The sequence below is a fragment of the Pseudoalteromonas sp. MTN2-4 genome, assembly GCF_042848605.1.
Lineage (GTDB): Bacteria > Pseudomonadota > Gammaproteobacteria > Enterobacterales > Alteromonadaceae > Pseudoalteromonas.
Map to the genome: position 1 here is coordinate 115,343 of NZ_BTGK01000002.1, position 115,343 is coordinate 230,685.

The window sequence follows — 115,343 nt, forward strand, 5'->3', positions numbered from 1 at the left end:
GCGCAAGACCCACTTGATGCCCTTCTAACTTACGGTTGTCACCTTCACCGTGGTCGCTCATGGCTAAATAATGGTAATCATCACCAAAGTGTACCCAAGTGCGCTGTTTGCCATACCACTCCCCCTCACCTTTGCTGCGAATAAACCAATGTGGAAATGCCGCTTGATAAAACTTTAATGAACGTTCGATATTGCTTACGACTAAATTTACATGCTCTAAATACATAATGCGCTCCTTACTTATTGGCCATGATTGCGTTAAAAAGTTGAGTGATTTTTTCGATTATTTTTGTCTGCTTCATTGTCTTCATCCTCTGATTACTTTCTTGTTTACTCATTTGATGAAGCAACTTTAAAAGCTCAAGCTAACTTGAGGTAAAGTGCAAATTTTCCGATTGGGGAGATTGATAAAATTGATGAATAGCAGAAGATAGTAGCTAAAAATGAACATTCAGTTCCGTAACTGTCGAGTAAAGGCCTGCCCCTATCTTTAATATTTCCCAGTTAAATAACTAAAGTCACATTAGGAACGTATTATGTTTAGAGAATTACATCACCAAGAAGCGCCACTTATAATTTGTAATGTATGGGATGCGGCGAGTGCAGTTATTGCTGAAAAACTTGGCTATAAGGCAATCGGCACATCAAGCGCTGCAATTGCGACGTCATTAGGAAAAACTGATGGTCAAAACATTTGTTTTGACACATTACTGGCGGTCGTTAAGCAAATATCAGAAGTGACCACATTACCGCTTAGTGCAGATATAGAAGCGGGTTATGCTGACACGCCACAAGAGATTGTCGATAACATTGCAAAACTGGCAAAGTTAGGAGTGGTGGGTATTAATATCGAAGACAGCCAATTAACAAATGGCCGCAGATCTTTAGTCAATAAACATGATTTCAGTGAGAGACTGTCACAAATTAAAGCATTATTGAATGGCAAAAACATTGAAATGTTTATAAACGCCCGCTCAGATACTTACATCCTTGATGCAGCCACAGCTTTACCTGAAACAATCGAGCGAATTAGTCTATACGAAGACGCAGGGGCGGATGGTATCTTCTTGCCTTGCTTAACTGCTCCTAGCGATATCAGCAAAATCGTTGCACACTGTTCTTTGCCACTCAATATCATGTGTATGCCAGAACTAGCCAGTTTTGACCAACTGCAACAACTCGGTGTGAAACGTATTTCAATGGGGAATTTCGTTTACGATAATCTGCTCGCCCACTTAGAAAATACCCTGTTGTCTATAAAGCAACAAGGTTCGTTTGAGCCATTGAGTCTAGATTAAAGGTCATAAATTTTGAGTCTCGTATCAGTAAAATGTCACTATTTTTCTGATACGTTTATCTCAACGCACTTTTAACTAAACTTTAACCGCTCATTTAGTCACTTTGACCTATTCGTGTATACTGCGCCGCTTGAAAAATAAGCCGCAACGGCTGTGCATTCACTAAGGAAAAGTAATGATTGATTTGAGTATTCTGCCGCTGTTTTTTATCGCCTCTATTATGCTTGTACTTTCACCGGGTCCTGACCTGTTACTGATTTCAACTTATGCATCTTCAAAAGGCTTTAAAGCGGGTTTCATGCTTGCGATTGGTATATTGTTAGCTGGACTAGTACAAACCTCGCTAGTCGCCTTTGGGCTAGGTCAACTCATGCAACAAATGCCACCAATTGCGATGGCGATAAAAGTCACCGGTGCACTCTATTTGGCTTGGTTAGGGGTTAACCTCATTAAAACTTGGTACGCTAATCAAACATCACCAAGTGACCCATTGCCCGTGCCTGAATTACAGCCTATGCAACTTATGAGTAAGGGATTGTTGAATAACTTATTGAACCCGAAAGCCTTATTATTTTTTAGCTTGTTTTTACCCCAATTTACCACTGCCAACTCAAGTTTGACGGGGCAAATTCTCATGCTCGGCACTTTGCTAAGTCTCATTGCTTTTGCTTTCAACACGTTATTCTCATTAGGATTTAGTAAAATTGGCGCTTACTTTGGAAATAAACTTCGCTTGGGTAAACATATAGATGGGTTACTCGGCGTCATATTTTTAGGGCTAGCGGCAAGGCTAGTGACACAAAAATAGTTCAGATAACCCTTACTCTTTTATTTATCGTCTCCGTTATCTTCTTTACGTTTTGGTTGTTCTTGCTTTGCTTTAGCCACGTTTTTAAATGCCGGTGGTGGAATTGGAAACAATGAAATCAGCGGCATGAGCGCCATAAATAAATAAGCGCCTTTAGGCATTTTCTTGGCCCATTTTGTCGCTCTTCTTCCCAAAAAAACAAACAGTAAAATAATTAAAGCACCTAACCAAATGGTTAAAAAATTCATTTTAACTTACCAATATTCTGACTAATACATAATCAACTTAATTGTGCTCTTCCTCCTTTAATTCAAGTTATTACATATAAATTTATGCCCTATAAGTAATTTCACTTTGACAACAAAGCCGAAAAGATCAAATATAAATAACAATCATTTTCAATTTCATTTTATATTTAACTTATGGATACCAATAACACGCTGATCCAACAGGCTATGCTCACTTGGCAAAATACAATATGCGAGGGTAACAGCGCATTCGAAAACAATCGCTACATTACTGCGGACAAATTATACCAAGATAGCTTAGAGCACTTAGCTGATATTGGTGGTTTCATAACTTCAAATACACCGCCACCTACATCTTGGGTGATTGATCAATTTGTTCCAGCACTCGTCGTGTCGTACTTGAATTTGGTCGACTCTTCTATGGCTCAAGGAAAACATGAAATTGCATGTGACTTCTTAGTTGAGGGCTATAACGTGGTGTGTGATTGTGGGCACTGTTTACTGAATGCAACCCAAGACGAAAACCACTATTTATTCTCAAAACATTTGTCTCAACTACAGCATCATTCATTTGCAATTAGAAAGCACCTTGCTCAATCACCAAATTTACTGAACAAACTTGAAAAAATCTCTGAACCATATTCCGTCACATCGCTGACTTATCACTAATTTTTATCTATCAAAACCGAAGGAGTGCTTAATGCCATTCTCACTACCAAAACTAAATTATCAATATGACGCATTAGAGCCACACATTGATACAAAAACCATGGAAATTCACCATACCTTGCATCATCAAACCTATGTAAATAAAGCCAACGAAGCGCTTGCAGGCACTGAGTTTTCTGAGAAAAGTGACGAGTGGTTATTAAGAAATATCCAAACCCTACCAAGCTCTCTTCAAGGTGCAGTGAGAGACCATGTTGGTGGGCATCATAATCACAGTCTATTTTGGGAAGTGATGTCTGAAAATGGCGGGCAGCTGCATGCAGGTAAATTAGCCGATGATATCAATGAAGCATTTGGTAGCTTTGATACTTTCAAAGAACTTTTCATCAAAGCCGCACTAACACGTTTCGGTAGCGGCTGGGCGTGGCTGGTTGTGAACGAGCAAGGTGAGCTACAAGTAACCAGTTCACTCAATCAAGACAGTCCATTAATGGATAATCTAGTGCCTATTTTAGGCTTAGATGTATGGGAACATGCATACTATTTGAAGTATCAAAATCGCCGCCCAGAGTATATTAATGCCTTTTTTAATGTCATTAATTGGGCCGATGTAGAGCGCAGATACTTAGCTGCGGTTTAATAAAAAACATAAATCAATATTTAAAGTGCTTCAAGTCATTCAACTTGAAGCACTCGCATATCACACCATTCTTTTTCGCAAATCAAATTTATCAACATCATTCAGACCAAAGTCTTCAAATTGCGTATTGATTTGATTACTAAAATTAAGTCGTTGGTTTTCTTCATCAGGCTTGTTATTGCCAGCCAGCAATTCGTCAATTTTTAGTTGTAGTTGCGCGCTTAAATCATCAGTCATATTTCTTAACTTCTCTTTATCAGAGCGATGCAATGCTGAGTCTTCATCTATATCTTGATCTGTCAACGATAGCATTTCCATGCGCACTTTTAGCTCTTTATACTCAAGATAATTTATACCTAAGTTATTGAAGATAAGTGCCTCATTAATTTCTGAAGGTAATATTTCTACATCAATTGGCATTTCCATTATCTCTATCATGGTTTCTTTATAAGTTTCGATAGAGCGCTCTCTGTCACTTAACGTATCATCAACTCTCTCAGAGGCCTTGTCTTTGGCTATGTTATAGAGTGCTTTGGATTGCTCTGAAAACGGAAGGCTTTTTGTTAGGAGACCAACGGCAGATTGCTGTTGATATTCTTCAGATTTATTTAAGTTGTTCAACTGAGTAGCAAACGAGGCGTGCTTATTTAAACTGTCTGTTTGTGTTGCTGAATGCGCTTTATTAAAGCTTTGATCAGTATATATGCTGCTATGAATTTTCATTGCTATCCCTAAACCTGAACGTAAAACTGAATTAACAGATGAGTATTCAGATAGAGTTAGCAAGCTTTGTACCATGCAAAATCATTAGTAAAACACTGAAAAACGAGCTCAAGTCTTCATGCAGGTGCAATAACTTTCCTGCTGAAAACTTTTATATTCTGTTTGTTGCCGTGACACTAAGTTCTATGCTTTTAAACTTTGAATTGTTTTACTTCTTGCTTTAATTGCTCAGCCATATCTGACAGCTCTTCCCCCGAAACTGAATTATTTTGGGCATTCATTGAGATTTCATTAATACTTAAGTTAAAACCTTCAATTGAATTAGACATTTCACTTGTTACACAAGTCTGCTCTTCAGTAGCCGTTGATACTTGAATATTCATAGATGCTATTTCACTTACTGAGCTGCTGATGGCCTGAATTTTTTGAGAGGAATACTCGGCCATTTCTACACTTTTCGATGCTCTATTTTCAGCATCTGACATAGCTGAGACAGCATTATTTGCCTGAGTTTGTAGTTTACTAATCATCTCTTTTATATTCTCAGTGGCCTTTTGAGTATTATGTGCCAACGTTCTCACCTCGTCCGCAACTACCGCAAAGCCTCGACCTGAATCTCCTGCTCTCGCAGCTTCAATCGCAGCATTTAGAGCTAGCAAGTTAGTTTGTTCAGCAACACCTTGGATCATCATTACTACTTGATTTATTTCTGTTGTTTGATTGTTCAGTTCATTAATTAACTGCGCATTATTAACCACTAACTCAGCAAGCTCATGAATTGCTCTTATACTTTCCTCAATGGTTTTTTGCCCTTCAATAGATAAATTTTCAGCGTCTTCAGCATTTGTTGCGGTACGAGATGCACTATCTGATACTTCAGCAATCGCAGAGCTCATTTCAGTAATTGCTTGAGCAATCATTGCTGTTTGTTGTTCTTGCTCTTGGGCTGAAGAAGCTATTTGACTGCCTGATCTTGCGACTTGAGAAGATAATCCTGATAAAGAATCAATGGCCGATGAGATTTTACTTAACATAGCATTAAATTTGTCCATCATCATATTAAAGTCTATAGCTATTTTACTAAACTCATCGTTGCCATTTTCTTCAACACGTAAGGTTAAATCTGTATCTCTGACAACTTGTTCTATCGTTTGGCCCATTTTTGATAAAGGCACATTGATACTTTTATAGATTAAGAAGCCTACTGATAACATTGCAACTACAATAACAACCGACAAAACAATAAGAGAAAATTCCACTTTCTCTGCTTCTTCATCCCCTTCTATTTTTAACAATTGAGCTTGCTTCACCTGATAGTTAATTAAATCGCCAAAACTTGCGCTGAGTGGATCAAAAGTGTTGTAAACTTCTTTCACAAATGATGAATAATCTTTTGAATTAAAAGTGTTCTCTCTAATCTCCGATAAATATATCGCAATCAATTGATCCACTTTTTCTCGTTGTTGTTCAGCTGAACTAATAAGCCTTTTCTCTTCTGCACTCGTCACATTTTTTAGATATAACTGCCAATTTTTTCGGGCTACCTCTTGTGCTTTTAAAATATCAGCTATGGCTTGTTCTTTAGATACAGTCCCACCTCTAAGCTTGTGGAATGTGTCGACGATAATGACAGCGTAGTCGTCAGAAACGACTTTGATTTCTTGCATTGGAATGACACGAAGGTCGTATAACTCATCTAAATCATGAACGATGATTTTGACTTCTTTTAAGGTAAAAATAGTCGCACCTACAAACAAGATAATAGGCATACAAGCGAGCAAAATAAGTCTAGATTGAACGGTTAATGTATTTATCATAGTCAATGAGCATGAATTTTTATTTTGACTAAGTATTGACCACAATCTAAGTAGATGCAAAAAAGGAGGTTATAAAACCTGATTTCTGTCCTTCAATTTAAATAATCTTTACTAGAATTAAAAAAACTGAGTGGAGAGATTAACGTGAAATCAATCATAATATTTATCACTGTTTTGTGTTTCTCATTTACTATCAGTGCTAAATTGCTAAATGTATATACTGAAGAATTTCCACCCTACCAAGTAAGATTATCTCCAAAAAATATCACTGGAATTTCTACCACATTGGTTAAGGGGCTTCTTGATGAAGTTAATATTCCATACAAAATTCACGTTTTACCTTGGTATCGTTCTTACCATAATGCATTAAAAGAAAAGAATGCACTGCTTTATTCTGTGGCTCGTACAAAAGAGCGTGAGGATATATTTAAATGGATTATGCCTTTATGCGATATAAATGTTTCTTTTTTTTGGAAAAAAGATAACAACAAGATTTCTATTTCTTCTGTAAAAGACGCAAAAAAATATGTTGTTTCCGTTGCCTCTGGTCAGCCTAGTGAGTTATACCTAAAGAAACATGGCTTTAGTACCGATGACAACTTAGTCATTCTAGCAAGCCATGAACAAGGGTTAGGTCTGCTATCCAAAGGACGAGTAGATGTAATTTTTGCAGCTGATCTATTTATTAAAAACCTTACTCAAGAAGAGTTTTTTAATAAATTAAAGCTAGAAAGTTTCACTATTAAAGCTTTGAGTAAAAAACTTTATCTAGCAGCAAATAAGTCTTCTGATCCAAATTTAATTCAATCTTTAAAGAGAACAGCAAAACTTCAAATGAATAAAAGCAAAAAGGACAAAGTTTGTAGTGATATTTCAGATTCGTAGTTTAAAATCTGAATCATTTGGAGGATTGCTATAACACTGCTTTTTTAAGCTAAGAATATTTGGATATGTTTTACTGAAGCAATTAAGCTTGCATCAAACTCATGTAAATCAGTTGATGACTTTTTACAGAATACATAAGTTGTCTAATTGTATTGTTAAATCAAGCATAAAAGAGGGAGCTATTGATTTTTGAGATGTCAGCAGCACTAATCAAATTATGAGCTAACCCAAATATGCAATCAACTGTTCAAAACACTCATTCATTAAAAACAAAATTTAGAACAATTTAAACGTATACTTGAATCAATTAAGAAGCATTGTTGGAAGAAGGCTACTCTTTAATATAAACGGCTTTAAAAGTATTACCGAAAGCAGCAAAAGGTAGAGATATACATTAATTTTATCGTAACACTGCTTCTTAGAAACAGTGTTACGGTCTTGCTACTTCATCTAATTAGTTTCTCAATTTATGTAAATTTTATACTGCGTTCTTAAGGTTTACACTACCTTGAAAATGATTGCCACTGAGCTTGTATCTCTTCAATTACTGAAGGGTCTTCAATTGTCGAAGGCACTTGAATTTGCTCACCATCAACCAACTGTCTTAAATTTTTACGCAGTAACTTACCAGAACGAGTTTTAGGTAAGCGCTCTACAACTTGAATGGTTTGTAAACAAGCAATGGCACCGATTTGAGCTCGAATAGAGGCACGAATTTCAGCGGCAATTTCGTCGTCTTGCTTAGTACAGCCTTCTTTTGTTACCACCATAGCAACGGGTACTTGCCCTTTTAAGTTATCTTTGCTGGCAAACACAGCACACTCGGCCACACTAGGATGCGCCGCAACCACTTCTTCTATTTCACCGGTTGATAAACGATGGCCCGCCACATTAATCACATCATCGGTTCGTCCCATGATAAACAAGTAACCATCTTCGTCGATAAAACCGCCATCACCTGATAAATAGTAGCCTTTATATTGAGACAAGTAACTTTGTTTAAAACGTTCGGCATTGCCCCAAATTGTGGTAAGACACCCAGGTGGTAGTGGTAATTTCACAGCAACCACACCTTGTTCATTCGCTTCACATTGACCGCCGTCGACATCAAGAATGTGAACCTGATAACCAGGTGTGGGTACCGTAGCACTGCCCGCTTTGGTTGGTAGTTGCTCAATACCCACTGGGTTACAAGCAATTGCCCACCCTGTTTCCGTTTGCCACCAGTGATCAATCACTGGGAGGCCTGTTTTATCTTGTAGCCACTCATAGGTTGCGGGGTCTAGTCGCTCGCCTGCTAAGAACAATCTTTCTAAACTAGATACATCATATTTTGCCAATAGCTCGGCTTCAGGATCTTGCTTCTTAATCGCTCTGAAAGCCGTTGGTGCACTAAACAACGCATTCACTTTATACTCTTCTACTACTCGCCAAAATGCACCAGCGTCTGGTGTAAATACAGGCTTACCTTCGTATAAAACCGTGGTGCAGCCATAAATTAACGGCCCATAAACAATATATGAGTGGCCGACGACCCAACCTATGTCCGAAGCTGCCCAAAATACTTGCCCAGGCTGCATGCCATACACGGTTTGCATACTGTAATTAAGTGCTACCGCATGACCACCCTGTTCACGTAAAACGCCTTTCGGAGTGCCTGTGGTGCCAGAAGTATAAAGAATATAAAGCGGGTGAGTTGCAGGGAGTGGTACGGCATCTGTTGGATGCGCTTTTTCAAGTACAGTTAGCCAATCTAAATCGCGCTTGGCTTGTAACTGCGCTTGGGCCTGTGGTCGTTGGAAAACCACGCAATGAGCCACTTTGTGATCTGCAAGCTCAAGTGCTTCGTCTAGCATTGGCTTGTATTCAATTATACGGCTAGGCTCAACACCGCATGATGCAGTAAGCACCAGTTTAGGTTTAGCATCATCAATGCGCATAGCAAGTTCTCGCGGGGCAAAGCCACCGAAAACCACTGAGTGAACGGCGCCTATTCGGGCACAGGCCAGCATAGCAATAGACGCCTCAGGGATCATTGGCATGTAAATCACAACGCGATCGCCCGCTTCTACCCCTAAATTTTTTAAGCCACCAGCAAACAAGCTGACCGCTTCATGAAGTTGATTATAGGTGTAAGTTCGCTTTTGCTCAGTGACAGGTGAGTCATAAATAAGCGCCAACTGCTCGCCTCGTCCCTGTTCAATATGATGATCGAGTGCCAAATAGCTGGTGTTCAGTTCACCATCTGCAAACCAATGGTCAAGTTGCTCATAACATTGGCTGACACCTTGAGTAGGCTGTGTGTGCCAGTTCAGATTTTGTGCTTGTTTAAGCCAAAATGCCTCTGGGTTCTGTTGAAAGTCTTGATAATAAGACTGATAGTTTATGTTTGTTGTTGTCATAATAGTGCCTTTAATTTCGCCAAGTAACCTTGGTTAATTTATGGTCTTTATACTCTCACGCTAGTTTACGCTGACGTTAAAGGACACTAGACTTTAGTCGATTTACCCTATTTAATCTTTGAATTGTTCAACACATGGATAATGTTCTCTGGAATATTTATGATAAATATCATCAAGATAGCCTCTTAGTTCTGAGACTGTGATTTAATCAAGAATAACAACATCGTATACTCAACTTCGTATGCCGGTTTGCGATTCTTTATTAAGTCACCACTGTTCAGATCCTCTTCGCAGCGACATTGGGATTGGTATCACAGTGCATTGAAGTGTTTTTGTTTCAACTTGGGAAAGTCGGTTCGATTTTTATATTTTAAATACAAGTTATTAAACACCGCCGTTTTCGAAAGTTTGTCTAATGCCATTAAAAATTGACGACCCGATTGCTGATCTGACACTTTACAGCAAGCCTGATAGACTTGGATCAGCTCAGCTATGGTTTTATATTTGGCTTGCTGCAATTTGAGTTGATATTGCGCTTCTAAAAAAAATGCCACACCACTCCAATACACACGCTGCTGAGCGTTGAGTTGCCACATATTGCTACTCACACTCGCTAAGCGCGCATCTTGAAGATGTGATAAACGATAGGTGTTAGATTGTCCGCGCTCAAGCCCAGCTCTTAGTCTCATCACCATATTGTCATAAGTAATAATGCCGCTGTCTTTCATGATTTGGTTTTGCAAAAAAGTCGCCAAGCCTTCACTCAACCAGAAGTCTTCGTAATTTAATAACGGGTGATATAAATGCGCTAACTCGTGATACAGCGTCCAGTCGTTTTTTAATTGTTTGAGACTCGCATAGCGACTAAATTGAAGCTCAACACCATCTTGCTCGCCGCGAATGACTTCGGCCCAAGGTACGGCTTCAAAAGCAAAATATTGCGGTTTCAAATATATTGGTACGTTTTTTTGTATTAAGGGCCCGAGTGTTTTTTGGGTTGCGTCTAAGCCATGATTTATCCAGTTTTTCACTTTAATTTGTTGCCCTTCGTTAAGACCTGACAAGCCAACGAAATCGGCTCTAGTATGAACGAACTGAACAGCCAAACTGAATTGAGAAAACACCAATATAAAAAATGCCAAGCCATAAAAAACTTTCAATCACCACCTCACAACGCCCGATTTCAATTATCAAAAAACAATACTCTATCAATGCAGTTTTAGATGACCTTTGAAAGCAGGTTTTACATTCAGTGCCGTTTTTGGCTAGTAGTCTGGCACTATCTACATATAATGACTGCAAGCATATTTAATTGGAGCGCTTATGCTCAATCTAGAAACCTGTCAAAAAGCCCGTTTTTCAAGAGATCCCCGCTTTGATGGCAAGTTCTTCATTGCAGTCAAAACTACAGGTATCTATTGCAGAACGATTTGCCCTGCATCGCCGCCAAAAGAAGAAAACGTAGAGTATTTTAAAAATGCAGTGCAGGCCGCTGAGGCAGGTTACCGTCCATGTTTACGTTGTCGGCCAGACAGCGCGCCAAGCTCAGCAGCCTGGCAAGGCAATGGCGCAACCTTAAATCGTGCTGTTCGCTTAATTGACGATGGTGCATTACAAACGGGTTCTATTGTTGAACTTGCTTCACGATTGGGCGTCAGCGATCGATATTTACGAAAACTATTTAAAGAACAAATGGGTGTCTCTCCAAAAGCCTATGCACTCTACCAGCAATGTTTGTTTGCCAAAAAATTATTACACCAAACCAGTTTACCCATTACTGAGATTGCGCTCGCCAGTGGCTTTGAGAGTATTCGCCGCTTTAATGATTGTTTCAAACAACAACTTAAACTTACCCCGACTCAAATGCGTAAACAGACGAGCAAAAATAATGCAAAACTGACTTTAAAGCTGTCGTATCGTCCACCATTTGATTGGCAAAAAATGCAGCGTTTTTTATCTGCCAGACTCATTCCTGGGCTTGAATGGATTGGCGAAAATTTTTATGGCCGCAGCTTTATTTATCTAGGTGTAAAAGGGCAATTTACTGCTCACCATCAAGCTGAAAAGCATCAATTTTTGGTCGAAATTAGCCTTGAAGACAATCGTGTTCTCAAACCTGTGGTCAGCAATATTCGCCGCGTGCTCGATTTAGACGCCGAGCTTGAACAAATCGAGCATGATCTCACTGACGCACTTGGCACAAATACGCTGATCAGCTCAGGGTTACGCTTACCCGGAATTTGGGATGTGTTTGAAGCGGGTATGCGCGCTATTTTAGGCCAGCAAATATCTGTTACTGCTGCCAAGAACTTAGTAATAAAACTGGTTGAAACCTTAGGTGAAAAACAAGCCAATGAGCAAGAGGCATATTGTGCAAATGTGCTGTACTTCCCGACGCCCGAAGCCATTGCGCAAAGCGACTTAGCATTTTTTAAAATGCCCGAAAGCCGAAAACAAACCATTACAAGATTTGCTCAATTTGCTCAAAACCAACCCGTTGAAGCGCAAAATCCAGATAACTGGTTGGCACTCAAAGGGATCGGCCCTTGGACAGCAAATTATGCCAAAATGCGCGGCTTAAGCGACCCAGATATATTCCTCGCGACCGATCTTGGGGTAATTAAAGCACTAAAAGCACACGCTGATTTTGACTCAGAAAAAGCCGCCCCTTGGCGCAGCTACCTTACTTTTCAACTATGGGACAAACTATGATGTATTGCGACTACTTCGAAAGCCCGCTTGGCACAATGGAAATAAAAGCAACCGATAAAGGAATTTGTCAGCTCATTTTCTGTGGCGAACATAAAGAGTCTGTTGTACCGTCAAAGCTCATCACCCTATGTATTGCGCAACTTGAAGAATATTTTGCAGGTTCTCGACGAAGCTTTGATCTCCCCCTGGACCCTGTGGGCACTGAGTTTCAAAAGTCAGTCTGGCAAGCGCTATGTGATATTCCATTTGGTCACACTCACTCTTACTTACAGCTCGCAGAGCAGCTTAACAATCCTAAAGCCGTGCGTGCCGTCGGTGGGGCAAACGGTAGAAACCCGATAACTCTAATTGTGCCCTGTCACCGAGTTATTGGCGCATCGGGCACATTAACCGGTTACGCAGGTGGTGTTGAGCGAAAACAATGGCTTCTAGCTCACGAAGGCGTGTCTGGGTTTGCCAAACCGCTCGTGCTAGATAAAGTCATTCATACTCGACAAGATAAGACGCAATTTTTGCGTTAATACTTATTAACCTGAGTTCTGGATAATAAATCTATCTCCAGCGGCTACTTTCAACGTTAACTGCGTTGAATTTACTTGCAATAGGCTAGCTATTGACGCGTAAATTCGCCTAGTTATCGATAAAAGTCTCCGGCTGCAGACTTAAAAAAGCACTTATCATTTCAATATCAAAACGTTAGTAAATCTCTTAAACAAAGCTCAGGTTCATTAGGGCGCTGGCTTTTTGAATCTTGTTTATCAAACAAACGTTTTAAAGGCGCCCAAGTAAATGCGATAAGCACAAAGCTGCACTCATTCAAATGTATTTTTAGCCGCTCGTATACTTAAATATTTGCCAATTTTTGTTTTTAAGTTCTTTATTAATATGAGTGACTAATTTGGGTAGAGACACATAATTTTTCATACTTGTTTGCTTAATCAGTGACTCTGTATCTCTTGCATCCTTCAGGGTCGGAATGGACATAATTACAATATATTCATTAATGGGATCTACATTTGGCAAATACTTTTTTAGTTGCACAAGTTCAAGCGATTTAAAATAATGATGAGATATAGGCTTATTACTTAAAATAGTCGGGATTTTGAGTACCGCACCATTATCTATTTCTTCAAGTTTAAGTAATCTATATTTTTCTTGGTCACTAACAAATTTCTCATTTTTTACATCGTAAATTAACACGTAAGGTACGGGCGTCCCCCCCATGCCAGCGAGTGATGAGTTATCATCTAGCTGATAAGTTTCAATCATCATTTTGTAATAAAGGGATTTAAATTGAAGTTTTTCCATTTCGACTATTTCAGTCGATATTGCTACTTTGCTTACGAGTAACAACATAATCGAAGTCATAAATTTAAACATACATTTTCCTTAAACTTTAGAAAGCCTGTTCCGATAACAGTGTTTTAATACTGTTTGTATTTAAAGATCTCAAAGCTAAAAAAGACGAGCTTAAAAGTGCGATTAACACTATAACAATGCTACTCACAACAGGTATTACAGCTGTAATTTCTAACTTTACCAATTGATTAAAATAACCTTCACTGAACGTCAATGTAGTGATAAAAAACATCATACTAACCAAGAGTATTACTAATTTTTTTAGTATCTCATCATGTAACAATTTTCCTTTGGTTTTGCCTATCGCCAATTTCAAGCCCAATACCCTCTGCTCTGCCAACAGCATGGTTTTTATTTGATATAAAATTCCGACAACTAAAATCACAAATATCAGGGTTGCAACTTGTAACGTTATTATCAGCAAACCTCGCCTACTTTTATTTAAGTCAAATAGTTGCTGTGAAATATCGCCAAGCGGCTTTACTTTCCCAAAACCTGCATCAATATCGAGATGAGATAGTATTTTTGAGCTACTGGCTAAGTCTGTGCTGTAGACATATAGAGGGGAATACAATTCAGTAGAAGGGTTGATCGATGAGTAGACCATAGGGATATCTGACAAGCTCTCACCTGCATGTGGTAGATTCTCCAAAACAGCAGCAATGGTGTAACTTGTTTCATCTTGTTCAAAACGTAGTTCTTTTCCAATTAGACTTTTATAGTCTCGGTTAGAAGTTAATGCCATTGCAAGCGCTTCGTTAATAACAACGCTACTCTGCGTAAGCTGGCCTTGATATAAAAACTTTGCTTCAACCGTTGAAAAGAAATTCTTTGCGACCTTTATATGATCTGTAAAATACACTTGATCACCATAACTATTGTTCAAGTGAATTTTATACTGGGGGAGACGAGGACTGATTAATGGGCTATCACTTAAAGTCATCCCTTCTTTATGGCCATTTAGCCAATCAACAGACAAGGCAAAAGACATATCATCATAGCGGTTAACCTCATAACCATTAACCGAAACAGACAGTTTATCACTCCACTGCATCTTTAATTCTTGATATCCACATGAAAGCGCAAAGTTCAATGCAAAAAGCGTAAGCACTATTTGTAGGCTTAACTGGATATTAATAAGGCTTTTTTGAGTTTTGCTCGCGCCTGCCTTAGCACGACTAAAGTGTGTGCTTTTTAATAAGTTAATCACAGGCAATAAAGATACAAAGAAAATAGTGCCGAGGCACCCAAGCAACACCAGAGTCCATAGAGACCAAGAGAACTGCCATTGGGCCGAGAAGTACTTTTTGAATATATCACTTGAATATAATTGCCATTGGATCAGTATTGCACTTAATATGGCTATCAATAAAACAGTAAATAGAAAGGGTAAACTTTCAACAAACAAATGCTTTAATTGCGCTTTAAAAGATGCGCCCAATGCAAACTTGAGTGAAAATTCACGGCTTCTTTTTAAAGCCAACGCTGCTACAACTGAGAAGTAGTTAGTAATGAGTACAAATGCAAACGCAATTAAAATAATGCTGAGAATAACAAGCTGTCTTAGTAGTTCACTTCTATGCAGCGGAGAAAGCTCCACCCCTTTTACTAATTCAATATTTGTTTTTAAGTTCAAACTAACTAATGAGTCTCCTGCTTCGTCTACTCTAGATTGAAGGTGCTGCTTTGCCTGTGAAACAGAAAAGTTCTCTGCCACTTCAATAAGCCCATAATATAGAGGCAACTCATTCATTAGCGCTTGCGTCTCAGTGGCATTATTCCCTTTAAAGAAAGGAATAACATCACCTAATCGTGACAAGGGCATATACAAGTCAATTTGATTACTTGAGAAGGTATTAAATTCTTGCGGAAGCCAATGCTCCAAAGTTTGTGACGAATTAGCTATTTCTACAACAATGTCTTTACTTATTTGAGAAATTTTTTGCTTTAATTGAGGAGTCGCAAATACTTGCTCTGAACGCCATAAGCTCTCGTCAGACTGGAGCATACGAAAAAAATTTACATCGTAAAATAAAATAGCGACTTTAGTTTCACGACCGTTTACGAGTAAAGGCCGATTTTGAATCACAAATTTTGAATAATGAGTTGCTTCTGGTAATTCCCTCGCCTCATCAATATGCGTACCTTTCGCAGAAATAAGTTTACCTTGTAATCCATAAGCAACCGTGTAAATAGGCTTGTTAGATTCAGACCAACTTGGTCTGTCTTTACTCAAACTCACACCAAGCTGAGCAACCGTTACAACCAAAGCACTAAAAATGCCCCATGCCAATACCAGAAAGCACCAACGTAAACGCTGACTTTGCCAATGTCGCCAACCGAGCTGAATATCATCCCACATGACTAAACTATCATCCCGTCTTTGATCTCAATAGTCCGATCACATTGTTGAGCGAGTGACTCATTATGTGTCACGATTAATACTGTAGAACCCGCCGCATTTAAGGTAAGTAATAGGTCTACAATTTGTGCTGCATTCTCAGAGTCTAGATTTCCCGTTGGTTCATCACATAAAAGCACATCAGGGTTACTCACTAATGCCCTTGCAATTGCAACTCTCTGCTGCTGACCACCTGAAAGTTGCTCTGGAAAATTATTTTGTTTATCTGATAAACCGACTCGCTCCAACTGTTTGAGTGCGATTGTTTTGTAATCTGTCTTTTTTACGTTTTTATTGTATTTGAGAGGTAGCTCTACATTTTTTAAAACAGAAAGCTCCGGTACCAGATTGAAATTTTGAAATACCCAACCAATATTTTGGTTGCGTAAAATACTCGTTTGATAATGCGATAAACTGCATACGTCGGTGTCGCAGAGTTCATAGCTCCCTGACGTCGCATTATCCAACAAACCTATAATTGAAAGCAGCGTTGATTTACCACTGCCTGATTTACCAATAACAGCGAGTAATTCTCCTCGCTCAATTTCTAAATTGATATTCTTTAAAACGGTTACTTTACCAGCTGGCCCATCAAAGCTTTTGTCTAGCTCTGCTAACTTGATTAACGTCTCACTCATTATAAGCTTCCTTTCCATTCTATTGGGTCAATCAACAAAACCTGATCACTCATAGCCAAACCTTCTAAAATTTGGATATGCTGTTCGCCAATCCAACCCACCGTAATTTGCTGTTGCTTTACCGTCTGCGAGTTTTTATCTTTTACAAGTACTGTATTCGGACCAACATAATTAATATGCCTTAGTTTTGTCAGAATCAGATTTTTATCTCGAGACCTGTAGTGGATATTTGCTGTAACACTCATATTCGACATCGAATGAACGGGTAATGTTTCAGTAAACGAAACTTCTACTTCAACTGTCGAGTTTTCAACATTAGGGGAAATACGTTCAATCACGCCCAACACATTTTGGCCCTTAATCTTAATATCAACCGATTGATTAAGTTCTAAGAGCGAAGCCTGAGAGGCCTGAACCCGAAGCAGCGCAAATAAGCTAGATGGATCTGCAATTTGCCCTATCATTGTATCTGCTTGAATATTGAGGCCTGCTTCTAAGTTGCTGTTGAGTTTGACAATTACCCCTTTCCGACCAGCTCGGATCTGTAAATTCTCTCTATCTCTTTCTAGCAACTCTAGCTGCTTATTAGCTCTTTGAAGCTCAAATTCATACGCATTCATCTCTGCCTTTTGCATCGTTTTAAGTGCATCTAATGCATACTTTTCTTGCTCTAAAAGCAGATTAGCTTTTTGCTGATTTAGCTTTGCTTGCTGTAAATCCAAAGATGAGACAATACTCAGCGCAGCCAGTTTGTTTTGCGCCTCTAGCTTATTTTGGGTAATTGTTAAATCATACTGTGCGATTAACACTTTAGATTCTTGCTTTTGTAAAGCTTGGCTTTGAGAGGCCCTAACTTTTTCTAACTCAGCTTGTTTGCCCTGAAGCAGCAATTTTTCTTGTTCAATTGAGCGATTTAATTTTGGATTAACTAACTCAATGATAAGATCACCTTGATTGACTTTATCACCTGGCCTTTTATGAATATTTTCCACAATACCATTTACTTGAGCCAAAATACTGTGTCTTATTTTTGGTTGTAAACTACCAAAGGCACTCACTGTGGTTTGTAAATAATCATATTGCGGAGAAACCGTTTCAAGCTCTACTGCCTTTGAAGATGTTTGAGTGAAAAAAACAACAACCATAAGCAAAATAATAAATAGTATTAAGCCTATAAACTTTAGTGGCTGACTTTTCCTATCGGCTGGGATCTGCATTTTACAACCTCAGTAAATTTAAGATTTTTTATCGAGTAATTGGTAACTATGCTCTGAAAAACCAACAACTAACTTGTCTTTGAATAGCAGTGTAGGCACTGTGTTTATTTCTAGCCCATTCAATTGTTGAAGCCATTTGGGATTTGCAGAAATGTTCCTAATTTCAACATTTAAATTATTATTATCTATGTACTCTTTGGCTATCTTACATGCAGGGCAACCCGTTGCGACATAGAGTACTGGGCTTTTACCTAGCAACGCTGAATAATCACCTTTAATGACACTGTCTTGCTTGTTTAAATAGCTTGATGCAAAACTTCCACCAAACCAACCTAACAAGGCGATTAGAGTCAGTATTGTGATCCACTTAAAAGAGCTAACTACTAAATTGCTCGACTTAAACATGATACTTCCTTAGTTTTCACGAGTTTTTACGGGGGATGAATAGACGTGCATGATGTTTTTAACAAAGGCTCAATACAACAGAGCCTTATTTCAATATCTAATTAATATTCATGACATTGAGTACTGTCACAACATTTAACTAGCTTAACTTCTTCACCAACTAACTTGTAAGTACACTTGATATTTTCAACTGCAGTTGCATGAAAAGACAATGAAGCAGAAAAAGCCAGGACGGCTAGAAAAGTAGATAATTTTAACATTTTTTGTCCTTGTCAAATTATATGTATAATCTCATTTGCGACCTTCCATAAGATAGCAACAAAATACTCACACAAAAAATTAACACTGTAAACATTCTAGTAATGACAAAAGTCGATCTACTTAGCTAAGAACAACGTAGTACAAATATATCAAGATAAGCACAAAACCATATGGATAAAAGTAAATCAGTTCCAACGTCTCGTTTTTCTCGGCTCAGCAAATTTGGCTTACTCGCCTCAAAAGTTGCCGGGAATGTACTAATAGATAGTGCAAAGTCTGTCGCCAAAGGTGAAAAACTTGATAAACAGTCGTTAATTTTATCTCCCAAAAATATTGAAAACTTAGCTGAGCAGCTCGCTCAACTTAGAGGCGCAGCCATGAAGTTGGGGCAGCTTTTATCTATGGACTCGGGTGAGGTTTTGCCTCCTGAATTAAGTAAATTATTGGCAAGGCTAAGATCTGAAGGTCATGCTATGCCCCATAAACAGCTAGTCGGCGTACTTAAATCACACTGGGGAGGTAACTGGCTCGACAAGTTTTCACACATTGAGCTCAAGCCATTTGCTGCCGCTTCAATTGGTCAAGTCCACAAAGCCACACTTGAAAATGGCGAAAAATTAGCGGTAAAAATTCAGTACCCCGGGATCGCAAAAAGCATAGAAAGCGATGTCGACAATCTTGCAAGCCTTCTAAAAATGAGTGGCTTGTTACCCAAGCATATCGACATGGCGCCGCTCATTTCTGAAGCAAAACAACAGCTTTTAGACGAATCTGACTATCTACTTGAAGCGCGTCATTTACAGTGCTACCAAGAGAACCTAAATAACTTTGATCAGTTTAAAATCCCCAGAGTGATTAATGATTTAACCACTGAGCATATACTCAGCATGGAGTTTGTTGAAGGTATCGATTTAGAAGCCTGTGTGTCTTTGCCACAAACCCAACGTGACGCCCTTGCAAGCGACTTAATTTATTTATTCTTCTTTGAGCTTTTAAAATTTAATACTGTGCAAACCGACCCAAATTTTGGCAATTATCTTTATCAGCCTGATACGGGAAAAATAGTATTATTGGACTTTGGTGCAACCCGAGAGCTCGCACAATCAGTATGTAATGGTTACTTTGCGCTATTTTCTGGCGCCATGTCTGAAAATAGAAATTTAGTGGCATCAGCTGCTGAGCAAATTGGCTACTTCAACTCTGAAATAGACTTGGAGTACAAACATAAAGTCGTAGATATTTTTATGCTTGCTTGCGAGCCGCTTAGACAAGATAAACCCTATAACTTTGCTGCAAGCCCACTCGCCAAACAAATTCGCGACAAAGGGCTTGAGATGAGTACCGATAAATCCAAATGGCACTCTCCGCCTATCGATGCACTATTTATACATCGTAAACTGGCAGGGCTTTACCTGATCGCCGCAAAGCTAAATGCCAAAGTAAATGTGCAACAGTTATATAAATCTTTCTTAAAGCAGGCAAAACTGGCTCAAAAATAACACAGGGTGTAGCATGGGGTAATCGCCTAAATAAAAAGGATTACCCCGTGAATTTAAATCAGGTCACATTGCCAGTTAAAAATATGCCCATCGCCGTAGCGTTTTATCAAACGCTTGGCTTTAAACTGATAGTTGATACACCACACTACGCACGATTTATGTGTCCTGAAGGGGAAGCTACATTTTCTCTTTCTCTAAACGAAAACGATTTTAATAGCGGCACCACCATTTATTTTGAGCACGAGCAACTCGATGAATGGGTTGCTAATCTGCAAGACAAAGGCATCGAGTTTGCGCAACTCCCCACAGATGAACGTTTTTTATGGCGTGAAACAGTGCTGTATGACCCATCAAACAATAAAATAAAACTCTATTGGGCTGGCGAGAATAGGTTAAATCCACCTTGGCGTGTTAACCCAGACTAGGGCTAACACGCTATTTTTAGAATTTTATGATAGTGTTCACTTAACTACCATTTCAAAATATTCTCTACCACTTTCAGTTTGTCGTTATACACTTTTATACCCAAACTATGTAACACAGCAACGACGCTAAAAGACGGAATATTAACCATGCGCTTGTGCTGACTAAACATCAGGCTGAATAAAAGCCCATATACTTTTGCAGTGTTAAATTGTTTTGGACGTTTGATCTGCCATTGATCTATGCCTTCTTTTGGCAAAGTACAAGGAATGTGATCAGGATAAGCCTGCCAAGGGGCACTTAGCGCTTCAGGAAACGCATACTGCAAAAAGTCATGATAAAAACGGTGTTTTCTCACCCGAGAAATAGGCTGAGATAACACATGACGCAACACTTTCCAAGAATAGAATGGCAGACAGAAATCCATTTGGTAATCGTCAACTTTATCGAATGGGATCGCCAGATGATGATGTTGATCATTCAACAGTAAGAATAAGTAATAGGCTTTATCTAATGGCACATCACCGAATTGCTTTAATGAGCGAATAATATTGGCTTTCAACGTTGCCTGCATGCCTTCAGCGCCGCGTATAATCGACTTAGGAATATACGCAAATTGCTGTGATAAATACGCATCAGCTAGATGCTCAACATCTTGAGTTAACGCCGCTTGATACACTTTTTCAGAATAATAAATCACACCTAAGCCAACACTCCCGCCATTACCTGACCATGAAAGTCCCGGACGAGTGACTCGGTAGTAATCTGGATGAGCACCGTTACGCCAATGCTTACCGAGCCTGTCTTCAACCGTTTTTGCTTGGGTATCTTTTACTTTGATCACATCAAGGTTGATGTTCTGACTATCAGCAAAAGCTTGTGCACAGTATAGATCTTGGGTTTTACCCTGAGAGAAGTTGAGCGCTGACATATCTAGATTGCGGCGCTTCAATAAACAAGCAATCAGTCTTGAATCTAAACCGCCTGAAAGCGTAGTGAGAACATGTTTATCATTACCTAAATATTTGTCGACATTGTTGTCTAGATCTTGTTTTAGCCCTTCTAATGCGCCTTCATAGTATTCACCCGCTTTAGCCAATGCACACCAGTCAAAGTATTGGGTTTTACGCACACCTAAACTCGACGCTTGCACACGATAACCCGGTTGAATACATGAAATCTCCTGATAATGAGTATGGTCAAATAGGTAATAACCTAATGTTGCATACTCCATCATGCCTTCTTCATTACAAGTCAGTGGTATGCCAAGCTCTTTTAACAAACTGAACTGGGTGCTAAAGATAAACGCCCCTTCATAATACATATAATAAAATGGACGAATACCTAGAGCGTCAGTCGCAATATCTAAGCAGTTTGATTGTTTGTTATAGCGGGCCATGCAAAATACCCCTTCACATGACTTCAACATATTATCGGTGTAGTTTTTATTTAGGGTATCTAAGTCTCTAACTCTATCAGAAGACATGAGCGGATGGCCAACAAGCGTTGCAATTTGCGAATCTGTTTGCAAAAAAGCACTTGGCCCGAAAGTTTGATAGTCGAGTGTCGCCATATACAAGGCGCGCTCTTGCACTGAATTAAACTGGCCGTCGACACGATTTTTTTCTTCCAACTTGAATTTTTCAACAATAAAATCATGCAGTTGAGTCAGCCCCGATGCACAATAAATTCCGAATAATTTAGCCATGAGGGTCACCTTGTTATCTATTAAGTTTATCTTTTAGTTATTAGATAAAACTCAAGCTTCGTACCAAGCTGATAAAAAATTTTAAAAACACCTTTACCTAAAGTTAGGTTGAGCTTTTAAGCTGCATGCCATTCAAACTAAAAGGAAGCTAACAATGTCAAATACCCTCATACTTTTCTCAAGCGCCAATCAAACTGGCAATACCTATCAACTGACTCAAGCTGTGCGATCCCAATTAGATGAAAATCATACCCGCTACTTTAATTTAGACGTTCATAGTTATGCCGATTACAACTATCACAACTTTTATAGTCGAGATGACTTTTACGACATTGCAGAAGCGCTATCGTGGGCAGATAACATCGTTTTTGCCTCTCCAGTTTACTGGCACGGTGTCACTTCGAATATGAAGCGTTTAATTGACCGCATCACAGAGTTAACAGAGAACCCAGAGATTAAACACATAGGCAAAGGGCTAAAAAATAAAAAGGGGTTTGTACTGACAACTTCTGCCTGCGATGAAGTCTGCCCTATTTTTGCTGGTTTCTTCGAGAAGGTATTCAGCTATTTCGATATTCACATGACAGAGCTTTTACATCTTGATTGCAGTAAAGCGTTTACCCTACCAAAGCAGCAGATCATAAATTTTGCACAGCAGTTAAGATAGTTTGTCCCTATTTTAATTTTAACAAGGAATACGAATGCACCAGCGTTTTGTGTCTTTACCACTCTCTTTATCTGCAACATTGGTAATTTCAATGACAGCCTTTGCCAAAATAAATACTTTTGAGTTATCCAGTAACGATGTCAAATCAGGAGAGACGCTTAGCTCAAAACATGTTTATAAAGGCTTTGGCTGTGATGGCGACAATCTCTCATCTCACCTTACTTGGTCTGGTGCACCCAAAAATACCAAAGCTTATGCTGTATTTGCTTATGACCCAGATGCCCCAACAGGAAGTGGCTGGTGGCACTGGTAACTTGTAAATCTACCTGCTAATACAACAGAGTTAAAAACTGGTGTGGGAAAATCTGGTAACACGCTGTTGCCTAAAGTCGCGATACAGATCAATAACGATTTTGGCAGTAATGACTTTGATGGCGCTTGCCCGCCAAAAGGGCATGGCCCACACCGTTACCAGATCACGGTTTTCGCTTTAGCTAAGCCGCTTAGTGTGTCTGAAAATACCAAAAGTGCCGTTGTTGGTTATATGGTAAATACGAATACGCTTACCAAAGCGAGTATTGAAGTAACCTATCAACGAGATTAATTAAAGCCCATTACTTTAATTTAAATAACGACTCTAAAGGCATATCAAAAAACTTAGCTATTTTTAAAGCAATCACCACTGATGGTGTAAAACGACCAGTCTCAATGGTACTAATTGTTTTACGAGAGACCCCCACCGCATCAGCCAACTGCTGCTGTGAGAGTTTGTTTAGCACTCGTATTGAATGAATTTCATTATCTAATTGTTCATTCATCTGATTTGTTTAGCTCATATAAAACAGGTAACGCATAGCATATAAACATCACCCCAATCACTAGCGTCGCCAGTGCCTTAGCAGATATGCTATCATCAGGAAAACTCTCTGAAATAAAAGAGGATATGTTTGAAAAAAGAAAAGGTGAAAGAGCAAAAATCACACTATGGAAAGACCACTTAAACCCTAATAGATTCAAATGGTTTAAGTATTCATCTTCAAAGCTGGCAGTCCAAAAATTACGCTTTTTGATGCTAGACATCGTTGTAACCACTTTGCACATTAAATAGATGAAATACACTGCCAAACCAAATTTTGCCATACCATAAACAAATGCTAAAGGCTTAAATGATTGAAAATCTAAAAATCACTCTAAGCTCGTGGAGCAAAAAAGTAGACCCATCACAAGCGCTAGGTAAGCATGCCAAGTAATATATTTAAGCTCTCTTTCTGAGTGAGAAACTGCAACCTTTTCCATATTCAACTCCTTGTTGATATCTATAAAACACTCAAAATGTAACCTTAAGGTACACATTGATACCTAAAGGTTTCAATAGTGAAGTATAAATTTGCATCTTTTGCTGGCAATCAAGTACCAATAAACATGTCATTTCAATAAAACATGACTGACTCATATACAAGATGCAATTTTGCCATAAGTTTGAAAAATAAATTATTTACCCTAGGTTTTACATAGTAATTTTTTAAAACTGATTAATACTTACAAGATAAGTAAGTTTGGATGTATAAAGATGTTCTTAAATCAACTTTCCGTCAAAGCAAGACTTGTTTTACTTGTTGCGCTCCCTTGTATCGCTTTCCTTTTACTTGCTGCTGTAACGCTGGTGCTTACTGGTAACTTAGTTGCCGGAATTCAAAGTATTAATAACGACAAAGTGGTGCCGCTCAAACAAATTAAAGTTGTGTCTGATAACTATGCAGTGAGTATCGTTGATAATTTGCATAAATATAATGCAGGTTTAATGTCTAAAGCCGAACTACTAAACGCTATAAACGATGCAGAGAACTTAGCCTCTTCACAATGGGCAGCTTATCTTAAAACTGAGCTTACACCTGAAGAATCAAGGCTAATAAGAAATAGTGAAGCTCTATTTGATAATGTAAAAACGAAAGTAGAACAGTATAAGTCTCTGCTTAGATCTGGCGATGCTTTAACAGAATCACCCTCACAATTTGTTAAAGTACTTTACGCTACATTTGATCCCTTTAGTTCAAGCTTAAATGCACTGATTGATCTTCAACTTGATACTTCACAACAATTTTCGGACCAAGCTGCTGCAGACTATCAAAAAGAAAAAATGATATTGGCTACGGTATGTATCATTCTTCTTGCAATCGTTATTTTCTTAGCGATTGCAATAAATCGTTCGATTACAATGCCACTCAATAACATAAACCAAATTATGGCAAACATTGCTGACAACACTGACTTAACCCTGCGTGTAGATGAAAATGGTGGTGATGAATTTTCTCAAACTGCATCAAGTGTAAACACTATGCTTGCTCATTTTAATGCGTTAATTACCGAGTTGCTGGACCTTGTAATTAATTTACGTTCACAAACGGAGGGCCTATCTGAAAATAGCCTGTCAATTGCCAACAGCACTGAGCAACAAGAGCAGCAGACAACCATGTTAGCAACGGCCATTACTCAAATGAGTTCAGCGATTAAAGGCGTTGCAGATACAGCAGTAACCACATCACACAAAGCCAATGAATCCGACACCCTTGCTCAAGCAGGATTAAAAAGTGTTCAGGATAATATCCAAGCGATTAATCAATTACATGAATTGCTCAACCAAACTAAAAGCGATATAGACTTATTAAGTGTTAAAACTAACGAAATTAATAGTGTCGTGCAGATCATTCAAAGTGTTGCCGAGCAAACCAACTTACTTGCATTAAATGCTGCAATTGAAGCAGCCCGAGCGGGAGAGTCAGGCCGCGGTTTTGCAGTTGTGGCAGATGAGGTAAGGCAGTTAGCCCACAATACGCAAAAAGCGACTGAGCAAATCAGCGAAATGATTGTATCACTGCAAGATGCGTCAAAGCGTACCGTAGATAGTATGGAGCAAGCAGCAAATCAAACAGAAAAGAGCGTCTCTATTGCTGCAGGCTCTGCTGATTCAATACAAAAAATAACTTCAGCTATTTCTGAAATTGCAGATCTAAACATTGTTATATCGACTTCTACCGAGGAGCAAACGACTGTTGCAAATGAAGTCGCCGAAAACATTAATCAAATCACAACCAGTATCAAGAGCGTGGCGAATAGTGCCTCTGAAAATGCACAAACCAGTCAAAACCTAAAAAACATCTCCAATGAATTAGAAAAAGATATCAGTAAATTTAAGGTTTAAACACTGATCTTTTTTTACTAGTTGGCTTGTAAGCGGCTATTTTCATTGCTGTTCATTCAGCATTGAAAATAGTCGGTTAGTCTCCAATTGATAGCCAATATCTGGCAATTATTTAAAATAGTTCATTATCAGAATCTTATTGGGTAAATAACGTGATTAAAGCCATTCTTGTGTTTGTTTCAGTTATCGTATTTGTGTTGGGTGCGATTTTTTTAAGTAATAATTTTAGCAACTTACAACATGGCAAAGCCTCTTTTGTATATGAAACTTCAAGTGTAGATAAGTCTATTGCAGAGCAAGTTCACCAATATTTGATTGATCAAAAAGTCTATGATGGCTTACAAGGTGAAGTTTTGCTTTTGAAGAAAAACAAAGCAGGGGTGTGGGTTGCTAAGTTTCCCGTTTATCAAGGTGGTGACGTTCCACCTGAAGTTTTAAAAGACCTACAAAGTCTCAGTTTAGGCATCAAGCAATCTGTTTTAAAAAATGAGCCGCTAGAAATACACATCACCAACAGTGGTTATCAATCAGTGCAATTTTTTAAGATCTAGCGCTTTATATTTAGCTCCTCAAGAGTATTTAAGTACTGTTACTTAAGACCTAGACCAACTCGAATCCCAATAATTTCAAAGGGGCTCGAGTTGTTACTTCACAGAAATAAACTTAAGCTTTTCTTCTAACTTCGCAATGAGTGAAACGTCATTTTGTGCATCATCATTTAAACCAGCAAGTAAGGTCATAAAATATACGTCCATTAATATATCGACATACGCCAATTTTTCATCATCTCCAAACGCCAATTGATGTTTAAAAGCATTCAACTGTGGGTCAAGTGACTGACTTTGCCATAAGATTTCTTTGAATAAGACTTTACTAAACTCTCGTTGAGACAAGTAAAACGGATACAGTGACGACGCAAAGTGCAACAGTCTATCAATGGGTGTTGTTGAAGTGTCTGACTTAGCCGTTTCAGTTAATAAGTTATTTAATTTGCTCTCTAAACCTGATTTGAGTAAATCAAGTTTATTTGGAAAGTGACTAAAAACGGTACCTGTCGCAACACCTGCCGCTGAAGAAATATCTCTAGTACTGGTGTTTTCATAGCCATTTTCAGTGAAAAGCTGCCATGCAGCCGATAAGATCCGCGATCTTGTTTGCTCTCGTTTTGACACCCTACCTCCTAAAATCACGCGATATTAAAACAAGTTAAAAAAAAAATGCCAAGTTCTTATTGAAAAATGAGCGCGCTCAATATTATTATGAGCGCGCTCACTTTTAACTTGGAGATTACAATGGACTTATTTTTTCGCATTATTGGGGCCTTAATTTTTTTACCTTTTATTGGCTTTTATAGTTATGTACTAGGGCCTATCCTGAAGCTCATTTTGTTACCTGGAGGACTATTATTACTGCTACTGATTTTAGGCAAAGAAGACGGAATCGAGCCTTTGTTCGAAGCTTTTAAAACTAAAACGGAGACATCAGAGGGTATTGAGGTGCCATAACATCAAGTTGCTTACACTTAACCTAAATCTTAATAATTTTTGCTATCAAAGGAACCGTAATAAAATGAAAATCACCTCGTCAGGGTCATTAATGCTAATAAGCGTTGCAGCACTTGCCTTTTTCACAGCCCTGTCTCATATGTCTTGTATTGTGTTAGGTCCAGAGTGTTATCGTGTACAAATGGCACCTGAAGCTCTCATTGAACTCTCTAAATCTGCACCTTGGCGTGCAGCCTTAGAAACAACTTTGGTATCACTGCTATTTGTTGCGACCGCCATTTTTTGTTTGTCTGGCGCTGGGGTGATCAGAAAAGTGCCAATGTTAAAACCAGCCATCATTACCATCTCTGTGATTTGTTCGCTTAGAGGGATCGCCACCTTGCCTTTGAGCCTGCTCTTTCCCGAACAGGTGACAGCATTTTCTATTATTGCTGGTATTTTATGGTTTTTAGCGGGCATATTTTGTATCACAGGCTATAGCCTTATAAACAAAGAAAGTACAAAAAGACAAAGTTAGCAAGGGCATATTACTACGCTCTAAAACATTTACTTTGTACAAAAAAAGCACTACTTTGTACCTAAAAAGAAAAAGGAATTATAATGAACAGAGCGATATTTACACTAGTAGTGGGCTTTACTCTTATTGGATGCGGATCTGATAAGACTCAATCTAACGATATCCCAATTGAACATTCTGATAAACTTGAAGCAGTCTCACCTCTGCCTAATGCACCTCAACTTAAACCAGACATTTTATACAATGAACAATTAAGATTAGACATAGAAGAGTTTGTCAAACTGGCTCATACTATTCAATACTTCTACCCTTCAGAAACAGCCAAAGACTCCAACTGGCCTTTGTTTATTGCTGAAAGTATTGTGGAGATAAGCCAAACTCCTCCGGCTGAGAGAGCTGAGAAAGGACTATTTTTACTTAGGCAAATTGCGCCGTATTTGGCAAGAAGTCAATCACAATTACCAGAAGTAGCAAATAACACTCTAGTCTCTACATGGGTGCAAAACGCTCCATTAAATCAAGACGTATATACACGTAGCCTTTTCACAAATGATTATGTTGATTTGAGAAACCGCAATTATTCTAGCAACGAGCGCATTGCAGAAATAGAATACTTTCAAGAACCTTTGTACTTTCCTTTGTATCTTCCTGCAAATTTAGAGTTGCAGGGGCAAACATTTCAACAACTTGGCCGCTGGCAGATCTCAGAAGAGTTCAAACACACTGAAATTTGTATGGCTTCAGTTTCTAGTATGTGGGCAGCTATCAATCATTTTTGGCCCTATTTCGATCAGGTTCCGGTAAATTGGCAAGCCAGTTTGCCAGCTTTACTACAGGCATGTGAAGAAGATGATTTCATTCAAAGAAGAGCAAAAATATATACCGAGTTCACCAAGCTAAAAGACAACCATATCGTTATTAATCTGCCTACTCCTGAGCAATATGTAAAAAATAAATATATCCCTTTTTTGTATGAGCTTATTGAAGGTAAAGCGATTGTCGTTCGAGCAGAAGAAAATCAGCAAACAGGCGTAGAAATTGGCGATGAAATTCTAGAAATTAATGACCAAAACATTCATGAGTACCTAGAAGGTAAAGCAGTTACTTCATTGAAGAGCGACCTGCATCGTAAAAAAGTCCCTGCTTACACAGATGTATTTACTGCATCACTTGATAGCACTGAGTATCAAATAAAAAAACCTGATGGTCAAAACCTCAGAGTTCTAGTAACGCCAAAACCTATCGAGGCGCTAACGACTTTTCATGGGTTAAGGTATGTGCCGAGGCGCGATGAAAAAATTGAAGCGCTTTCAGAAGGCTTTTATCGTCTAAATGTTTACAATATTTCTAGCAATGATACCACTGGCCTATTAGAACAATTACGAGGTGCCAAAGGCGTTGTGTTGGATATGAGAAATTACCCCACAGATTGGTACGGTTGGCAAACCGTTTTGAGTTGGTTTATAGAGCGAACAGCCACTAACGATACTATTTCTTACTCATGGCAAGGTGCTCCAAATCAAACAGATAGTAAACAACAGCAACTATCACAAACTATCCAACCTGCTGAAAATAAACTTAATATTCCCGTGGTGGCACTTTCTTCAAGGTATAGCCAGAGCTCAAATGAACATAGCTTAATTTTTGCAAGAAGTGGCGGGATCCCAATACTAGGGGAGCCGACATCAGGTATAAATGGCAACATAATTGAAATGGACTTATTCGGTGGGTTTAATCGTAACTCCTCACAAGGTGTCACTTTCATTTATACAAATATGAAAGCCAACCGATTAAACGGTGATGCACTTATTAATGCGGGTATTGAACCAGACATATTGGTACCAAGAACCATTCAGAGCCACCGCGAGCAGGTTGACAACCAATTGACTGCAGCCATTGAATATTTGCAGCAACAAATCGATAGATAACTGTTGTTCCTTTCTAACCCTTAAAGAGTTGAATTTTCATAAATAAAAAATAAGTACCCCATTAATAACCGCTTAAAACAAGCCTCCTACCGAAACTAACTTGCAGCTAAATTTCGCCTTACATACTATCAAATAAGATATTCAGTTTTAGAAGAAGTCGTCAGTATGTTTAAAAAACTTGCTTTAATGCTCGCTCTTTCAGGAGTGAGTGCTCAATTAGTAGCAACAGAAGCCGCTCAAGGGCGCGAAATAGACACCTTACCCGACGTATTGTCTTTCAAAGAGCGTGTTGCACCAATCAATGACATGGTAAAAGATAGACTCGACAATTTGCTGCCAAAGCTGATGCAAGAAACCGATCTTGATATGTGGCTGGTGATCAATCGCGAATACGGTGAAGACAAATTATTTTATACCTTGGTTCCACAACCCACTTTTGCTGCCCGACGCACCACACTGCTCGTTTTTTCAAAACAACCAGATGGCAGTGTCGAGCGGTTCAGTGTCAGCCGCTATCCAATCGGCGATTTATATCCAACTGTCTGGGAAGGCGGTAGCAAAGCGCAACAGTGGCAGCGTTTAGCTGAAGTCATTGCTGAGCGAGATCCGAAACGTATCGGTATTAATATCAGTGAAGACTGGGCGCTCGCTGACGGCTTAAGCGTTGGTTTACATAATAAACTACTTGATAATTTACCTAAAAAGTACCAAAAGCGTTTAGTCAGTGCAGAGGACTTAGTGATCCGTTGGCTTGAGACCCGCAGCGAAAAAGAACTTCAAGTTTACCCTACTGCAGTCACTCTGGCTCGCGGCGTTATTGCAGAAGCTTTTTCTAATAAAGTCATTACGCCTGGGGTGACGACCACCGATGATGTCGCTTGGTATTTACGAGAGCGCTTTGAAGCATTGCAACTCAGACCATGGTTCCAACCTTATGTGAATATTCAACGCCAAGGCGATAACGTTGACAAAGACGCCCCGTTTTTAGGCGAATATAACCGTGTAATCTTACCGGGAGATATCATTCACACCGATGTAGGTATTTGCTATTTGAACCAGTGTACCGACACGCAAGAGATGGGCTACGTCTTAAAACTCAACGAAACCGATGTGCCAGAAGGCTTAAAATCTGCAATGAAGTTGGGCAATCATTGGCAGGACATCCTTACTCGTAATTTCAAAACAGGTTTAACGGGGAATCAGGTCTTAGCCAACACCATTAAGCAAAGTGAAGCTGAGAACATCATCAGCAGCACTTACACTCACCCGCTGGGTTTTGTCGGCCACGCACCGGGCCCAACCATTGGCATGTGGGATAATCAAGGCCCGACCCCAGTTCAAGGTGATTGGAAATTATATCCAAATACGGTGTATGCCATTGAAGGTAATGTGAAAATGCAGCTACCTGAATGGGATAATCAATGGATCCAAATCAAGCTAGAACAAGATGCGGTATTTGATGGTAAGGCTGTCTGGTACTTGGCTGGTCGCCAAACCAAGTGGCATTTGATTAGATAACCATTCAATCTGTTGGTTTATTGAGAATAAATGTATAGAAGCTGACAACCTGTCAGATTCTATAAATGCCAGCAATTGATATCACCAACACAGATGTAACGAGAGTCGAATATCTATAAAACGCGATTTAGACAAAAAGCTTTCGAGATTCAAGCAAACAAATATAGACCTCAGCATTAATGCGAGGACTTCAAGGTGGTGTCCTAATTAAATCACAACAAAGTCTTGTTCATCTCTGAGAATGGCTTTTCGCTCATTACAACGTGAAGTGACATGATAAAGTGCGACTGAAAACCCCAAACATAATGGCCTACTAAAAACCTTTAAATAAAAAAATAAAAGGTTAACTTAATATAGTTAACCTTTCTGATGTTGCACGACGCAAGTCTTGACCCCGTTATTTTGTTTTATTTTCTATTCCATTTATCTTGGTCAATTGACTTATCCCAGTTTTTGGGGAGCTCTTTTATAGAATAAATCAAATAAGTCTTTATCGAAGCAAGAATTATAAGAATAATAAGAATTAAGCTCACTCCATTTACTATACCTACCAAGCCTACAATAAGATATGAAATAAACAAAAAGTACAATTCAAATTTACTTTTACATAAAAAAAATACCATTAGGCTAATAAAAATGATTGCAATGCACAGGTTTTGAATCAACTCATCGTTGGCGAGCTTAGCAACAATAATGTCATTAAACTTCTCATATTTTTGCTTTTCTTGAACATCATAATATCTTTTAGCTTCTTCAATACTTTTGAACAGTGGTTCAATAACATTTTTTTGATCCGAATCCTCTGTGCTATAGTGATCAGGTAATCTTCCCAAGTTGTTAAAAAAACATGTTACTAGTATTAAAGATATTAAAGAAAACCAATATATTAAGTTCTTCTTAACTGACAATAAAATACTTGTTCTTATTGTTTGCATATGAATACTCCACTGTATAATCATACTTCTGTAGCAAATGGGTCGCGTCTTGTTTTTTTGCAACAGCTCTACTGACTGTTGAATAATGTACCCCAAACCCAGCTGCTATCTCAGTCATTGTATTGCGACCATTTAAATAAGTACTCGTCATAGCTAACTTATCATCACGGTATTTATCCTTAAGAAAGCTGATTGACTGAATGTTTATTTGCTTTTTAGGCACTTCGCTAAGCATTATATTAACGTCATATTCGAGCATCGCTTGGTGGCGTTCAACAAAGTCCTCATCACCCATAAATACTTGTTTTTTTTGATTATGCCAAACAGCAACACCACGACCTTGAGCCACAAACTCCATATATTTTTTTATGACTTTTTTTCTATTTTTTGCAAACATTAACAATAAAGCATCGGTCTCCAACCAATCAGGTGAAGCTCGATTATATGGTTTCATGATAACTACTTCACTACCACTCCTATGGAGTGGTCAATCATACCCTTTGCCCGCACCGAGTTTAAAACAATATAACGATTAAGCTCCAATAAATAGTTGTCTTTATCAACCAAAATACTTTTATAACGACCTTGGAATAAGTGCCCTACACAACTGTGCTTGCGGTTAAGCTTTTGTGTGTAAACTCCATTCAGCTGCCGCATACCCTTTGATAAATTGGTATCAGGCGTTTCGATTAAAAGATGATAGTGATTATACATCAAGCAACAGGCATGAATTACCCAATTAAACCTGTCTCATACCGACGCTAAAACAGCCATAAAGATTGCAAAGTCTTGTTCATCTCTGAAAATGGCTTTTAGCTCATTACCACGTGAAGTGACATGATAAAGAGCACCAGAAAACTCCAAACGTAATGGCCTACTCATAACTTTTAAATAAACAAAAAGAAAAGGTTAACTATATTTAGTTAACCTTTCTGATGTTGCACGGTGCAAGACCTGACCCCGTTATTTCTTCCAAGACCTGACCCCGTTATTTCTTCCAAGACCTGACCCCGTTATTTTTTCCAAGACCTGACCCCGTTATTTCTTCGTATTTCTTCGTTATATCAATTTAAAATAAAGCGCTATAAGCGCTTTATTTTAGAAGCATTAGAAACAAACGGGGTCACCCATTATTTTTTTGCTTTCCTCTTATTATTACCATAGATGCCCCATACAAATCACTTAAAAACGCTTTATCGATAAAATTCTGATAAGACTGTGTTCCAATTAGCTTATCCCCAATTTTAATCCAATATTCCTTTGAATATTTTTCGTTTTTATCAGGAAATACATTTGTAGATTTAAAGTAAGCGATTAAATATGCTGCCTCAGCAGAACCATTTTGCATCGCTTCATATAAATTAAATAATGCGACCCGAATATTCTCGTTAACAATTTCACCTTTAAGAATCGCTAAAGCATATTGAATTCTATAACGATTCAAAGCTTTAGTATTTTTTACTCCTAGCTGGCGAAGTATAGACAAGCCTGCAAACAAATCTCTCACATTACTCGCTTCATTAGCTAAATAGTTCCCTGCTAACTCGGCTCCATAATCAGAGCCGAATGAAGCCGCTAGCAACCAAAACTCAATTGCCTCTGCTTTCTTTCCCTTCTTATACAAACAACTCCCCATTGAATTCAATTGACTATTAAATAGTTCATCAAATTCTGGTCTATTTATGTCTTGCTCTTTCTGATAAAGCGCACCCGCTTCCTCTAATTTTCTGCAAAACTCTTTAGAAGGAATATTTACATTTATATCAAAAGCTAAACTTATTGGTGTAAATAAAACAAATAGTAAGAGTAAAGTCTTCATTCAATTTCCTAAACTACTTTCGAGCAATAAACCTAAGAGCTTCTCTGAACATAATAAAACCTCTAGGAAGAAGATTAAAAGGGCGCACCTAATAATTTTATTATTAACTTAAGCTAAGATAGACAAAACCAAGTCTTTAGCTATGAGCGGGCTCATGATTCACTGAGTGATTTGACATCAATTGGTTATCTTAAGGCTGAGTAAGATTCTACAAAATAGCTGTACTAAATTGGGTGGAGTTACAAATGAATTGTTCAAATTTAAGGTAGGTATCTTTTTTATTTTCTTTTAATTCCTCAGAACTTTATATATCTTCCCGTTAAAATCATACCAACAATAAAGCCCCCAAAAAGCAGAACTTTGATAATTAAAGGAATAGAGTCAATTGCCTCCTTACCGAGTAAAAACATTATCAGAAAAGATATAAATGAACCTAAAGTCATAAATACCCCAATAGTTTGTTTTTTCATAGTGCTTTAATCTCCACAAACAACAATGGTTACACAATGTTATATATCAGTAGACAATTCAATCGGTTGACATGCCAGCCTTACACCCTAGCTTCAGAACGGCTGGTTTTCAACGGCTCACCAACCACATTGCCAGCACCCAAAATACAAACAAAATAACCAAGGCCCAGCCCAGTACGGATGCAATAGTTATATTGCACATACATGAAGAAAATTAAAAGGATCCACTCATAATTTCACTTACCAATAACCATTTTCTTTTAAATACTTAATAAAAGACGTTGAATAATCATGACCTCTTTTAGAGGCCATAATCAAGTAACCGAGGAGACGTCTCTATTTCATGCTAAAAAAGGGGCGTTTTGCCCCTTTGATATGTTAACTAATTTTTTAATCACAATCAGAATAAATATCGAACCTTAAACGTCACACTGTCTTCAATCGGGTTTGTCCAAAGCGAGCTTGTGCGATTGCCATAACTGTTTTGACCAATTGAACCACGCTCATAAGTGGCGCTATCGACGCTGCCTCTGCGGTAAACAAAAAACACATCTGAAAATGGTCCCATACGATAACGCAATTTAAACTGGGCAGTTAAGCGGTTATCTTCAAAGCTGGTGTCAAGAACTTGCTTGAGCAGCTCGCCTTGCTCTTGTACTGCAAAAACTTGCTGAGTTTTAGCATCTAAAAAAGCGACTTGTATTGAACTAGACCACTCTAATTTCTCAGTGATCAGGCCATTTACGATGATATTTGAAGCAAAGTAATCTCTGTCGTATTCGCTGATCACATTTTGCTGATTTGCCACCAGCCAACCTTCACCGGTTCTTAAATAGTTATTCCACTTTAAGCTCCAATTGGCATGTGGCATCCAAGTTAAGTCCACCGCATATTGAGTTGATGTTGAGTCGAACCCTTCTTTGTCATATTCAAAGCTAGCTGCCCAACTGAAGTCTCCTACATATGGGCTTTGGTAAAATAGCCTGACACCTTGTGACGAGGGCTGGGTAAATGCGGTAGTGTTAAAGCCGATATTATCTTGCTTGCCTTGAGTTAAGTAATCAAAGGTTAAGTTAAACTGTGCCCCTGTCGTTAACATAAATTGGCTAGAATATGTTTGCCAAGCGGGTAAACTTTGTGACGCGCCATTACTTTCATGACTGAGCTTTACCACATGCTTCACACGTGTAACCCAATCATTCGAGTAATTCACCGAATGTTCAAACTCAGACTGAGCATATTGCCAATCGCTTCTAACCAAATACCCCATATCTCGATTGTCGAACTGGTCGTTTAGTTTTAAGTAACGATTCGTAATTTTTGTATTGGGTGAAAACTGATAGCCTAAGTTTAAGCTCAGGCCGTTTCCTGTTTGTGTGGTATTTATTTCAGCATCTGTATCAATTTGGCTAAGCAGTAACGCTCCTTGTAATGACCAAGTTGCACTTTGATACTGGCTATCCCAAGCCAATGTACTGGCGCTTCTATCTAGGTATGGGCGCTTAACATGGGTGGTTAACAAGCCGGTTTGCCAATTATTTTGGCGATATTTCGCCCTTGCCGCATAAAATGATTTGCCTGCATCACTGTCTAAATTCGACTCTTCAACAGCAAATGCACCTAGTTGCAATTGCTCTCCTTGATGTACAAATCGTACTGCGGCATCTATTGGCGTAATATGCTCACTACCATCATCACTGCCCGCACCAATTCGGCGAGTATGTATCAGCTTGGTATTTTGCTCTGCTTGAACGTTAAATACGCTGATATCTTGGGTGAAAAACGGGCGTTTATCGGTTCTCAGTGTTTCAACTGCACTGTAGTTAATATTTACGTCGTCACTGTCAACTTGACCGAAATCTGGATTCACTGACACGCTCAGCTTCTGATGGTGCGCAGGTTTATAAATTAAGTCAAAACCCACATCAGTTTGCCCTTTATCACCTTGTCGGTCTGATAAATCGTTTTGCTGGGTAATATAAGGGATAAACGCCAGCTGCTGCTGATTAGGGATCTCAGCAGATACCTTCGGCATCGCTAAATAAAAGTCACTGTTACCAATGGTTTGTTTTTGACTCGCATAAATAAAATTATTAGCAATATCATAGAGCTGAATAGAAACACCAATCTCTGATTGACCATTTTCATCCGCTGAATGGTGGAAGGATACAGTGTGCCAAGGAATAAACACTTCTGTTGACCAGTAATCGTCATGCTCAAAGTACTGGCTTTGCCAGTCTCCGTCCCAATCATAGTCAGTTGTTAGTTGCGGCGTAAGTACCGCGTCTTGCGTGCCGCCACCAAGGGTTGTTGCAAATAAATAACCACTACTGCCATCACCGCCAAAGTCGAGATAAATACGATTAAACTCGCCTTGCATAAAGTTATCTTTGATATTGAATTGTTTTTTACGCGTCTCGGCACTTTGATAATTAATAATGCCAACATAAATGCCTTTTTCATCGCTGTAGACTTTGGCATTAACTTGTTTGTTTGTTTTTTCGAGTGTGGCAGGCACAACTTTATAAAAAGTATTAAATGCTTTTGCTTGCTGCCACTGTGGCTCATCTAACTTGCCATCAAGTAAGATTGTCTGAGCCAACACTGATGACGCTATTGGGAATGAGGCCAATGCTATCGCTTTTGCTATGTGTGAAATTTTCATAACGACTTCCAACTGAATTTCAATGCGCTCATTGCAACAAAACTTGCACTGAAAAAACCTGAAATTTTTCTGAATAACACTCATGAAAGCCTTATAAACATTGACTTTTATCTTATAAAAGATAACGTTCGCCTATTCGACTAATTTAACAACTGCGGTAAGCGTTTTATGCCATCTTCGTCACAGGGACATCAGTTTGACACTTGGGTGTTTTACCCAGAAACAGATGAATTGGTCTGTAGTAAAACCCAACATACACAAAAGCTAGAGCCGCAAGTTGCCCGATTACTCGAACTATTTATAAAACAACAAAGCACAACCTTATCGCAGGGGCTTTTAAACGACGAGCTCTGGCCTGACACCATAGTTGAAGCGAATAGTCTTTATCAGTTATTGGCAAAGCTACGTAAGGTATTAAAAGATACCCCTAGAACGCCTAAGTATATAAAAACAATACCTAAAAAAGGCTATGTATTCATTGCAGAAGTGAGGTTGCTAGCTGCTGAGACTTTGCCAGAGCTCAAAGACATTGAGTTGGTAAAACCTGCAAACAATTCAGCTTTTTTGAATTTAACCATACTTACAAAAAAGCCTCTTTACTTAGCGTTATTCACCTTAGTTTTGATTACTTGCTTTAGCGCCATTGCTTTTTTTAACCAGAAACCTCAGGCACTTACCCAACCAGAATATAAGGTAGAAGACATCAGTTATGAGTTGGGGTTAGAGTTTGATATCGCTGCACATTTCGAACAAGATTTAATTGCTTATGTTAGCCAATTTAATCAGCTTGTCATTGCGAATAAGTTAGGCAACCATCTCTACGAACATAGCTTTGACACTCGGATCGCGCACCCAAGTTGGCACCCCCAAAAAGACTTAGTGGCATTTTGGCAGTACCTTGAAGATAAATGTGTTTTAAAAATTATTAGCAGTAATGGCAAACAGTTACATGAAACTGAAGCGATTTCATGTGACCGTATTGAAGCCCCAATTTGGCAATCAGATGACGAATTAACTCTAGTCGTTCATCGTTGGGATGACAGTGAAGGTTTTTTGTATCGCATAAGCACCCGTCAATTTGTGAAGATACCCGTGCCACTGAGCAAGGGCGAAAAACTAATAAAAGCAGTCAAGGCATGGGAAGACCAAACCTTTTATCTCGTTAAACAAGTTAACCATCATTCAAAGTTAATTACTTTAGACGGCCACATTCATCTCTCTTGGCCTTATCCAGTTTGGCTTGTCACTTTTGATGCGAAACAACAGACCATCATTACAAATGATGAAAGTAAGTATCATAACCTCATCGCGACACACTGGGATAAACAACAGTATAGTGTGATGCGCTCGACTCAAGGGATCTTCTCTACCCTTTCGATAGATAAGCATGGCGATATCTTTACGGCCGCTGAGAGTTGGCAGGTTAATATAAGAGATAATGATGATTTACCGATTTTTTCAAGCTCAAGTATTGATTACCTGCCAGTCAGTAACTTACTTGGAGAGACTGCATTTATGTCTCGTCGCACTGGTGTATGTGAGGTTTATTTACATGCGGATGATAAAATACGACAGCTCTCATTTCACCAAGGTCATGAATACGTTGGTATTCTAAATTGGTCGCCTGATAATAGTTTGCTTTTATCCAACCGCGATAACAATATTGTTTTATATGATAGAAACCGCACGACAAAACAATTTTCATCTAACCTGCCCCTCACCTTAAAAAATGCGGGCTGGATAAACAACGAACAAGTTTGGAGTTCTGATGGTGAAAATATTTACACTTATGATCTCTCAGGTCGCGTTATTGGCAAAACACAACTTAAAAACGATTTTATTGGCTTTCATCATCAAACGCAGCAATGGCTAATATTAAAAGAGCAACAGTTACTGACCACCACAACTATAGATAACTTAAACAATACCTATATATTAACAACACTGTCTAAGCAACAAGCTAATCATTTTCGAGATGTAAGGTTTAAAAATCAATCAATTTATTGGCTCAGCCAATGGTCAAAACAAGATTACATCTGGCAACTTGATATGCAAAACCCAAGTACACCTGAATTGAAGAAATCGGGGTCACTGATTTGGCATTATGATATTAAACCAGATGGCAGCTTACTGATTGCTAAAATGGAAAGCATTGAAGGCGACATTAAAAAATTCGCAATAAAAAAACAATAAAGGCGCGACTCAACTAAACTTAAAAAACACCTTAATTAAACTGAATAAACCATGTTCAGACAACTGTTTGTTTTTGCATTATATCTATTTAGCACGTATGCCTTGAGTTGCGAGCTTGTGGTGCGCGTTGAAGATTACGCAGCGCAGTCTCATCGTGATGAAAATAAGAAGTGGCAAGGCATTGACATCAAGCTGACTAAAGCTTTGCTCAATCAAGCAGGCTGTGGTTATCGTTTTGTGCCAGTTCCCTGGGGGCGAGCTTTAAAAATGCTTGAAGTGGGTGAGCTCGATGTGATGTTGAGTGTCAGTAAAACAACTGAACGCGCTAATTTCACGCACTTTATCGGCCCTCAACGCATTGAAAAAATAAAAATAGTGAGCAAGGAAAATCCTGCTATTGTAGTGTCTTCATTTAAAGACATTTTAAAAATTCCACTTCCGCATGGCATTCAAGAAGGTGCTTATTATGGTGAATCGTTTAATGCATTCACAAAAATGCTCACTCCTGCCGACAGATACTTTTTCAAAGTGGCTAATAATGACACAAAACTTTCTTTGCTGATCAAAAACAGGATCTTCGGTTTTTTAGAAGAACAATTAAACATAGAGTACGAAATTAGACATGAACTAACCCCAAAAGATATCTTTATTCACCCCGTTATCGTTAATCAAGCTCCTGTATATTTTGCTTCTAGCAAAGAGTCTGTCTCTAATGAGCAACTCAAAGCGATTGAACGTGCGTTCAATCACCTAACTTTTTCTGGTGTGTTTGATCAAATCTTATTAACCGCACAAAACTGATCCAAAGAGATAAAACTAACCTTTCAAAACGTTCTGAAATTAAGAGCAAACCTCTGCTTTTTAATCACAAAAAATTGCATAAAAGACTTTTTATATGATGAAAAAGGACTACCCTTAATGTTAGTGCTAATTTTAAATTATCATTTCAAAAAGGAGTGCTTTGACATGGGGATTTACAATACGTTGGAATATGCCGATTCAAATAATGAAGTCAAAGCGATTTATGACGATATTTTTGAACACTTAGGCAATGAAGGGTTAGTCGATTACTTTAAGGTGCTTGGTAATTACAACCCACATATTTTACAGACTACCTGGGCGCTATTCAAAAACGTACTCCTCACTGGAGAGTTACCCAGAGCACTCAAGGAGCTGGTATTTATCGCTATTTCTAACGAACGTGATTGTGCCTACTGTACCTCTATTCATTGTGCTATGTGTCGATATCTAAATATTGATGATGAAACCATCAACCAAGTTTTACAAAAATCTTCTGAGCTAAAACCTAAACGAGTAAAGGTATCGATAGACTTTGCCGTTAAGATGGCAACAAATAGCGCAATGGTTACTGAACAAGATCATCAAAGTTTGTTGGACAGTGGGTTAACTAAAAACCAAGTATTTGAACTTATGTCTCTCGCCAGCGTGGTGAATTACTCAAACACATTGGCTCAAGGCATGATGCTGGTCGTTGACGAAGAGTTCGCTAACTTACTTAAAGATAACGTTGTAATGTAATTATGAATGGCAGTGTAATTGACTCTTACCAACTATCTTCCCTAATTGAGCTTACAAGTAATCTAGCCGATGACAGTATGCATGCTGAACTCTCGTCTCAAAAGATCTTGCTCAACGCCGTTAACAAGCTGCTTTGGACATTAAACTTTGATTATTGTCTTATGATAGACAATGAAAAACACATAGACTGCCTGCATGGAGAAGAAAATAGGCATCTAAAAGAGACCATTGAGTCACTATCAATCAAAGAGCTTAAAAACAACACTGTAGTGCTCATAAACCACATTCAATACTACCTCATTTACCAAGTGCTGCCACTCGAACAAAATAAATCAAATACTTTAGTGTTTCTGCAGCAGGCTCAGGCTTTTAACTCATCTTCACTTATTATCATTGAGCTGTTTAGTGCGGCAGTTAAACGTTTACTCATCACAAAAGCTGAGGAACATAAAAGACTAAAACTAAAAAACGAAGCGCAGGTGTTATTACGTTCAAATCAGCTTAAATCGGAGTTTTTGGCTAATATGTCACATGAACTTAAAACACCGATGAATGGCATTTTGAATCTTGTTCAATTACTACAAAACACACAACTAGAACCTAATCAACTTGAAATGTTAAATACGATTCATGAAAGCACAGAGGATTTACTTGGTGTCGTTACTGATGTTTTGGAGTACAGCAAGTTAGAGGCAAATAATATTAAGCTAATTTCAAGCCCTTTTTCACTTAAAAAGTTCATCGAAAATATTACTGATGAGACGGATCGCGAAGTACGCAAAAAAGGACTTACACTTGTCAAATATAAGCAAACACATTTGCCAAATCAGTTAATTGGTGACGTGTTAAGAATAAAACAGCTACTACATAACTTGCTAAACAATGCTATCAAATTTACAAAAAGTGGGAATGTGTCCTTTTCTGTATCAGGTCAATCACTAGAAGCCAATGAGTATCAGCTGACAATTGAAGTTGAAGATACAGGCATAGGTATGTCTAAAGATGCACAGACTTGGTTGTTTGAACCTTTTATTCAAGGTGATGGCTCTACAACGAGAGAATATGGTGGCACTGGGTTAGGCCTCGCTATATCTTCGAAATTAGTTAAAGCAATGAATGGTAAGATTAAGGTTTATAGTGAGCTGGGGAAAGGATCTAAGTTTACTGTTACCCTTCCCTTAAAAAAGGTTGCTAAAGAAAAAACCATTGACGCATCTATTCCGGTCGTTGAAAACGCACCAAATTCTTCAGAATTACAGCCCCATATAATTTTAATTGTAGAAGACAACTTGATAAATCAGAAGGTTGCTGGAATGCTGTTGGAGAAACTGGGTTATAAGTACGACATAGCTGAAAATGGAAAAGTTGCATTAGAAAAGCTAGAACAAAAATATTACACTTTTGTTTTTATGGATATACAAATGCCTGTAATGAACGGCCATGATGCAACGAAGGAAATTATAGCGAGATATAAAAACCAAAGACCAAATATAGTTGCAATGACAGCAAACACATTTGAAGAAGACAAAGAAAAGTGTTTTGCCAGTGGTATGGACGACTTCATCGCAAAACCAATTTCAGAGCAGGAAATGGTTAGAGTGTTGAGTAAGTTCACCGTTAATTAACTCTTTTCCTGTTATTTTCTAATGAGTAAGCTAGCTTCAACACCAACTTTGTTATCAAACCTTTGACCTTTTAAAAAAGCGCCCTCATATTTCACATGAGAGGCGCTTTATACTTTGTATGCATTTATTTAACTTCAGTTATAACAGTATCAATTAAATGTACCACACCATTTGTAGTATAAATATCTGTTGTTTTAACATTCGCTCCTTCAATTTGTAGGCCTGATGTTGGCAATTTCACTGCCCACCATACATTGTTTAGTGCATCGCCCTTCATGTCTCCCGAAGCTTCATCTTGGATAAATGTGTACAAAGGACGTCCAAGATAAGCGACTTGCATTGAGCCATCACCTCGTTCAACCAGCGAAAGGCCTGGCATGTTCTTTATGCCATCTGCAGTTGCAGTTACTGGCGGCCAGTTTGTTGCGCATGTATCGACGCACTGGCTCGATGCATTTTCTAAATCATTGTCGAATACATACACTGTCATGTCAGAAGTTGTTGAACCAGCCCCTGTCACCAATGTACCTGTTGCTTTGCTGTATGTGACCACGTCACTGTCTGTGTTTGACACGCCAGCAAAATTAACCAAGTTTACTGATAACTTATTGCCTTGCAGAGTTTCTACCTCAGCACCATTAGCAGCGAAAGCATTTAAGCTGTCCACTGAAGAAGCTAAAACATGCTGCTTAAGCACAGCACCTAGTGCATCTTTATCAGCAAGTAATGCATTTAGCGTATCAGCTGGTAATTTTTTAAACGCATCATTCGTAGGTGCGAACACTGTAAAGTTAGCTTCAGGGTTACTGAGCGCATCGACCAAATCAGCAGCGCTTAATGCAGTAACAAGCGTTGATAAACTATCAGTATCGGAGGCTGTTTGCACCACATTTTTGCTTGGCTCATCCGCTGTTTTAGGCGGAATGATCACCTTGTCTAAAACATGAATAATACCGTTATCAGCCATCACGTTTGCTGCTGATATCGCTGAGTCGTTTATGAACAATGTTGAACCAGTTGTCGATAGAGCAGAATTGGCATCGTTACCCATTTTAACTAAGCTTTCTTCACTATTCGCAATAGATACTGCCGCATCAGACATAACTTTTTGGTCTACTATTAAATGGTAAAGTAAAATATCTTTAAGCGTTTCGGTGTCAGATTGCAATGCGGTCAATGTATCTTGACCTAATGCAGCAAACGCAGCATCAGTAGGTGCAAAAACAGTAAAAGTTTTAGTTGGATCTGACACTTCACTGTCTAGTCCTGTAGCAGCAAGTAAAGACAACAACGTATCAAAACTACCGTTTTCAGTCGCCACATCTGCAATTGTGCCATAGCTCTGAGGAAGTGTTATATCACCAACAATTACACTGTCAATAACGTGTATAGTGCCGTTTGTAGTTACTATATCTTTGGTAATGATTTTGGCACCGCCAAACATTAATGTGTCAGTCTCTTTGTTAATAGAGATGCCTAACTCGTTTTCTAATACCGTCTTCACAGATTTGCCATTTAAGGACATGGCAGTGACCGAATCTGCGTTTATCGGTAAAACATGTTGTTTTAAAATATCTGAAAGTGCATCAGGGTTAGCCAATAAAGTGTTTACTAATTTATCACCGATAGCTGCGAATGCCGTATCTGTTGGTGCAAATACAGTAAAAGACCCTGACTCATCAGATAACACACTGTCTAAACCAGTACGCTCTAAAGCAGTGATTAAAGTAGTGAATTCACCATTAGCCTTTGCTGTATCAACAATATTTGCACCGGATTCAGTAGGCGCAGGTGGCATTAATACAGCGTCAATCACATGTATAACACCGTTGTCGGCCATTACATCTGTATTAGTTACTGTGCTTGTGTTTATTAAAAGATCATCACCTGAAAGTGAAAGTGCTATATTCGCGCCGTTTACTGTTACGACGGTGCTACCCGTTGCAGATAGCGCATCTTCGGCAACAACTTTACTTCCCAGCACATGGTAAGTAAGAATGCTACTAAGCTTGTCTGGGTCCTGTGCTAATGCATCTAACGTTTCTTGGCCCAGCGCTGCGAAGGCATCGTCAGTCGGTGCAAAAACGGTGAACATGTTATCTGCGTTGTCAAGCGTGTCATCTAGGTTAGTTGCCTCAAGCAATGAAACTAACGTTTCGAAATCACCGCTTGCCGCAGCTACGTCATATACAGTATTTGGCTCTGGTACTGGGGGCTGTATTTCTATTTTATTGTCATCGTCATTACAGCCTGCTAACAACAATGAAAGACTCAATGCTGCTCCAAGTTTGATTAATTTAACCACCTCTACATTCCTCTTGTGTTTAAAGTTCATACAGAGTTACGGAGAGTGATTTCTAAACGATCAAAATATTATTAAAAAAAAATTTAATAAAAATAACACAAATTTAATTTGAGGCACTTTAGTGATTTTGAGGGAATATAAAAGAAGATAAGCGTCATTAGTGAGATTTAGACGCTTTTATATGTCAAAATAAATTAGGTGTTAAAATTAATAAAGCTTGTTATCACCTAGTGGTACTTCGAGTTCGTTGTTAATTTTACTCGGCCCACCAACCATTTCATCGTACGCACTTAGCTGGCGCATAACCTGTAACTCAGCATTAACATTTTTTAATTTCTTTTGCAAAGCGACGAAGTTATGACTTTTCAAACGCTGTCCTTTTTCGTCTGTCACCATGTATTCTTTACCATCAATGACTACACTTACGTTATATAAAGCCAAATCTAATGAATGATAAATAATTTTATCGACATAGAAATACTTTTCTAATTTACTAAGCTTCAAAGTAATAACCTCAATTCGCTCAAACTGTGAATTAATCAAAAAGTGATTACGCTCTGAACAACCACAAGGTTCACTATTAATTCTCAAAAGACAAAGAATAGACTTTTAACGTATTTACATGCTCACTTGTCTATTGTTTTAGTACTTTTGTTAGTGAATTGTTACTATATAACATAGATATAATCAATAAATAAGACTCAAAAAAAAAGGAAAACAACAATGCCATCAGCCAAATATACGCTCTGTGCATTAGCTGTTTTAACTGCTCAAGCACATGCCTCTAAAAGTGAAGAGTGGTTTCTACACAGCAGCATTTCTCCAAACGGTAAGCAAATAGCTTTCTCTTATAAGGGTGACATTTATACCGTTCCAGCCAAAGGCGGTACTGCTCGCCCTTTAACTCTGCATAGTGATTGGGATGGTCACCCTGTTTGGTCTAATGATGGCAAGCATATCGCCTTTGCAAGCGACAGAAACGGTAATTTAGATGTGTATCTTATGCCATCATCGGGCGGTAAAGCTAAACGTCTGACTTACCATTCAGCCAATGATGTGCCTCAAGATTTTGCCAAAAATGACAAAGCAGTACTATTCACATCAGCACGCCAAGATTCTAAAGACTCTACGATTTATCCTACTGCACGCTTAACTGAAAGCTATACGGTGTCATTAAACGGCGGCACACCTAAGATGCTATCAACTATTCCAGCATCAGAATTAAAGTTTTCTCCTGATGGCAAAAAAGCACTTTATCGTGATGAAAAAGCTTACGAAAACGAATTTAGAAAGCATGATGATTCTGCGTTTGCCCGTGATGTTTGGCTACAAGATCTAGTGTCAGGTGAACATATCCAACTGACAACATTTGCAGGGGGGGATCACAACCCTGTTTGGGCTGATAACAATACTTATTATTATACTTCTGAAGAAAAGTCGGGCGCATTTAACGTATGGCGCGCCGATTTAGATGGCGATAACAAAAAGCAAATTACAGACTTTGAGCAATTTCCTGTTCGCAGCTTATCTATCAGTGACAATGGCATACTTGCATTTGTGCACCATGGCAGTATTTACACGTCAAAAGGTGGCAAACCTAAACATGTGAAAATCAATATCGCTAATGACGTGCAAGAAGACGATATGATGCCAACCATGCTAGGTGGCAAAATAACCGAATATTCTGTCTCGCCAGATGGTAAAGAAGTGGCGTTTGTGGCGCGTGGAGAAGTGTTTGTTGCTAGCACAGAGTTCGGTACGACACGCGCAATCACCAATACGCCGCAGCAAGAGCGCTCGGTGTCATTCCATAAAGATGGCAGAACACTGTTATATGCTGCAGAACGAGGCAACAGCTGGGGGCTATATGAAACGTCGATTGCCGATGAGTCAGAGCCTTATTTCTTTGCGGCGACACAATTAGAAGAAGCAGTAGTTCATCAAGTAGACACGGATAGCTTCCAACCTCTTTACTCACCAGATGGTAAAAAAATTGCGTTTTTATCTGCTCGAGATGAAATTCAAGTTATCGATCGCGAATCTAAGAAAGTAAATATTGCATTGGGTAAGGAACATAACTACTCATATGCAGATGGCGATATCACCTTTGCATGGGCACCAGATAGTTATTGGATGACAGCGGATTTCGCGCCAAGAAGCCGATTGTTTGTGACAAATATCGGCGTTTTCCCATCAGATGGTTCACAACAACCTCGCGATATAAGCTTGTCAGGTTATAACGACTCCTCACCTTCTTGGCATACCGATGGTGAAGCTGTGCTTTGGGCCAGCGCCCGTTATGGCCAACGTGATCACGGTAGTTGGGGCAGAGAATTCGACGTTATGGCCGCTTTCTTAACGCAAGACAGTTATGACCGTTTTAGATTCTCCAAAGAAGAATATGCACTGCATAAAGAGCTTGAGAAAGAGGCCTCAAAAGCAGCGACGCTAGACAATAAGAGCACTGAGGAAAAAGCTGAAAAGCTTGAGATTGAATGGGATAACATCGAACAACGCACAGCGCGCCTGACTGTTCATGCATCAGATCTTGGTCAAGCATATTTAACAAAAGACACAAAAGCACTTTACTACTTTGCGCGCTTTGAAAAAGGCTATGACTTATGGCGTCATTCAATTCGTGATAGAAAAACAGAGTTGGTTGCAAAACTAAATGCACGCAGAGTAAGTATGACGTTTAGCGAAGATGAAAAGAACATTGTAATTCTTGCCGATGGCTCGCTACGTCAAGGTAAAGTAGGCAACAAAATTGCGCTTAAGCCAATTTCAACCAAGCCTGTGATGCAACTACAAGCTGCTAAAGAGCGTGAGTTTATGTTCGATCACAGCTGGCGCATCATTGATGATAAATTCTATCGTGATGATTATCATGGTATCGACTGGGAACAAGTTGGCCAATCGTACCGTGCAAAAGTGTCATCGATAGGCCATGGTCGTGATTTCGCGAATCTATTTGCTGAAATGACTGGTGAGCTAAATGCCTCTCATATTGGTTCATCTTATCGCCCAGCACGAAAGCCAACGGATGATGCTACTGGCCGTTTGGGTTTGTTTTTCAGTGATATAAACCCATTTATGGTTGAAGAAGTGCTGGCTAAAGGTCCATTTGATAAAGCCAGCAGCAAAGTAAAACCTGGAGTAACACTTACAGCTGTAAACGGCGTTGATTTAAGCGAGTCACAAAACTTATTCAAGCTGTTAAACCACACTGCAGGTCAACGTGTACGCTTCACATTTACAGATCCTAATGGTGCGCTTTTTGATGAAGTCATCAAGCCAACAAATAGCCGTACTATTAATAATTTACTCTATGATCGTTGGGTGCTATCTAGAGAAGCGCTGGTAGAAGAACTATCTGACGGCCAACTTGGCTATGTGCATGTGCGTGCCATGAACGACCCTAGCTTTAGAGCCGTGTACTCTCGCTTGTTAGGCAAACACTTTGATAAGAAAGCCATTGTTGTTGACACTCGCTTTAATAGCGGTGGATGGTTACACAACGATCTTGCAAAACTACTGAGTGGCGAAGAGTACTTCACCATGCATGTTCGCGGTCGTCAGTATCACGGCGATCCGCTAGATCAATGGAACAAGCCATCTGTGCTGCTTATCAACGAAGGTAACTACAGTGATGCCCACGCATTCTCTTACACTTACGATCAATTAGATTTAGGTGAAATGGTGGGTATGCCGGTACCAGGTACAATGACAGCAGTTTGGTGGGAAATTGGGATTTCAGGCAACTTCCGAGCGGGTGTGCCACAAGTGGGCATTAAAAACACCAAAGGTGAATACCTAGAAAACAACCAAACTATGCCAGATCACCTTGTTAAGAACGATCCTGAATCTGTTGAGAAAGGTCGTGATAAACAAATTGAAAAAGCTGTAGAAGTTTTACTTAAGAAGGTAGATTAACAAAACTTTATACAGGCCTTGGACATCACTGTTTAAGGCCTTTTCTTTAAATAAACAATCCATTTAATGCTCATGCTTACTACTTTGCAAACCCACCACTTAAATGAATGAAAGTAGGACCTCACTAAATTTATTCATAATTGATTCAGCTTTAACCCTTTACTAATGTATGTTTAGTTAGCCTGAACTCAGATTAGTTACTTGATTAAATTTTTTTAATTCAAGAATCTGGAGCTTCTTTACTGCAATAATAACAATTTAAGCAAAGGCTTCTTTTCAACTATACATCAATTCAGGAAAACACATGCTTAGGACTGCTGTATTTATTACCACTTTATTTATCCCTCTTTCGTTCGCGAAACAAAATCCATTCAGCGAAACGCTCGCTTGTTATGCCTCTGATTCAAATCCCGGAATAGTTGTCAGATTAGAACAATCTGGAAAGATGATTTACAGCGGTGTAGCTGGTCTTGCAAATTTATAAAACAAACAACAACTCAAACTTGATGACGCTTTTCAAATTGGCTCAGTATCAAAACAATTTACAGCTGCAACCATTTTACAGCTTGCTGAACGCGATAAATTAAAGTTGTCGAGTACACTGGGAGATTTCATTGAAGGTCTGCCAAAAGACTATGCACAAGTCACCATTGAACATGTGCTTAGCCATACCTCGGGTTTGCCAAACTATAACAATGACCCGAGGATCAGAAATATATGACATAAGGAGAAAAGACTTGATGTCATCATCAAAGAGATCACAGAACAGTCTGTGATAGCCGGATCGGGCGAGGTGTTTAACTACTCCAACACTGGGTATGTATTGCTCGGCAAAGTCATAGAAGTGGTATCGGGCTTGCCTTATGCCGACTATTTAAAAGCAAATATTTTTAACCCCTTACAAATGAATCACTCATATGTTACTAAGCAAGGTGAAGGTAGAACTGGCACGACAGGTTATACAAGCCACAATGACTCACCTATCACAGTAGACAGGAGTTGGATTCATGCCTCAGGCGCAATTACATCGACCCTTGAAGATATGAGTCGTTGGCATCAAGGGCTGATGAATGGAAAAGTCATCTATAAACATAGTTATCAAAAAATGATAACTCCAACTGTTTTAAATAATTGAGAAACTTCGCCTTACGGATTTGGCCTCTATAACTACCCCATTAGCGCAAAAGTGACCGTTAACCACGAAGGCTGGATCCCAGGATTTATGACTTGGTCTATTTACCTGCCAGAGAGTGACCTCTATGCAGTAGCATTTAGCAATAATGATGCTAAGCATCCGGGGCCGTTAGTGCTAGATATGATTGCAAAGCATTTAAAATTATCACCCGCGCCAATCGCTGACATTAATACCAGTTTCGCTGAAAACTTAATTGGAAAATATCAATTCACTGACCAGCGCGTCATGACTATTTCACAAGAAAATAAGCTGGTATTTGCGCAAATAAACGACGAACCTAAGCGACGCCTAACATTAAGAGCGGGAAATTCATTTTCATTTGAATGTACCTAAAACTACTATATACTGAGCAAAAAAAATAATGAAGTATTGCTGACACCAGTTAGTCTTTATCGAGGCGAAGGTGAGCCTTTGCGCAAAATGCTATAACAATACCAAGTAAGGAAAGCCATGAATAAAAATATAGTTATAAATTACATGATGATCTGTATGACTACAGGTATGCTAGTTTTTGGTTTTGAAATCTATACGCAAGATGTTTCTTTAACTGCAAAAAATGCTTTGGTCTATGGTTTTTCAGCTGTGCTTGGTACTGTTTTGGCTGGCTTATATTTTAGTTTAGTCGGCCATAAATTTTACAAACATCAATTTTTAGCAACCTTGTTCCCATGTGTGCTATTTGCATTGATTGCAACAAAACTTGGTTCAGCAATCACAATGCCAATTCATGAGCTTACAATTATTGTCAGTTCGCTATTGATTATTTCTAGTTCATTTGAGAAACGGAAGAATTAGTTCGAACAAGCAGAAAACATGAGAAGGTGACCTACACCTTCTCAATACTCAACAATACTTCACCCACTTTAAAACCAAACTTAATTATCTCTGTACGGTTAATCAAGCGGTTTTCATCAACCAAATACATCCAATCATCAAGGGTAACCACTAAAGGGTCGCCTTTGTATTGAATTTCTAAGTCATATCGCCAGTACAAAGCATTACCGCGGGCCTGCCCGTTTGCTTGACCAATTACATCATTCGCAGTACCCGTATATTCACCGTCAGCGGTTTTTGTTATTAGCCAAGTGCGCGTGTCTTTTTCACCATCATCATAAACAAACCACTCATCTAGCTTACCTATTAGCTGACCGTTTTCTTTCTGCCAAGTGCCTATCAATTTCACGGTAAAACTACGCTGAAATGCACCACTTCTATCAAGCACCACACCATGAGCTTTGAGTTCGCCCTGAAAAAATTCCTCTAATTTTAGTTCTGGTGTTTTACCAGCGTAATCATCGATATGGTTGCTTGAACATCCAACTAAAAACATGAATCCTAAAATGAGTGTTAGCACTCTAATCATTTTTTCTCTCCAATAAGTTGTGCGCGCAGTTTTGGCTCCGAAGTTTTTTTACTGAGCCAAATCGCGAGAAAAGCTTTGCCAAATTGCGGATCAGTCATACTGCCTATTTTGCTCGTAGCATCATAAAAAGCTGACGAGCCATCGGAGTGAACACGAATCGTCAGTTGGCTATTTTCTTTGATATCAGGCCAGATCTTCTCAAGTTGCGTTGCCCATTTTGGAATAGATTCATTTTCATAGCCAATGTGAACCCATTGATCTAACGTAGCTTCTATCAAGTCTTTCTTGTCTATGTCTCTGAGGTAAGTAATTTTCAGCGCGATTGGGGTGGCATCAGCTTGATAACTGGGAGCTTGTCCGAACAGTTCTGCTTTATACAGATCCCAAAACATCACCGACATTTGACCCTCACCGTATTTTGTGAGGTCTTGTACTGGTGAGGCAAAGCCATAAAAAGAAAAGAAAAAACAAATTAAAAAAATCACACGCATGACGTGATCCTGTTGATTTAGCTTAACTTGTAATACGGTCTGTTATTTAAATAGATCAGCAATGGCATAATTAACGCCCAACCAAGAGCATAAATAAATAAAAATTGTGTCTGCACAACGCCCATACCCAGCGCACCAAATTTAACGGCAGCAAAGTAACTCAGCGGGCCAAAAATGCCACCGATAAAGGCGTTAATAAACACATTGAGTTTATTCATCCACTCAAAAGAATAATTGAGACTAAACACAAACATCAGCCAAAGCAAACATAGCCAAGCCGGAAAAAAGCTCTCACTGAAGGTTAAAATACCCAACTTGAACATCAAAAAATCAAACGCAATGCCAACAGAGGCAATCGGCAGCAGCTTAAAATCTCGGGATCGATGCTTAAATACTGCGAAGTGCAGAGCAATTAAGGGCAATAAAAGCCAGCTTGCATATTCGGTCAACAAAGCACAGGTAAACCATACAAGCTGGAATAGGAAGAAGTTAATAACGGCAAATTTGTTCATCGGTATCGTTTCGATAATTAGGCTTACGAAGCACTAAATGATGAGTGCTTATCACACGCTCTAAAAACGCGCCTTCACAGTACGCCAAATAGAAATGCCATAATCGTTTAAACTGCTCGTCGAAGCCAAACTCGGTAAGCGCTTGCCAATTTGTATCAAAGCCTTTACGCCAATCAGCCAGTGTTCTTGCATAGTGCAAACCAATATCTTGTATATTATCGAGCATCATATTGGTTTGCTCGGCGACATGTTTGCTCATGATCGCAATCGATGGTAAACACCCTCCTGGGAAGATATAGCGCTGAATAAAGTCAACGTTAGTACGGTAATGATCGTAACGAGAATCTAAAATGGTAATGGCTTGAACAAGCATTAAGCCGTCGTCTTTAAGCAAACTATTACACTTAGCGAAAAACTCCGCCATAAATTCATGACCAACGGCTTCAATCATTTCAATTGAAACTAACTTATCGTACTTACCTTCGAGTAAGCGGTAGTCTTTTTTAAGCAAAGTGATCTTATCTTCAAGTCCCTTTGCTTTCACTTTATCAACTGCAAATTCGTATTGCGCATCTGAAATTGTGGTTGTTGTCACCTGACAACCATAGTTTTCGGCAGCAAAAATTGCCAAGCCACCCCAACCAGTGCCAATTTCGATTAAATGGTCTGTCGGCTTTAAATCGAGCTTGTCGCAAATAGTTTTAAGTTTGTTGAGTTGCGCTTCATGCAGCTCGGTTGCCATGTCGCTATAAATCGCACTTGAGTACATCATGGTGCTATCTAAAAAGCGGGTATACAACTCATTGCCCAAGTCGTAATGCGCCAAGATGTTATTTTTTGATCCGCTTTGGGTATTGGCATTTTTACGATGAAAAATCTTATTTTTCAATTGGGTAAACCACGCGCCCTGCTTCTCTATTTCATCAAGCTGTTCTTGGCAACGAGCAAATACTTGGATAACTTCAGTTAAGTTTGGCGTAGTCCATTTTTTTGCGATGTAGGCTTCCGCAGCTGCAATGCTGCCCCCTTTGACGAAGTCGACATACATAGACGCATCTTGCACGATTATCTTGCCACATAGCTTAGCGTCCACATTACCCAAACGAGTTATTTGCCCTGCTTCTTCAATTTCTAAACTGGCTTTTTCTAACTGATCGAGCAAAGAAATGACTAGGTTACGACATTTATTTTCAAACCAAGAAAGTTGCTCTAGATTTGTTGTTGCGGTGACATTGGTAGATGACTGTTCCATTATTAACCTCTAGTCTCAGGGTGCGCAATAAACGGGATACGTTTGGCAAACAATTTAGCAGCTTGCCAATAAATGCCTGCAACCACTTTAATTGGCATTAACGGCGCCGACAGCCACGCTTTAAACAAACTGCTTTTTGTTATTTCACACTTTTTCATGGCAAGCGTAGCATCAAATTGCTTATGGTCTTTATGGTTTTCAATATGAACCAAGACCTGCTCTGCTGGCGGCTTAACCCGCCAATGGTATTGCATGTCTAAGTCCATGAAAGGCGAGACATGAAAGTCTTTTTGAGTTTTCATATCGCCTTGTAAATCGACCAAATAGTAATGCCGCTCAAGCCAAGGCGTGTTACTTACCTCAACCAACATGTAGCGACATTCACCGTCATTTTGATAACAAAAATAAAAGTTTGCTGGGCTAAAATAAAAACCGAAACATCGGCACTGGCCCATTAACGTGACTTTTTCGCCATCCCATTTCCCACCCAGTTGGGAAACTTTACTTGCTATACGTTGTTTTAAATTGCCCGGTTCATTTTTTACATAATCAGCTTGAAAAAAACTCATAGGCGCAAATTTTTTCAAACTAAATACTGAATGAGTTGCTGCTAACGCTTCAACTTCATCTAAGTCTAGCGCGAGTTGCGTCATAGTGTAGTTAAACTCATGACTTTTCGGACTAAAACGTCTGTGTCTGACTTGGCCCTGATAAATCGCGCTATTCATAACTACAGCTCACACCCAAATCGTTTACATACATCTAGTGCTGAACGCACGCCATCTTCGTGAAAGCCGTTATACCAGTATGCACCACAGAAGTGGGTGCGATTTTTGCCGCAGATGTCAGAGCGACGCTGTTGCGCCGCCATACTTTGCTTGTTAAACACCGGATGGTGATAGGTGAATTCTCTTAATATTTTAGACTTATCTATGATGGCTGTTTGATTCAATGTCACACAGAAGGTGGTATCACTTTGCAAACCCTGCAATATATTCATATTGTAGGTCACCGCGGCTGGGCGCATATTAGTATTGTCTAAACGGTAGTTCCAGCTAGCCCAAGCAAGTGGACGCTTTGGCAGCATATTGGTATCGGTATGAAGCACCACTTGGTTTTCACTGTAAGGTATAGCGCCAAGTACTTGCTGCTCTTGTTCGTTCGCATCTGCCAATAATGCAAGAGCTTGATCTGAATGGCATGCAAACACCACTTCATCAAATAACTCTTCAGTGCCATCGGCAAGCTTTACAACTACATGATCGTCGTTACGCGTTACAGAACTTATATTACTATTGAGACAAATCTTGTCTGAAAATTCACGCGTTAAAGGCTTTACATATTCACGAGAGCCCCCCTTTATCACATGCCACTGTGGGCGGTCACTGATATTTAACAAACCATGGTTATAGAAAAACTGCACAAAGAAACGCAGTTCAAAGTCGCGCATCTCTTGCAAGCTGGTTGACCAAATAGCTGCGCCCATTGGCAAAATATAGTGTTGGCTGAAGTAGTCTGTAAAATGCTGCTCGTCTAAAAAATCGCCCAACGTTAAATGAGGGGCAATTTGTTGAGCATGTAACGCTTTACAGGCCTTGTTAAAACGCAATATTTCTATAATTAGCCCCCAAAATTTGGGGTTCAAAATGTTGCGGCGCTGCGCAAATAACGAATTTAAGTTATTGCCATTGTACTCTAAGCCCGATTGAACGTTGTGCACACTAAAACTCATTTCAGTGTCTTTATAGTCAACGCCAATTTGGCTAAGCAATTTTAAAAAATTTGGATAGGTTTTGTTATTACAAACAATAAAACCTGTATCGATAGCATACTCTTTACCATCGACTTCAACATCAACGGTTGCTGTGTGGCCGCCAATATAATTGTTCTTTTCAAATAACTTGATGTCGTATTTTTTTGATAACAAGTAAGCGCAGGTTAAACCAGAAATACCACTACCTATGATGGCAACTTTCTTCATGTTTTTATCATCCTTTTAGCGAGCGGACGCCAGAGACTAAAGGGTAAAAGAGATAAGACTTTAAGCGTCCACGTAAAGCCTTTAGGAAAATGAATATCGAATGTACTTTTGCTCATGCCTTTGAAGATGGCTTTAGCAGCGTCATCAGCTTCAATAATGCCAGGCATATCGAAGTCGTTTTTGTCTGTAAGTGGTGTTTTTACAAACCCAGGATGAATCACACTGATGCCAATCTCTTGTGGCTCTAGGTCTATACTGAGGGTTTTAGCTAGGTATGTAATACCCGCTTTTGACGCACCATAAGCTTCTGCGCGCGTTAGTGGCACATAGGCGGCACTTGAGCTCATTAGGCCAACCTGACCACCAAACTTAATTTGCTTTAACCAAGCTTCTAAGCAATAACCTACGGCAATTAAATTAGTTTGAATAACTCTTTCAAATAATGCGCCATCGAACTGTTTAGGATTGTCTATGTACTCGCAAGTGCCTGCATTGAGAATTAAATGGTCAATGGCTAAGTCTTTTGGTAAGGCATTTTCTAAGGCGATTTTGTCATTTAAGTCAAAAATACAAGGTGTGATGTTTGCTGATTTCTCACTTAACGTATCTAACTTTGCTTGATTTCTTCCACACGCATATACCGCGAAACCTTGCTGTGCATATTCAAATGCTAAAGCTTCGCCAATGCCCGAAGAAGCGCCTGTAATGACAACTACTTTAGATTCGATACTCATGCTGCCGTCCTGCGCTTGATTAAGTTAATCACAGTGCCAAACACCGGCAGATGCTGATAGATCATTTCACCTGCATCAAAATAATCGCGGTGGTAAACAACCTTACCATTTTCAAATTCAAGGTAAGTGTTACCGTTCACTTTCAGCGGTTGCCCCTGTTTTATTTTTTTATGTGAAAAAGTCATCACCCAATACACGCTGGCCTTGTTGTCTTGCTCAAATGAAGTGAGAATATCGAATTGGCCTTGGTTAAGATTTTCATACATGTTAGCAAAATAGTCGGTAAGCACAGGTAAACCTTCTATTCTGTGAAGCGGATCTTCAAATACAATATTGTCACAGTAGACTTCACCGAGTAGTTCAAGATTCGACTTGTCTAGTTGGTTATACAGCTTCAAAAAATCTGATATCAAGGCATTATTCGACATTCTTAAGATAACTCACTCTTGTAATATTCTAGTGCCTGATTTCTTGCTTCTTTTAAATCAACAACCGCAACGGGATACACATCACTTTGACCTGTTGCAGCCAAGTAAGCTTGCGGTGCGTGAATATGTTTAGTCGGCACATTTTCTAATTCTGGTAGATACTTACGGATAAAATCTCCGTTGGGATCAAACTTCTCACTCTGGGTAAGTGGGTTAAAGATCCTAAAATATGGCTGTGCATCACACCCTGTGCCCGCCGCCCATTGCCAACCGCCATTATTAGCAGCCAAATCACCATCGATAAGATGAAGCATGAAAAATGCTTCACCTTTGCGCCAATCCACCAGCAAATGCTTAGTTAAAAAGCTAGCGACTATCATACGTAAACGATTATGCATCCAACCGGTTTGTTTAAGCTGTTTCATTGCAGCATCAACAATTGGGAATCCAGTTTGGGCGTTGCACCAAAGTTCAAATTTTGCTTGATGTTCTGGCCATTTGAAGGCGTGGAACTTCTCTTGAAAATCTTTGTTTTTACTTAAACTTGGGAAAGCATCTAAAAGGTGGCGATAAAACTCTCGCCAGATCAACTCATTCAACCAGCTAAATTGTGGCGCTTTCATATCTTCGAGCACATTTGGCATATGATTAATCAGCTCAATGAAAACTCGTTTTGGACTAATAGCACCGATGGCTAGGTAAGGCGATAAACCACTGGTTGCTTTTAAATCAGGCCTGTCTCTGTAGAGCTCATAGTCATCGTGCTTTTCAGCTAAAAAGCGCGGCAATACTTGTCTGAGTGTCGTGTCTGCCAACGGCCATTTAGACGACTCAACTTTTGGGTAATCGAAACTAAACTTGTGCTGATCAAACTCAACATCAACTGCAGCTAGATTGCCTAAATAGCTTTGATCAAACCCACTTTGCTTAACCGCTTGCAACCAGGCTTTTTTGAACGGCGTGTAGACCTTAAACATCTCGCCCTGCTTGTTGCGCACAGACCCTTTTGGCAACATCACATCGGCTTCGAATAGGCTAAACTCGATATGAGCTGCTACTTGCTTATCTCTGTCTACCTCGTCTATCTCTAACTGGCTATTTGCGAACACTCGCGTGATTTGATGTTCAGAGCAAAAATTCAATAATTGCTCGATTTGACTATTAAAATCACTGCCGTTTATCACAGTCAGCTCAATACCTTGAGCGTTAAGCTGTTGCTCAAACCATGCCAAGTGACGCGCCATAAAATCGATCTGAATAGGCGCAACATTATGGCGCTGCCAAGTGAGAGGAGTAGAAATGAAAATTGCCTGTTTGCATCCTTGCGATAAGGCTTGAATTAATGCGGGATTGTCGTCGAGTCTAAAGTCTTTCCTTATCCAATAAAGGGCACTCATTATAGGCTATACCTTAGTTTTAAATCTGCTGGGTATGGGTTTAAGTACGCTTGCTTTGCCAGATACTCGTTCGGGTAATCACGTAAATAATGATTAATCAAGGTCAAAGGTACAAGTAGTGGAACTAGGCCTTGACGATACGCCATGACTTGCTCCGTTAACTCTTCTTTCTTTGTTTTGTCGAGTACTTTTTTAAAATACCCCTGTAAGTGCTGCAAGGTATTCGTATGGTTACGACGTGAAGCTGGCTTTTTCAAAGCTGACATCAACAAAGAAATGTATTGCTCGGCAAGTTCTTCCAAAGGCGCTTTCGATTGCCCTAGCATGTTGCCGATTTGGCGGTACATTTCAAGATTATGACTCATCACCAAATACTTATTTTGGCTGTGGAACTCGATCAATTTGTGTTTGGTTAAACCTGACGCCACCAGCTCTTGCCATTTCTTGTAAGTGAATACGCGCATCACAAAATTTTCACGTAACACGGCATCATTTAAGCGGCCATTTTCCTCACAAGGTAAGTTTGGGTGTGCGTCTAGGATTTGTTTAGCGAACAAGCCGACACCGTTGTGCTCACAGCCTTTACCATGCTCATAATAAACCTTTACACGTTCCATGCCACAGCTAGGGCTGCCTTTCATGAATACAAAACCACTCAAATGGTCGATGCGAGACGCCACTTTTTGACCAAACTCAGTCATTTTCTCAGTGACATCCACTGAGCCATCAGGTCGCGAGACCGCAATTACGTCATCATATTTAATCTGTCGAATAGTCGGTCTTGGAATAGGCAAACCGACCGCCACTTCAGGGCAGAACTTTTCATACTCAACATGTTTGCCTAGCTGATTCATACAGAAATCAGATTTTTTATGACTCTTGTCAAAACGAACCTGATCGCCCGTAAGACAAGCGCTGATTCCAACTTTGATTGGTGAAGAAAATTCGGAGTTAAACTCATTCATAACTGTCTCCTAGTAAATAAACTTACCAATTGGATTAAGCAGTTTGCTAAGTCCTTGAGTAAAGTGAAGCGAGTCACTAGATACAGTTAAGCACAAACACCCTTCTTTAGTAAAAGGCGTATGCGTGTTTTTACCATCGAGCCAAATGAAATCACCACGATTGTAAGTGCCCATTTCATCTTCGAAGCTACCATCAACAAGCAAGGTAATCTCAAAGCCGTTATGTGTATGATTAGGCACAGAGCCTTCAGCGTCTATGTGTAACAAACTCATACGTAAATCGCCGTCTTCCAGCTCGATGCGTGACCGTGACAATTTACCTAAGTTCATCCAGTTAGAACGCTCTAAGTTACATAGAACCTGAGGTAGGCAATATGGCGTATCTGCTACTTTAACTTCTTGAGGCTCAGGTTCAACAAATTCATCGATACTGGAGTCTTCTGTTACGTCATCAATAAAAGCATCAAAGTCGAACTGTATTTCTGATTCATCAAAAGCAAACGCATCTTTGTCGAAGCACTTATCGGCTGCTTTTGCTGTCAACTCTGTGATTTGTTGCTGACATTTAGGACACATTTCTAAGTGCGCAGCAATCATGACGCTAACTGAAGCAGGTAATTCTCCAGCCACATAGCTTTCGAGCAGTTCTAATTTAGGGTGGTGCTTAATCATAGTCTGCTCCTATGTGTTGTTTGAGTTTAGTCAGTGCGAGTCTTAAACGTGATTTAACAGTACCAAGTGGAATGTTAAGCTGCTTTGATAATTGCTCTTGAGAAAGCTCTTGAAAATAAACGCCGTGAACAACTTGCTTCTGATTTTCGGGCAACTTGTTAAGGTATTGCGCTAGTTGCTTGTCCATCAAGTGATCGGCAAACATATGGTCATCACTATTTTGCGCTTCAGCTAAGGGCCAGATCTCTTCACTGATGGTGTCTTCTTGATTAGATTGAATTTTACGTAGCATGTCGAAACTGATGTTACGCATAACCGTGTAAATCCAAGTTGTCGCTGCACCTTTCTCAACATTGTAAAGATGTGCTTTTCGCCACACATTGGTCATAGTTTCTTGTAATAGCTCGTTCGCCATTATAGGGTTATTGAATTGTTTGCGCCCAAAACCAATAATTTTTGGAGAAAACCATTTGAATAAGTTAGCAAAGGCACGTCTATCACGCTCTTGCGCCACGCTGATTAACCAAGATGACAAGGTTTTGCCATCCACTTCAGCAGGCATAGTTTGAGAATTTGTTGTTGTGCTCATCGAAGGATGGGGATTCCTGTTTTCTGTGCTCACCATGACTAAACCCATTAATTGCATTTCGTATTACATACGTTAAGAAATAGATTTGGATCACTTAGATTAGATAGTTTTATTAATTGTAGGACACTCTACAAATTTAACCTAACATTATGGTGTGTAAGAAGTTTTGAGCTTTATCAAAACTGTATTGATCAACAAACACTTCCTTTTGCTCCATAGATAATGGAAGCAATTCTAAATAACGCGCACAGACCCAGTTTGGATTATCAAATTGCGGCGATGGGTAAAGGCTTTGAATGTCTGGGTGTAAAGAGAATATCTCTTCTAGTTTATCGGCTAACGCAATGTGATTTTCACTTAAACTTACTTGCTCCCAATGCGGGATGGGAGCACATTTAGCAAAACGTAAATTGTCTTCGTCGAAAAAAATATCACTGAGCTTTACAAGCGATTTTGCTTTTACATCAATGTGTAGCATACCTTTTTCTTCAAAGAAATCGACTATATCAACCCAAGCCGCCCATTCAGACACTTCAAACTCTGCATCTGGCTTGTAAATGGTGAGTGCAAAGCCTTGCTCTTTAGTTGCAATAGATACCAGTTTTTTATATCTCGGCTCGAAAATACGAAGGCGTGTTACTCCTTCAGGAAGCAAAAATACAGGAAGCGGAAAAACAGGTAATTGCATAAATAAGACCTAAAAACTCTACATGGCATTCTTTACGTCACAGCGTATAAAAAAGATCGATTAAGTTTTCACATCTTTTTATTTGTTCGGTTGTTTTGCGTTTTAATCAGTTCGAATCTGTAAATAAAAATTATATCAGATACCGATAAGGGATTATGCATGTCAATCCATCAACTCATCTATCTCAGCAAAGCGAGTCGACAGCTAGACAGCGTAGACTTTTTAAAACTTTTAAAAGTAGCGCGCGAGAATAATATCAATCTTCGTGTAACGGGCAGTCTGTTTTATAACGGCGGCTGGTTTGTACAAGTTTTAGAAGGTGACTTACCCATTATTCAAGACTTGTATAGAAAAATTGAAAATGACGACCGGTATATGCAAGCCAAGGTACTTTATCTCGAACCCGCCACCAGTCGTACTTTTTCTCGTTGGACCATGAATATGATCAACCTTGATGAGGAACATGACAGTAAATATCACGTTTTACGGGATTTGCTCGATGCAGCTGTCAGAGGCAGGTTTAAGTGCTCCAGTGAAGCTATTGAAAGTCTTTTCTGACGATAATCTTTTTGGTATCCGTTAGTATCTATATGTCAAACCAACACTGAGCAATTGCGCCTGTTTTATCTTCGCGGTTGCTTAGAGTTAGTTTTGCACCTTGTTGCTCTATCATGTTTCTACACAAATTAAGTCCTATCCCTTTACCTTGCGCTTTGGTGGTGTAAAACGGCACAAACAAATTATCAGTATTTTGAATGCCCGACCCCGAATCTTTTACTTCAATCACAATTTGCTTGCCTTGCTCATAAGCATTTAACTCAATAAGTTGTTGCGATTTACTCGCTTCAATGGCGTTTTTCACTAAATTAACCAAGACTTGTTCAAGCAATACTTTATCTGCAAATACAAAAAGCGTATCGCATTTAATCTTAATAGGATAATCAAACAAATTACCCACTGACTGAAATAACGGTGCGAGCTCGCATTGCACAATATGAACATCGAATTGTTTGCTCAAATTCGCATAGCGATTTACAAATTGCATTAAGCCGTCACTGCGCTCAACAATAACTTGTAAAGCAGGGTCTAATTTAGCAAAGTCATCATTGCCTTTAAGCATATCTTGTAATGTTTGCGCTAACGACTTAATGGGTGACAACGAATTATTGATTTCATGGCTCAATACGCGGGTCATTTTCTGCCAAGCTAATTGCTCTGTGTGATACACAACCTGCTCAATATTAGTTAGTACCAACAATTCATAGCTTTGCTCTTGCATGGTGAATTGGCTATGACGTAACTGCCATTTTGCAATAAGGGACTCATCACTTAATTGCCATTTATTTGCGGATAACATGAAGCCCAAATCATCGGCGTTTGTATGCCTGAGAGTCTGCCACGGTTGCTTGCGCCAATTAGAAAAAGCTTCATTGGCATGGTGTAATTTATGCTCTTTATTTAAAACCACAATAGGAGTTGCAAGCTGCTCAATAAGTCTAAGTACTAATACTGCTTGTTGATCATATTGCGATTTTCTGTTTTGCAGTTCTGCCGTCATGGTGGTGATTTCATCTGCCAACAACTTCACAGCACCTTGATTAAACTTTGGATTGGCGCGCAATGAATAGTCTTCATTTCTTATCGCTTCAAGGACAGCTGAAAAACGGTAATAAGGGTTGAGCAAAGCACGCCTTACATACCAACATAGTAGCGCAAACGGGCAAATTAATAATACCAATACAGTGCAAACCACTAAGGTACTGGCTGAGCTATACCAAAGAATAAACCCCGCCAGACCGGACAAAACAAGTATGCAACTGCCAATAAACAATGTCAGTATGCTTTCGATGGAGCGTAACTCTAGTCGCTCTGTGATTTTGTTTATGAGTTTGAACATGTGCTGGCTCATTATTTTTTGTTTAGTAATTTACTTAGTCGACATACCAAACTTTTCTAACCGGCGGTAAATGGCACTTTTACTTATACCGAGTAATTCGCCTGCTTGTTCTACATTATTATGAGTTTGCGCCAGTGCCATTTTGAGAAGCTTTTTCTCAGCATCTTCGAGGGTCATTAAGGGAATGTCATCTTTTGAAGATGCATTCTTTGATGAATTGTTTAGCACTTTAAACTCAAGGTCTTGCACATCTATGCCGTCACCTTCAGCCATTAAAACTGCTCTTGCCATCATATGACTGAGCTCTCGTACGTTACCCGGCCATGCATAATCAAGCAAAGCCTGTTCGGCTAATTTGCTCAACGGTAACGGAGTTAGTTGATATTGTTTGGCATGTAATTCAATAAAGTGCTTTGCCAACACAATGATGTCTTCGGGACGCTTATTTAGAGGAGGAATGGTGAGCTCGATGGTGTTCAATCTAAAATATAAATCGTTTCTAAATTCACCACTTGCAAGCATGGCCTCAAAGTCGGCATTAGATGCCGCGATAATGCGACAACTCGCCTGTTGGGTCAGCGTATCACCGACTCGTTCAAACTGTTTTGACTCAAGCACCCGCAGCAGTTTAGCTTGTTGATTCGCCCCCATTGTCGCAACTTCATCTAAAAATAAAGTACCATTATTGGCTAGCTCAAAGCGCCCTGCTCTGTCTTGTTTAGCATCGGTAAATGCCCCTTTTTTATGTCCAAACAGCTCGCTTTCAAACAAGCTTTCAGGAATGGCACCCATGTTAACAGAAACAAACTCACCATTGCGCGCTGAATGAGTGTGCACATACTCTGCGATACAGCTTTTACCTGTGCCATTTTCACCTCGCAAAAATATGGTTGCATCGGTTTTAGCGACACGCTCTAACTGCGCTTTTAACTTTTGCATCTGTGGGCTGTGCCACAAAATAGATTTTGTATTGTTGTCTGATGAACTATCTCTTTTACTTCGTTGAACCAATGACTCATTTTGAGTAATCGTTTCTTGACGATCAATTTGTGCTAAAGCAAGATGTTTTTTGACCATCATCACAACAGCATGATTATCCCAAGGCTTAGCGAAGAAATCTTTCGCACCCAATTGCATAGCTTCTACTGCTAAAGAGACACTCGACCAAGCAGTCATAGCGATAATTGGCGGCGAAGGGATTGTTTGCTGTGCACGAAGAAATGCCAAGCCCTCTTCACCTGATGTGGTATCGAACTCAAAGTTCATATCGAGTAAGATTAAATCTATATTTTTCTTTTCTAGTAAGCTGCTTGCAGCAATAGGGCTCTCAGCTTCAAACACGTCATAGCCATGATTACACAATAAAAAACGTAAGCTCAGCCGAATATCAGCCCTGTCTTCAACAATTAAAATTTGTGATGTTGGTGCATGGCTTTCCATATTACTCCTTGTTTTTGCTGTTAAAAATAGATTACTAATTTAAGATAAGCTTAACCTAGACTCCATTCTTAAGACTAGGTGTAAGGCCTAAATAATAGCATTATATAAAGCAGCTTATTCGTTACGAAGCGCCTTCAAGGGATCTGCACTCACCATTGAACGTACCGGTAAGTAACAAGCCAATGTTGAAATACCAACAATAATTGGTATGGCAAATAAAAGTACTGTTATCTCACCTGTTATGTGCATAGATAAAAACCGAGTACCGACTAAATATCCAATATACGAAAGCACACTTCCAATTAAGATACCAAGTAACACCGGTTGCATACTTTGCATTAGTACCATTCTTATAACGTGCCCCGTATGTGCCCCTAAGGACAAGTGAATACCCAACTCATATCTGCGCATTTGAACACTGTAACTCAACACACCATATATACCGGCGGCAGCTAGGATTAAGGCTAGGGCTATCAAACTTATCGTCAAAATAGCAACGAGCTTCGGTGCTCGTAAGCGAACCGTCAACATATGTTCGAGGGTTTGATAATACGAAACACTCAGTCGTGGATTAACCCCTTTTAATACTTCGACTAACTGTACTTTAGATAATTGCCCAGTATGTTTAATCGTCATAGCTAGCCTTGAGCCGGCTTCAAATGGTAAGTAATAACGCTCTTCAAAATATCTATCCCTATCACTTTCATACACATAGATATTATCAACTACACCAACAACTGTAAGGGGCTCATTTGGTGCTGCTTGTAATGTTTGACCAATTGCAGACTCGGATTTAAACAAACGTTCAGCGAGTGCTTTGCTAATGATTATTTCTTGAGGCACATTTTGAGCATCTTGAAAACGACTAAATGTTCGACCTTCCAACATCGGTATACCCAATAAATCAAAATTATTCTCATCAACAAAGCCAACACTAATAATACCTAACATCTCATTATTATGATCGTAAAGGTAGTTTTCCCACCCCATTTGCAATGGAGAAACCATTGTCAATGAGACTTTTTCAATCTGTGGTAATGATTTAAACTGGCTTTTGACTTGTTGAGCAACATCAAAGTAGCCTTCATTCAAATCGCCTGTATCAACCCGCAAATAGCTTACATTCGTTGCATCAAAGCCAACATCTTTAAAAAGTTTATTAATTGCGGGAGATAATACGGTCGTAGCCCCCATTAATAATGCCGTGGCTAATCCTACTTGCAAAGCGATTAAAATATTTCTGGTTAAACTAGATATCTGTGTACCAGTTCCTTTACCACTACTTTGTAAAGTTTGATTAAGCTGTTTATAAGAAACTTGCTGACTAGCGAGCTTAGCCATCACAACGCTGATTAGTATACTTACAGCAAAACTTGCTGAAATCGTGACAGGATCAAGCATCATAGTATGCATTCTTGGAAACATATATTGTAAATCGCTGGCTAACCACACCATAGACCAACCCGCGATGAGCAAGCCAAATACACAGGCAAACAAACAGAGCAGTAATGCTTCGCTGAACATGCCTAAAAAGATATGCTGCGTTTTTGCACCTAACGCAGCTTGAATCGACATCACTCGTCTTTTTTGCACTGCACGAGATAAAAATAAATTACAAATATTTGTGACCGCAATAAAAAGTAATGTGATTACACCAGCCAGTAGTAGCAATGCCATTTCACCACTATCAGCGACAATCTTTTCTTTTATAGGTACAAAATGCGCACCAATCGCAGTGTTAACTGCAACATCATCACGACTTTGATATAATTGATTAATCTGCTCACCTAACGCTGAGTTTGCTTGGTCAATTGATACGCCATTTTTAAGAATGGCAATGCCATTTATAGCACCGGTTATGCTGCCCCAATTAGTTAAACGACTAATTTCTTGATCAAAACTAAACCATGCATCCATCGAAAAGTTACCAAATACCTCGGGCGCATGAAAATGACTCGCTGTCACACCGATAATCTGATACTTATCATTACCAAGGGTTGTGTAAGTACCTATCACTTGTGGATCTGCGCCATAGTGCTTCTGCCAAGCTTCAAAGCTCAATACTAAGACTCTTTGCTTATCATTAATGGTTTCTTGTTGATTAAAAGCACGACCTAAATGCATAGGCACGTCCAGCATCGTAAAATACTCAGGTGTTACACGAACACCATCAAGATAAGGTGTATCGGGCAGATCTCTTAGTTTTGCACTATACAAACTCATAAGAGCCATTTGCTCGATATATTGCTCGTCTTTATAAATATGATACTGCGCCGATAAAATCTGAAAGCCGTATTGCGTCTCGCCATTGATTGTTTCGCTTTGGTCGGTAACGACGAGCTTATCAGCATTCGGGTATGGCAAGGGTTTAGTCAGTACCAAATAATTGATATTCAGCACCACCGCAAGTGCAGCTAATGTCACTGCAAGGGTAGAGATAACCGTTAGGCTAAACCCCGGTAATCGCAATAAACTGCTGACTGCGAGTTTAAATTCTTCTTTGATGATACTCATACCGCCAGCTCCATTTTAAACTCATCGGCCATCACGCCATCAAGTAGGTGCAGTTTGCGTTTTGCCATATCTGCATATCTTGGGTCGTGGGTTACCATACAAATGGTGGTGCCTTGTCGGTTTAATTCAGCTAGCATCATCATGACCGCATCACCGTTTTTAGAATCTAGGTTACCGGTTGGTTCATCAACGAGTAAAATTGCCGGGTCGTTTACTAAGGCTCTGGCAATCGCAACACGCTGCTGTTGACCGCCTGACAACTGATTCGGTTTATGACCAGCTCGATGCGTCATTTCAACTTTAGCCAAGCAAGCGTTCACTTTTTGTTTAATTTCTTCTTGCGATAAAGGCTGTTCACGATAGCGTAATGGCAGTGCTATGTTGTCGAAAACTGATAATTCATCAATTAAATTAAACGACTGAAATACAAAGCCAATATGCTCATTTCGCATACTCGCTCTTTGATTAACACTTAGGTTACTGACATCGTGCCCGGCTAACATATATTCACCGTCTGACGCAGTATCTAATAATCCCAATATCGATAATAGAGTAGATTTACCACAGCCAGACGGGCCTGAAATCGATACGTAATCACCTTCATTGATTTCTAGGTCAACGCCACGTAATGCATGGGTTTCCATCTCGCTGGTAACAAACTTTTTCGTGATATTGGTTAGCTTTATTTTGTTATTACTCATGATCTTTCCTTTTTATATCGCGATTGCCTGACTTACTTCACAATGGCAATGTGGGTATGGGCTTGCCAGCGAGTCATATCGTTAAGGATAAACTGCTCATGTGCTTGTGCGCCAGCAAGTATTTGAATTTGCTCGTCTGTTGCCGCACCAAACTGAATTGGAGTAGCGATGGCTGAGCCTTTATCGGTTAACTTAAATAAGATGGAATTTGAAAAAGCTTTTACGTTGACAGGTTTTTTAATAAACAGAGCGTTTTCTAATTGACCCACAGCAATTGTGCCTTCGATGTTTAACTCTGGCCGTGCATTGTCGGTTAACGCGCCTTTTAGTGCCACTTCAACCTGAATATTGCCGTTGTTGATCACCGGATCAATACGTATCACTTCCCCTGAGATCTCACCACGACGAGTATTGATGCTTACCGCTTGCGCCAGTTGAATAGACTGCATTTTTGACTGTGGCACGTTCAGCAAAGCATAAAGGTCGGTGGTACTGCCCACTAGAGCCAATTGTTCCCCTAAATTCACCGCTTGCCCGAGCTCCACACTTAGTGATTGCACCACACCATGAATACCCGCTTTAACAGTTAGGCTGTCGAGTTGTTGTTGTACTAAATCTAATGCTTCTTGTTGTGCCAAAATATTAGAATCGGCAATTTTTAAATTGGCTGCGTGCAGGGCTTCAAGCTGGGTAATGCGAGCAGTTTCAATCTCTAAACGTCGAGTTAACTGTCTGACTTGTAATTTAGTACGTTGATAGTCGATATTAGAGACAATACCTTTGCTGACCAATTGACTCTGTGCATTCGCTTCGAGTTCGGCACTTTCGAGATCTGCTTGGATGCGAGCTAATTCTGCTTGTTGAGCAAGTAATTCGCGTTTTTGGTTAATACCCGTTTGAATACGCTGGTTTTGACTGTCGATGTAAGCACGCTTTGCATCGCGCACCGATTGGGTAATATTCGGATCTGAAAGCTTTAAAATAACACTATCGGGAGTTACCTCAGCACCCGGTTTTAAAATAATTTCATCAACCGTTGCCTGACTTTTGGCAGTGAGTAAACGCGGCTTTTTCGACTTTAAACGGCCAAAACCTGACACTTCTAAATTTAATGAACCTTGCTCGACCTTCGCCGACCAAATCTCGTTTGCTTTAATTTGCTGTGCATGACTTGGTTGCAAAAATAGCCAAACACAGGCCGCCAGTAGCAAGCACACAAACGCTAAAATGCTTAGATGCCGTTTGGTGTTTTTTTTGGGCTTTACGACCACATCCATAACTCGATCTCATACTGTTTTTAATCTTTAGTACAGTAGTTAAATCAAGTGCCATGCCAAAACATAAGAGCATGAAAAATATAGATTTTAAGAAACCATTATGCAAATATAGAAATATTATTTTCGAAACCGAAAAACAATTTATCGAAATCGAAACGGACTCGATAAAATTTCATAGTGTTCAGACCCTAATGGAAGAAAATGAGAGAAAAGAACGAATCAGCAAGAACTTTATACCAATACGCAGTGATACTTAATCATTTTTAGGGATTTAAACTGACGCTAGCATCGTTAAAAACTTCTCATTTAGAACAACTAAATCGCAAAATTTTAGCCTTGCCTACATGGATGTAGGTACCTCAGCGATAGCAGGATGCGTGAGCGGTGCTATCGATAAGTTTTCCTTGCCTCAAAATAGATCACTTAATTAAGAAAATTGGTATTGTTCGCTAAAAAATGCCATAAAAGAGTTGAATATGTCAGCTATTTTTAATGGATAACAGCCGACATATTCACCAAACAATGTACCTAAAACAACACTCCTTCGGATTTACAACCCTTTATATTCTTTCCTTCGAGATTCTAATATTTGATACTTACAGAGCACTTGGTTATGACAGTCAGTCTCTGGCACACTGTAATACCACTTTTTGAAAATTGGTTGATACTTATCAATTACTTCTTGTTAAAGAGTTAACGGTAGCTCAGGTAGGTATACGTCTCTTGTTTTATCTATTTGACTATGTATTGCCCTACCTAGCACATAGCGTACCCTGCGATAATTGTAATCCGCTGATTTGTATTCTCTGGAATCCGGCTGAAATTGCATTCGATTAACTTTGTGGACTTCTGCACGCTCTGCTATCACTTGCATCATGTCTTCAAATGGCTTAACTGTAATTGTGAGCTTGTGAGGGTCATCAGCGTCAATTGGGCCCAAACCTACACTTAAAGTTTGTATATGATAATTTGGATGACGGACTACAAAGTGAACCATAGCGTATGCATTAGGTTGTAATAAGTCTAAACGCTCTCTTGGTAATGTGACGACTTTACCGGCATATGCCAACTTTAAATAATCATATCCCCTTTCATGACCACTTCCACCATGTCCACCTGGTTCAGCGTATCCAGTATCAATTAAAAAGGGGAACTGAGGAATTGAACCATCTTCCGTCTTAATGGTTATTTCAACAGGTCCACGGTAACCATGGGCCTCGTCAAATAAAAAAGTGCAGCCCGTTAAGGACACCGAAATAAACAACAAAGCAAGCGCAAAAACTCGCTTTGATGAAAGAAAAACAAACTCTCTAAACTACAAAACAATCCCTTTTTATTAGATTTATTATTAATACTTGAATGTTAACTTGCATCAAGACACTTTCAAACAGCACTTTTCAAAAAATGGTAAACGCTGTAAAACTTAACCAATAAATTTATATCTGAGATTCAAGATTTAATCGAACTTGGAGTGAAAAAATCGGTAACATAACCAATATGTTGCTGTAATGAGTCTATTTTAAAGTCGCTTCAATGGTGAACTTGAATATGATTTAAAATGTTCTAGAGCTTAGGAGTTAAGAGCGAGTGCGAAGATAAACTTAGCAACCAAAGCTCAAATTAGATATTCACCATTCGTTTTTCTGATGAACAAAATAAAGACGCGTTTTTTAATAACGATGAACACCAACTAGCAAAACAGCAGTTTTTGAAACTTCTGTCAATCAGGTTGCTAGCTACACAAAATAGCTAGCAATCCGACTGTATGCCTCGAGCTAAGCTATTTTGCTTGTCGTAATTTGACAGCTTCTAGACTATTTTGAATAGCCGATTCTAGCAACAACGCATCACTGCCAGGCCCTACAGTGAGTAACTTCGCCCCGGTGGTGGGTTTGCCGCGGTAAGGCCTGACATAAATTTCACCATCCGGACAGCGTTCAAAATAAGTATAACCGGGCTCTGTGCCTAAAACTGTACAACCCTTAATTCGGATCACGCTGCTTGGGATCGCATCACAGATTTCTTTGATACAAATAGGATCTGGTAAGTTAGGTAAATCAACTGAACATGAAGACCAATGTGACTTATGATGCGCAAGCTTTTCTGCACTATTACTCGATGGTAACAGCTCAGGAAGTTTATTAATTTCTAGTTCTTCACAAAGCATGATCTCTGCAGTGGGATTAATCGCTCGAATATCGCTTTTAACTTGAGCCAAACGTGCTTCACTTACAGAGTCAGTGTGCGACAGTGTGATCAACGACGAGATTTGTATTTGATTCGCTTCAAGTTCATTATGGACATCTCGCAATTGCCAATTTTTAACATCAACTACAGAAATTTGCACAGGAGGCATAAAACGCGCTTCGATGCCCACACCAAGAAATCCCATTAAGGCACACGCATCAGTTGTGCCATTCGCTTCTATGAGTGTAATACCATTTATTCGCTCAGGAATTCGGTTAACCGACTCTCTCAGCTCGCCAATACCACTGCAACAAATACAGCTGCCATTCAGTGCTTTTAAACTTTTCTCATCAAGCATATCCAAAAACTGCTGAGCATCTAAATTGGCATTTTCATAATCATTTAAAACCACAAAAGGTGACCAATTCGCTTTGCCGTATTCAGTGACCAAACGTTTTAATAACGTGGTTTTTCCAGCTCCAAGAAAACCAACGACAACAATAATAGGTTCCACTTTCTATCCTCTCATTTGTAAGTCAACTCGACTTTAAACACGACTCTAATTACGTGATACTATCACAAAGCAGTTCTAGATTACCCTTTTCATTTAATTCTCATAAATTCCCTCTTAATTGCCACAATTTAAAAGAAGATAAACCTTGTAAATCCATATTCCCTCCATAATCAATTCATAATTACTTGATAAAAAATACTTTCTGCAATAAAGCAGAGTCATAACAACAATAAAAATTAGATGCGTCATGATCGGCTCCTACAGGATGTTGAGCCGATTATTTTTTATCACTATGTCCTGCTCACGTTCTTTTCACCTTCATTAAACTTTATAGCTTTCATAAACATAGTACTCTCAGTTAATATGCCAGTGAAATTTATACCACCCCCTATTAATCAAGTGATTTTATTTAAGGCGAGGTATTAATGTGACTACAAGGAATATCAATGCGTCAAAGTTTAAGAAATAAAATCATCTCTGTGTGTGAACAAAAGATAGCGAAAAAGGGAGAGATTGTCGGTGTGTCGTTTTACGCTTTTTTCGCTAATAAAAACGACGAACCAGAGCAACTGATGGAAGCCGCCACTTGGTGGATACAAACGCATCAATTAGATCACTTCGAAAAAGCTGTCAAAGTTAAAGAAATGGTTGAGCAAGGGCTGTAAATAAATGGAAATGAATAAAACCACTTTTAGACTTTTTATTACACTGAGCCTCCTCTCGGTACTAATTGCAATAAGCTACTCGGCTGTTAAAGACTACCAATACCCAGATTTGATTCAACAATTCTTAGATACGTCAGAAAACGTACTTACATGGCTTGACTGGATCTCTTTGGTTGCCACTCTTATTGCCTTTTGTGCAAACATTTCATTATTATTTTTTTCCAACATTGGGCGTTTTATTTATGTAATCTGTATTCCCTTTACACTCATTGTACCTGGATTAAGCAACGAAACGGTTATTACTAATCAGATAGAAGATCTGCTTTTTGGTATAGATACATTAATGACTGGGTTTATCATTGCCTTGTGTTATTTTTCAAGTGCTTCCGATTATTTTCAGCAAGCAAAGTAATAAATACTCTTAGTACAGCTGTTATAGCAAAAAAGCAGGCTTTCGCCTGCTTTTATCAAGTTAAAAATGCGGGTTATCTCCCTCTTTATTGAAGTTCAACCCAAAATACACCGACGTCTTTTTTCACGACCTTGACTTCGCTGCCTTTGCACAGAGGTTGTTTACTCTTAACTAACCACTCTATGCCTGAATAAGCATATCTATAACCGTTATGCTCATCTATGTCATGTTCTAAGGTGAAAGTAAGCTCAGCAAAATCACTGTGCACATCAGTTGACTCACGACTTTCTTGTAACCTTTTAAGCGGCTTCCAAAGTAGTGCTGCCAAGCCTGCAGTAATGATGGCATTTACCCAAAGGGCGGTGATCCAACTTGCATCGAGTAACCCAGCATACATCAAGGCACCACTGAACACCAATGAAAGGCCGATAAAGAACAGCACAAAAGTGGCAAAGCCAAGCACTGCCACTTCAACAATCAGTGCTATGACACCCAATATAAGGAGTGTTTGCGCAATATTGTCTGTCAAAAATTCCATAGGCTAGCCTTTTTGTTTTTGATTTAACGAGTTGATAATCGACATACCTTGTGCAACCAAAGAGCTTGCATCAGTGCCACTATCTGGTAAAAGCACAACCGATGACTCCTTAGCAATCGCTTCTTTGGCACCGATCGCCTTGGTTGCTAAGTCGAGCTGAATGGCTTTTTGACCTTGCTCTGTGTTCGCAGCTTCACCGACTTTACGAAGTGCATCCGCTTGCGCTTCAGCGACGGCTAAAATTGCTTTTGCTTCACCTTCGGCTTGTAAAATTTGCTCAGCTTTATCTGCTTCAGCTGCAAGAACTTGTGCTTGCTTTTTACCTTCGGCAACATTAATGGCCGCTTGTCTATCACCTTCAGATTCTAGAATTTGCGCTCGTTTCACACGTTCTGCTTTCATTTGAGCTTCCATCGCTTCCATTACAGAATTAGGTGGCACAATGTCTTTAATTTCATAACGTAAAACCTGAATACCCCATGGCTCTGATGCTGAGTTAATCGCAGCAACAATGTTAGTATTCAGTAAATCACGTTCTTCAAAAGTTTTGTCTAGCTCCATTTTACCCAGCTCACTACGCATTGTAGTTTGCGCTAATTGGGTAACCGCAAAAATATAGTCATCAACGCCGTAAGTCGCTTTATATGGATCTAACACTCTGAAATATAAAACACCATCAACAATTAACGAGATGTTATCTTTGGTAATGGCTGACTGAGAAGGTACATCGACCGCTTGCTCTTTTAAGCTTCTATCCGCAGCGACACGATCAATGAAAGGGACAATAAAGTTTAAACCCGCTTCTTTGGTTGATTGATATTTACCAAAACGCTCAACCATCCAAGCACGGTTTTGTGGTACAAATTTGATGCTACTCTTTAAGACGATAATCACAAAAAGTAGTAGAAAGAATTCGACTTGAAATACAAATTCTACAATTTGGCTAACTGGATCCATGTTTTCTCCTTTTTATTATTCAATGTTCAGATTATCACCTAGTTTCTAAATTCTCCACTTTAATCTTATTTAGCTATGCCCTGATGACTCTTTGTGGAAAGGCGCTATTAAGCGCATTATTTCAGCATTTAATTTGCCAACTTCTATTGGTTTACTCACATAACCACTCATACCAGCTTGTAGGCACTTTTCTTTGTCTCCGTTCATTGCGTTCGCGGTTAAAGCAATAATTGGAATAGATTTAAATTTGTTATATTTAGGGTTTTCTCGGATCTCTTTTGTTGCTTGATAACCATCAATAATGGGCATTTGGCAATCCATTAAAATCAGATCAAAGTTACCACTTTCCGAATTTTCAAGAATAGTTAGAGCTTCTTGCCCTGAATTCGCTATTTCGAATTCTATTTGCCAATTACTCAACATTTTCGTAGCAACGACTTGATTGACCTTGTTGTCTTCGGCAAGCAATATTTTTAATCCTGCCAAGCGTTTTGCTCTACCTTCATTTTCAACCACCAATGTTGTCGTTGGTATTTGCTCAACTTTCTTTGTAAATAGCTGCATTAAGTCATAACAAGTAAAAGGATGGTAGAAAACCGCACACCCTGATCCTTTAACCAGTTGGCTATTTGGTAATTTACTATTCACATCACAAATTATACTTACTTGCTGAGCTTGTCTTTGAGCACTTTCAAGTAAATATGTACTTTCTAACCCCGTATCAGAGCAATTCACTAAGTCTAAAATGATTAAGTCATAGCGTGATTGGGAAATAAATTTTGAATCCAAAATATCTAACTTTAAGCCTCGCGATTCAAATTGACTTAACAGAATTGATGAAAATGTTGTATTGGGGCTAAATAACCCGATTAAATTCGCTACATTTAACGACTGTTCTTCCGCAATAATGCTTTCATCAAGTCCAGCTTGGATTGAAAACGCAAATTCAGTGCCTTTATCTGGCGAGCTATTTCTTAGTTCAACATCCCCTCCCATTAAATTACATAGTCTTTTTACTATCACTAAACCAAGCCCTGTACCGCCATAAAGCCTTGTGGTCGAAGCATCACACTGACTAAATGCATTGAACAGTTTTAATTGAGCTTGACTGTCGATTCCGATGCCTGTGTCAATGACTTTACCGTTTATTAAAACCCGACCATCATGTTGCAATTGAGAGCTCAAGATCAACTTTACATGTCCCTGATGAGTAAACTTAATTGCGTTACTCAATAAGTTATTGAGTATTTGCCGAACTCTGACTGGATCTAATAGTAAATTATGATGTGTGACTTGGTGACAATCGACAAATAACATAACCGATTTGTTACTCAGCGCTATAGCAAATGATTTGGCGACACTGTCTAATAACGCAAGTAGCTCAACAGGTTCATTATTGATTTCTAGCTTACCTGATTCAATTTTTGAAAAGTCTAAAATATCATTAATCACACCAAGCAGTGAGTTTGCACTTGCATAAGCGAGTTCAGTATATTGATCTTGTTGTTTTGACAATGTGGTATTTTGCAAAAGCTCCAAACACCCTATCACCCCATTTATGGGCGTTCTGATCTCATGACTCATGTTTGCCAAGAATTCAGATTTAAGTTTTGAATGTTTCTCCGCTCGTGCTTTTTCAATTTTCAATGCTTCATTGGCGGTGATAAGCTGTTTTTGAACTGATTTATTTTTGTTATTTCTTATTTCACCCGTCATTATCGCAAAGGCGAAATTAAACAATAGCTGACTCATAAACAAAGCAATAATAAACCACTGGGCTTTTATAGAGTCATCTTGCTGAAGATTAGTCACCCCTTGCCAATTCATATCGATGATCTTATTGAATGACACTGCAAATAAAATCACGACACTAAGTAGTATCAAAAAGCTGGAGACCTTAAAACGTCCTTGGCTATAACGATATGAACACCATAAAACCCAACTCAGAAAAATCAAAACAGTCGTTACTCCAAGCGTAAATCTAAGTGGGTAACTGGGGTAAATAAAGGTCAAAAAAAGATGCAGTACGACGTAACAAGTTATAAAGGTTGCGAGTTCAACTTTTGGAACATTTTGCTCACAAGCTCGGTAAGTACCTTGTAAAATAAACAAAAATGACGTTTGTACCACAAAATTAGGGAGCACATATTTAAGGGTTTCTGGTAAAACACTTTGGCTGTTAAATAACAATAAGCCTGTCATCAGGAAACAAGATGATATGGCCCAATAACGCACCGCTATGATATCTCTGTTTGCCAGCCACAGAAAAATCAAAGAAACAGCAGAAGTAAATACACCGACACCACTCATTAATAATAACGTGACAGTTGATAATTGCATGGCATCTCTTGGTAGGTGACAAAATAAAATGATAACCCACTTCAAAGTGGTAAATATGTGTGTTTTTAGCCACACAGTTAATATAAAAAACTAGTCGCCAACCACCAAAATGTAAAGCTAAACACATGCAATAAAACCCTTAGCAGAGTTGAACTTATCTTTTATATTGAAGGGGCTTTGCTTTGATGGGGTCCTTAAATGGCTGCGCAAATATGCCTGAATATCTAGATATTATTCTTCTCACCAGCTTAGCCGGATTATGCACCCCTATTGGCGGTTTAATTGCCAGTATTGAATCTATTCGCCCTTATTGGCTAGAAAAAGAGCTTAGACATTTTCTTATCGCATTTGGCGGTGGCATTTTATTGGGTGCAGTAACAACCGTATTAGTGCCTGAAGGCATGCATAATTTACCAAATCAGTTCATTGCAATTGCGATTTTGTTATTAGGGGCACTGAGTTTTTTCTTTATAGAGCGACAACTGGGACTCAAACGCCGTAAATCGCCTCAATTAATGGGTATGACATTAGATTTTGTGCCCGAAGCAATTGCATTAGGTGGTCTAGTCGCCACTGGCTCATCTTCTGCCCTAATGCTCGCTCTGCTTATAGGTTTACAAAATTTACCTGAGGGTTTTAATGCTTTTCGCGAATTAAAAGAACAAAATAAGAGTACTAAAACCACTTTGATGATTATGTTCTTATTGGTGCCATTAGGCCCCTTAGCTGGATTGTTTGGTTATTACGTGTTGGCAGGACATCAAGCCATGTTAGGCGATATCATGCTCTTTGCATCTGGCGGGATTTTATACTTGATTTCCAAGATATTGCCCCGCAGTCTAAGCTCAAGAAACATTGGGGACCACCACTTGGAGCTGTGTTTGGCTATGGCTTGGTACTATTCAGTAATATGCTGATCGGTCATGGCTGAACAGTCTTGCTTAATTATGCCCGTTGCAATCTAACTCAACAATCTATCATGAAGAAAATTAGTCACCTGTGCCACCACTAAAACAAACAACATATCACTGAATATATACAAGACAATCGGGCTATCTGCACCTGATACCCCACGACGAAATTACCCAGTAAAATCACATAAAAAGCTTCACATTAAAAAATGGCCGTAGAATAAATAACATTCAATGGACTTTTCTCTCAAAGGCCTTGTGATGAGGTCTGTTCTATTAAAACGATTTATCTAGTGACTTTCAATTCACCATCGATATGAATATCTCTTTGTGGGAAGGCAATCACGATATCAGCGTCTTTAAATGCTTTATCTAAGGCAAAACGAATATCACTCGAAACTAGTCTCAGCCCCCCTTCTACAGTTGAGTTGATCCAAAAATAAGACTCAAAGACCAATGCATTATCACCAAAATCTATGAAAAAAACCGAAGGCTCGGGATCATCCAACACTTTGTCATGGGCTTTCGTAGCAGCTAACATTAGCTTCGCGACTAGCTCACAATCAGAACCATAAGCCACGCCTACTCTCACCGTACCACGCACTAATCTGTCTCTTAACGTCCAGTTTACCACCGTGTTTTCGAGCAGTTTGCTGTTTGGGATAAGCATATACACACCATCAACACGGCGAATTCGCGTTGAGCGGGTATTTATTTCTTCAACTATGCCCTTAACACCCTCAACCTCTAAGAAGTCGCCAATTCGAATGGGTTTTTCACCAATTAAAATCCAGCCACTGATGAAGTTATTAATGATATTTTGCGCACCAAAACCAAAACCGATGGCAATCGCCCCTGATAAAAACGCAAATGCGGTGATAGGTACATTAAGCATTGATAGGGTTGTCAAGAAGATAATCGCCATAGACACAATGACGATGATTTTTCGTGTTAGTTGAATAATATTAGGGTCACGCTTTTTTTGACTTAAGCGCTTTTCAACAGATTTAACTATAGTTCGTACTAACCAAAAGCATACTGTTAACCATAAAGGAATAACCAGGACTTCACCTACAGTGAGAGGATCATCATTGAATATAAAAATTGCATGATTCAAAAACGCACTTAATTTCAAGAGCATGGCTTATCCTTTTTCGAGTCAGTATCACTTATTGACTATTCTGCCTTGATTAATAGCCATAGAGGTATACCGGATTAATCGTCTTTATACTGTGTAATTAAACTGTTTGGCATATAGCTTGAAATAATTATAGTTAAATATAGTTAACTCAAAAATAAACCAATGAAATAATTGGTTTTTTAATTACAGAGCTAATTATCGGGATAAAAAAAACACTAAAATAGTGCACAATTGCACCATAATGAGGCAACTATGAATTACACTGAAGTTAATTTTGATGGGTTAGTTGGACCAACACATAATTATGCAGGGCTGTCATATGGCAATGTGGCATCAAAATCGAATGCCAATAAAGTCGCAAACCCAAAAAAAGCCGCACTCCAGGGTTTAGAGAAAATGCATATGCTTAGCCAGATGGGTTTACCTCAAGGCGTTTTAGCACCCAATGCTCGACCTGATTTGATCACATTAAGAAGCCTAGGCTTTTCAGGCTCAGATGCCAATGTCATCTCTCAGGCTTCAAAATCAGCACCGCAATTTTTAAAAGCATGCTATTCGGCATCTTCTATGTGGACAGCCAATGCGGCAACCGTGTCACCGAGTGCAGACAGTGGCGACGGAAAAGTGCATTTCACCCCAGCGAATTTGAACAATAAAATTCACCGCGCTATTGAAGCAAAAACCACCAGCAAAATTTTAAAAGCCACTTTTGCAGATGAATCTGTGTTTACGCATCATGCACCTTTACCACAACACCCCCTGTTTGGAGATGAAGGCGCCGCAAACTACACCCGTTTAGCCGATAGTTATGGTCATTCAGGGTTGGCGCTTTTTGTATATGGCGAAGATATGAATAGCAAAGTAAAACCACAGGTTTTCCCAGCAAGGCAAACTCGTCAAGCCAGTGAAGCAATTGCCCGAAGTCATCAACTAGATCCAGCGCAAACGCTCTACATTCAGCAGAACCCTGCAGTGATAGATCAAGGTGTATTCCACAATGACGTGATCGCCATTGGCAATGAGAATGTATTTTTATTTCATGAACAAGCATTCTATCAACAGAAAAAAGTCATTGCGCAAATCAGACAAAATTACACAGGCTCACGCCCGCTACATTTAATCGAAGTCTCTGACGCTGATTTGAGTGTTGATGAAGCTGTTCAAAGCTATATCTTCAACAGCCAACTAGTAAGCTTGCCAAATGGCGGAATGGCATTAATTGCTCCGAGCGAATGCCAAACAATCGATACTGTAGAGTGCTATTTGGCGGCACTTTGCCAAGCCAGCAACCCTATCAACGAAGTCATTTATATGGACTTAAAACAAAGTATGCAAAATGGCGGAGGGCCGGCTTGTCTGAGGTTAAGAGTTGCATTATCACAGCAAGAATTAGACGCAGTTAACCCAAATTGTTTAATGACCGATACGTTATACGACAGATTAACCCAGTGGGTAAATAAACATTATCGTGACCGCTTGGTAGAAGCTGACTTGGCTGATCCAAGTTTAATGCAGGAGTCTCAACAAGCGTTAGATGAGCTTACACAAATTATGAACTTAGGCTCAGTATACGAATTCCAGCAGTAGTTTAATTAATTTAAAAGCCAGAAACGGTTCTGGCTTTTACACTTCTAAGCTAATTGTGTTTTTGCTGATAAACGCTTCTTTGGCCTTCTTCTTTTTAGCCACAAATAACAGCCTGTAACAGCAAAGATAAGCGGCGTTAAACCAATTACACACCAAAAAATACGACTTGGTAAACCTGCAAAATAGCCAAAGTGAAGTTTTCGAAAACTATCGATCGCCACCAAGAAGAACGGCGCTTCTCGAATATCATAATTCGACATTCGCTCACCTGTTTGCTTATTAAAGCTGACCGTAGAGGCATATTCGCTGGTGACAAAACTGGTGTTGCTTACTTCTCCAAAGAATGTGATTTGAAGTTCAGGCTCATATGGAAAAAGTAAATAAGTTGGCCTAAACCCACTCATTTGCTGAGTTGATTCAGCCACCATTTTATCGAGTGAAAGCTGGTGATTGTAGAGTCTTTCAGTGATCACATATTGATGTTCTTCACCATGCTCAAGCTCATGATGAATAATCTCAGAAATATTCCAATATACCCCTGTGAAACCAATCACCAATAAAACAGGCGCTGACCAAATGCCAACTAACTTATGAATATCGCTAAATAATGCAATGCGTTTCACCTTTAATCTCAGAGTAAAAAACTTTTTCCAAAACTGGCGATAAATAATTAGCCCGGAAATGCCCATAAAGAGCAAAATGAGTGATGCGACACCTGTGATCCATAGCCCGGTATCACCAATCAAAAACTTATAGTGCAAATCAAGCAGCCAGTCTGTTAGGTAATGATTGACCGCAACAGGCTCAGAGCGCACAACTCCTTGGTATTGATCAAGATAGACTTTAAACCATTCACTCGTACCGTGCTTGAGCACATATACACGATCTGCTGTTATACCATCATCAAAAACTTCCCAACTGCCAATTTCATAGCCTTGAAGCTGGTTGTTGAGCTCAGCTCTTAACTCGTCATAACTTAGTCTGTTCCCTGTTTCGCCCGCAACAACTGCAAGTTCTGGCATTAACCAATGATCGAGTTCTTCTTTAAAAACTAAAATACTGCCTGTTAAAGAAATAATGATAAGTGGAATGGCGACGACTAATCCTAGATAGCGATGCCATAAATGGAGTGTTTTTTTCATTTTTGATTGCCCCTCATATGGTTATAAACCACAAAAGGCCGCATAAGCGGCCTTAAACTTTTTAAAAACTTACAATGACCAATTTAGAGTCAATGCATAGTTACGAGGTGCACCATAGAAGCCTTGTGCCCAATACAGTGAGTTAATGTACTTCTCATCAAATACATTATTGGCATTGAAGGTCAGGTTAACTTGCTCGTTGATGTCGTAGCTTGCCATAAAATTCACAATCGCATAGGCGTCTTGCTTAGTGACAACTAAAGGTTGAGGGCTTTGTATGCGGCTGATCTCATCTTGCCAGCGCATGTTCATACCAAAGCTTAACCCTTCAATGGCTTCAACGTCATGTTTCACTGCTAGCTTAAATACTTGTTTTGGTGTGTAATCTTTTACAAGTTGCGCTTCAACGTTGCCTGCATTGATAGTGTCTGACACATCAATATCTGTATTGCTATAACCTACGTGCGCACTGAAACCATAGCCCAATTCACCACTTAACTCGATTTCATAGCCCTTAGATTGTATCCCTGGTGCCGCCTTGTGTATTGGATTATCTGGTGTCGAGTTTGCCACATCTGCAACAGCGATGTTCACTTGCTCTGCATTGAATAGCGCTACATTTAGCATCAACCTCGAGTCGAATAGTTCTGCTTTTACACCCAATTCTTGTGTATCACCAATAATTGGTGCTAACTGAGAACCACTAGCGTTAGTCTCGGTTTGAGGCGCGAAAGTATCTGTGTCTGAGATGTATAGATTAATATCGTCATTGACTGAATACACTAGACCAATATGCGGAGTTGTATCACTCTCTTTGCGACCTTTATTATTGCCATATGATACCCCTTGTGTTTCCCAATTTGTGTATCTAAGACCAGCGAGTAATTTTAAATCATCAGTAAGAGAAAAACGCGCAGATAGATATTGAGAACTTTGTTCACTGTGTACATCAGAACCTGGGGCTGCTGGGTTTATATCAACCAAAGTTGGCACCGGCGCAACACCATTCCACTCATTCATGTTAGGCATTGGCGGGAAACCATTACCGGTTTGATAATCATATAAAGAGCGATCAAAGTAATACATATCAGCTTCGCTGGCACCAAAAGCCACAATATGCTCTTGACCAAACAGCTCAAAGCTACCGCGCGCATACACATCGAATAAGTTTAATCTGTCGCGTAGTTGATAATCGCTGGCATAACCTGTTAGACCTAAGCCTGTTTCTGCATCTGGCGTGCCATACACATAAAATAGATTTGAGTCTTGCTCGTTTTGTGTATGTGCGTAGCGTGCAATGACACTCCACTCATCACCAATATATTGCTCAAGTTCAACAAATGCTTGTTTTGAGGTGTTGTTCCAATATGCCCAATCTGCTGCTGTTGAAGTAGAAACATCATAGTTTGTTGGCTGACCTTTGTTATCAAATAACGCTAATGCGCCCCAAAGAGGGCTGTCAGCATCATTGCTCTGATACGTTAAACTGGTCGTTAATGTCGTTGTGTCTGTTAAAGCAAATTCAGTAATGCCATAAAATACTTCACGATCTACCGCATAGCGGTCTAGGTAAGAGTCACGCTTTTGTTTTACCACAACTGCGCGGCTAGAAACCATATCATTAAAGCTGCCAGACACATCAGCTTCAACACGTTTATTTGACCATGAGCCTGCTGTTACTGACACATCAGCACGTAAATCGGCTGTTGGGCGTTTACGAATAAAGTTAACTGTGGCTGACGGGTTACCTGCGCCTGTCATCATGCCGTTTGCACCCATCACAACTTCAATGCGCTGATAAATCGCAGTATCTAACGTGCCCTGAAGTGAGCCTCGCTCTTGCGGTAAGCCTAAGCCATCTACCTGAAAGTTCACTATATCGAAGCCACGTGCTTTGTAATAAGTGCGGTCTGTTTCTATCTTCTCAACTGAGACACCCGGTGTCGTTTCTAGTACTTGATTCACATCGTCTAATGAAAAGTCGTCCATCAGCGCACGCGTCACCACTCGCACAGATTGCGGTGTTTCTTTAATTGAAATACCGAGCTTTGTGGCTGTTTCTGCTTCAACTGCCAAATAATTACTGTGCTTGTCACCTAATACTTGAATTTTCTCAATGTCTTTTTTGCCATCATCCGCAAAAGCATGACCAGAAAGAATTGCTGAAGTAGCAACGAATAGAGCGCTTAACTTAAATACACGACTTGTCATAAGAGAGCCTAAATTGGTTATTATTGAATCGCGATGCAATATAATGCAAATGAGATTGATTTGCAAAATCAATTGCAAAAATAAAAACTATTTATGCTCTGAAGAAGTCTGAGGTGCAATGAAAAAAGACAATTGATATAGTAATCAGCTACCTAGGAGAGTAATGACCTTGCATGCTGTGGGGGTTACTCTAGAGACTTAATCCGAAATAAAGCGCTTACTAGCCTTTATTGCCAAAAATACATTGTCTAAGGAAGAGAATGAGTAGGCTGATCGTTTTTAATTTTGATGGCACAGGTAATGAGCCTGAAGATGCAAAACAATATGATGAACAAAAAGATGCCAGCATCAGTAATATCTTAAAGCTGCACTTTTTAATGGGTGGTAACCTACACCGTGATGGTGAGCACTATGGTCTGTCAAATCGCAACAACATCGCACATTGCTTTTACTATCAAGGGGTAGGTACGTATGGCGGCTGGTTTAACCGCTTTATTAATCAAGGCTTAGCGTTTAATTCATGGGATGTGTCATACATTCTCAATAAAGCGAGAAATGACTTTTTAAACCACTATCGAACGGGTGACATCGTATTAATCACTGGGTTCTCTCGCGGTGCGGCTTTAGCAAGGCGATTTGTCTCTTTGATTGAGCATGCCATTAGCAATGACAACATGCCCCCTTTCATATTCTTATGTGTATTTGATACCGTTGCCAGCATCGGTCTACCCGATTTAAGCACTCGCAAACGCCCTAAATTCTCAGTCGTTTTTGAGCATGGTCGCACCATTTCAAACCTAGTCAAACACGCCACTCATTTAGTCAGCCTTGATGAAAAGCGTAAAGCCTTTCAGCCAACCTTGATGAACCATGATCCAAATAGGATCACAGAAATTTGGTTTGCTGGTGCTCATTCAGATGTTGGGGGCGGATATAAAATGGATGGCCTCGCTGATGTCGCACTTGGTTATGCCATTAATTGGCTCAAACATATGCAACAGTCGCATGGCTTACCGCACTTTACTTTAGACATCACAGATAGCGATTGTCTCAAACAAGCTTGCCCCGATGCACTTCAAGGCACCATCAGTCACGACGATTTATCTCTATCTCCCAATGAGTTAGGCCTCAACCATCAACAAACCCGTACTTTCTTTATTGATTGGCTAACCTTAGATGACCGAATTTGTTGTGTGATGAAAGACAATAAAATCGACCCTAGCTTAACGCCTGTGGTGCACCACAGTGTCGCGAAAAGGGCAAGTTTAGATAATAGCTATCAACCTAACTCACTTCAGCAAACCGAACACCATTTATGGCATGATTTTGCTCGACCTTTGCAGACATTTTCATGTGTCACTGAACACTGTGAACAGAAAAAGCAAGATTATGCTGAATTAGATGAGCACTAAACTTTGCACAAAGTGGTCAGATGAGTTATAAAAATGCTTAGCGCGTTGGGGAGTATCTTAATGAAAATTCATCAAATAGAAGGTTATATACAAACAATTTATCTTGTTGAATATCACGATAAACTCATGTTACTTGATGGTTGCTGTCGTGCAGATCATGACATTGTACTGAGCTTTATAACGCAAACACTCAATCGTGCCATTGGTGACTTAAAAGTCATTCTCGTGACTCATATGCACCCTGATCATGCCGGTGGCGCACATAAACTTGCTAAAACCACAGGGGCAAAAATTGCTGCATGTAATGCACCGGGGCAATGGTATCGCGGCCTAGATGGCATGTTAATGCATTGGACTGATATGTTACTCGCGCTTTATGTTGCCGGTCGAAAAGGGAAGAAAAAACAAAATCTGTTTTACCCAAGAAAGTTGCGTGCTGACCATTTTCTCGCAGACGGCATGACCATACCAGGGTTTGATGACTGGCAGATCATGCACATTCCTGGTCACACCGACCGCGACATTGCCGCTTATCATATTCCATCAGAGCGTGTTTATGTGGCTGATTTAATGGTTAAAGTTAAAGGTAAATTAATACCACCATTTCCACTGTTTTATCCGCGACGTTACCGCAACTCGTTGCTGGCAATTAAATTACTTCAGCCCAAGTCTGTTATTTTGGCTCACGACGGCGAGTTAAACTTTGCTGATATAGACTTCGACAGTTTGATAGAGTCAGCGCCCACCACCCCAATGACCCATTGGCGCTCTGTAAAATATAAGTTTAAAAAAGCACTTAACATCCATTAGCACTGGGTTTAAACGATTCGGATTTTTCGACATACATTCTGGCAGTTTGGATATATCAGCAAATTTGCTCACTGGTTAAGCTATCAGCAACTTGAACACTTGGAGCAAATCTGATGGCTTTATTCACTTCTCTCAAAACAGCAATAGCCGTGGCTTTAATCGGTATTTCATCAATCGCCCATGCAGGTCACGATACTGAAACAGATCAAAATGGCGTTATTTTAGCGGGCCACGATGTAATTGGTTACTTCACAGATGGTAAACCTGTGCTTGGTAGCGCAAAGTTTACCGCCGTATATAACGACGCAATTTACCGTTTCGCATCAGCTGAAAATAGAGACTTATTTAATAAAAACCCAGCTAAGTACGCCCCTCAATATGGCGGCTTCTGCGCATACGGTATGACATTTGGTAAAAAATTCGACATCGACGGTAAGGCATTTGAAGTCGTTGATGGCAAGCTATATGTAAACAAAAACTTAGACGTTTATAAGGCTTGGGCTGAAAACGTACCTAAGCACATTCTTGAAGCTAATTCAGAATGGCCCGAGGTAGAAGAGGTCGACCCTAACAAACTTTAACCGCTAGGCGGCTAGGTTTGTTTGTCAGGCTTAGGGCGTGTTGACCTTTGGTGTGTGTTTTTGCAGCTGTGAGTTGGATATTTAGGCCAGGCAGAGGCTGCGTAGCATAGTTATTTTATGTTAGTTAGCCGATAACGCTGAATAAATGTTCAACTCGCGCTGCTCGAAGAGTTCAACCAAAGGCTTCCACTACTTTGTCATTCACCACTTACATAACCCATTATGCGGGGCAACCTTTGCTGCGCAGCTCATTTCGCGTATCGAAAGCCTTTGATTTGAAAAAAATTCATACCTCAGAGATAAACACGCCCTTATCTCAGGAACTTAGCCTGACTTTTTTGTCTATTTGATTAGTTTTAGATTCACTTACTAATCAAAAAGCGAAGACATTTTTAATAATTAAAAATTGAGCCTGTGAAATTTCGATGTTAGCATCAGGCAAGATTTTTTTGAAAACATTCGCCTAATGCGTAAATTAACTCTTCTTATAATGATGCTTTGCATTCTGAGTACTCAGGTATTCGGAAGTATTGCGCATGGAGAAGAGCACCATACTCAAGGCGATGTTCACCAATTACTTCATGAAATAGGTCAGCCGCATAGTCATGATCATGACAACGAAAGCGAGTTTGAAATTTCATTTACTAAAGACGCCGTAAAACACATTAATCAAGACTTACATTGCTGTGCAACGGTTGCTCTAGATGCTTTCCCTTATTCCAAAGCCGAAATAAAACCAATGGGCTCAATTGTATCAATTAATAATAATTGGTCACCGCCCTTTATAAAACACACCACACCTCCCCCTCGGGCTTAATTCAAATTAACGTTTCGTAGTCGGTGACCGTTGTCGCTCGGCTAGTGTTTTTGTTTTTTTGGATTAACTATGTCTAATACATTTTTTGCACTGTATAAAAAGCAGTTTAGTGCACGTTTTATCTTAGCTTTATTGCTTTTATCGTTTGTTTTTATCACCAAAGCGGTAGCGTCTCCTGGTGCCCATGGTCCAAATGGTGAGCATTTAGATACTCGAACTAAAGCCGCGGCTTCGACCAATCCGAAGTTTGAAAGTTTCACCGAAACCTTCGAATTGGCTGGCGAGCTACTTGAAAACCAACTGGTTATTTACCTCCATGATTTTAAAACCAACACCCCAATTGCTGATGCATCTATCGATTTAGAGCTTGGTGAAATGTCCGCAAGTGCTGAATTTTCAGCGCAGTTACAAGCCTATATTGTGACCGATCAAACCCTGCTTACTCAACTAAAGCAAGCGGGGTTACATGAAATCGTCATGACCATTTTAACAAAAGAAAATGGCGATTTATTGGTGACAAATTTAGAAAACCATCAAACTGTTGAATCAACTGATATTCATAAAAATGCTGAGCATGACGACCATCACCATGACTTCCCATGGTTGATTGTGTTGCTGTGTATTGGGGTTTTTGTGGTGGGTTTGTTTGTTGGTCGCTTGTCTAAGGAGCGTAAATAATGAAGTTAAAAAACGCGGTATTGTTATCACTGAGTTTATGCTCGCTGAGTTTATTTGCCTCGCCTGGTGCACATGGCCCTAACGGTGAACACTTAGACCAAAAGTCTAACAAAGTTGAGGGTGCACTCGGCAAACAAGCAGATGGCTCGGTCATTATGCCGATGAAGCACCAAGCTTTACTCAATATCCGTACTCAGTTTGTTACTGAGTCAGAAGTAAAAAAACATGTTCGTTTAGATGCCATTGTAAAACCACACCCAGATGGTTATGCAAAAATTCAATCAAGTAGTGACGGTCGATTAGATGCGCCTGAAACTGGTATTTATCCAACGGGTGCAAAAGTGAACGCAGGCGATGTGCTTGGCTTAATTCGTTATCAAGACACCGCCTATGAACTTGCCAGTCAAACCAGTGAATTAATTGCGATCCGCAATCGCATTGAGCAAACCAATCGCGATGTTGCGCGTTTAAAGAAGCTGGGAGATTTAGCCTCAAAACAAGCGTTAGAGAAGCTAGAAACTGAGCTTTTAAGCTTAAAACAACAGGCTCAAGCGCTGCAAAAAGGTCTTGAGAAACCAGAGGTGTTAATTGCACCTATCTCGGGTGTGCTCATTAACCACACGGTTTCACGCGGGCAATGGGTCGAAGCAGGTGAAGCTTTGTTTGAGATAATTGCACCAAACCAATTTGTCATTGAAGCAAGCACCAGTGATTTAGCGCTTACTAAGCAATTAACCTCAGCAAAAGTGATTGAGCAGCCAGCAATCTCACTTAACTATTTGGGCTTTTCACCCGAGCTTGTGAATGGCTTAGTGCATGTTAATTTTGAGTTGGCACAGGAACAATCTGAAAAAAGCTTATTTATCAATCAAAACATTAGCTTACAAGCGCCTGTTAATGAAAAGCAACAAGGCATTGTGATCCCTGCGGATGCCGTTGTATTGAGTCAAAATAATTTGCCGCAAGTGTGGATAAAACTCTCGGCAGAGCGTTTTTTACCTCAACTAATTCGCTATCAACATCTTGAACCTGGACTTGTGTTAGTCACTGAAGGACTCGGTGCTGATAATCGCGTTGTGGTTACAGGTGCATCACTGTTAAACCAAGTGAGATAGGCAATATAAATGTTTAATTTACTAGTAAAAAGCAGCTTAAAAAACCGCTTGGTTGTGCTCTTGCTTGCCTTTGTCATGATGGCTTACGGAGTGTTGCAAGGGCAAAAGCTGCCTGTGGATGTGTTTCCAAACCTTAATAAACCGATTGTTACTGTGTTAACTGAAGCAGGTGGTATGGCACCTGAAGAAGTTGAGCAACTAGTGACCTTTCCCCTTGAAAATTTACTCAATGGGGTGACTGGTGTTACCCGTATTCGCTCAACCTCAGGCATTGGTTTATCCATTGTTTACATTGAGTTTGAATGGGATACCGATATTTACCGTAATCGTCAGTTGGTCTCTGAGCGATTAGATTTGGCATCAGAGCAACTACCGACCGGCAATACGTCTGTAATTGGGCCAGTGTCGTCGATTATGGGTGAGGTGATGTTGATTGCACTGCCTATTGATGCTGAAGGTGATACCGATGCAATGGCCGCCCGTGAATACGCCGATTTTGTTTTACGCCCACGCTTATTAGCTATTCCTGGTGTATCACAAGTGATCCCAATCGGTGGTGAAGTGCGTCAACTGCGTGTTGCGCCCGACACAATGCGCATGCGTCAATTAAATGTGGATTTAACATCACTGCAAGCATCGCTAAATGACTTTGCTGCTAATTTCGGTGGTGGCTTTGTTGATTTAAACAATCAAGAGTATTTAATTCGTCATCAAGGCCGTACGCTAGATGTGGAACACCTGAAAAAATTAGCGGTTGGCTGGCATGGTGGTCGTCCTGTACTGCTCTCGCAGGTTGCCTCTGTGAGTTATGCCGCAGCTGAAAAACGCGGCGATGGCGGCTTTAATGGCAAGCCAGCCGTAGTGATTAATGTGCAGAAACAACCCAATGCTGACACAGTGCAATTAACCACGCAAATTGAATCAGCTTTAACTGAGCTCAATGCAGGTTTACCAAAAGGCATTGCTCAGCCACAAGTATTGTTTCGCCAAGCAGATTTTATTAAATCATCCATTGATAATGTGACAGAAGCGCTGCGAGACGGTGCCATTATGGTGACTATCGTGCTGTTTTTGTTTTTACTTTCTGCAAAAACAACGCTTATTTCACTGTTTGCTATTCCACTTTCTTTGGCTGTTACGGTGTTGATTTTTCAATGGCTTGGTCAAAGCATTAACGTTATGACTCTAGGCGGTCTTGCAATTGCCATTGGTGAATTAGTGGATGACTCGGTAGTAGACGTTGAAAATATTCTCAGGCGTTTAAAACAAAACGCGCAATCGCAATCACCAAAATCTGTCTTTGATGTGGTGTGGCAAGCCAGTGTAGAAGTGCGCTCAGGCATTGTTTACGCGACCGCGATTGTTATCTTGGTATTTTTACCACTGTTTGCGCTACCAGGCATTGAAGGCCGATTATTCTCGCCGTTAGGGCTTGCCTATATTGTTGCGATCCTAGGCTCACTATTGGTGTCGATGACGGTGACCCCTGTGCTGTGTTACTACTTATTACCGAATGCCAAAGTGATCCACCAATGCGATAGTTGGTTGGTAGTAAAATTAAAGCACTTACAAAGCCTTTGGATTAATTGGGCGCTGCCTAAGTCAAAACAGCTGATTACGGTAACAGGTGTTGTAGCACTGCTTTCGGCGGCAAGTATTTCGCAATTTCCTCGTGCATTTTTACCTGCATTTAATGAAGGCTCACTGGTGCTTGGTATTATTTTTGAGCCAGGTACGTCACTTGAAGAGTCAAATAAAATGGGGCATTTAGCAGAGTCATTATTGCTGTCAGTGCCGGAAGTTACGCAAGTGGGAAGACGCACAGGGCGCGCTGAATTAGATGAACATGCTGAAGGCGTTCACTCGTCAGAGGTAGATGTCGACTTAATCCCGTCAGAACGAAGCCGCGATGAAGTGCTTGCTAAAATTCGTGACAAATTGTCTGTTTTACCTGGGCAAGTTGCTATCGGTCAGCCAATTTCCCATAGACTCGACCACTTATTATCGGGTGTGCGTGCGCAGCTTGCGATTAAGTTGTTTGGTGATGATTTAGAGGGCTTACGCATCAGTGCTGAAAGTCTTCGTAAAAAGCTTGAAAGCGTTCCTGGCCTTGTCGATATCAATATTGAAAAACAAGTGCTTATTCCGCAGTTGAGTGTGCGTTTAAGGTATCAAGACTTAGCTAAATATGGTTTAACGCCAGGCTCTGCGCTGCGTCAATTAAACATGCTTACTGAAGGCACCAGTGTGACCGATGTGATTGATGGGATAAAACGCTTTGAGTTGGTACTTCGCTTAGAAGATGAAAATCGAACGCCTGCAGCCATTGCAAAGACCTTAATTGATTCACCAGCGGGGGCAATTCCGGTTTCCTATATTGCTGATATTCAATTGCTTGATGGCCCTAATCAGGTGCTTCGTGAAAATGGACGCCGCCGTTTAGTGTTATATGCCAACAGTGAGAATGTCGATGTAAAAACGCTGCTTGCAGATATTCGCGAAATCGTGGCTGCACATGAGTTACCCGATGACAGTTTTATTAGTCTAGAAGGGCAATTTTTAGCGCAAGAACAAGCCATGCGTTTGCTCATTGTGCTGTCAGTTTTGTCATTTGCGTTAATCTTCTTGGTACTTTACCTGCGCTATCAATCCATGGTGTTTGCAACCATTATTATGTGTAGTTTACCTATGACCTTAATTGGTGCCGTGATTGCGATGTGGTTAACCCATACTTCACTGTCGGTCGCCTCTGTGGTTGGGTTTATTACCTTAACGGGCATTGCTGCACGAAATGGCATTTTAAAAATTAGCCATTATCTAAACTTAATTCGCTTTGAGGGCGAAGTATTCGATAAGGCCTTGATAATTCGCGGTGCAAAAGAGCGTTTATCACCCGTACTGATGACTTCGATGGTAACAGCGTTCGCGTTAATACCTTTGTTATGGGCGGCTGATCAACCTGGTAAAGAGATATTGCATCCTGTTGCAATTGTTATCTTTTCAGGCCTTATGAGCTCGACCTTGTTAGATACCTTGTTAACCCCTTTGCTGTACTGGAAATTTGGTAAAAAATCGACAGAAAAATGGCTGAGCAGCAACTCAAAAGAGCTCATTTAATAACCTACTTCCCTTTGCGCATATGTGAAGGGAGCAACCTTTTTAATATCAACATAAAGAGAAAAAAAACATGAAAAACACATTTATTACATTAATTTTTGTAACGCTTAGCGCCCTGTTCTTCGCACCAAATGCATCAGCACATGGTGATACAAAACCCCTTCATGGTGGCGTAGTGAAAGTTGAGCACGAAATGGTGTTTGAACTTGTTCGCGAAGAGTCAGGTGCAAGCTTATACCTTCGTGACCATGGTAAGCCTTACCCAACGGAAAAAGTAACAGGTGACATTACAGTGCTTGCAAAAGGTAAGAAGTCAGATGTTGAACTTACTTCGGCTGGCGGTAACAAAATGTCAGCTAATATTGTTATTCCTGAGGGTTCAAAAGTATTAGTTAAAGTAAAAGAAGATGGTCACCACAGTGTGACTGTTCGCTTTACTTTCTAAACAGTAATTTGAATACCTTAGCTTAGGCTAGGGTATTCATTTTTGGTATTTTAAGATTGCGTTATTACTGATTGTAAAAACCATTAAACTTGTCTTTTTCATCTAAAGCTTTCCTCGATTTATTTCATTCAACAATACAAAGCTAAATACCATGATTGGTAAGTTTGTGGTCACTGGATTAAAAGCTTCAATTAACAATTGCGGTTGAAGCATAGCAACTGAAAGTAATAAAAAAGCCAATGCGAGTATATTCAGGATATTCATAAGCTTAGTTTTATAAAAAACGAAAAATAGCAAACCAAATATCACTTCGCCAATACCCGCCGCCTTAGTTATTAAATAAGAAATATCATCTGAAAAACCTATGCTGCCCGTCATGAGCTGTTCGAGTGGCGCAACATGCACAAGCTTTGGAAAAATACCGTGATACAACCACACAAAAGTAATCATGTAACGGGCCATTTGAACTGTTGTCATGCTAAATCCTATTAGACTCACTTCTTACCGCACCCGGTGCTTCACCTTGGTGTTGTTTAAATGCTTTACGAAAAGCCGCTTCTGATTCATAGCCACTGAGCTCTGCTATGTCGGCAACGCTTTTCTCAGTATTCACAAGCAAACGATATGCCTCAACCATTCGCCATTTAACTAAATACTTCATCGGGCTTAAGCCAACCAGACTTGTAAACTTGTCAGAAAAGTTCGAGCGACTCATCAGCGCTTCGTCGGCCAATGCTTGTAACTGCCAATTGCGTTGTGGGTTTTGGTGAATGGCATTCAATGCCTTGCCTATTCGCGTATCAAACATCGCAGCTAATAGCCCTGAATTTAATACATTTGTTTCAACTTGTTGTCGTAAAACTTCAATAAAAAGCAGATAAGCCAATTGATCAACCACGGTATAGCACCCTACCCTAGACTGCTTTAACTCGTTGATCATCATTTCAATCAGCCTGCGAGTTTTAGCATCATCAGCATTTGTACTTGCTTGAAGATGGATCACCTCGGGCATTGCATCTAATAGCGGGTTCATCTGAGCATGCTTAAATTCAAAAAAGCCACAGACCATATTGGTTACTGCGCCATCATTACTCATTGGGGCGTTTATTAACTGTTCATCAGGCTTATCTGCAGAGTTGGCAATGATATGTTGATGATCGTGCGGAAAAATCACCAAGTCCCATTTCTGTAGTTGCGTAACCTCACCATTAATATGCAACCAAGCCTCACCATCACCAATTAAATGAAATGGAATACGACGACTGCCTGATGTATCAACGGCCCACGTGCCACAAAAATCGCCGTTCACATACACCTCAGCGTTAAGTGACAAGCGCTTCAACAGCACACTCAAAGGATCGGGGTCATTTAAGTATATATTTGGACTTTCTGACATGGTTTACGAATATTAAGACATAGTGCAATGAATGGGCTCTATTTAAACTTGCTTGCACAAATTAAGCAAACCGGATCTAAATATGGCCAACATCACATTGTTTCACAAAGACTACTGTCCTTATTGCAAAGCAGCCAAAGCGTTACTAGCCAAATTAAACTGGCAGTACAAAGAAATTGAAGTATCGGATGACCAAGATGCATTTAACAATATGGTTGAGCTGAGCGGCGGGCGAAGAACCGTGCCGCAGATATTCATTAATGACCAGCACATAGGTGGATTTGATGACTTTCAAGCTTATGTGAAAAAGTTCGGCAAACTAAAACGTGCTTAAAATCATGGGCGAACTCTGACTCGCCCGTTTTTTATTGGTCGCGTTATTAAAGATTTAATTACGCACTTTTCGGTGAAGCCAGTGAGTAAACGTATGCCTCAACTTGCTCGCCGCTCTCAAGGGTTGCATTCACAATAACGCGTTCGTATTGTTCCCACTCAAACTCATCAAGCATTGCCCAGTGTTCTTTCAAGGCATAAGAACAGAATAACAGCCCCGAGACTTCACCAGCTGAATCATCTAGTTAAATTGCAGGAAAACCGAGTTCAGCTCCCCACCCTGTTTGATGCAGTTCTCCTTTGACAGTCGCAGGCAACCATTCACCTTCGACTTCCTGCAAAATATGCTCATTTGGCTTGCCCGGTGCGAGCGTCCCATATACAAACAACCTTTCCACTTTATCATCCCGTTTTTTTATAAGAGTTAAAACATGTAAGAAAGGTGATTTACAGAACAGCTTTTTGTGCGGTTTCTCACAAAAATTAATACTGCGAAATAGGTACACTTTTCTGGTACAGTGCTGATAAATAAAAATAATGAATCTCAGGACACGCTATGGAAGCACACATCTTAATAGGCATTATTGCAGTCGTGGCATTGCTAATTACAGCTTTCAAATTTAAATCAAAACAATTAGCTAAAAGAACAGCCCACATAAAAAACTTTAAGGTACCCGCAAAGGTTTTGCAGACGGTTAAAAGCCGATACCCGCATCTGTCTGACGAACAGTTAAAAACAGTAGAAAGGGGCTTGAGAGAATGGTTCCATGTAAATTTATTAGCCAAAGGTAAGCCCGTTTCAATGCCTTCGCAGGTTGTTGATGTGGCATGGCATGAACTCATTTTATTTACCAAGTTCTATCAGGACTTTTGCCAAAAAGCGTTTGGCCGTTTTTTACACCACCATCCAGCCGAAGCCATGTCTTCTCCGAAATCAGCTCAACAAGGCATAAAAACCGCTTGGAAACTAGCATGTGCGAAAGAAAGAACTTCTCCTCTAAAACCGACCCGATTACCGCTTTTATTCGCAATAGATGCCTTACTTGATATCGAAGATGGATTTAAGTACCAACTTAATTGCCAAGGGGTCGATAAAGAGGGTTATTGTGCGACACATATAGGTTGCTCTGCTTCATGTGGCTCAAGCTCTGCCGATAGTGGTGGTGATTCTGGGGGCTGCTCTGGGGGCTGCTCTGGGGGTGGCTGCGGGGGAGGAAGTTAATAAAAGCCACTAAAAATCGCTCAAAATGCGCTAAATAACGCAAATTTGAAATTAATTAAATCGATTGCCTGTCTTGCAAAGTATTAGCTTATTCGAATAAATAATTAAGTCACCGTCAGGTAATCGATATGACAACACATGCTTACGTTTATAGCGCTGCAGTCGCGCTTATTTTTTCAGGCCAAATTATTGCTGCTCCAGAAAAACCTGTTTCCGCAAATGAATTTATTCAATTATTTGAAAAGTTGAACGGTAAACATCTAGGCGTTCGCAAAGCTCATGCCTCTGGTGTATGTGCCGTCGGAGAATTTCAACCCAATACGCAATCTAACTTATTCAAAAGTGCACCTCTTTTAAGTAGCGGTACACTCCCCGTCAAACTCAGGTTTTCAATGGGTGGTGGTAACCCAATCGCAGACGAACGCACAACGGGTACGCGTGGTATGGGCATGCAAATTAGCTTACCGGGTGGCGCTCGACACATCTTTACGGGCAATAACTTCCCGGTTTTTGCAGGCAAAGATCCCGAGACCTTCTTTGGCTTTTTATCAACCTTATTGCCCGATGAAAATGGTAAGCGCGATCCAAAGAAAACCCAAGAATACATTAAGAATAACCCGAGCGTGCAAGGCAATGTGGCATGGAATGCACAAGCCAAAACGCCCGCTTCGTTCGCTAACACCGAGTTTTTTGGTTTACATACTTTCTTTTACGGTAATGGCGCTGAGCAAGTAAAATTCCGCTGGCAGCTTACGCCAGACTTAGGTGTAAAAACACTATCAAAAGAACAAGCCCAGCAGCTTAAGCCCGCTTTCTTAGCTGATAAGCTCGCCAATCAACTTACTCAGGGTACCGTATCTTTTACCCTTAATGCAGTGATTGGTGAAAAGCAAGATGCAGTAATTGACCCTTCTGTTCAATGGCCAGCAGGCAGAGCACAAGTCGCACTTGGTAAAGTAGTTCTTAAACAATCAGGCGGAGATGCTTGTACGCCAATCAACTTTGACCCCAATGTGATTTCTCAAGGGTTTACGGCCAGTGAGGACCCTGTTCTGAAAATGCGCTCTATGGCTTATGCCATTTCATTTGGTAAACGTTTAAGCGGCCAGTAATCCCCTTTTGCTTGAGCCTAAAAAGCAGTGTGATGTTTTCCGGGCTCATCAGCTAACACTCTGAAAAATGATACCAATCGGTAACAACACTTAATCATTTTTAGATATTCATCTTTCGCCTTAGTCATTCTAAAGAGCAGCTTCGAAACAAACACAAATAAAAATCCTTCTCATTTAAAATTTCACATGTATAATTGCGCGAGATAAAATAGTCGTCAGCCCGTTGTATTTAATAATGAAACTTTCAAATTTACTTGGCACTGTCAGACAATGGCACTGGATCACATCCGCATTATGCCTGGTCGGTATGCTGTTATTTGCAGTAACGGGGATCACTCTCAATCATGCCGCAGATATAAAAGCCACGCCAGTGATAACCACGCTAGAAGTCGAGCTGAGTGAAGGCATTAAACAGACACTTAACAATCGCGATAGCGGCCCACTTCCACAAGCCGTTAGACAGTTTTTGATAAATGAGCACAATATTGCCACACCAAAAACAGATGCTGAGTGGGATGACTACGAGGTGTATTTAGGTATGCCCAAACCTGGTGGAGATGCTTGGTTAAGTATCGAGCTTGATAGCGGGTTGCTTGTGTATGAAAACACCGACCGCGGTGTGATCTCATATCTTAACGATTTGCACAAAGGCCGCAATACCAGCACAGCATGGCGCTGGTTTATCGACTTTTTTTCTGTGCTTTGCATTGTATTTTCAATCAGTGGTTTTTGGTTACTTATTCGCTATGCAAATCAACGCCCTAGCACTTGGCCCTTGGTCGTTGCAGGTGCGGTTTTCCCTGTCATTATTTTAATTCTCAGTGCGCATTAAGGAGCGTTTGATGAAACATTATATTGCCCCACTTTTACTTGTTGCGGCCGCGGCTCCGAGCTTCGCCTCAGATCTCAGCGTCTCTGTTGAGCTGCCAAGATTACAAGTTGCCGAATATCACAAGCCTTATGTCGCTGTTTGGATTGAAAATGACAGCAACAAAGTTGTCAGTAATTTAGCTGTGTGGTACGACGTTGATATGCGCAATAACGAGGGCGAAAAATGGCTTAAAGATATGCGACAGTGGTGGCGTAGAACGGGCCGTAACCTTGACTTACCTGTTGATGGCATGAGCGGCGCAACGCGCGGGCCTGGCACACACCAAATGCGTTTTTCTTTAGAGCAAGCTCAACTTCAAAACCTCCCAGCAGGTAATTATCGCCTGCGTGTTGAAGCCGCGCGTGAAGTGGGTGGTCGCGAGCTGATTAATCTGCCTTTTACTTGGCCGCAAACTAAAACAACCACATTTAAACAAGCCGGTAACTCTGAGCTCGGCGCTATTTCATTCACGATTAACCCATAGGAAACACCATGAAAGTAACCCTTCTTAAATCGCTATTATTGGCGGGCCTTGCTGCAAGTTGCTTTAACGTCAACGCCCACCGAGCTTGGATCGTACCACAAGAAACACAGCTTTCGGGTGAAAACCGCTGGGTAAGTTTTGATGCCGCCGTTTCAAACGATATTTTCGTTTCAAATTATAATGCAGGTCGATTTACTGGAGTGAAAGTAAATAAACCTGATGGTTCAGCAACCCAAGTTGAAAACATGCACAAAGGCAAATACCGTCATGTGTTTGACTTGGCATTAAACCAGCAGGGCACATATAAAATTTTCATGGAAACAAGTGGCTTGTATGCCCAATGGAAAGAAAATGGCAAACCAAAATGGTACCCGGGTCGTGGTGAAGCTTTCTCTATGGCTGAGTTTAAAAAACGCGTACCTAAAAAAGCTGACGACTTAAATATTAGCCAATACGCTCGTCGTATGGAAACTTTCGTTACCTTAGGCGCACCAACCAATAAAACCCTAGAGCCAACGAATAAAGGTTTAGAGCTCGTTGCTATTACACACCCAAATGAACTTTATGCAGGCGAGCAAGCACAGTTTAAATTCTTAATCGACGGCAAACCTGCAGTTGGCGCTGAAATTACTGCAATTCAAGAAGGGACTCGTTTTCGTAATGCGCAAGAAGAAATTAAGGTAAAAAGTAACAGTGAAGGCATAGTGACACTAAAATGGAATGGTGCTGGTCGCTACTTCTTAGAAGCTGAGTATGAAGACAGCCAAGCCAAAGCCCCTGCGATGGTAAGAAATGGCACTTACATTGCCGTTTTAGAAGTGCTACCTGACTAAAATGCTAAGCGCATCTCCCTTTGTACAAGCCGGCCTGCTTTTGGTCGGCTATTTATTCTTTACGCTGTTTTGCTATCGCAAAGTCATTGTTGCCAAGTGGCAAAATCATAAAGAGCGCCGCGCAAAAACGCTCATTGCCTATGCAAGTGAGAGCGGCTCTGGTGAGCAACTAGCCCGTGAATTACATGTAAAACTAAAAGATCAGGGCGACCCTGCACTGTGTATTTCGCTTAACCAAGTGACCGAGCAACAATTAAAACAAGCCGACACCCTATTAATTATCGCCAGTACTTATGGTGAAGGCGAAGCCCCTGATAATGGTAGGCATTTTCTGGGCAAATTAGATACATTAAAAAGCACACTTGCTCATCTAAATTACGCAGTTCTTGCGCTTGGAGACAAAGCATATAACCAATATTGTCAATTTGGCCTAACGCTCAATCAAGCACTACAAAGCAAACACTGTAAACCCTTGTTTAAACCAATTTTAGTCGACAAGCTTGATAAAAACAGTATTAATGAATGGTACTCACACTTATTAAACAAAGGTTTGCTAGCAGAAGCTGTGCCTCGCTCAACGCTGTCGTCTACTCAGCTACCTATTCAGCAGCTCAAACTTACTGGCCGTCAGCAAGTAAATATCAATAGCCCAGGCGCCCCTTTATTTGAAATAAATCTCGCTGTGCCCAATGATTTAACATGGCAAGCCGGTGACATTGCTCGCTTACACATTAAAGATACCGTTCGCGAGTACAGTATTGCCAGTGTGCCACAAGAGCAAAGTTTAAAGCTGCTGGTGAGAGAACAAAAACATCCAACAGGTGAGCTTGGCCTCGGCTCTGGTTGGCTATGCCATCAAGCAGATTTAGACAGTACGCAAGCATTCTCAATCAGGGCGAACCCTAAATTTAATCCATTAGACGAGCATAAAAAGCTCATCTTGATCGGAAATGGCAGCGGCTTAGCTGGGCTTAGAGGCCATTTAAAACATCGAGAACTAAAGCAACATCATGAAAACTGGCTGCTTTACGGCGAACGTTGCGCAGAGCATGATTTACCTTGGCACCTAGAACTCACCGAATGGTTTAATGCCAAGCACTTAACTGAAATCGACCTCGCTTTTTCTAGGCAGACCGCTGATAACAAAATAAAAGTAGGTCGATGTCATTCTGGCTATGTACAAGATGCCTTGTTAGCGCAACAGGCAAAACTAAAAGACTGGGTCAACAACGGAGCGGCGATTTTTATCTGTGGCAGCTTACAAGGTATGGCAAGAGACGTTGAAAGCATGTTGCTTGATATATTAGGTCAACCTGTATTATCAAGGCTAGAAAGACAAGGCCTTTATCGTAAAGATGTATATTAAAAATAATACCAACCTAATCAGCATTAACATCATGAAAGCTTTGCGGCTCACCCTAAGCTTTCAAACATCCCAGCTCCAACTATTTAACCTGAGCCCTAGATAATTTATTTAATTCGACATCAATACGTTAGAAGCACTGTTGACCACAGCTCAGATTATTTCAACCAAAAACAAGAAACTAACTATTCTGTAAACAACATCAAAAAAAACTGACTTATACAATGTTTCGACTGGTTATGTCGGTCAAGATAACTCAGCATTTGCAGGTAATCCAGGCCTGATACTAATACCAACAACGAAATTGCACTAAACCAACTAAAACCACAATTCTATTTCGCGATAATATTCAAAGCCAACATCATTTTAAGCTCATTCCCCTAATAATTTGTCTATTTTTTCATCCGAATAAGATGCAATCTAAACTTCAGCCACGTATATTCGTCGTTCAGATTTTTATTCGATATAGTAAAACAATGCGCAATTTAATATTTTCGGCTTTCGCGTTATCGGCGAGCCTCTCTACAAACGTTTTTGCACACACAGCCCCCATAAAACTTAACTTCCTCGACGAATACATAATCCCTGCAGAGCTAAGCGTTGATGGTGATAAAGTCGGTGGCTTATCTAGTATTGAGTTCGTAAACGGCAAGTACTTAATGATTGCTGATGATTATGAAAAGCCACGCTATTTTCAGGCCAAAATCAGTATCGAAGGTACTGAGGTAGAAAACACGAAAATCAGCAATATCACGTTTGAAAAATCATTTCCCCTGATGGGAAATAAGTCGAACAAGCGAGTTGTCGACCCTGAAAGTTTAATTCCTGCACCTAAGCAAAACAGTATCGTTTGGACCAGTGAAGGCAGTGTGAAATACAACAAACCGCCTGCTATTTTTATGCAATCACTCACAGGTGACATAGACCAAACTCAAACTACTTTTACGCTACCTAGCATGTTTAACATCGGTAAAAACATCGGCCCACGTCATAACGCGGTGTTTGAAGGTGTGACACTCGATATGTCGGGTAAAGGTATTTGGGTGTCGATGGAAGGCGCACTAAAACAAGATGGTGAAGAAGCTACCTTAAAACACGGCAGCATGGTCCGTATTTCACACTTTGAATTTGTCAGCAAGCAAATGCAAAAACAGTTCGCCTATTACGTTGAACCACTGGTAGACCGCAAAGGTGCTAAACCCGATGCATTTCGCACCACGGGTTTAGTTGAGATCTTACAAATCAACGAACAGCAATTTTTAACCATGGAACGCGCTTACACATCTGGGTTAAAAGACGGTGGCAACAATGTGAGTATTTACTTAATCGATATACAAGACGCAACGGACACATCGAACATTGCTTCTTTAAAAAACCAGTCGTTTAAAGCCGCGAAGAAAACCTTGGTGTTAGATTTAGCGACTATTACCGACAAGTTAGGGTCGAAGCAGATTGATAACTTGGAGGGTTTGACGTTTGGCCCGACTTTAGCGAATGGTAATCGTAGTTTACTGATGGTGGCGGATAATAATTATAATGTGCATGGCCCGCAATTGAATCAGGTGTTGTTGTTTGAGGTAATGGATTAACGTGCAAAATACACGTTGCGAAGCAAGGTTACTTTTGCGCAAGGTGAAATGAGCAGTTTTAGCTGTAGCTGCGTAATACTTTTCCTGTAGCAGAGGCTTTACGCCGCTACCGAAATGCAAATTCTAGAATTTTGGTGACAGATATTGTAGCTTTTAGCCTATTCACAAATCCAACAGACAACGCCCTTTCCCTTTTATCACACCCTGAAAACAATAAATTGATGAGTAATGTGCTCGCATGGATGCGAGCCAAGCCATGCTTGTACATGGACGTACCTTCATGGCGTTTACGTTCATATCAATTTATTGTTTGAGGGATCTAGTGTGATGAAGGGCGCTGGGTGAGTCCAGAGAGGGGCCAGCGTCAGCCCCTCTTTGGTTGCTGTCGCCAACGCGACAAAAAGTCAAATTGAAGATAAATGATGAGCAATGCATAGATTCTGAAACAAGTTCAGAATGACGAAAAACAGTTAGAAATCGCGTCATAAAACCGCTGCTATCGAAAGGCAAATTCTAGAATTTTTGGTGGCAGATATTGCATACTGTGACCTTCTCTCAAAACCAACAGACAACGCCCTTTCCCCTTCTATCTCGCCTGAAAATAAGTAATTGATGAGTAATGTCAGCGCATGGATGCGCTGCAAGGCTGATTTAGTTCATGGATGGACTATTCAGCCGTTTACGTTCATATCAATTGCTTGTTTAAAGAAACAGCGAGATAGAGGGGCGCCGAGGGAGTCCAGAGGGCGGTCGGCGGCAGCCGCCCTTTGGTTGTCGTCGCCAACGCGACAAAGAGTTAAATTGAAGGCTGATTTCAAACCTGTCGCGCTAAAGCACGAACTACACAAATACTGATTGAGTATTCCACATCAATAGTTAAGATTGCTCATTTCACCTTGCGCAAAAGTAACCTTGCTTCGCAACGTATATTTTGCAAGGTAAATCGCGGCATAAAGCCGCTGCTACCGAGGTTGTAGTTAATCATTGCCATGCATTGTTATTTTTGCACTTATTAAATCTTTCTTCTAAATCCCCTACCTCACAAAACCCCAACGCTAAAGCAAACGCTTCATTATTATCATTCACATAAAACAACGCCGGAAAACCACTCACTCTAAGCTGTTGCACCAAACCCAAATGCTGCTGTAACTGATTTTCAGTTTCAGCCGATAACAACACTTTTTCAAACTCAGCGCTATCCAAACCTATACTTACCGCGCATTCAACGAGCGTTTGTTGTAAAGATGGGTTTTGCGCTTTTTGGTAATACGCAGATTGAATGGCTTTAACCATATGCTTTGCACTGTTGGGGTTTAAGGTTTCTGCTGCTATCACGGCGCGACAGGCTGGGTAGGTCGAGCGATATGGAGTATTTAACTGCCAATAATCATGATTAAAACTCACTTGCGTGCGTTGTTCTATTTGCTGCCAATAGCCAGCGATTGCGTTGCGCAGACTTTCATCCATTGGTTGGTCATTATCTGGGGCAAGACCGCCCATGATCCAATCAACTTGAATCTCTGAGTGTTGTTGTAAAAATGCTGCAAGCTCAGGCGCAAAGCCATAGCACCATGCACACATAGGATCGACTACATAAATAAAGCGCATACTGTTTTCTATATTCATTTGAATACATAACAGTCTACGCAGTTTGAAAATAAAAAAGCACCCAAAATGGGTGCTTTTTCTTACTTAAAACGTCTAATGAACAATAAGCCTGCTAAAAAAGACAACCAAACAGGAAAGCTTCCGCCTGAGTCAGAAGTGCTCGTTTCTGGTGTCGGTGATGTAGGTGAAGGCGTTGTTGATGAGCTTTCAGCAAAGTTTGCTGTCACTTTTGCACTAGACCCCTTATTAAACCCGCAACCTTTGTATGAATTCATCGGATAATACTCAAACTTATTATTATTAAATTCTCCCGTGGCAACATCATTTAACCCGTCTGCATCAAAGTCAGCAATTGCCACAGCAGTTAAACCATCTCTACCAACCGCTATTTCTTGTACTGCTGAGTACTCATTTTTATCTTCAGCAAAGATGACTCTTAAGCTAAAAGGTCCATAATGCGCAGTTACAATATCTTGTAAGCCATCTTTGTCTAAGTCAGCAAACCCAGCACCGTAAGGCGCGTTGCTAGTATCAACGACTTTCATTGCAAAATTATTCGACTCAGAGTAAGTCACCACTTCTTTACTTGCTATATCAGCAGAGACAATATTCAACTTCTCTTCATCGTCTAAGTAAGTGTCTAACGTAATCCCTGCTCTATCAGACAATATTTTTAGTTCTTGGAATTGCCCATCTTCTCTTGTATAAATTGCGGTTTTGCCGTTAGTAATACTTTCTACCAATCTAAATAAGTTTCCGCTGGTGTCAGCCGAAAAGCTCGAAATAACTAATTGAGGGTGTTCTGAGCTTTTCGATTTGAAAGCGCTAAAAGAATACGTTTTCACACCTGGTATTTTAATATCTTCAAAATGTGCCAATTTGCCATTGCCGTCATTAAGGTAAACTTTAATTGTTGACGTAGCATAGTCACTTACTAACAAATCTTCATAACCATCGTTATTCCAATCTATGCTATCTAAAGCCGCAGGATAAACTAAGTTTGTGATGACGTTTTCTGTCTCAAACTCCCCATTACCAAGATTGACTGACTGAGTTACGCCACCAGAAAATAAGCTAATTCCAAATAAGTCAGGCTGTCCATCATTGTTAATATCTAGCACCTGTAACGTTTTAGCTCCACCTCCTGGATTACTGATACGCTTTGCTGTTTTGACAAAACTCGCTCCTTTTCCGTAATCACACATTTGCCCTGACCAGTTGTTAAAGCGATCTTCGCTTTCTGAGCTAGGTTCAAGCAGAACATTTGCATCAGTCGTATTAACGGTGCAATTCTCAGAACACGACGCTTCGCCGTAAGTAATCGTGCCGTTATTTTTTATAGTTAGTTCAATTTCATCAGCAAAAGTAAAATTACTCGCTGATAACAAAGCAGCTATTATTGATAATTTAGTTTTCATTTTTAGACCTATATTTATGAGTAGTTTTGGTCAGAATGAAAACTAAAAGCCTTAATTGCAATGAGGAGTTTATAAAGTTAATATTAAGTAACTATATTTAAATAATTCATAATGTTATGAACCGTTCATTCAAGATTTACGACTATTATATTGACCCTGCAACGAGTTCGGTAAAGTTATTTAATAAAGAATTTAGGCTTGAACCTAAGATAATGAACGTTTTGTGCCTACTCGCTCAAGAGTCAGGTAAGGTTTATAGTAAAACAGAAATCTTAGAACATGTCTGGCCAAACCAAGTCGTAGATCCTGAATTAGTTACTCGAGCAATTTTTGAACTTAGAAAGATATTTTGCGATGACCCCAAGCAACCAAAATATATAAAAACTATCCCTCGAAAAGGGTATATGCTACTTCCTCAAGTGGAGTACGGTTCACATTCAGCAACTCAGTCTAAATTACCTCTCAAACCATTTCATTTTGCTTTTTTGCTTATCGGTTTTAGCCTTATTCTTGCCGCTGCATATATCACTAAAAATGAAGAGCACTTAAAAAATTATGAAGAAAAACTCACTTACTCTAGAAGTGACAACATATATGAACTAATTCAAGAGCCGAACAATCAATTCACTGCCTTCATCGCTGGAGAGCCTCAGAATAAACATATATACAAAAAAGACACTTTGTCAGGTCAAGTGACACAACTTACCCATGATGCGGGTAGTTATCATGGGTTAGACTTTTTGAATAATAAATTAACTTCTGTTCGGTGTAGTGAAGAGTGTGAACTTATCCAGTTTGCCAATAAGCAGTGGCTACCACTGAAAAAGTTTAAATACCCTGTATCAGATTTTGCTGTCAGCCCTGATAATTCATATCTAGCTTTAACGACCCTAGTCAAAGGCTCTAAGCAAATTGTCATCACCAAGGTCGATAGTAACGACAATGAATTTGAGTTTACAGGTTTAGGGTTAAATGCTTGGCAACCTACGTTTTTAAATAATAAGACATTAATTTATATAGCAAATAATGAACAAAATAAGTTAATGCTAGTTTCTTTCAATGTAAGTACCCATAAAAAAACGTCTTTAGATTTGCCTCTAACTAGAATGTCAGCTTTAGCGCATATCGAAAACAGTCAAATTGCCATCACAGGTAAAAATAACAAGCAAAATGGTGTTTGGTTATATAATTTAGAAACGCATAAGTTTAATTTATTAAAAAGCCTAAAGCCTGCTGATACAATTCGAGATATGTCCGTGGGTTTAAACAGTATAATTTTAAACATACAGAGTCGCCGTATTGATATTTGGTCACAAGGTCCGAAAACGCTAAATGTAACGCATCCCAGTATTGATTTTAATGCAGCCATTGGCCCTCATTCGAACAATTTATATTTTTCGTCAAATCGGACAGGAAATTACGAGTTATGGGTGTCAAATGCATCGGAAAGCAAAAGACTCTCTAACGTTGAAGCTGATTTAATAGATAAAGTATTCCCTTCTCATTCTGAAAATTTTATCGCATTCACTATGCTGTCTCAGCAGCGAAAGTTTCTCGCTCTCTATTCAAAGATCGATTCAAAATTAACTTTAAAAATTGAGCTCCCTCACGCTTCTAACTTGTTAGGTTGGTCTGAGTTTGATGACGAACTATTTTTTAGCAAAAAGTCTTCTGACTCATATGACCTTCTTAGCTTTAAACTGTCGGAACAGAAGCTCAAAACCGTTGCATTAGACGCTGGATACATTGCAACAAGAGGTCAAAAAGGCTTGTTTTACTATGACCTAAGCTCCAGAACTTTGATGCTTTATAGCGTGAATGGACAAAAAAGTGACCTCATTCATCTTTCTGACTTAAATTTAGAGAGACTTCCTAGCTGTCTACAATTAGATAAAGATAATTTATTTTATTGTGAACGAAAGAAAGACAAACAAGTGGTATATAGCATGAACATTTCTACCAAAGAGAAAACGCTTCTTGGCGAGGTACCCAGAAACGCATTTGTGTCAGATATATTCGAATCGACGATTGTCTATGACAAAGAAACTCAAGGTAATTCGAGCTTATCCGAAATTAAGCTGCTATAAGCTTTAACAAAAGTATTAAATCACTTTCTCAAAGTGTATCTTGTTGTCGAGCGACGTATCACCGGGCTCAATATCAATGATGTGGTAGTTGTTCTTCACTAACATGGCGAGCATGGCTCGAAAGCGGTTCATAGTTTTCACTTGCACCGCTTGATAGTTGTGCGCTTTTAACCAAGCTTCTTGTTCGTTTAGCATTTTCTGTGCGAGACCATACCCTCTATGCTCAGGCATAACTGCACCTAACCAGCTATAAAAAACCATGTCACTCAGCGCATAGCCCAATTTATATCCCACAGGTTGCTCGTTGTGATAAGCCACCAGCAGTAAATAGGTTTTATCTGCTAGCCTTTGCTTTATGACTTCTAGCGTTTTTGGTGTGCCAAACTCAGGGATATTGGTTTCGATAGCCAATATATCACTGAGTTGACCTTGTTTAATTGCGTACATATTTGCTCTTCGATTAAAGCCACAATCTTTAATTCTTATCTTTCGATTTATCGTCTGATTTTGACGATGTTTCTGGGCGCTCAATTTTGCCACTTTTTAAAAGCGCTTGATATAAGTCTTCTAATGGCTCTGGAATATCATCATGATATTCAGGCTTCTCTTTAAGTAGCTTAATTAATGCGCTTTGGGCGCCTGCTTCATCTTTGTTTTCTAGCCTTGCCACAATATCTTTAAACACGGCATTTGGCTTGGCGTTTGGCTTGGCGTTTGGCTCAGACAAATTAATGCCATACATAACTGGTGAGACAGCCTGAACAGCTCGCGCTTTCTGCTCTGGCGCTGCGCGTTCAAGTCTCGAACCTGTGACTTCTATTCGTTCCATTTGCACGTCTTCAGCTTGTATGTCTACTCGCTCAATTTGTGGGGCACTTTCTGGTGCTTGCTTCGCTTTTGAAATTGTAGGCACTTCAGCTGATTCAACTGATACTAACATGGGATCTTGGTAATACTGCCAAGGCGCTAACACGGCAACGGCGACGATGGCGGCTGCGAGCCCTGAATATTGCCACCACCTGTTTGAGGTTTTCGTCGCTTGTTGCGCTCGCGATTTACTCTCTAAAGCTTTGTTACCAAATACTTTTTGATCAAAAACTTTATTTTCATCATTAACGGCATCTGCTGCACACGCCAAAATAGCATCATCGATATGTTTAGGCGGCATTGCGTCGTTATTTTGCTGATAAAGCTTGATGAGATCGTCATCACTAAATTGCTTACTCATGCTTGTCGTGCGCCTCCGGTTTCTGATGAGTCTACTTTGCGATGCAAACAATCTCTTAACTGTGACATGGCATAGCGCAATCGCGTTTTCACGGTTTCGGGTTTTGCCTCAACAATTTCGCATACTTGGCTTGCGCTAAATCCTGCTTCATGGCGCAACAAAAATGCGTCTCTTTGCTGTGGTACCAGTAACTCTACACAGTGCTTAATCGCCCGTTGCAAGAAGTCATTATGTAACTCACTTTCGTGATTGTCTTGGTTTGAACTAAGCACTTCAGGTGACGCACTATCGTTATTATTAGGCGCCTCATCAACCAGTGCTAGATGCTCACCGCGCGCAGTGTGTTTTCTGTGTTCATCAATCAACAGATTATGGGCGATGCGATATAGCCAAGTGCTGAACTTAGCCTCAACCGTATAACTGGCCCGATTATCGATGACTCTAAGCCAAACTTCTTGAAATAGCTCTTCGGCTTTAACCTGATGCTTTGCACCTAATTGACGACACACATAACGATATATTGGCCCTTTGTGTCGGCCGTACAACTCGGCAAAGGCGGCTTGGCAGCCTTTGCCATAGCTAAGCATCAGCGCTTCGTCCGTGTCTGATTGTAATTGCGCGATTTGAGTCATAAATATTAGAATTTCTATGTATTATAATGCACTTGCCAATTCGACCAAGTTAACAAATTCACCGCGATAGTTAAACGGATCATCCCCTCTATTTGCCCGCGCAATACTGGCAATATCTTGGTAGTTCATGTCACCAAGGTACTGGCTTTGTTTTAGCTTTTGAGCAAATGCAGCCACTGAGGTTGCAAATTTAAAGTCGGAGCTTGCGCTATCAAAGTCGGGTAACACTTGCTGTTTACTGACCACTTGGCTGATCAGTTTACTCTCGGTGTCGCCTGGTAATTTATAACGAATTTTCACCTGAAGTAATTCATCACTGGTACTGACCATTTTCTTTTGCTGATAGCGCAGTTCATCCACTTGCCCTTTATTACCTGCTAAGGTCAGTTCGTACAATGCCGTAACAGTATGTCCGACCCCAATTTCACCGGCATCGACTTTATCGTTATTAAAGTCTTCGTCTTTTAATAAACGGTTTTGATAACCGATCAGACGATATTCTTTAACCTCAGCGGGGTTAAACTCGAGCTGAATTTTCACGTCGTTGGCGATACTTTGCAGTGTGCCACTCATTTGTCTTAACAGGACTTTTTGTGCTTCATGTAGGGTATCAATATAAGCGTGATTACCATCACCTATGTTGGCTAACTGCTCCATCATGGCGTCGTTGTAATTGCCTCGTCCAAAACCTAATGTGGTTAACGAAATACCTTGCTTGCGCTGCTCTGCGATCAAGTCTTTTAACGCATCGATGCTTGTGGTGCCAACATTAAAGTCACCATCAGTGGCTAAAATCACCCGGTTCACTCCGCCCTTTATAAAGGCCTTTTTCGCTTCTTGATAAGCCATTTTGATACCGCTCTCACCATAGGTGCCGCCCCCTGCTTTGAGCTCTTTTAAGGCATTTATGATGGTTTGCTTTTCTTTGCCTTTAGTTGGACTTAACACCACCTGCACATTACCGGCGTAAGTCACTAAACTCACGGTATCACGGGCTGATAGCTGCTTTACCATCATAGTCAGGCTTTGCACCAATAAAGGCAGTTTATTTTTGTCGTGCATCGACCCCGATACATCGACCAAAAACACCAGATTCGAAGGTTTTCTTTCACTTGCCGGTAAGTCATAACCTTGCAGGCCGATACGCAAAATATGGCGTTCATCATTCCAAGGTGCTGGGGCCAACTCTGTAAAAGTCGCAAACGGCTGCGATTTGTCTTCTGGCAAGCTGTAGTTGTAGTCAAAGTAATTAATAAAGGCTTCTTCACGTACAGCATCGGTCGGTGGCAATTGCCCCATACTTAAATAGCTGCGAATATTGGTGTAGCTGCCCGTGTCTACATCCACTGAAAAGGTCGATAAAGGCGTTATTGCGGCTTGAAATACCCCATTGCTCTCGCTCGGTAGGTAATTATCACGCTCCTCAGGATGAGCAAAAAACTCAGGGGATGGCGGCGCAATTCTTTTGCGCATTTCAGGCGCTGCAATCAATGCTTGTGGTTGACTAAGCTGCATATATTCAACGGCTCTAGCATTTGTAAGGTCATCGGCTTGCACCTCTGTGATCTGACTCCCCGTCACCATAATTTTTTCTATCGCTTCAGGAGCTGATTTACGCTCTTGCTGCGATTGTTCTTGGTTTTTTTGCGCCGTTTGTTCACTCTTGCTGTCTTGATTCGAGCAACCAGTAATAAATAAAGAACTAAACAAAGCGCCAAGGGTTAAAGCAATTAAGGTCTTGTTGGTTTTCATATTCGGTCTCTTTTTATAGAAGGTTTACTGCTATAAACGGACGACTATGAATTAGGGGGTGAAATATTTTTAAAGTTTTTTTACCCCAGTTATTTTTGTTTTGATTAAGCCTATAAAAACAGGACTTTAACTTGCTCTACAAACCATCTATTGGCCTGATTACTGGCTTTTAGTGGATGCCAATAAAGCTGTAAATGATAGTCCGGCACCGTGATTGGTGGTGGTAATCTTGTTAGTTTTTGCCCTTGTTGTACTTGTTTGGCAACTTGAGTCGGCAAGGTTAATAAATACTCGCTGCCAGCCACTAGGTGCGGAGCTACAAGTACACTGGTTTGCTGACACGCAATATGACGCGTATGACCCAAATTCGCTAATACTTGGTCGACAATACCTTGTGACTCTCCCCACGGTGCGATGCGTATATGCTGTTCCTGTAAAAATTGCTCAAGAGACAATGCACTTTTTATTCTCGGGTGCGTTTTACACACTAAGGTACTGTAACTGTCACTGAACCAAGCAAGCTGCTCAACACCGGCTTGCGGGTGTTCGTCATGCTCAAAGCCTAATACGAAATCTAAGTTTCGTTGCTCCAACTGCTCTTTAATAGGTAAAGGACTGGCTGGCAAGATCTCAATCTGAATATGCGGCGCTTGTTTGGAAAAGTGCCGAGTTAATTTAGGCAAAAAACAAAACTCAGTGTAATCGGTCGCGGCGATACGGAATGTTTTCTCACTATGACTTGCGTCGAACCCGCTTGCTTGACCTAGTCCTAGCTCTAGTAACGGCAAGGCTTGCTTTACATACTGGGCTAATTGCTCAGCGCTTTCAGTCGCCTGCATTTGATTATTCACTCGAATAAATAAAGGATCGTCTAGACGCTTTCTCAGCCTAGCTAAGCCGTGACTAAACGCAGACTGACTTAAATATAACGACTCAGCGGCCTTTGAGACCGACCGATAATGATAAAGCTTATCGAACAGCAGTAATAAATTGAGGTCAAACTGTTTGAGATCCATAAACCTGCACCATATTCATTTAACTATGAACATTATGCACTGGTTTCATTATTCCGTTCGGTTAATATATTAAAAAAGTAGATACCGAGCGAATACGCTCTAAGAGGAAGCGCTATGTCACAACTTACCATTCGACCCGCAGAAGTCACCGACATCGACACCATTTTATATTTCATTAAAGAGCTCGCCATTTATGAAAAAGCAGAGCATGAAGTGTTAGCCACACCTGAAACCATTAAGTCGAGCATGTTCGCAGAGCACAGTGGTGTGCATGGTTTAATTTGTGAATTAGACGGTGAAGCCATTGGTTTCTCAGTGTATTTCTATAACTACTCAACTTGGCTAGCAAAGCCTGGGCTTTATCTTGAAGATTTATACGTGTCACCAGAGCACAGAGGCAAAGGGGCTGGTATTGCACTACTCAAACGTTTAGCACAAATCGCCGTTGAAAAAGGCTGTGGCAGATTTGAATGGAGCTGTTTAGATTGGAATACGCCATCACGCGAGTTCTACGAATCATTAGGCGCAGAGCCACAACATGAGTGGATTGGCTATCGCATGAGTGGCGAAACACTGGTGAATTTTGCAGAAAAGTAACCACTTCCAAAGTGTGGCGGATATCTTCAATTAATCCTTTTCTTATTTGATTACGCTTTTAATATCAAAACTGATAATTAAGCGATCAAAATGAAAAATACCGCCCTACCCTTAGCCGCTTTGCTCTTCGCTCTGTCGGCTAATGCAACAACCCAACTGACTTCACATATAGCTAATAACAGCAAATCTTATCGTGTACACGGCAATAACACCTTGATGTACGACACTCAGGTTTCATGGCATCAAACTGGCCTTGACCTTCAAGTCCTGCAAGGCCATGCCTCACAGTTAGGACGCTTGAGCATCACACACAGCAAAGTGATTGCTTTTGACAGTAATAACAAAATGCTTTGGCAAGACAAGCGAAGTAATCTTCCAATTTGTATTCCTGAATTATTTCCTGAGTTTGCGAAGGCGTACTTCAAAGAGCTCAAAGCGGGGAAAAGCATAAAGTGTCATGGCCCAATCATAAAGGCAAAAAAGCTTGCGCCATTTGAGTTTGAACTCATCGCCGAGACATCCAATTCGTTAATCATTGAAGTAGGTCCGGGCTCCATAGGCATGATGTTTTTTATGGACCCTATTACGATGACGTTAAACAAAGACGCAACCCACTTGCAGGATTTTAGCGGCATTTTACCTGCACCTGAAAGGCTTTTGGGCAAGATGGCCTACTTAGAAGTGAAAGAGCTTAGCCAAGCAGATTACCCCATAGCCACAATTGATAAAGCTGTATTCGCTGGTTCAAAACTTAATACCAATTCTCTTAATTAAGTGATCTATTTTGAGACAATGTAAACTTGTCGATAGCAAGGCGAAATTTTTGCTGTTTAGTTGTTCTAAATAAGAAAATTTTAACGTAGCTAGCGTCAGTTTAAATCTCTCAAAATGATTAAGTATTATTGAAGATTGGTATTAATGAGTCGTTGTACTCAATTTAAGAATAGGATGGCTTGTGTCGGCAACTGTGTTTACCGGCACCTCATTACTTTGCAAATAATTAAACGGGCAAGGTAAAAGCCATCTCAAGATATGCCTTAGGTGTCATGCCGTTACATTGAGAAAAGATACGAGTGAAATGGGCTTGATCGCTAAAACCACATAAGAAGCCAATTTCAGCCAAACTCATTTGTTTTTGCATGAGTAGTTTGGATGCATATTTCACCCTTTCCTGTTGCAATAATTGCGCAAACTTCAGGTTTTCTTGCTGCAAGTGCCGTTGTAAGCTGCGCGCTGAAACACAAAGCTGCATGGCGACTTTATCAATAGTAGTTTCAACAAATCCTGTTGCGATAATCGCTTGTTCGACTTTGCTCTGCCAACTGGCTAATAAAGCTTGTTCGTCTTCATTTGCAAATAGAGGCAGACTATTTTGTTTATGGCGAGCACAAGGCTCATAACGGATCACCCAACTAGAACAAGCTTGTATCGACTCGCACAAAGTTGTCTGTGTCTCAAAATCAAACAATAAAGTTTCGCTGTCAGCCTGACCAGACAAGGTTATTTTGCTGGCGCCACAGTAAGATAACAGTGCACATAACACACTCATCACGGCTAAATCTTCGACCAAACTTGGCAGCTCCTCGCCTCTTGAAAGGTGCTTTATATTAATTTGACCTTGGCTGAAATCGCTTTCAGTGTAATGCAAAGCATGCACATAGCGCTCAAGTCGATGCCATTTAGATAATAAACTTTGTGGCTCTGAGCCGACTAACAAAGCCATACTCAGCGGTGTATGTAAAAGTTGAGACACACCTTGCCCCAACTTTAAAATATTCTCGATTCCATACTTATCAACAAAAGCCTGTAGTAAAGCTCGTTTAGAAGTAATAGGTACTTTGCTTTGGTTTACCGCTTTGACAGAAGGTTCAATGGCAAACCCGTTCAGTTTTGCACCTGCACGTAATATATCCATCATAGCTTGGCTTGCAAAAGCCGCATTTTTGCTCGCAGATGCACTCATTTTAAAACTCCTAGCGCGTTAAGATAGGTTGTAGTTTTTTACCAAGCCAAGGTAATGACATCAACCAATTTGGCGCGCTTGTGACGATAAACACCACCAATGAGAACCAAAGTAATTTACCTAAAAAGACCGTTATCATGATGGCCAAACCTGACAGCCCTGACAAAATACTTAATACCACTAAACTTCGTGGCGGTGTTGGAAACACAGACATGGCAAACAAGGCCAGCAAGCCATAATCGTTTATCCAGGCTTTTAGCTGTAACCACTTTGCATAAAAATCTGATTGCTCGCTTGGAATAGATGCCTGAATAAAGCTCTCGAGCAACAAGCTTAAACCAATCAAGATGCCACTACCTATAACTGCTGCCATTGCAAATAGCAAAGCGATAAACACCCGTTGTTGAGGTTGCAACCAAGCGAGCAAAATCACTGAGGTTTGCGTCGGTAACGCAGGTATAAAAAAGTCGCCAATCGAGAGGCCTGCAAGCATAGGCACTGCTTTAGGTTTACTGCCATTTCGTTTTAGCCAAGACAGCACCTTGGTTGCGATACTTTGATTATTCTTACGCATAATTACGCCCTCAACATGACACTTTCAGCAAGGTTGGGAAACAAGCGTCTCAGGCGCATCAACCATTTGGTTTTACCCACTCTGATTTCTTTTTCGTGACGTTCAATACCCATCATTATTTCTTGTGCAGCTTGCTCTGGAGAGATTTTCCCCCTACCACGCCCTCTTGTCATATCTGTATCGACCAAAGGTAAAATAGCCTCACAAACGCGGACTTGCTGATTGTTTTGAGTGATCTGAGCTCGTAAAGACTTACTAAAAACCCGTAAGCCCGCTTTATTAGCACAATACACCGCCGAGCTTTGTTTTGGTGCAATGGCCAAGCCTGATGTGACAAATACCCAAGTCCCCTGAGCACTTTGTACATTTTTAAATAGTAAACGTGTCAGCAACATGGGCGAGGTAAGATTAATCATCGTTTCTTGTTGCTCTGTTACTTCATACAGGGCGCTCGATACATAGTTTCTGGGTTGTTGCACCCCAGCATTGTGAATAACAAGGTCTAATTTCTTAGCCTCGAGCTTATTTGCCAGTGTTTCAACATCACTGAGCACTGATAAATCACAGACCAACCAATGTACTTGAGGGTTAAGCTTGCGGGCTTGGCCAACTGAATTTGGATTACTTCCAGTGGCAATAACTTGATAGTTTTTTTGTA

At 40.0% G+C, this 115,343-nt stretch carries 111 protein-coding genes and 3 pseudogenes (2 of these 114 running past the window's edge); 50 read left to right on the forward strand and 64 right to left on the reverse strand.

What is annotated here, in order from left to right:
- Positions 1–226 carry the 5' portion of a VOC family protein gene (locus ACGHEH_RS05505; protein ID WP_390442624.1) on the reverse strand. It extends 188 nt beyond the left edge of the window, so the window shows 226 of its 414 coding nt (coding positions 1–226); it begins with the start codon at positions 224–226; the stop codon falls past the left edge of the window.
- 310 nt (positions 227–536) lie between these two features.
- On the opposite strand from ACGHEH_RS05505, the gene ACGHEH_RS05510 reads away from it, so the two are divergent.
- Together ACGHEH_RS05510 and ACGHEH_RS05515 are read left to right on the forward strand one after the other, a co-directional pair.
- The gene (locus tag ACGHEH_RS05510) at positions 537–1,298 is read left to right on the forward strand and encodes an isocitrate lyase/phosphoenolpyruvate mutase family protein (RefSeq protein WP_390442627.1); all 762 of its coding nucleotides are present in this window, start codon (positions 537–539) and stop codon (positions 1,296–1,298) included.
- A 175-nt stretch (positions 1,299–1,473) separates the two neighbouring features.
- Positions 1,474–2,106: a LysE family translocator gene (locus ACGHEH_RS05515; protein ID WP_390442629.1), complete on the forward strand. Its 633-nt coding sequence runs from the start codon at positions 1,474–1,476 to the stop codon at positions 2,104–2,106.
- A gap of 20 nt (positions 2,107–2,126) precedes the next feature.
- Here the strand turns inward: ACGHEH_RS05515 and ACGHEH_RS05520 are convergent, their stop codons facing one another.
- Entirely contained in the window at positions 2,127–2,354 is a 228-nt protein-coding gene (locus ACGHEH_RS05520) for a hypothetical protein (protein WP_390442631.1), read from the reverse strand.
- A gap of 174 nt (positions 2,355–2,528) precedes the next feature.
- Between ACGHEH_RS05520 and ACGHEH_RS05525 the strand changes: the two genes are divergently transcribed.
- Together ACGHEH_RS05525 and ACGHEH_RS05530 are read left to right on the forward strand one after the other, a co-directional pair.
- Positions 2,529–3,023 (forward strand): hypothetical protein, encoded by a 495-nt coding sequence (locus ACGHEH_RS05525; RefSeq protein ID WP_390442633.1) that lies wholly within the window; start codon positions 2,529–2,531, stop codon positions 3,021–3,023.
- Between the two features lie 31 nt (positions 3,024–3,054).
- Positions 3,055–3,663, forward strand: coding sequence for a superoxide dismutase (locus ACGHEH_RS05530; RefSeq protein ID WP_390442636.1), 609 nt, complete (start codon positions 3,055–3,057; stop codon positions 3,661–3,663).
- Positions 3,664–3,723: 60 nt separating this feature from the next.
- Here the strand turns inward: ACGHEH_RS05530 and ACGHEH_RS05535 are convergent, their stop codons facing one another.
- Both ACGHEH_RS05535 and ACGHEH_RS05540 read right to left on the reverse strand, forming a co-directional pair.
- Positions 3,724–4,386 carry a hypothetical protein gene (locus tag ACGHEH_RS05535; protein ID WP_390442638.1) on the reverse strand — a complete coding sequence of 221 codons (663 nt, stop codon included), beginning with the start codon at positions 4,384–4,386 and terminating at the stop codon, positions 3,724–3,726.
- 191 nt (positions 4,387–4,577) lie between these two features.
- Positions 4,578–6,203 carry a methyl-accepting chemotaxis protein gene (locus tag ACGHEH_RS05540; RefSeq protein ID WP_390442640.1) on the reverse strand — a complete coding sequence of 542 codons (1,626 nt, stop codon included), beginning with the start codon at positions 6,201–6,203 and terminating at the stop codon, positions 4,578–4,580.
- 144 nt (positions 6,204–6,347) lie between these two features.
- On the opposite strand from ACGHEH_RS05540, the gene ACGHEH_RS05545 reads away from it, so the two are divergent.
- Positions 6,348–7,088 carry a substrate-binding periplasmic protein gene (locus ACGHEH_RS05545; RefSeq protein WP_390442643.1) on the forward strand — a complete coding sequence of 247 codons (741 nt, stop codon included), beginning with the start codon at positions 6,348–6,350 and terminating at the stop codon, positions 7,086–7,088.
- 503 nt (positions 7,089–7,591) lie between these two features.
- Here ACGHEH_RS05545 and ACGHEH_RS05550 read toward each other — a convergent pair.
- A complete protein-coding gene (locus tag ACGHEH_RS05550) occupies positions 7,592–9,490 on the reverse strand; it encodes a propionyl-CoA synthetase (protein ID WP_390442646.1) in 1,899 nt (632 codons plus the stop codon).
- A 311-nt stretch (positions 9,491–9,801) separates the two neighbouring features.
- Positions 9,802–10,650 (reverse strand): hypothetical protein, encoded by an 849-nt coding sequence (locus ACGHEH_RS05555; protein WP_390442649.1) that lies wholly within the window; start codon positions 10,648–10,650, stop codon positions 9,802–9,804.
- Between the two features lie 163 nt (positions 10,651–10,813).
- On the opposite strand from ACGHEH_RS05555, the gene ACGHEH_RS05560 reads away from it, so the two are divergent.
- Positions 10,814–12,202, forward strand: coding sequence for a DNA-3-methyladenine glycosylase 2 family protein (locus ACGHEH_RS05560; protein ID WP_390442652.1), 1,389 nt, complete (start codon positions 10,814–10,816; stop codon positions 12,200–12,202).
- On the forward strand, positions 12,202–12,723 hold the full coding sequence (locus ACGHEH_RS05565) for a methylated-DNA--[protein]-cysteine S-methyltransferase (protein WP_390444144.1): 522 nt from the start codon (positions 12,202–12,204) through the stop codon (positions 12,721–12,723). Before ACGHEH_RS05560 ends, ACGHEH_RS05565 begins: the two co-directional genes overlap by 1 nt.
- 307 nt (positions 12,724–13,030) lie before the next feature.
- Here the strand turns inward: ACGHEH_RS05565 and ACGHEH_RS05570 are convergent, their stop codons facing one another.
- From ACGHEH_RS05570 to ACGHEH_RS05590, 5 genes are read right to left on the reverse strand one after another with little or no spacing between them, the layout of a single operon-like run.
- Entirely contained in the window at positions 13,031–13,582 is a 552-nt protein-coding gene (locus ACGHEH_RS05570) for a hypothetical protein (protein ID WP_390442654.1), read from the reverse strand.
- A 16-nt stretch (positions 13,583–13,598) separates the two neighbouring features.
- On the reverse strand, positions 13,599–15,923 hold the full coding sequence (locus tag ACGHEH_RS05575) for an FtsX-like permease family protein (RefSeq protein WP_390442657.1): 2,325 nt from the start codon (positions 15,921–15,923) through the stop codon (positions 13,599–13,601).
- 2 nt (positions 15,924–15,925) lie between these two features.
- Positions 15,926–16,600 carry an ABC transporter ATP-binding protein gene (locus tag ACGHEH_RS05580; RefSeq protein ID WP_390442659.1) on the reverse strand — a complete coding sequence of 225 codons (675 nt, stop codon included), beginning with the start codon at positions 16,598–16,600 and terminating at the stop codon, positions 15,926–15,928.
- Complete coding sequence (locus ACGHEH_RS05585; protein WP_390442662.1) at positions 16,600–17,817, reverse strand: efflux RND transporter periplasmic adaptor subunit; 1,218 nt, start codon at positions 17,815–17,817, stop codon at positions 16,600–16,602. The genes ACGHEH_RS05580 and ACGHEH_RS05585 overlap by 1 nt, the downstream gene beginning before the upstream one ends.
- Before the next feature lie 18 nt (positions 17,818–17,835).
- Entirely contained in the window at positions 17,836–18,222 is a 387-nt protein-coding gene (locus ACGHEH_RS05590) for a glutaredoxin family protein (RefSeq protein WP_390442665.1), read from the reverse strand.
- A gap of 431 nt (positions 18,223–18,653) precedes the next feature.
- Here ACGHEH_RS05590 and ACGHEH_RS05595 point away from each other — a divergent pair, with 431 nt between their 5' ends.
- Both ACGHEH_RS05595 and ACGHEH_RS05600 read left to right on the forward strand, forming a co-directional pair.
- Positions 18,654–19,982, forward strand: a complete 1,329-nt coding sequence (locus tag ACGHEH_RS05595; protein ID WP_390442668.1) for an ABC1 kinase family protein — start codon at positions 18,654–18,656, stop codon at positions 19,980–19,982.
- Positions 19,983–20,029: 47 nt separating this feature from the next.
- Entirely contained in the window at positions 20,030–20,407 is a 378-nt protein-coding gene (locus ACGHEH_RS05600; protein ID WP_390442671.1) for a VOC family protein, read from the forward strand.
- Between the two features lie 44 nt (positions 20,408–20,451).
- Here the strand turns inward: ACGHEH_RS05600 and ACGHEH_RS05605 are convergent, their stop codons facing one another.
- Entirely contained in the window at positions 20,452–22,113 is a 1,662-nt protein-coding gene (locus ACGHEH_RS05605) for an asparagine synthase-related protein (protein ID WP_390442673.1), read from the reverse strand.
- Between the two features lie 154 nt (positions 22,114–22,267).
- Here ACGHEH_RS05605 and ACGHEH_RS05610 point away from each other — a divergent pair, with 154 nt between their 5' ends.
- Complete coding sequence (locus ACGHEH_RS05610; RefSeq protein WP_390442675.1) at positions 22,268–22,780, forward strand: flavodoxin family protein; 513 nt, start codon at positions 22,268–22,270, stop codon at positions 22,778–22,780.
- A 91-nt stretch (positions 22,781–22,871) separates the two neighbouring features.
- Positions 22,872–23,384 (forward strand): annotated as a pseudogene (locus tag ACGHEH_RS05615) (YbhB/YbcL family Raf kinase inhibitor-like protein).
- 10 nt (positions 23,385–23,394) lie between these two features.
- Here ACGHEH_RS05615 and ACGHEH_RS05620 read toward each other — a convergent pair.
- Together ACGHEH_RS05620 and ACGHEH_RS05625 are read right to left on the reverse strand one after the other, a co-directional pair.
- Entirely contained in the window at positions 23,395–23,598 is a 204-nt protein-coding gene (locus tag ACGHEH_RS05620; protein WP_390442677.1) for a helix-turn-helix transcriptional regulator, read from the reverse strand.
- Positions 23,591–23,920 carry a hypothetical protein gene (locus ACGHEH_RS05625; RefSeq protein WP_390442679.1) on the reverse strand — a complete coding sequence of 110 codons (330 nt, stop codon included), beginning with the start codon at positions 23,918–23,920 and terminating at the stop codon, positions 23,591–23,593. The genes ACGHEH_RS05620 and ACGHEH_RS05625 overlap by 8 nt, the downstream gene beginning before the upstream one ends.
- Positions 23,921–24,350: 430 nt before the next feature.
- On the opposite strand from ACGHEH_RS05625, the gene ACGHEH_RS05630 reads away from it, so the two are divergent.
- A complete protein-coding gene (locus ACGHEH_RS05630) occupies positions 24,351–25,979 on the forward strand; it encodes a methyl-accepting chemotaxis protein (RefSeq protein WP_390442682.1) in 1,629 nt (542 codons plus the stop codon).
- 152 nt (positions 25,980–26,131) lie between these two features.
- Positions 26,132–26,530 (forward strand): hypothetical protein, encoded by a 399-nt coding sequence (locus ACGHEH_RS05635; RefSeq protein WP_390442685.1) that lies wholly within the window; start codon positions 26,132–26,134, stop codon positions 26,528–26,530.
- 93 nt (positions 26,531–26,623) lie between these two features.
- Here ACGHEH_RS05635 and ACGHEH_RS05640 read toward each other — a convergent pair whose 3' ends face one another.
- On the reverse strand, positions 26,624–27,151 hold the full coding sequence (locus ACGHEH_RS05640; protein WP_390442688.1) for a TetR/AcrR family transcriptional regulator: 528 nt from the start codon (positions 27,149–27,151) through the stop codon (positions 26,624–26,626).
- A 120-nt stretch (positions 27,152–27,271) separates the two neighbouring features.
- Here ACGHEH_RS05640 and ACGHEH_RS05645 point away from each other — a divergent pair, with 120 nt between their 5' ends.
- The 4 genes from ACGHEH_RS05645 (at position 27,272) to ACGHEH_RS05660 (ending at position 31,447) form a co-directional block, all read left to right on the forward strand.
- The gene (locus ACGHEH_RS05645) at positions 27,272–27,484 is read left to right on the forward strand and encodes a hypothetical protein (protein ID WP_390442691.1); all 213 of its coding nucleotides are present in this window, start codon (positions 27,272–27,274) and stop codon (positions 27,482–27,484) included.
- A gap of 64 nt (positions 27,485–27,548) precedes the next feature.
- Positions 27,549–28,001 (forward strand): hypothetical protein, encoded by a 453-nt coding sequence (locus tag ACGHEH_RS05650; RefSeq protein WP_390442694.1) that lies wholly within the window; start codon positions 27,549–27,551, stop codon positions 27,999–28,001.
- 83 nt (positions 28,002–28,084) lie between these two features.
- Positions 28,085–29,929: a S41 family peptidase gene (locus tag ACGHEH_RS05655; protein ID WP_390442696.1), complete on the forward strand. Its 1,845-nt coding sequence runs from the start codon at positions 28,085–28,087 to the stop codon at positions 29,927–29,929.
- Between the two features lie 165 nt (positions 29,930–30,094).
- A complete protein-coding gene (locus ACGHEH_RS05660; RefSeq protein WP_390442698.1) occupies positions 30,095–31,447 on the forward strand; it encodes a M24 family metallopeptidase in 1,353 nt (450 codons plus the stop codon).
- A gap of 407 nt (positions 31,448–31,854) precedes the next feature.
- Here the strand turns inward: ACGHEH_RS05660 and ACGHEH_RS05665 are convergent, their stop codons facing one another.
- The 7 genes from ACGHEH_RS05665 to ACGHEH_RS05695 form a co-directional block, all read right to left on the reverse strand.
- The gene (locus tag ACGHEH_RS05665) at positions 31,855–32,382 is read right to left on the reverse strand and encodes a hypothetical protein (RefSeq protein WP_390442701.1); all 528 of its coding nucleotides are present in this window, start codon (positions 32,380–32,382) and stop codon (positions 31,855–31,857) included.
- The gene (locus ACGHEH_RS05670; RefSeq protein ID WP_390442704.1) at positions 32,345–32,836 is read right to left on the reverse strand and encodes a hypothetical protein; all 492 of its coding nucleotides are present in this window, start codon (positions 32,834–32,836) and stop codon (positions 32,345–32,347) included. Before ACGHEH_RS05670 ends, ACGHEH_RS05665 begins: the two co-directional genes overlap by 38 nt.
- A 5-nt stretch (positions 32,837–32,841) precedes the next feature.
- Entirely contained in the window at positions 32,842–33,096 is a 255-nt protein-coding gene (locus tag ACGHEH_RS05675) for a transposase (RefSeq protein WP_390444147.1), read from the reverse strand.
- 36 nt (positions 33,097–33,132) lie between these two features.
- Entirely contained in the window at positions 33,133–33,264 is a 132-nt protein-coding gene (locus ACGHEH_RS05680; protein WP_390442707.1) for a hypothetical protein, read from the reverse strand.
- A 241-nt stretch (positions 33,265–33,505) separates the two neighbouring features.
- A complete protein-coding gene (locus ACGHEH_RS05685) occupies positions 33,506–34,201 on the reverse strand; it encodes a hypothetical protein (protein WP_390442710.1) in 696 nt (231 codons plus the stop codon).
- Between the two features lie 296 nt (positions 34,202–34,497).
- Complete coding sequence (locus tag ACGHEH_RS05690) at positions 34,498–34,671, reverse strand: hypothetical protein (protein WP_390442712.1); 174 nt, start codon at positions 34,669–34,671, stop codon at positions 34,498–34,500.
- Between the two features lie 400 nt (positions 34,672–35,071).
- On the reverse strand, positions 35,072–37,336 hold the full coding sequence (locus tag ACGHEH_RS05695) for a DUF5916 domain-containing protein (protein WP_390442714.1): 2,265 nt from the start codon (positions 37,334–37,336) through the stop codon (positions 35,072–35,074).
- Between the two features lie 168 nt (positions 37,337–37,504).
- On the opposite strand from ACGHEH_RS05695, the gene ACGHEH_RS05700 reads away from it, so the two are divergent.
- The 4 genes from ACGHEH_RS05700 to ACGHEH_RS05715 all read left to right on the forward strand — a co-directional run bounded on the left by ACGHEH_RS05700 (position 37,505) and on the right by ACGHEH_RS05715 (position 42,693).
- On the forward strand, positions 37,505–39,529 hold the full coding sequence (locus ACGHEH_RS05700; RefSeq protein ID WP_390442717.1) for a transcriptional regulator: 2,025 nt from the start codon (positions 37,505–37,507) through the stop codon (positions 39,527–39,529).
- 51 nt (positions 39,530–39,580) lie between these two features.
- Positions 39,581–40,330 carry a substrate-binding periplasmic protein gene (locus ACGHEH_RS05705; RefSeq protein ID WP_390442720.1) on the forward strand — a complete coding sequence of 250 codons (750 nt, stop codon included), beginning with the start codon at positions 39,581–39,583 and terminating at the stop codon, positions 40,328–40,330.
- Positions 40,331–40,495: 165 nt separating this feature from the next.
- The gene (locus tag ACGHEH_RS05710) at positions 40,496–41,068 is read left to right on the forward strand and encodes a carboxymuconolactone decarboxylase family protein (protein ID WP_390442722.1); all 573 of its coding nucleotides are present in this window, start codon (positions 40,496–40,498) and stop codon (positions 41,066–41,068) included.
- A 2-nt stretch (positions 41,069–41,070) separates the two neighbouring features.
- Positions 41,071–42,693: an ATP-binding protein gene (locus tag ACGHEH_RS05715; RefSeq protein WP_390442725.1), complete on the forward strand. Its 1,623-nt coding sequence runs from the start codon at positions 41,071–41,073 to the stop codon at positions 42,691–42,693.
- Between the two features lie 124 nt (positions 42,694–42,817).
- On the opposite strand, the gene ACGHEH_RS05720 is transcribed toward ACGHEH_RS05715, so the two are convergent.
- A complete protein-coding gene (locus tag ACGHEH_RS05720; RefSeq protein WP_390442728.1) occupies positions 42,818–44,998 on the reverse strand; it encodes a fasciclin domain-containing protein in 2,181 nt (726 codons plus the stop codon).
- Positions 44,999–45,205: 207 nt separating this feature from the next.
- On the reverse strand, positions 45,206–45,502 hold the full coding sequence (locus tag ACGHEH_RS05725; protein WP_390442731.1) for a DUF6482 family protein: 297 nt from the start codon (positions 45,500–45,502) through the stop codon (positions 45,206–45,208).
- 219 nt (positions 45,503–45,721) lie between these two features.
- On the opposite strand from ACGHEH_RS05725, the gene ACGHEH_RS05730 reads away from it, so the two are divergent.
- The 4 genes and pseudogenes from ACGHEH_RS05730 to ACGHEH_RS05745 all read left to right on the forward strand — a co-directional run bounded on the left by ACGHEH_RS05730 (position 45,722) and on the right by ACGHEH_RS05745 (position 50,921).
- A complete protein-coding gene (locus ACGHEH_RS05730; RefSeq protein ID WP_390442734.1) occupies positions 45,722–48,931 on the forward strand; it encodes a S41 family peptidase in 3,210 nt (1,069 codons plus the stop codon).
- A gap of 502 nt (positions 48,932–49,433) precedes the next feature.
- Positions 49,434–50,066 (forward strand): annotated as a pseudogene (locus tag ACGHEH_RS05735) (serine hydrolase domain-containing protein); the annotation flags it as partial.
- Between the two features lie 51 nt (positions 50,067–50,117).
- Positions 50,118–50,459, forward strand: coding sequence for a hypothetical protein (locus tag ACGHEH_RS05740; protein WP_390442737.1), 342 nt, complete (start codon positions 50,118–50,120; stop codon positions 50,457–50,459).
- A gap of 117 nt (positions 50,460–50,576) precedes the next feature.
- Positions 50,577–50,921 carry a hypothetical protein gene (locus tag ACGHEH_RS05745; RefSeq protein ID WP_390442739.1) on the forward strand — a complete coding sequence of 115 codons (345 nt, stop codon included), beginning with the start codon at positions 50,577–50,579 and terminating at the stop codon, positions 50,919–50,921.
- Positions 50,922–50,952: 31 nt separating this feature from the next.
- Here the strand turns inward: ACGHEH_RS05745 and ACGHEH_RS05750 are convergent, their stop codons facing one another.
- From ACGHEH_RS05750 to ACGHEH_RS05810, 13 genes are all read right to left on the reverse strand, one after another.
- A complete protein-coding gene (locus tag ACGHEH_RS05750) occupies positions 50,953–51,489 on the reverse strand; it encodes a DUF3833 domain-containing protein (protein ID WP_390442741.1) in 537 nt (178 codons plus the stop codon).
- Positions 51,486–51,980, reverse strand: coding sequence for a chalcone isomerase family protein (locus ACGHEH_RS05755; protein ID WP_390442743.1), 495 nt, complete (start codon positions 51,978–51,980; stop codon positions 51,486–51,488). Before ACGHEH_RS05755 ends, ACGHEH_RS05750 begins: the two co-directional genes overlap by 4 nt.
- 17 nt (positions 51,981–51,997) lie before the next feature.
- Positions 51,998–52,492, reverse strand: coding sequence for a DUF2878 domain-containing protein (locus ACGHEH_RS05760; RefSeq protein WP_390442745.1), 495 nt, complete (start codon positions 52,490–52,492; stop codon positions 51,998–52,000).
- Entirely contained in the window at positions 52,470–53,744 is a 1,275-nt protein-coding gene (locus tag ACGHEH_RS05765) for a class I SAM-dependent methyltransferase (protein WP_390442748.1), read from the reverse strand. Before ACGHEH_RS05765 ends, ACGHEH_RS05760 begins: the two co-directional genes overlap by 23 nt.
- 2 nt (positions 53,745–53,746) lie before the next feature.
- On the reverse strand, positions 53,747–54,472 hold the full coding sequence (locus ACGHEH_RS05770) for a DUF1365 domain-containing protein (protein WP_390442750.1): 726 nt from the start codon (positions 54,470–54,472) through the stop codon (positions 53,747–53,749).
- Between the two features lie 2 nt (positions 54,473–54,474).
- Positions 54,475–55,725 (reverse strand): NAD(P)/FAD-dependent oxidoreductase, encoded by a 1,251-nt coding sequence (locus tag ACGHEH_RS05775; protein WP_390442753.1) that lies wholly within the window; start codon positions 55,723–55,725, stop codon positions 54,475–54,477.
- Entirely contained in the window at positions 55,722–56,459 is a 738-nt protein-coding gene (locus ACGHEH_RS05780) for an SDR family NAD(P)-dependent oxidoreductase (protein ID WP_390442756.1), read from the reverse strand. The genes ACGHEH_RS05775 and ACGHEH_RS05780 overlap by 4 nt, the downstream gene beginning before the upstream one ends.
- Positions 56,456–56,887 (reverse strand): nuclear transport factor 2 family protein, encoded by a 432-nt coding sequence (locus ACGHEH_RS05785; RefSeq protein WP_390442759.1) that lies wholly within the window; start codon positions 56,885–56,887, stop codon positions 56,456–56,458. Before ACGHEH_RS05785 ends, ACGHEH_RS05780 begins: the two co-directional genes overlap by 4 nt.
- Positions 56,888–56,889: 2 nt before the next feature.
- Positions 56,890–58,284 (reverse strand): deoxyribodipyrimidine photo-lyase, encoded by a 1,395-nt coding sequence (gene phrB / locus ACGHEH_RS05790; RefSeq protein WP_390442761.1) that lies wholly within the window; start codon positions 58,282–58,284, stop codon positions 56,890–56,892.
- Positions 58,284–59,249, reverse strand: coding sequence for a YbgA family protein (locus ACGHEH_RS05795; protein WP_390442764.1), 966 nt, complete (start codon positions 59,247–59,249; stop codon positions 58,284–58,286). The genes phrB and ACGHEH_RS05795 overlap by 1 nt, the downstream gene beginning before the upstream one ends.
- Before the next feature lie 9 nt (positions 59,250–59,258).
- On the reverse strand, positions 59,259–59,921 hold the full coding sequence (locus ACGHEH_RS05800; RefSeq protein ID WP_390442766.1) for a ChrR family anti-sigma-E factor: 663 nt from the start codon (positions 59,919–59,921) through the stop codon (positions 59,259–59,261).
- Positions 59,914–60,510, reverse strand: a complete 597-nt coding sequence (locus tag ACGHEH_RS05805) for a sigma-70 family RNA polymerase sigma factor (RefSeq protein WP_390442769.1) — start codon at positions 60,508–60,510, stop codon at positions 59,914–59,916. The genes ACGHEH_RS05800 and ACGHEH_RS05805 overlap by 8 nt, the downstream gene beginning before the upstream one ends.
- A 136-nt stretch (positions 60,511–60,646) precedes the next feature.
- Positions 60,647–61,198, reverse strand: a complete 552-nt coding sequence (locus ACGHEH_RS05810; protein WP_349286809.1) for a hypothetical protein — start codon at positions 61,196–61,198, stop codon at positions 60,647–60,649.
- 159 nt (positions 61,199–61,357) lie between these two features.
- On the opposite strand from ACGHEH_RS05810, the gene ACGHEH_RS05815 reads away from it, so the two are divergent.
- Positions 61,358–61,756 carry a BLUF domain-containing protein gene (locus ACGHEH_RS05815; protein WP_390442772.1) on the forward strand — a complete coding sequence of 133 codons (399 nt, stop codon included), beginning with the start codon at positions 61,358–61,360 and terminating at the stop codon, positions 61,754–61,756.
- 28 nt (positions 61,757–61,784) lie between these two features.
- Here the strand turns inward: ACGHEH_RS05815 and ACGHEH_RS05820 are convergent, their stop codons facing one another.
- The 7 genes from ACGHEH_RS05820 to ACGHEH_RS05850 form a co-directional block, all read right to left on the reverse strand.
- Positions 61,785–63,095 (reverse strand): sensor histidine kinase, encoded by a 1,311-nt coding sequence (locus ACGHEH_RS05820; protein WP_390442774.1) that lies wholly within the window; start codon positions 63,093–63,095, stop codon positions 61,785–61,787.
- 30 nt (positions 63,096–63,125) lie between these two features.
- Positions 63,126–64,535, reverse strand: a complete 1,410-nt coding sequence (locus ACGHEH_RS05825; protein ID WP_390442777.1) for a sigma-54-dependent transcriptional regulator — start codon at positions 64,533–64,535, stop codon at positions 63,126–63,128.
- 114 nt (positions 64,536–64,649) lie between these two features.
- Positions 64,650–67,049 carry an ABC transporter permease gene (locus ACGHEH_RS05830; protein ID WP_390442780.1) on the reverse strand — a complete coding sequence of 800 codons (2,400 nt, stop codon included), beginning with the start codon at positions 67,047–67,049 and terminating at the stop codon, positions 64,650–64,652.
- Entirely contained in the window at positions 67,046–67,750 is a 705-nt protein-coding gene (locus tag ACGHEH_RS05835; RefSeq protein ID WP_390442783.1) for an ABC transporter ATP-binding protein, read from the reverse strand. The genes ACGHEH_RS05830 and ACGHEH_RS05835 overlap by 4 nt, the downstream gene beginning before the upstream one ends.
- A gap of 32 nt (positions 67,751–67,782) precedes the next feature.
- Positions 67,783–69,027 carry an HlyD family secretion protein gene (locus ACGHEH_RS05840; protein WP_390442786.1) on the reverse strand — a complete coding sequence of 415 codons (1,245 nt, stop codon included), beginning with the start codon at positions 69,025–69,027 and terminating at the stop codon, positions 67,783–67,785.
- A 685-nt stretch (positions 69,028–69,712) separates the two neighbouring features.
- Positions 69,713–70,294 carry a hypothetical protein gene (locus ACGHEH_RS05845; protein WP_390442788.1) on the reverse strand — a complete coding sequence of 194 codons (582 nt, stop codon included), beginning with the start codon at positions 70,292–70,294 and terminating at the stop codon, positions 69,713–69,715.
- Positions 70,295–70,807: 513 nt separating this feature from the next.
- Positions 70,808–71,728: a GTP-binding protein gene (locus ACGHEH_RS05850; RefSeq protein WP_390442791.1), complete on the reverse strand. Its 921-nt coding sequence runs from the start codon at positions 71,726–71,728 to the stop codon at positions 70,808–70,810.
- Between the two features lie 446 nt (positions 71,729–72,174).
- On the opposite strand from ACGHEH_RS05850, the gene ACGHEH_RS05855 reads away from it, so the two are divergent.
- Both ACGHEH_RS05855 and ACGHEH_RS05860 read left to right on the forward strand, forming a co-directional pair.
- The gene (locus ACGHEH_RS05855; RefSeq protein ID WP_390442793.1) at positions 72,175–72,393 is read left to right on the forward strand and encodes a DUF6500 family protein; all 219 of its coding nucleotides are present in this window, start codon (positions 72,175–72,177) and stop codon (positions 72,391–72,393) included.
- Between the two features lie 4 nt (positions 72,394–72,397).
- Entirely contained in the window at positions 72,398–72,805 is a 408-nt protein-coding gene (locus ACGHEH_RS05860; protein ID WP_390442796.1) for a hypothetical protein, read from the forward strand.
- An 85-nt stretch (positions 72,806–72,890) separates the two neighbouring features.
- Here ACGHEH_RS05860 and ACGHEH_RS05865 read toward each other — a convergent pair whose 3' ends face one another.
- From ACGHEH_RS05865 to ACGHEH_RS05875, 3 genes are all read right to left on the reverse strand, one after another.
- Positions 72,891–73,343: an NfeD family protein gene (locus ACGHEH_RS05865; protein WP_390442799.1), complete on the reverse strand. Its 453-nt coding sequence runs from the start codon at positions 73,341–73,343 to the stop codon at positions 72,891–72,893.
- Between the two features lie 3 nt (positions 73,344–73,346).
- Positions 73,347–74,300: an SPFH domain-containing protein gene (locus tag ACGHEH_RS05870; RefSeq protein WP_390442802.1), complete on the reverse strand. Its 954-nt coding sequence runs from the start codon at positions 74,298–74,300 to the stop codon at positions 73,347–73,349.
- A gap of 69 nt (positions 74,301–74,369) precedes the next feature.
- Positions 74,370–76,640, reverse strand: coding sequence for a response regulator (locus ACGHEH_RS05875; RefSeq protein WP_390442805.1), 2,271 nt, complete (start codon positions 76,638–76,640; stop codon positions 74,370–74,372).
- Positions 76,641–76,822: 182 nt separating this feature from the next.
- On the opposite strand from ACGHEH_RS05875, the gene ACGHEH_RS05880 reads away from it, so the two are divergent.
- Positions 76,823–77,557: a ZIP family metal transporter gene (locus ACGHEH_RS05880; RefSeq protein ID WP_390442807.1), complete on the forward strand. Its 735-nt coding sequence runs from the start codon at positions 76,823–76,825 to the stop codon at positions 77,555–77,557.
- A 280-nt stretch (positions 77,558–77,837) separates the two neighbouring features.
- Here ACGHEH_RS05880 and ACGHEH_RS05885 read toward each other — a convergent pair whose 3' ends face one another.
- Complete coding sequence (locus ACGHEH_RS05885; protein ID WP_349286823.1) at positions 77,838–78,692, reverse strand: mechanosensitive ion channel domain-containing protein; 855 nt, start codon at positions 78,690–78,692, stop codon at positions 77,838–77,840.
- Between the two features lie 252 nt (positions 78,693–78,944).
- On the opposite strand from ACGHEH_RS05885, the gene astB reads away from it, so the two are divergent.
- Positions 78,945–80,279, forward strand: a complete 1,335-nt coding sequence (gene astB, locus ACGHEH_RS05890) for an N-succinylarginine dihydrolase (protein WP_390442811.1) — start codon at positions 78,945–78,947, stop codon at positions 80,277–80,279.
- A gap of 44 nt (positions 80,280–80,323) precedes the next feature.
- Here the strand turns inward: astB and ACGHEH_RS05895 are convergent, their stop codons facing one another.
- Both ACGHEH_RS05895 and ACGHEH_RS05900 read right to left on the reverse strand, forming a co-directional pair.
- Positions 80,324–81,421 (reverse strand): PepSY-associated TM helix domain-containing protein, encoded by a 1,098-nt coding sequence (locus tag ACGHEH_RS05895; RefSeq protein WP_390442814.1) that lies wholly within the window; start codon positions 81,419–81,421, stop codon positions 80,324–80,326.
- A gap of 69 nt (positions 81,422–81,490) precedes the next feature.
- The gene (locus ACGHEH_RS05900; protein ID WP_390442817.1) at positions 81,491–83,632 is read right to left on the reverse strand and encodes a TonB-dependent siderophore receptor; all 2,142 of its coding nucleotides are present in this window, start codon (positions 83,630–83,632) and stop codon (positions 81,491–81,493) included.
- Between the two features lie 260 nt (positions 83,633–83,892).
- Between ACGHEH_RS05900 and ACGHEH_RS05905 the strand changes: the two genes are divergently transcribed.
- The 8 genes from ACGHEH_RS05905 to ACGHEH_RS05940 all read left to right on the forward strand — a co-directional run bounded on the left by ACGHEH_RS05905 (position 83,893) and on the right by ACGHEH_RS05940 (position 92,607).
- On the forward strand, positions 83,893–85,044 hold the full coding sequence (locus ACGHEH_RS05905) for a phospholipase effector Tle1 domain-containing protein (protein WP_390442819.1): 1,152 nt from the start codon (positions 83,893–83,895) through the stop codon (positions 85,042–85,044).
- Positions 85,045–85,104: 60 nt separating this feature from the next.
- Positions 85,105–85,854 carry an MBL fold metallo-hydrolase gene (locus ACGHEH_RS05910; RefSeq protein WP_390442822.1) on the forward strand — a complete coding sequence of 250 codons (750 nt, stop codon included), beginning with the start codon at positions 85,105–85,107 and terminating at the stop codon, positions 85,852–85,854.
- Between the two features lie 110 nt (positions 85,855–85,964).
- Positions 85,965–86,435 (forward strand): YHS domain-containing (seleno)protein, encoded by a 471-nt coding sequence (locus ACGHEH_RS05915; RefSeq protein WP_390444150.1) that lies wholly within the window; start codon positions 85,965–85,967, stop codon positions 86,433–86,435.
- 466 nt (positions 86,436–86,901) lie between these two features.
- Positions 86,902–87,252 carry a hypothetical protein gene (locus ACGHEH_RS05920; RefSeq protein WP_058032038.1) on the forward strand — a complete coding sequence of 117 codons (351 nt, stop codon included), beginning with the start codon at positions 86,902–86,904 and terminating at the stop codon, positions 87,250–87,252.
- A gap of 69 nt (positions 87,253–87,321) precedes the next feature.
- The gene (locus ACGHEH_RS05925) at positions 87,322–87,930 is read left to right on the forward strand and encodes a hypothetical protein (RefSeq protein WP_390442824.1); all 609 of its coding nucleotides are present in this window, start codon (positions 87,322–87,324) and stop codon (positions 87,928–87,930) included.
- Entirely contained in the window at positions 87,930–89,045 is a 1,116-nt protein-coding gene (locus ACGHEH_RS05930) for an efflux RND transporter periplasmic adaptor subunit (RefSeq protein ID WP_390442827.1), read from the forward strand. The genes ACGHEH_RS05925 and ACGHEH_RS05930 overlap by 1 nt, the downstream gene beginning before the upstream one ends.
- Positions 89,046–89,054: 9 nt before the next feature.
- Positions 89,055–92,162 carry an efflux RND transporter permease subunit gene (locus tag ACGHEH_RS05935; RefSeq protein WP_390442830.1) on the forward strand — a complete coding sequence of 1,036 codons (3,108 nt, stop codon included), beginning with the start codon at positions 89,055–89,057 and terminating at the stop codon, positions 92,160–92,162.
- A gap of 70 nt (positions 92,163–92,232) precedes the next feature.
- Positions 92,233–92,607, forward strand: a complete 375-nt coding sequence (locus ACGHEH_RS05940) for a hypothetical protein (RefSeq protein WP_390442833.1) — start codon at positions 92,233–92,235, stop codon at positions 92,605–92,607.
- A gap of 102 nt (positions 92,608–92,709) precedes the next feature.
- Here the strand turns inward: ACGHEH_RS05940 and ACGHEH_RS05945 are convergent, their stop codons facing one another.
- Positions 92,710–93,084 (reverse strand): DoxX-like family protein, encoded by a 375-nt coding sequence (locus ACGHEH_RS05945; protein WP_390442835.1) that lies wholly within the window; start codon positions 93,082–93,084, stop codon positions 92,710–92,712.
- Between the two features lies 1 nt (position 93,085).
- Complete coding sequence (locus ACGHEH_RS05950) at positions 93,086–94,003, reverse strand: AraC family transcriptional regulator (RefSeq protein WP_390442836.1); 918 nt, start codon at positions 94,001–94,003, stop codon at positions 93,086–93,088.
- Positions 94,004–94,085: 82 nt separating this feature from the next.
- Here ACGHEH_RS05950 and grxC point away from each other — a divergent pair, with 82 nt between their 5' ends.
- Positions 94,086–94,337, forward strand: a complete 252-nt coding sequence (gene grxC, locus ACGHEH_RS05955; protein WP_390442838.1) for a glutaredoxin 3 — start codon at positions 94,086–94,088, stop codon at positions 94,335–94,337.
- A 58-nt stretch (positions 94,338–94,395) separates the two neighbouring features.
- Here grxC and ACGHEH_RS05960 read toward each other — a convergent pair.
- Both ACGHEH_RS05960 and ACGHEH_RS05965 read right to left on the reverse strand, forming a co-directional pair.
- Positions 94,396–94,557 (reverse strand): annotated as a pseudogene (locus ACGHEH_RS05960) (gamma-glutamylcyclotransferase family protein); the annotation flags it as partial.
- Positions 94,558–94,581: 24 nt separating this feature from the next.
- The gene (locus ACGHEH_RS05965; RefSeq protein ID WP_390442841.1) at positions 94,582–94,734 is read right to left on the reverse strand and encodes a hypothetical protein; all 153 of its coding nucleotides are present in this window, start codon (positions 94,732–94,734) and stop codon (positions 94,582–94,584) included.
- A 158-nt stretch (positions 94,735–94,892) separates the two neighbouring features.
- Here ACGHEH_RS05965 and ACGHEH_RS05970 point away from each other — a divergent pair, with 158 nt between their 5' ends.
- The 8 genes from ACGHEH_RS05970 (at position 94,893) to ACGHEH_RS06005 (ending at position 102,124) form a co-directional block, all read left to right on the forward strand.
- On the forward strand, positions 94,893–95,558 hold the full coding sequence (locus tag ACGHEH_RS05970) for a glycine-rich domain-containing protein (RefSeq protein ID WP_390442844.1): 666 nt from the start codon (positions 94,893–94,895) through the stop codon (positions 95,556–95,558).
- A 128-nt stretch (positions 95,559–95,686) separates the two neighbouring features.
- Positions 95,687–96,670, forward strand: coding sequence for a catalase family peroxidase (locus ACGHEH_RS05975; protein WP_390442847.1), 984 nt, complete (start codon positions 95,687–95,689; stop codon positions 96,668–96,670).
- Between the two features lie 235 nt (positions 96,671–96,905).
- Positions 96,906–97,502 (forward strand): PepSY-associated TM helix domain-containing protein, encoded by a 597-nt coding sequence (locus tag ACGHEH_RS05980; RefSeq protein WP_390442850.1) that lies wholly within the window; start codon positions 96,906–96,908, stop codon positions 97,500–97,502.
- Positions 97,503–97,512: 10 nt separating this feature from the next.
- On the forward strand, positions 97,513–98,025 hold the full coding sequence (locus ACGHEH_RS05985) for a DUF2271 domain-containing protein (RefSeq protein ID WP_138483872.1): 513 nt from the start codon (positions 97,513–97,515) through the stop codon (positions 98,023–98,025).
- 8 nt (positions 98,026–98,033) lie between these two features.
- Positions 98,034–98,858: a DUF4198 domain-containing protein gene (locus ACGHEH_RS05990; protein ID WP_390442853.1), complete on the forward strand. Its 825-nt coding sequence runs from the start codon at positions 98,034–98,036 to the stop codon at positions 98,856–98,858.
- 1 nt (position 98,859) lies between these two features.
- Positions 98,860–100,224 carry a sulfite reductase subunit alpha gene (locus tag ACGHEH_RS05995; protein ID WP_390442855.1) on the forward strand — a complete coding sequence of 455 codons (1,365 nt, stop codon included), beginning with the start codon at positions 98,860–98,862 and terminating at the stop codon, positions 100,222–100,224.
- A 473-nt stretch (positions 100,225–100,697) separates the two neighbouring features.
- On the forward strand, positions 100,698–101,810 hold the full coding sequence (locus ACGHEH_RS06000) for an esterase-like activity of phytase family protein (RefSeq protein WP_390442857.1): 1,113 nt from the start codon (positions 100,698–100,700) through the stop codon (positions 101,808–101,810).
- 134 nt (positions 101,811–101,944) lie between these two features.
- Positions 101,945–102,124 (forward strand): hypothetical protein, encoded by a 180-nt coding sequence (locus ACGHEH_RS06005; RefSeq protein ID WP_390442859.1) that lies wholly within the window; start codon positions 101,945–101,947, stop codon positions 102,122–102,124.
- Between the two features lie 667 nt (positions 102,125–102,791).
- Here the strand turns inward: ACGHEH_RS06005 and ACGHEH_RS06010 are convergent.
- Positions 102,792–103,436, reverse strand: coding sequence for a DsbA family protein (locus tag ACGHEH_RS06010; RefSeq protein ID WP_390442862.1), 645 nt, complete (start codon positions 103,434–103,436; stop codon positions 102,792–102,794).
- Between the two features lie 62 nt (positions 103,437–103,498).
- Positions 103,499–104,836, reverse strand: coding sequence for an FG-GAP repeat domain-containing protein (locus ACGHEH_RS06015; protein ID WP_390442864.1), 1,338 nt, complete (start codon positions 104,834–104,836; stop codon positions 103,499–103,501).
- Between the two features lie 116 nt (positions 104,837–104,952).
- Between ACGHEH_RS06015 and ACGHEH_RS06020 the strand changes: the two genes are divergently transcribed.
- Positions 104,953–106,923 carry a winged helix-turn-helix domain-containing protein gene (locus ACGHEH_RS06020; protein ID WP_390442865.1) on the forward strand — a complete coding sequence of 657 codons (1,971 nt, stop codon included), beginning with the start codon at positions 104,953–104,955 and terminating at the stop codon, positions 106,921–106,923.
- A gap of 15 nt (positions 106,924–106,938) precedes the next feature.
- Here ACGHEH_RS06020 and ACGHEH_RS06025 read toward each other — a convergent pair whose 3' ends face one another.
- The 5 genes from ACGHEH_RS06025 to ACGHEH_RS06045 form a co-directional block, all read right to left on the reverse strand.
- Positions 106,939–107,370 carry a GNAT family N-acetyltransferase gene (locus tag ACGHEH_RS06025; RefSeq protein WP_390442868.1) on the reverse strand — a complete coding sequence of 144 codons (432 nt, stop codon included), beginning with the start codon at positions 107,368–107,370 and terminating at the stop codon, positions 106,939–106,941.
- Between the two features lie 28 nt (positions 107,371–107,398).
- On the reverse strand, positions 107,399–108,151 hold the full coding sequence (locus ACGHEH_RS06030; RefSeq protein ID WP_390442870.1) for a hypothetical protein: 753 nt from the start codon (positions 108,149–108,151) through the stop codon (positions 107,399–107,401).
- Positions 108,148–108,783, reverse strand: a complete 636-nt coding sequence (locus ACGHEH_RS06035; RefSeq protein ID WP_390442873.1) for a sigma-70 family RNA polymerase sigma factor — start codon at positions 108,781–108,783, stop codon at positions 108,148–108,150. The genes ACGHEH_RS06030 and ACGHEH_RS06035 overlap by 4 nt, the downstream gene beginning before the upstream one ends.
- 21 nt (positions 108,784–108,804) lie before the next feature.
- On the reverse strand, positions 108,805–110,535 hold the full coding sequence (locus tag ACGHEH_RS06040; RefSeq protein ID WP_390442876.1) for a von Willebrand factor type A domain-containing protein: 1,731 nt from the start codon (positions 110,533–110,535) through the stop codon (positions 108,805–108,807).
- A 110-nt stretch (positions 110,536–110,645) separates the two neighbouring features.
- Positions 110,646–111,551 carry a LysR substrate-binding domain-containing protein gene (locus ACGHEH_RS06045; RefSeq protein ID WP_390442878.1) on the reverse strand — a complete coding sequence of 302 codons (906 nt, stop codon included), beginning with the start codon at positions 111,549–111,551 and terminating at the stop codon, positions 110,646–110,648.
- A 114-nt stretch (positions 111,552–111,665) separates the two neighbouring features.
- Between ACGHEH_RS06045 and ACGHEH_RS06050 the strand changes: the two genes are divergently transcribed.
- On the forward strand, positions 111,666–112,148 hold the full coding sequence (locus tag ACGHEH_RS06050; RefSeq protein ID WP_138566718.1) for a GNAT family N-acetyltransferase: 483 nt from the start codon (positions 111,666–111,668) through the stop codon (positions 112,146–112,148).
- A gap of 90 nt (positions 112,149–112,238) precedes the next feature.
- On the forward strand, positions 112,239–112,922 hold the full coding sequence (locus ACGHEH_RS06055; RefSeq protein WP_390442881.1) for a hypothetical protein: 684 nt from the start codon (positions 112,239–112,241) through the stop codon (positions 112,920–112,922).
- Positions 112,923–113,148: 226 nt separating this feature from the next.
- On the opposite strand, the gene ACGHEH_RS06060 is transcribed toward ACGHEH_RS06055, so the two are convergent.
- The 3 genes in view from ACGHEH_RS06060 to ACGHEH_RS06070 are tightly spaced (at most 10 nt apart) and all read right to left on the reverse strand, a layout consistent with a single transcriptional unit that may run on beyond the window.
- Positions 113,149–114,111 carry a helix-turn-helix transcriptional regulator gene (locus ACGHEH_RS06060; RefSeq protein ID WP_390442884.1) on the reverse strand — a complete coding sequence of 321 codons (963 nt, stop codon included), beginning with the start codon at positions 114,109–114,111 and terminating at the stop codon, positions 113,149–113,151.
- 10 nt (positions 114,112–114,121) lie between these two features.
- A complete protein-coding gene (locus ACGHEH_RS06065; protein ID WP_390442886.1) occupies positions 114,122–114,685 on the reverse strand; it encodes a hypothetical protein in 564 nt (187 codons plus the stop codon).
- A gap of 2 nt (positions 114,686–114,687) precedes the next feature.
- Positions 114,688–115,343, reverse strand: partial view of an SDR family NAD(P)-dependent oxidoreductase gene (locus ACGHEH_RS06070; RefSeq protein ID WP_390442890.1) — the 3' portion only. The gene runs 67 nt beyond the window's last position; the window shows 656 of its 723 coding nt (coding positions 68–723); its start codon lies beyond the right edge, outside the window; the stop codon is at positions 114,688–114,690.

Excerpts from the sequence above, each read along its gene's own strand:
- ACGHEH_RS05510 (WP_390442627.1), top strand. The coding sequence starts at position 537 with ATGTTTAGAGAATTACATCACCAAGAAGCGCCACTTATAATTTGTAAT.
- ACGHEH_RS05515 (WP_390442629.1), top strand. The coding sequence starts at position 1,474 with ATGATTGATTTGAGTATTCTGCCGCTGTTTTTTATCGCCTCTATTATG.
- ACGHEH_RS05520 (WP_390442631.1), bottom strand. The coding sequence starts at position 2,354 with ATGAATTTTTTAACCATTTGGTTAGGTGCTTTAATTATTTTACTGTTT.
- ACGHEH_RS05525 (WP_390442633.1), top strand. The coding sequence starts at position 2,529 with ATGGATACCAATAACACGCTGATCCAACAGGCTATGCTCACTTGGCAA.
- ACGHEH_RS05530 (WP_390442636.1), top strand. The coding sequence starts at position 3,055 with ATGCCATTCTCACTACCAAAACTAAATTATCAATATGACGCATTAGAG.
- ACGHEH_RS05535 (WP_390442638.1), bottom strand. The coding sequence starts at position 4,386 with ATGAAAATTCATAGCAGCATATATACTGATCAAAGCTTTAATAAAGCG.
- ACGHEH_RS05540 (WP_390442640.1), bottom strand. The coding sequence starts at position 6,203 with ATGATAAATACATTAACCGTTCAATCTAGACTTATTTTGCTCGCTTGT.
- ACGHEH_RS05550 (WP_390442646.1), bottom strand. The coding sequence starts at position 9,490 with ATGACAACAACAAACATAAACTATCAGTCTTATTATCAAGACTTTCAA.
- ACGHEH_RS05560 (WP_390442652.1), top strand. The coding sequence starts at position 10,814 with ATGCTCAATCTAGAAACCTGTCAAAAAGCCCGTTTTTCAAGAGATCCC.
- ACGHEH_RS05565 (WP_390444144.1), top strand. The coding sequence starts at position 12,202 with ATGTATTGCGACTACTTCGAAAGCCCGCTTGGCACAATGGAAATAAAA.
- ACGHEH_RS05570 (WP_390442654.1), bottom strand. The coding sequence starts at position 13,582 with ATGTTTAAATTTATGACTTCGATTATGTTGTTACTCGTAAGCAAAGTA.
- ACGHEH_RS05575 (WP_390442657.1), bottom strand. The coding sequence starts at position 15,923 with ATGTGGGATGATATTCAGCTCGGTTGGCGACATTGGCAAAGTCAGCGT.
- ACGHEH_RS05580 (WP_390442659.1), bottom strand. The coding sequence starts at position 16,600 with ATGAGTGAGACGTTAATCAAGTTAGCAGAGCTAGACAAAAGCTTTGAT.
- ACGHEH_RS05585 (WP_390442662.1), bottom strand. The coding sequence starts at position 17,817 with ATGCAGATCCCAGCCGATAGGAAAAGTCAGCCACTAAAGTTTATAGGC.
- ACGHEH_RS05590 (WP_390442665.1), bottom strand. The coding sequence starts at position 18,222 with ATGTTTAAGTCGAGCAATTTAGTAGTTAGCTCTTTTAAGTGGATCACA.
- ACGHEH_RS05595 (WP_390442668.1), top strand. The coding sequence starts at position 18,654 with ATGGATAAAAGTAAATCAGTTCCAACGTCTCGTTTTTCTCGGCTCAGC.
- ACGHEH_RS05605 (WP_390442673.1), bottom strand. The coding sequence starts at position 22,113 with ATGGCTAAATTATTCGGAATTTATTGTGCATCGGGGCTGACTCAACTG.
- ACGHEH_RS05610 (WP_390442675.1), top strand. The coding sequence starts at position 22,268 with ATGTCAAATACCCTCATACTTTTCTCAAGCGCCAATCAAACTGGCAAT.
- ACGHEH_RS05620 (WP_390442677.1), bottom strand. The coding sequence starts at position 23,598 with ATGAATGAACAATTAGATAATGAAATTCATTCAATACGAGTGCTAAAC.
- ACGHEH_RS05625 (WP_390442679.1), bottom strand. The coding sequence starts at position 23,920 with ATGGCAAAATTTGGTTTGGCAGTGTATTTCATCTATTTAATGTGCAAA.
- ACGHEH_RS05630 (WP_390442682.1), top strand. The coding sequence starts at position 24,351 with ATGTTCTTAAATCAACTTTCCGTCAAAGCAAGACTTGTTTTACTTGTT.
- ACGHEH_RS05645 (WP_390442691.1), top strand. The coding sequence starts at position 27,272 with ATGGACTTATTTTTTCGCATTATTGGGGCCTTAATTTTTTTACCTTTT.
- ACGHEH_RS05650 (WP_390442694.1), top strand. The coding sequence starts at position 27,549 with ATGAAAATCACCTCGTCAGGGTCATTAATGCTAATAAGCGTTGCAGCA.
- ACGHEH_RS05655 (WP_390442696.1), top strand. The coding sequence starts at position 28,085 with ATGAACAGAGCGATATTTACACTAGTAGTGGGCTTTACTCTTATTGGA.
- ACGHEH_RS05660 (WP_390442698.1), top strand. The coding sequence starts at position 30,095 with ATGTTTAAAAAACTTGCTTTAATGCTCGCTCTTTCAGGAGTGAGTGCT.
- ACGHEH_RS05665 (WP_390442701.1), bottom strand. The coding sequence starts at position 32,382 with ATGCAAACAATAAGAACAAGTATTTTATTGTCAGTTAAGAAGAACTTA.
- ACGHEH_RS05670 (WP_390442704.1), bottom strand. The coding sequence starts at position 32,836 with ATGAAACCATATAATCGAGCTTCACCTGATTGGTTGGAGACCGATGCT.
- ACGHEH_RS05675 (WP_390444147.1), bottom strand. The coding sequence starts at position 33,096 with ATGTATAATCACTATCATCTTTTAATCGAAACGCCTGATACCAATTTA.
- ACGHEH_RS05680 (WP_390442707.1), bottom strand. The coding sequence starts at position 33,264 with ATGAGTAGGCCATTACGTTTGGAGTTTTCTGGTGCTCTTTATCATGTC.
- ACGHEH_RS05685 (WP_390442710.1), bottom strand. The coding sequence starts at position 34,201 with ATGAAGACTTTACTCTTACTATTTGTTTTATTTACACCAATAAGTTTA.
- ACGHEH_RS05690 (WP_390442712.1), bottom strand. The coding sequence starts at position 34,671 with ATGAAAAAACAAACTATTGGGGTATTTATGACTTTAGGTTCATTTATA.
- ACGHEH_RS05695 (WP_390442714.1), bottom strand. The coding sequence starts at position 37,336 with ATGAAAATTTCACACATAGCAAAAGCGATAGCATTGGCCTCATTCCCA.
- ACGHEH_RS05700 (WP_390442717.1), top strand. The coding sequence starts at position 37,505 with ATGCCATCTTCGTCACAGGGACATCAGTTTGACACTTGGGTGTTTTAC.
- ACGHEH_RS05705 (WP_390442720.1), top strand. The coding sequence starts at position 39,581 with ATGTTCAGACAACTGTTTGTTTTTGCATTATATCTATTTAGCACGTAT.
- ACGHEH_RS05710 (WP_390442722.1), top strand. The coding sequence starts at position 40,496 with ATGGGGATTTACAATACGTTGGAATATGCCGATTCAAATAATGAAGTC.
- ACGHEH_RS05715 (WP_390442725.1), top strand. The coding sequence starts at position 41,071 with ATGAATGGCAGTGTAATTGACTCTTACCAACTATCTTCCCTAATTGAG.
- ACGHEH_RS05730 (WP_390442734.1), top strand. The coding sequence starts at position 45,722 with ATGCCATCAGCCAAATATACGCTCTGTGCATTAGCTGTTTTAACTGCT.
- ACGHEH_RS05745 (WP_390442739.1), top strand. The coding sequence starts at position 50,577 with ATGAATAAAAATATAGTTATAAATTACATGATGATCTGTATGACTACA.
- ACGHEH_RS05750 (WP_390442741.1), bottom strand. The coding sequence starts at position 51,489 with ATGATTAGAGTGCTAACACTCATTTTAGGATTCATGTTTTTAGTTGGA.
- ACGHEH_RS05755 (WP_390442743.1), bottom strand. The coding sequence starts at position 51,980 with ATGCGTGTGATTTTTTTAATTTGTTTTTTCTTTTCTTTTTATGGCTTT.
- ACGHEH_RS05760 (WP_390442745.1), bottom strand. The coding sequence starts at position 52,492 with ATGAACAAATTTGCCGTTATTAACTTCTTCCTATTCCAGCTTGTATGG.
- ACGHEH_RS05765 (WP_390442748.1), bottom strand. The coding sequence starts at position 53,744 with ATGGAACAGTCATCTACCAATGTCACCGCAACAACAAATCTAGAGCAA.
- ACGHEH_RS05770 (WP_390442750.1), bottom strand. The coding sequence starts at position 54,472 with ATGAATAGCGCGATTTATCAGGGCCAAGTCAGACACAGACGTTTTAGT.
- ACGHEH_RS05775 (WP_390442753.1), bottom strand. The coding sequence starts at position 55,725 with ATGAAGAAAGTTGCCATCATAGGTAGTGGTATTTCTGGTTTAACCTGC.
- ACGHEH_RS05780 (WP_390442756.1), bottom strand. The coding sequence starts at position 56,459 with ATGAGTATCGAATCTAAAGTAGTTGTCATTACAGGCGCTTCTTCGGGC.
- ACGHEH_RS05785 (WP_390442759.1), bottom strand. The coding sequence starts at position 56,887 with ATGTCGAATAATGCCTTGATATCAGATTTTTTGAAGCTGTATAACCAA.
- phrB (WP_390442761.1), bottom strand. The coding sequence starts at position 58,284 with ATGAGTGCCCTTTATTGGATAAGGAAAGACTTTAGACTCGACGACAAT.
- ACGHEH_RS05795 (WP_390442764.1), bottom strand. The coding sequence starts at position 59,249 with ATGAATGAGTTTAACTCCGAATTTTCTTCACCAATCAAAGTTGGAATC.
- ACGHEH_RS05800 (WP_390442766.1), bottom strand. The coding sequence starts at position 59,921 with ATGATTAAGCACCACCCTAAATTAGAACTGCTCGAAAGCTATGTGGCT.
- ACGHEH_RS05805 (WP_390442769.1), bottom strand. The coding sequence starts at position 60,510 with ATGAGCACAACAACAAATTCTCAAACTATGCCTGCTGAAGTGGATGGC.
- ACGHEH_RS05810 (WP_349286809.1), bottom strand. The coding sequence starts at position 61,198 with ATGCAATTACCTGTTTTTCCGCTTCCTGTATTTTTGCTTCCTGAAGGA.
- ACGHEH_RS05815 (WP_390442772.1), top strand. The coding sequence starts at position 61,358 with ATGTCAATCCATCAACTCATCTATCTCAGCAAAGCGAGTCGACAGCTA.
- ACGHEH_RS05820 (WP_390442774.1), bottom strand. The coding sequence starts at position 63,095 with ATGTTCAAACTCATAAACAAAATCACAGAGCGACTAGAGTTACGCTCC.
- ACGHEH_RS05825 (WP_390442777.1), bottom strand. The coding sequence starts at position 64,535 with ATGGAAAGCCATGCACCAACATCACAAATTTTAATTGTTGAAGACAGG.
- ACGHEH_RS05830 (WP_390442780.1), bottom strand. The coding sequence starts at position 67,049 with ATGAGTATCATCAAAGAAGAATTTAAACTCGCAGTCAGCAGTTTATTG.
- ACGHEH_RS05835 (WP_390442783.1), bottom strand. The coding sequence starts at position 67,750 with ATGAGTAATAACAAAATAAAGCTAACCAATATCACGAAAAAGTTTGTT.
- ACGHEH_RS05840 (WP_390442786.1), bottom strand. The coding sequence starts at position 69,027 with ATGGATGTGGTCGTAAAGCCCAAAAAAAACACCAAACGGCATCTAAGC.
- ACGHEH_RS05855 (WP_390442793.1), top strand. The coding sequence starts at position 72,175 with ATGCGTCAAAGTTTAAGAAATAAAATCATCTCTGTGTGTGAACAAAAG.
- ACGHEH_RS05860 (WP_390442796.1), top strand. The coding sequence starts at position 72,398 with ATGGAAATGAATAAAACCACTTTTAGACTTTTTATTACACTGAGCCTC.
- ACGHEH_RS05865 (WP_390442799.1), bottom strand. The coding sequence starts at position 73,343 with ATGGAATTTTTGACAGACAATATTGCGCAAACACTCCTTATATTGGGT.
- ACGHEH_RS05870 (WP_390442802.1), bottom strand. The coding sequence starts at position 74,300 with ATGGATCCAGTTAGCCAAATTGTAGAATTTGTATTTCAAGTCGAATTC.
- ACGHEH_RS05875 (WP_390442805.1), bottom strand. The coding sequence starts at position 76,640 with ATGCAATTATCAACTGTCACGTTATTATTAATGAGTGGTGTCGGTGTA.
- ACGHEH_RS05885 (WP_349286823.1), bottom strand. The coding sequence starts at position 78,692 with ATGCTCTTGAAATTAAGTGCGTTTTTGAATCATGCAATTTTTATATTC.
- astB (WP_390442811.1), top strand. The coding sequence starts at position 78,945 with ATGAATTACACTGAAGTTAATTTTGATGGGTTAGTTGGACCAACACAT.
- ACGHEH_RS05895 (WP_390442814.1), bottom strand. The coding sequence starts at position 81,421 with ATGAAAAAAACACTCCATTTATGGCATCGCTATCTAGGATTAGTCGTC.
- ACGHEH_RS05900 (WP_390442817.1), bottom strand. The coding sequence starts at position 83,632 with ATGACAAGTCGTGTATTTAAGTTAAGCGCTCTATTCGTTGCTACTTCA.
- ACGHEH_RS05905 (WP_390442819.1), top strand. The coding sequence starts at position 83,893 with ATGAGTAGGCTGATCGTTTTTAATTTTGATGGCACAGGTAATGAGCCT.
- ACGHEH_RS05910 (WP_390442822.1), top strand. The coding sequence starts at position 85,105 with ATGAAAATTCATCAAATAGAAGGTTATATACAAACAATTTATCTTGTT.
- ACGHEH_RS05920 (WP_058032038.1), top strand. The coding sequence starts at position 86,902 with ATGCGTAAATTAACTCTTCTTATAATGATGCTTTGCATTCTGAGTACT.
- ACGHEH_RS05925 (WP_390442824.1), top strand. The coding sequence starts at position 87,322 with ATGTCTAATACATTTTTTGCACTGTATAAAAAGCAGTTTAGTGCACGT.
- ACGHEH_RS05930 (WP_390442827.1), top strand. The coding sequence starts at position 87,930 with ATGAAGTTAAAAAACGCGGTATTGTTATCACTGAGTTTATGCTCGCTG.
- ACGHEH_RS05935 (WP_390442830.1), top strand. The coding sequence starts at position 89,055 with ATGTTTAATTTACTAGTAAAAAGCAGCTTAAAAAACCGCTTGGTTGTG.
- ACGHEH_RS05940 (WP_390442833.1), top strand. The coding sequence starts at position 92,233 with ATGAAAAACACATTTATTACATTAATTTTTGTAACGCTTAGCGCCCTG.
- ACGHEH_RS05945 (WP_390442835.1), bottom strand. The coding sequence starts at position 93,084 with ATGACAACAGTTCAAATGGCCCGTTACATGATTACTTTTGTGTGGTTG.
- ACGHEH_RS05950 (WP_390442836.1), bottom strand. The coding sequence starts at position 94,003 with ATGTCAGAAAGTCCAAATATATACTTAAATGACCCCGATCCTTTGAGT.
- grxC (WP_390442838.1), top strand. The coding sequence starts at position 94,086 with ATGGCCAACATCACATTGTTTCACAAAGACTACTGTCCTTATTGCAAA.
- ACGHEH_RS05970 (WP_390442844.1), top strand. The coding sequence starts at position 94,893 with ATGGAAGCACACATCTTAATAGGCATTATTGCAGTCGTGGCATTGCTA.
- ACGHEH_RS05975 (WP_390442847.1), top strand. The coding sequence starts at position 95,687 with ATGACAACACATGCTTACGTTTATAGCGCTGCAGTCGCGCTTATTTTT.
- ACGHEH_RS05980 (WP_390442850.1), top strand. The coding sequence starts at position 96,906 with ATGAAACTTTCAAATTTACTTGGCACTGTCAGACAATGGCACTGGATC.
- ACGHEH_RS05985 (WP_138483872.1), top strand. The coding sequence starts at position 97,513 with ATGAAACATTATATTGCCCCACTTTTACTTGTTGCGGCCGCGGCTCCG.
- ACGHEH_RS05990 (WP_390442853.1), top strand. The coding sequence starts at position 98,034 with ATGAAAGTAACCCTTCTTAAATCGCTATTATTGGCGGGCCTTGCTGCA.
- ACGHEH_RS05995 (WP_390442855.1), top strand. The coding sequence starts at position 98,860 with ATGCTAAGCGCATCTCCCTTTGTACAAGCCGGCCTGCTTTTGGTCGGC.
- ACGHEH_RS06000 (WP_390442857.1), top strand. The coding sequence starts at position 100,698 with ATGCGCAATTTAATATTTTCGGCTTTCGCGTTATCGGCGAGCCTCTCT.
- ACGHEH_RS06010 (WP_390442862.1), bottom strand. The coding sequence starts at position 103,436 with ATGAATATAGAAAACAGTATGCGCTTTATTTATGTAGTCGATCCTATG.
- ACGHEH_RS06015 (WP_390442864.1), bottom strand. The coding sequence starts at position 104,836 with ATGAAAACTAAATTATCAATAATAGCTGCTTTGTTATCAGCGAGTAAT.
- ACGHEH_RS06020 (WP_390442865.1), top strand. The coding sequence starts at position 104,953 with ATGAACCGTTCATTCAAGATTTACGACTATTATATTGACCCTGCAACG.
- ACGHEH_RS06025 (WP_390442868.1), bottom strand. The coding sequence starts at position 107,370 with ATGTACGCAATTAAACAAGGTCAACTCAGTGATATATTGGCTATCGAA.
- ACGHEH_RS06030 (WP_390442870.1), bottom strand. The coding sequence starts at position 108,151 with ATGAGTAAGCAATTTAGTGATGACGATCTCATCAAGCTTTATCAGCAA.
- ACGHEH_RS06035 (WP_390442873.1), bottom strand. The coding sequence starts at position 108,783 with ATGACTCAAATCGCGCAATTACAATCAGACACGGACGAAGCGCTGATG.
- ACGHEH_RS06040 (WP_390442876.1), bottom strand. The coding sequence starts at position 110,535 with ATGAAAACCAACAAGACCTTAATTGCTTTAACCCTTGGCGCTTTGTTT.
- ACGHEH_RS06045 (WP_390442878.1), bottom strand. The coding sequence starts at position 111,551 with ATGGATCTCAAACAGTTTGACCTCAATTTATTACTGCTGTTCGATAAG.
- ACGHEH_RS06050 (WP_138566718.1), top strand. The coding sequence starts at position 111,666 with ATGTCACAACTTACCATTCGACCCGCAGAAGTCACCGACATCGACACC.
- ACGHEH_RS06055 (WP_390442881.1), top strand. The coding sequence starts at position 112,239 with ATGAAAAATACCGCCCTACCCTTAGCCGCTTTGCTCTTCGCTCTGTCG.
- ACGHEH_RS06060 (WP_390442884.1), bottom strand. The coding sequence starts at position 114,111 with ATGAGTGCATCTGCGAGCAAAAATGCGGCTTTTGCAAGCCAAGCTATG.
- ACGHEH_RS06065 (WP_390442886.1), bottom strand. The coding sequence starts at position 114,685 with ATGCGTAAGAATAATCAAAGTATCGCAACCAAGGTGCTGTCTTGGCTA.